At 58.0% G+C, this 103269-nt stretch carries 100 protein-coding genes and 2 pseudogenes (1 of these 102 only partly in view); 39 read left to right on the forward strand and 63 right to left on the reverse strand.

Annotated features, from left to right (window positions below; translation table 11 throughout):
* The 9 genes from IEX75_RS13750 to IEX75_RS13790 form a co-directional block, all read left to right on the forward strand.
* On the forward strand, window positions 1–43 hold the 3' portion of the coding sequence (locus tag IEX75_RS13750) for an argininosuccinate synthase (RefSeq protein WP_188795691.1). 1151 nt of this gene lie to the left of the window's left edge; 43 of the gene's 1194 nt are visible here — the last part of the coding sequence; its start codon lies off the left edge, out of view; it ends in the stop codon at window positions 41–43.
* Window positions 40–1179, forward strand: a complete 1140-nt coding sequence (locus IEX75_RS13755) for an acetylornithine deacetylase (RefSeq protein WP_188794862.1) — start codon at window positions 40–42, stop codon at window positions 1177–1179. Before IEX75_RS13750 ends, IEX75_RS13755 begins: the two co-directional genes overlap by 4 nt.
* A 37-nt stretch (window positions 1180–1216) precedes the next feature.
* Window positions 1217–2482 (forward strand): acetylglutamate kinase, encoded by a 1266-nt coding sequence (locus IEX75_RS13760; protein ID WP_229720895.1) that lies wholly within the window; start codon window positions 1217–1219, stop codon window positions 2480–2482.
* Window positions 2483–2486: 4 nt separating this feature from the next.
* A complete protein-coding gene (gene argC / locus IEX75_RS13765; RefSeq protein WP_188794864.1) occupies window positions 2487–3440 on the forward strand; it encodes an N-acetyl-gamma-glutamyl-phosphate reductase in 954 nt (317 codons plus the stop codon).
* A gap of 83 nt (window positions 3441–3523) precedes the next feature.
* Window positions 3524–4819 carry an argininosuccinate lyase gene (gene argH / locus IEX75_RS13770; protein WP_188794865.1) on the forward strand — a complete coding sequence of 432 codons (1296 nt, stop codon included), beginning with the start codon at window positions 3524–3526 and terminating at the stop codon, window positions 4817–4819.
* A 9-nt stretch (window positions 4820–4828) separates the two neighbouring features.
* A complete protein-coding gene (locus IEX75_RS13775) occupies window positions 4829–5191 on the forward strand; it encodes a cupin domain-containing protein (protein ID WP_188794866.1) in 363 nt (120 codons plus the stop codon).
* Entirely contained in the window at window positions 5188–6336 is a 1149-nt protein-coding gene (proB, locus tag IEX75_RS13780; RefSeq protein WP_188794867.1) for a glutamate 5-kinase, read from the forward strand. Before IEX75_RS13775 ends, proB begins: the two co-directional genes overlap by 4 nt.
* A complete protein-coding gene (locus IEX75_RS13785; RefSeq protein WP_188794868.1) occupies window positions 6333–7595 on the forward strand; it encodes a glutamate-5-semialdehyde dehydrogenase in 1263 nt (420 codons plus the stop codon). The genes proB and IEX75_RS13785 overlap by 4 nt, the downstream gene beginning before the upstream one ends.
* 28 nt (window positions 7596–7623) lie before the next feature.
* On the forward strand, window positions 7624–8016 hold the full coding sequence (locus IEX75_RS13790) for a nuclear transport factor 2 family protein (RefSeq protein WP_229720820.1): 393 nt from the start codon (window positions 7624–7626) through the stop codon (window positions 8014–8016).
* A gap of 217 nt (window positions 8017–8233) precedes the next feature.
* On the opposite strand, the gene kynU is transcribed toward IEX75_RS13790, so the two are convergent.
* The 15 genes from kynU to IEX75_RS13865 all read right to left on the reverse strand — a co-directional run bounded on the left by kynU (window position 8234) and on the right by IEX75_RS13865 (window position 21835).
* The gene (gene kynU, locus IEX75_RS13795; protein ID WP_188794870.1) at window positions 8234–9511 is read right to left on the reverse strand and encodes a kynureninase; all 1278 of its coding nucleotides are present in this window, start codon (window positions 9509–9511) and stop codon (window positions 8234–8236) included.
* A 62-nt stretch (window positions 9512–9573) separates the two neighbouring features.
* The gene (locus tag IEX75_RS13800) at window positions 9574–10095 is read right to left on the reverse strand and encodes a hypothetical protein (protein ID WP_188794871.1); all 522 of its coding nucleotides are present in this window, start codon (window positions 10093–10095) and stop codon (window positions 9574–9576) included.
* A complete protein-coding gene (locus IEX75_RS13805) occupies window positions 10092–11126 on the reverse strand; it encodes an amidohydrolase family protein (RefSeq protein WP_188794872.1) in 1035 nt (344 codons plus the stop codon). The genes IEX75_RS13800 and IEX75_RS13805 overlap by 4 nt, the downstream gene beginning before the upstream one ends.
* A 61-nt stretch (window positions 11127–11187) precedes the next feature.
* Window positions 11188–13293, reverse strand: coding sequence for an FUSC family protein (locus IEX75_RS13810; protein ID WP_188794873.1), 2106 nt, complete (start codon window positions 13291–13293; stop codon window positions 11188–11190).
* 138 nt (window positions 13294–13431) lie between these two features.
* The gene (gene efpL / locus IEX75_RS13815) at window positions 13432–14010 is read right to left on the reverse strand and encodes an elongation factor P-like protein EfpL (RefSeq protein ID WP_188794874.1); all 579 of its coding nucleotides are present in this window, start codon (window positions 14008–14010) and stop codon (window positions 13432–13434) included.
* A gap of 56 nt (window positions 14011–14066) precedes the next feature.
* A complete protein-coding gene (locus IEX75_RS13820; RefSeq protein WP_188794875.1) occupies window positions 14067–14828 on the reverse strand; it encodes an SDR family oxidoreductase in 762 nt (253 codons plus the stop codon).
* A 156-nt stretch (window positions 14829–14984) separates the two neighbouring features.
* Window positions 14985–15557 (reverse strand): GNAT family N-acetyltransferase, encoded by a 573-nt coding sequence (locus IEX75_RS13825; protein ID WP_188794876.1) that lies wholly within the window; start codon window positions 15555–15557, stop codon window positions 14985–14987.
* Window positions 15554–16147, reverse strand: coding sequence for a YdeI/OmpD-associated family protein (locus tag IEX75_RS13830; protein ID WP_188794877.1), 594 nt, complete (start codon window positions 16145–16147; stop codon window positions 15554–15556). The genes IEX75_RS13825 and IEX75_RS13830 overlap by 4 nt, the downstream gene beginning before the upstream one ends.
* A 14-nt stretch (window positions 16148–16161) precedes the next feature.
* Window positions 16162–16647 carry a GNAT family N-acetyltransferase gene (locus tag IEX75_RS13835; protein WP_188794878.1) on the reverse strand — a complete coding sequence of 162 codons (486 nt, stop codon included), beginning with the start codon at window positions 16645–16647 and terminating at the stop codon, window positions 16162–16164.
* A 117-nt stretch (window positions 16648–16764) separates the two neighbouring features.
* On the reverse strand, window positions 16765–17661 hold the full coding sequence (locus IEX75_RS13840) for a hydroxymethylglutaryl-CoA lyase (RefSeq protein ID WP_188794879.1): 897 nt from the start codon (window positions 17659–17661) through the stop codon (window positions 16765–16767).
* 23 nt (window positions 17662–17684) lie between these two features.
* Complete coding sequence (locus IEX75_RS13845) at window positions 17685–19682, reverse strand: acetyl/propionyl/methylcrotonyl-CoA carboxylase subunit alpha (protein WP_188794880.1); 1998 nt, start codon at window positions 19680–19682, stop codon at window positions 17685–17687.
* Window positions 19683–19773: 91 nt separating this feature from the next.
* Window positions 19774–20289: a cupin domain-containing protein gene (locus IEX75_RS13850; protein ID WP_188794881.1), complete on the reverse strand. Its 516-nt coding sequence runs from the start codon at window positions 20287–20289 to the stop codon at window positions 19774–19776.
* A gap of 79 nt (window positions 20290–20368) precedes the next feature.
* Window positions 20369–21151 (reverse strand): enoyl-CoA hydratase-related protein, encoded by a 783-nt coding sequence (locus tag IEX75_RS13855; RefSeq protein WP_188794882.1) that lies wholly within the window; start codon window positions 21149–21151, stop codon window positions 20369–20371.
* A gap of 256 nt (window positions 21152–21407) precedes the next feature.
* Window positions 21408–21542, reverse strand: a complete 135-nt coding sequence (locus IEX75_RS24320) for a hypothetical protein (RefSeq protein WP_268236483.1) — start codon at window positions 21540–21542, stop codon at window positions 21408–21410.
* Window positions 21539–21835, reverse strand: a complete 297-nt coding sequence (locus tag IEX75_RS13865; protein WP_188794883.1) for a ribbon-helix-helix domain-containing protein — start codon at window positions 21833–21835, stop codon at window positions 21539–21541. The genes IEX75_RS24320 and IEX75_RS13865 overlap by 4 nt, the downstream gene beginning before the upstream one ends.
* 156 nt (window positions 21836–21991) lie before the next feature.
* Between IEX75_RS13865 and IEX75_RS13870 the strand changes: the two genes are divergently transcribed.
* From IEX75_RS13870 to IEX75_RS13880, 3 genes are read left to right on the forward strand one after another with little or no spacing between them, the layout of a single operon-like run.
* The gene (locus IEX75_RS13870; RefSeq protein WP_188794884.1) at window positions 21992–22231 is read left to right on the forward strand and encodes a FeoA family protein; all 240 of its coding nucleotides are present in this window, start codon (window positions 21992–21994) and stop codon (window positions 22229–22231) included.
* On the forward strand, window positions 22228–24069 hold the full coding sequence (feoB, locus tag IEX75_RS13875) for a ferrous iron transporter B (RefSeq protein WP_188794885.1): 1842 nt from the start codon (window positions 22228–22230) through the stop codon (window positions 24067–24069). Before IEX75_RS13870 ends, feoB begins: the two co-directional genes overlap by 4 nt.
* Window positions 24066–24368, forward strand: coding sequence for a DUF6587 family protein (locus tag IEX75_RS13880; protein WP_188794886.1), 303 nt, complete (start codon window positions 24066–24068; stop codon window positions 24366–24368). The genes feoB and IEX75_RS13880 overlap by 4 nt, the downstream gene beginning before the upstream one ends.
* 129 nt (window positions 24369–24497) lie before the next feature.
* On the opposite strand, the gene IEX75_RS13885 is transcribed toward IEX75_RS13880, so the two are convergent.
* The 6 genes from IEX75_RS13885 to IEX75_RS13910 form a co-directional block, all read right to left on the reverse strand.
* The gene (locus IEX75_RS13885; RefSeq protein ID WP_188794887.1) at window positions 24498–25508 is read right to left on the reverse strand and encodes a phospholipase D-like domain-containing protein; all 1011 of its coding nucleotides are present in this window, start codon (window positions 25506–25508) and stop codon (window positions 24498–24500) included.
* 303 nt (window positions 25509–25811) lie between these two features.
* Window positions 25812–27587 (reverse strand): J domain-containing protein, encoded by a 1776-nt coding sequence (locus tag IEX75_RS13890; protein ID WP_188794888.1) that lies wholly within the window; start codon window positions 27585–27587, stop codon window positions 25812–25814.
* Window positions 27584–29275, reverse strand: a complete 1692-nt coding sequence (locus IEX75_RS13895; protein WP_188794889.1) for a molecular chaperone HscC — start codon at window positions 29273–29275, stop codon at window positions 27584–27586. Before IEX75_RS13895 ends, IEX75_RS13890 begins: the two co-directional genes overlap by 4 nt.
* 47 nt (window positions 29276–29322) lie before the next feature.
* The gene (locus IEX75_RS13900) at window positions 29323–30930 is read right to left on the reverse strand and encodes a carboxyl transferase domain-containing protein (protein WP_188794890.1); all 1608 of its coding nucleotides are present in this window, start codon (window positions 30928–30930) and stop codon (window positions 29323–29325) included.
* Window positions 30931–31040: 110 nt separating this feature from the next.
* Window positions 31041–31418, reverse strand: coding sequence for a hypothetical protein (locus tag IEX75_RS13905; RefSeq protein ID WP_188794891.1), 378 nt, complete (start codon window positions 31416–31418; stop codon window positions 31041–31043).
* 148 nt (window positions 31419–31566) lie between these two features.
* Window positions 31567–32745 (reverse strand): acetyl-CoA C-acyltransferase, encoded by a 1179-nt coding sequence (locus IEX75_RS13910; RefSeq protein WP_188794892.1) that lies wholly within the window; start codon window positions 32743–32745, stop codon window positions 31567–31569.
* A 223-nt stretch (window positions 32746–32968) separates the two neighbouring features.
* Here IEX75_RS13910 and IEX75_RS13915 point away from each other — a divergent pair, with 223 nt between their 5' ends.
* Window positions 32969–36073: an autotransporter serine protease gene (locus IEX75_RS13915; RefSeq protein ID WP_188794893.1), complete on the forward strand. Its 3105-nt coding sequence runs from the start codon at window positions 32969–32971 to the stop codon at window positions 36071–36073.
* A 147-nt stretch (window positions 36074–36220) separates the two neighbouring features.
* On the opposite strand, the gene IEX75_RS13920 is transcribed toward IEX75_RS13915, so the two are convergent.
* The 21 genes from IEX75_RS13920 to IEX75_RS14020 all read right to left on the reverse strand — a co-directional run bounded on the left by IEX75_RS13920 (window position 36221) and on the right by IEX75_RS14020 (window position 53781).
* Window positions 36221–37378 carry an isovaleryl-CoA dehydrogenase gene (locus tag IEX75_RS13920; RefSeq protein ID WP_188794894.1) on the reverse strand — a complete coding sequence of 386 codons (1158 nt, stop codon included), beginning with the start codon at window positions 37376–37378 and terminating at the stop codon, window positions 36221–36223.
* A gap of 391 nt (window positions 37379–37769) precedes the next feature.
* Entirely contained in the window at window positions 37770–38207 is a 438-nt protein-coding gene (locus IEX75_RS13925) for a YbjQ family protein (protein WP_188794895.1), read from the reverse strand.
* Window positions 38208–38236: 29 nt separating this feature from the next.
* Window positions 38237–38965 carry a 3-oxoacyl-ACP reductase FabG gene (gene fabG, locus IEX75_RS13930; protein WP_188794896.1) on the reverse strand — a complete coding sequence of 243 codons (729 nt, stop codon included), beginning with the start codon at window positions 38963–38965 and terminating at the stop codon, window positions 38237–38239.
* On the reverse strand, window positions 38958–39425 hold the full coding sequence (locus tag IEX75_RS13935) for a hotdog family protein (RefSeq protein WP_188794897.1): 468 nt from the start codon (window positions 39423–39425) through the stop codon (window positions 38958–38960). The genes fabG and IEX75_RS13935 overlap by 8 nt, the downstream gene beginning before the upstream one ends.
* A complete protein-coding gene (locus IEX75_RS13940; RefSeq protein ID WP_188794898.1) occupies window positions 39422–40612 on the reverse strand; it encodes a beta-ketoacyl-[acyl-carrier-protein] synthase family protein in 1191 nt (396 codons plus the stop codon). The genes IEX75_RS13935 and IEX75_RS13940 overlap by 4 nt, the downstream gene beginning before the upstream one ends.
* 84 nt (window positions 40613–40696) lie before the next feature.
* On the reverse strand, window positions 40697–41413 hold the full coding sequence (locus tag IEX75_RS13945) for a class I SAM-dependent methyltransferase (RefSeq protein ID WP_188794899.1): 717 nt from the start codon (window positions 41411–41413) through the stop codon (window positions 40697–40699).
* On the reverse strand, window positions 41410–41868 hold the full coding sequence (locus IEX75_RS13950) for an acyl-CoA thioesterase (protein ID WP_188794900.1): 459 nt from the start codon (window positions 41866–41868) through the stop codon (window positions 41410–41412). The genes IEX75_RS13945 and IEX75_RS13950 overlap by 4 nt, the downstream gene beginning before the upstream one ends.
* A complete protein-coding gene (locus tag IEX75_RS13955) occupies window positions 41858–42838 on the reverse strand; it encodes a lysophospholipid acyltransferase family protein (RefSeq protein WP_188794901.1) in 981 nt (326 codons plus the stop codon). Before IEX75_RS13955 ends, IEX75_RS13950 begins: the two co-directional genes overlap by 11 nt.
* Window positions 42835–43191 (reverse strand): ApeI family dehydratase, encoded by a 357-nt coding sequence (locus IEX75_RS13960; protein WP_229720821.1) that lies wholly within the window; start codon window positions 43189–43191, stop codon window positions 42835–42837. The genes IEX75_RS13955 and IEX75_RS13960 overlap by 4 nt, the downstream gene beginning before the upstream one ends.
* Window positions 43188–43733 carry a COG4648 family protein gene (locus tag IEX75_RS13965; protein ID WP_188794903.1) on the reverse strand — a complete coding sequence of 182 codons (546 nt, stop codon included), beginning with the start codon at window positions 43731–43733 and terminating at the stop codon, window positions 43188–43190. Before IEX75_RS13965 ends, IEX75_RS13960 begins: the two co-directional genes overlap by 4 nt.
* The gene (locus IEX75_RS13970) at window positions 43730–43990 is read right to left on the reverse strand and encodes a phosphopantetheine-binding protein (RefSeq protein WP_188794904.1); all 261 of its coding nucleotides are present in this window, start codon (window positions 43988–43990) and stop codon (window positions 43730–43732) included. The genes IEX75_RS13965 and IEX75_RS13970 overlap by 4 nt, the downstream gene beginning before the upstream one ends.
* A complete protein-coding gene (locus IEX75_RS13975; RefSeq protein ID WP_229720822.1) occupies window positions 43987–44793 on the reverse strand; it encodes a lysophospholipid acyltransferase family protein in 807 nt (268 codons plus the stop codon). Before IEX75_RS13975 ends, IEX75_RS13970 begins: the two co-directional genes overlap by 4 nt.
* Window positions 44754–45485, reverse strand: coding sequence for a beta-ketoacyl synthase chain length factor (locus tag IEX75_RS13980; protein WP_188794905.1), 732 nt, complete (start codon window positions 45483–45485; stop codon window positions 44754–44756). The genes IEX75_RS13975 and IEX75_RS13980 overlap by 40 nt, the downstream gene beginning before the upstream one ends.
* Before the next feature lie 181 nt (window positions 45486–45666).
* Complete coding sequence (locus tag IEX75_RS13985; RefSeq protein ID WP_188794906.1) at window positions 45667–46890, reverse strand: beta-ketoacyl-ACP synthase; 1224 nt, start codon at window positions 46888–46890, stop codon at window positions 45667–45669.
* Between the two features lie 28 nt (window positions 46891–46918).
* The gene (locus IEX75_RS13990) at window positions 46919–49282 is read right to left on the reverse strand and encodes an MMPL family transporter (RefSeq protein WP_188794907.1); all 2364 of its coding nucleotides are present in this window, start codon (window positions 49280–49282) and stop codon (window positions 46919–46921) included.
* A complete protein-coding gene (locus tag IEX75_RS13995; protein WP_188794908.1) occupies window positions 49279–49803 on the reverse strand; it encodes a LolA family protein in 525 nt (174 codons plus the stop codon). The genes IEX75_RS13990 and IEX75_RS13995 overlap by 4 nt, the downstream gene beginning before the upstream one ends.
* Before the next feature lie 203 nt (window positions 49804–50006).
* Window positions 50007–50786: a glycosyltransferase family 2 protein gene (locus IEX75_RS14000; RefSeq protein ID WP_188794909.1), complete on the reverse strand. Its 780-nt coding sequence runs from the start codon at window positions 50784–50786 to the stop codon at window positions 50007–50009.
* Window positions 50787–50805: 19 nt separating this feature from the next.
* A complete protein-coding gene (locus IEX75_RS14005) occupies window positions 50806–51075 on the reverse strand; it encodes an acyl carrier protein (protein WP_229720823.1) in 270 nt (89 codons plus the stop codon).
* A 270-nt stretch (window positions 51076–51345) separates the two neighbouring features.
* The gene (locus IEX75_RS14010) at window positions 51346–52449 is read right to left on the reverse strand and encodes a Glu/Leu/Phe/Val dehydrogenase (RefSeq protein WP_188794910.1); all 1104 of its coding nucleotides are present in this window, start codon (window positions 52447–52449) and stop codon (window positions 51346–51348) included.
* Window positions 52450–52950: 501 nt separating this feature from the next.
* A complete protein-coding gene (locus IEX75_RS14015; protein ID WP_188794911.1) occupies window positions 52951–53319 on the reverse strand; it encodes a YXWGXW repeat-containing protein in 369 nt (122 codons plus the stop codon).
* A gap of 132 nt (window positions 53320–53451) precedes the next feature.
* Window positions 53452–53781 (reverse strand): YXWGXW repeat-containing protein, encoded by a 330-nt coding sequence (locus IEX75_RS14020; RefSeq protein ID WP_188794912.1) that lies wholly within the window; start codon window positions 53779–53781, stop codon window positions 53452–53454.
* 402 nt (window positions 53782–54183) lie between these two features.
* Between IEX75_RS14020 and IEX75_RS14025 the strand changes: the two genes are divergently transcribed.
* Together IEX75_RS14025 and IEX75_RS14030 are read left to right on the forward strand one after the other, a co-directional pair.
* The gene (locus tag IEX75_RS14025) at window positions 54184–54789 is read left to right on the forward strand and encodes a TetR/AcrR family transcriptional regulator (protein WP_188794913.1); all 606 of its coding nucleotides are present in this window, start codon (window positions 54184–54186) and stop codon (window positions 54787–54789) included.
* Window positions 54790–54799: 10 nt separating this feature from the next.
* Window positions 54800–55732, forward strand: a complete 933-nt coding sequence (locus IEX75_RS14030; RefSeq protein ID WP_188794914.1) for an alpha/beta hydrolase — start codon at window positions 54800–54802, stop codon at window positions 55730–55732.
* 352 nt (window positions 55733–56084) lie between these two features.
* Here the strand turns inward: IEX75_RS14030 and IEX75_RS14035 are convergent, their stop codons facing one another.
* The gene (locus tag IEX75_RS14035) at window positions 56085–57323 is read right to left on the reverse strand and encodes a dicarboxylate/amino acid:cation symporter (RefSeq protein ID WP_188794915.1); all 1239 of its coding nucleotides are present in this window, start codon (window positions 57321–57323) and stop codon (window positions 56085–56087) included.
* Between the two features lie 260 nt (window positions 57324–57583).
* Here IEX75_RS14035 and IEX75_RS14040 point away from each other — a divergent pair, with 260 nt between their 5' ends.
* Window positions 57584–61168, forward strand: a complete 3585-nt coding sequence (locus IEX75_RS14040) for a methylmalonyl-CoA mutase family protein (RefSeq protein WP_188794916.1) — start codon at window positions 57584–57586, stop codon at window positions 61166–61168.
* Window positions 61169–61493: 325 nt separating this feature from the next.
* Window positions 61494–64220 carry a DEAD/DEAH box helicase gene (locus tag IEX75_RS14045; protein ID WP_188794917.1) on the forward strand — a complete coding sequence of 909 codons (2727 nt, stop codon included), beginning with the start codon at window positions 61494–61496 and terminating at the stop codon, window positions 64218–64220.
* Window positions 64221–64309: 89 nt separating this feature from the next.
* Here the strand turns inward: IEX75_RS14045 and IEX75_RS14050 are convergent, their stop codons facing one another.
* The 3 genes from IEX75_RS14050 to IEX75_RS14060 form a co-directional block, all read right to left on the reverse strand.
* Window positions 64310–64519: a hypothetical protein gene (locus IEX75_RS14050; protein WP_188794918.1), complete on the reverse strand. Its 210-nt coding sequence runs from the start codon at window positions 64517–64519 to the stop codon at window positions 64310–64312.
* Between the two features lie 64 nt (window positions 64520–64583).
* On the reverse strand, window positions 64584–65144 hold the full coding sequence (locus IEX75_RS14055; protein WP_188794919.1) for an imm11 family protein: 561 nt from the start codon (window positions 65142–65144) through the stop codon (window positions 64584–64586).
* Between the two features lie 15 nt (window positions 65145–65159).
* Window positions 65160–65756, reverse strand: coding sequence for an AHH domain-containing protein (locus IEX75_RS14060; RefSeq protein WP_188794920.1), 597 nt, complete (start codon window positions 65754–65756; stop codon window positions 65160–65162).
* A gap of 331 nt (window positions 65757–66087) precedes the next feature.
* Between IEX75_RS14060 and IEX75_RS14065 the strand changes: the two genes are divergently transcribed.
* The 5 genes and pseudogenes from IEX75_RS14065 to IEX75_RS14080 all read left to right on the forward strand — a co-directional run bounded on the left by IEX75_RS14065 (window position 66088) and on the right by IEX75_RS14080 (window position 69269).
* Window positions 66088–67347, forward strand: coding sequence for an energy transducer TonB (locus IEX75_RS14065; protein ID WP_188794921.1), 1260 nt, complete (start codon window positions 66088–66090; stop codon window positions 67345–67347).
* Between the two features lie 194 nt (window positions 67348–67541).
* Window positions 67542–67694: pseudogene (locus tag IEX75_RS24465) on the forward strand (methylmalonyl-CoA mutase family protein); the annotation flags it as partial.
* A 17-nt stretch (window positions 67695–67711) separates the two neighbouring features.
* Entirely contained in the window at window positions 67712–68254 is a 543-nt protein-coding gene (locus IEX75_RS14075) for a hypothetical protein (protein WP_229720824.1), read from the forward strand.
* Window positions 68170–68544, forward strand: coding sequence for a restriction endonuclease (locus tag IEX75_RS24470; RefSeq protein WP_423373016.1), 375 nt, complete (start codon window positions 68170–68172; stop codon window positions 68542–68544). The genes IEX75_RS14075 and IEX75_RS24470 overlap by 85 nt, the downstream gene beginning before the upstream one ends.
* 92 nt (window positions 68545–68636) lie before the next feature.
* A complete protein-coding gene (locus IEX75_RS14080; protein ID WP_188794922.1) occupies window positions 68637–69269 on the forward strand; it encodes a hypothetical protein in 633 nt (210 codons plus the stop codon).
* 374 nt (window positions 69270–69643) lie between these two features.
* On the opposite strand, the gene IEX75_RS14085 is transcribed toward IEX75_RS14080, so the two are convergent.
* On the reverse strand, window positions 69644–70162 hold the full coding sequence (locus IEX75_RS14085; RefSeq protein WP_188794923.1) for a hypothetical protein: 519 nt from the start codon (window positions 70160–70162) through the stop codon (window positions 69644–69646).
* A 342-nt stretch (window positions 70163–70504) separates the two neighbouring features.
* Window positions 70505–71119, reverse strand: coding sequence for a YopT-type cysteine protease domain-containing protein (locus IEX75_RS14090; protein WP_188794924.1), 615 nt, complete (start codon window positions 71117–71119; stop codon window positions 70505–70507).
* 166 nt (window positions 71120–71285) lie between these two features.
* On the opposite strand from IEX75_RS14090, the gene IEX75_RS24475 reads away from it, so the two are divergent.
* The 5 genes from IEX75_RS24475 (at window position 71286) to IEX75_RS14115 (ending at window position 75914) form a co-directional block, all read left to right on the forward strand.
* A complete protein-coding gene (locus IEX75_RS24475) occupies window positions 71286–71555 on the forward strand; it encodes an AHH domain-containing protein (protein ID WP_188794925.1) in 270 nt (89 codons plus the stop codon).
* Window positions 71552–72109, forward strand: a complete 558-nt coding sequence (locus IEX75_RS14100) for a hypothetical protein (RefSeq protein ID WP_188794926.1) — start codon at window positions 71552–71554, stop codon at window positions 72107–72109. Before IEX75_RS24475 ends, IEX75_RS14100 begins: the two co-directional genes overlap by 4 nt.
* Before the next feature lie 563 nt (window positions 72110–72672).
* Complete coding sequence (locus IEX75_RS14105) at window positions 72673–73188, forward strand: hypothetical protein (RefSeq protein WP_188794927.1); 516 nt, start codon at window positions 72673–72675, stop codon at window positions 73186–73188.
* A gap of 410 nt (window positions 73189–73598) precedes the next feature.
* The gene (locus IEX75_RS14110; RefSeq protein ID WP_188794928.1) at window positions 73599–75110 is read left to right on the forward strand and encodes a TonB family protein; all 1512 of its coding nucleotides are present in this window, start codon (window positions 73599–73601) and stop codon (window positions 75108–75110) included.
* Between the two features lie 135 nt (window positions 75111–75245).
* On the forward strand, window positions 75246–75914 hold the full coding sequence (locus IEX75_RS14115) for a MarC family protein (RefSeq protein WP_188794929.1): 669 nt from the start codon (window positions 75246–75248) through the stop codon (window positions 75912–75914).
* 195 nt (window positions 75915–76109) lie between these two features.
* Here IEX75_RS14115 and IEX75_RS14120 read toward each other — a convergent pair whose 3' ends face one another.
* The 7 genes and pseudogenes from IEX75_RS14120 to IEX75_RS14150 all read right to left on the reverse strand — a co-directional run bounded on the left by IEX75_RS14120 (window position 76110) and on the right by IEX75_RS14150 (window position 81319).
* A complete protein-coding gene (locus IEX75_RS14120) occupies window positions 76110–76565 on the reverse strand; it encodes a hypothetical protein (protein WP_188794930.1) in 456 nt (151 codons plus the stop codon).
* Between the two features lie 166 nt (window positions 76566–76731).
* Window positions 76732–77475, reverse strand: coding sequence for a hypothetical protein (locus IEX75_RS14125; RefSeq protein WP_188794931.1), 744 nt, complete (start codon window positions 77473–77475; stop codon window positions 76732–76734).
* A gap of 1693 nt (window positions 77476–79168) precedes the next feature.
* On the reverse strand, window positions 79169–79435 hold the full coding sequence (locus IEX75_RS14130) for a hypothetical protein (RefSeq protein ID WP_188794932.1): 267 nt from the start codon (window positions 79433–79435) through the stop codon (window positions 79169–79171).
* 2 nt (window positions 79436–79437) lie between these two features.
* Window positions 79438–79785 (reverse strand): RebB family R body protein, encoded by a 348-nt coding sequence (locus IEX75_RS14135; protein WP_188794933.1) that lies wholly within the window; start codon window positions 79783–79785, stop codon window positions 79438–79440.
* Between the two features lie 4 nt (window positions 79786–79789).
* Window positions 79790–80029: a RebB family R body protein gene (locus IEX75_RS14140; protein WP_188794934.1), complete on the reverse strand. Its 240-nt coding sequence runs from the start codon at window positions 80027–80029 to the stop codon at window positions 79790–79792.
* Window positions 80030–80113: 84 nt separating this feature from the next.
* Window positions 80114–80275, reverse strand: a pseudogene (locus IEX75_RS14145) (RebB family R body protein); the annotation flags it as partial.
* A gap of 405 nt (window positions 80276–80680) precedes the next feature.
* Complete coding sequence (locus tag IEX75_RS14150; RefSeq protein ID WP_188794936.1) at window positions 80681–81319, reverse strand: hypothetical protein; 639 nt, start codon at window positions 81317–81319, stop codon at window positions 80681–80683.
* A 760-nt stretch (window positions 81320–82079) separates the two neighbouring features.
* Here IEX75_RS14150 and IEX75_RS14155 point away from each other — a divergent pair.
* The 6 genes from IEX75_RS14155 to IEX75_RS14180 all read left to right on the forward strand — a co-directional run bounded on the left by IEX75_RS14155 (window position 82080) and on the right by IEX75_RS14180 (window position 88444).
* On the forward strand, window positions 82080–84122 hold the full coding sequence (locus IEX75_RS14155) for a hypothetical protein (protein ID WP_188794937.1): 2043 nt from the start codon (window positions 82080–82082) through the stop codon (window positions 84120–84122).
* A 348-nt stretch (window positions 84123–84470) separates the two neighbouring features.
* The gene (locus IEX75_RS14160) at window positions 84471–84638 is read left to right on the forward strand and encodes a hypothetical protein (RefSeq protein WP_188794938.1); all 168 of its coding nucleotides are present in this window, start codon (window positions 84471–84473) and stop codon (window positions 84636–84638) included.
* A gap of 139 nt (window positions 84639–84777) precedes the next feature.
* On the forward strand, window positions 84778–85872 hold the full coding sequence (locus IEX75_RS14165) for an ATP-grasp domain-containing protein (RefSeq protein ID WP_188794939.1): 1095 nt from the start codon (window positions 84778–84780) through the stop codon (window positions 85870–85872).
* A gap of 473 nt (window positions 85873–86345) precedes the next feature.
* Window positions 86346–86921, forward strand: coding sequence for a hypothetical protein (locus IEX75_RS14170; protein WP_188794940.1), 576 nt, complete (start codon window positions 86346–86348; stop codon window positions 86919–86921).
* Window positions 86922–87157: 236 nt separating this feature from the next.
* Window positions 87158–87892: a DoxX family membrane protein gene (locus IEX75_RS14175; RefSeq protein WP_188794941.1), complete on the forward strand. Its 735-nt coding sequence runs from the start codon at window positions 87158–87160 to the stop codon at window positions 87890–87892.
* 72 nt (window positions 87893–87964) lie between these two features.
* Complete coding sequence (locus tag IEX75_RS14180; RefSeq protein WP_188794942.1) at window positions 87965–88444, forward strand: YybH family protein; 480 nt, start codon at window positions 87965–87967, stop codon at window positions 88442–88444.
* A 213-nt stretch (window positions 88445–88657) separates the two neighbouring features.
* Here IEX75_RS14180 and IEX75_RS14185 read toward each other — a convergent pair whose 3' ends face one another.
* The 5 genes from IEX75_RS14185 to IEX75_RS14205 all read right to left on the reverse strand — a co-directional run bounded on the left by IEX75_RS14185 (window position 88658) and on the right by IEX75_RS14205 (window position 94136).
* Window positions 88658–89623, reverse strand: coding sequence for a hypothetical protein (locus IEX75_RS14185; RefSeq protein WP_188794943.1), 966 nt, complete (start codon window positions 89621–89623; stop codon window positions 88658–88660).
* 462 nt (window positions 89624–90085) lie between these two features.
* On the reverse strand, window positions 90086–90352 hold the full coding sequence (locus IEX75_RS14190; RefSeq protein WP_188794944.1) for an XAC0095 family protein: 267 nt from the start codon (window positions 90350–90352) through the stop codon (window positions 90086–90088).
* Window positions 90353–90796: 444 nt separating this feature from the next.
* Window positions 90797–91249 (reverse strand): DUF1761 domain-containing protein, encoded by a 453-nt coding sequence (locus tag IEX75_RS14195; protein WP_188794945.1) that lies wholly within the window; start codon window positions 91247–91249, stop codon window positions 90797–90799.
* Window positions 91250–91283: 34 nt separating this feature from the next.
* Window positions 91284–91643, reverse strand: a complete 360-nt coding sequence (locus IEX75_RS14200) for a YciI family protein (protein WP_188794946.1) — start codon at window positions 91641–91643, stop codon at window positions 91284–91286.
* Window positions 91644–92099: 456 nt separating this feature from the next.
* Window positions 92100–94136, reverse strand: a complete 2037-nt coding sequence (locus tag IEX75_RS14205) for a M13 family metallopeptidase (RefSeq protein ID WP_188794947.1) — start codon at window positions 94134–94136, stop codon at window positions 92100–92102.
* 351 nt (window positions 94137–94487) lie between these two features.
* Here IEX75_RS14205 and IEX75_RS14210 point away from each other — a divergent pair, with 351 nt between their 5' ends.
* From IEX75_RS14210 to IEX75_RS14220, 3 genes are all read left to right on the forward strand, one after another.
* On the forward strand, window positions 94488–95006 hold the full coding sequence (locus IEX75_RS14210) for an STM3941 family protein (RefSeq protein ID WP_188794948.1): 519 nt from the start codon (window positions 94488–94490) through the stop codon (window positions 95004–95006).
* 489 nt (window positions 95007–95495) lie between these two features.
* The gene (locus IEX75_RS14215) at window positions 95496–96926 is read left to right on the forward strand and encodes an alpha-L-fucosidase (RefSeq protein ID WP_188794949.1); all 1431 of its coding nucleotides are present in this window, start codon (window positions 95496–95498) and stop codon (window positions 96924–96926) included.
* Between the two features lie 396 nt (window positions 96927–97322).
* Window positions 97323–98672: a carbohydrate porin gene (locus IEX75_RS14220; protein WP_188794950.1), complete on the forward strand. Its 1350-nt coding sequence runs from the start codon at window positions 97323–97325 to the stop codon at window positions 98670–98672.
* A gap of 124 nt (window positions 98673–98796) precedes the next feature.
* Here the strand turns inward: IEX75_RS14220 and IEX75_RS14225 are convergent, their stop codons facing one another.
* The gene (locus IEX75_RS14225; protein ID WP_188794951.1) at window positions 98797–99555 is read right to left on the reverse strand and encodes an SDR family oxidoreductase; all 759 of its coding nucleotides are present in this window, start codon (window positions 99553–99555) and stop codon (window positions 98797–98799) included.
* A gap of 21 nt (window positions 99556–99576) precedes the next feature.
* The gene (locus IEX75_RS14230; RefSeq protein ID WP_188794952.1) at window positions 99577–99978 is read right to left on the reverse strand and encodes a nuclear transport factor 2 family protein; all 402 of its coding nucleotides are present in this window, start codon (window positions 99976–99978) and stop codon (window positions 99577–99579) included.
* A 224-nt stretch (window positions 99979–100202) separates the two neighbouring features.
* On the opposite strand from IEX75_RS14230, the gene IEX75_RS14235 reads away from it, so the two are divergent.
* Window positions 100203–100796: a TetR/AcrR family transcriptional regulator gene (locus tag IEX75_RS14235; RefSeq protein WP_188794953.1), complete on the forward strand. Its 594-nt coding sequence runs from the start codon at window positions 100203–100205 to the stop codon at window positions 100794–100796.
* Between the two features lie 73 nt (window positions 100797–100869).
* Here the strand turns inward: IEX75_RS14235 and IEX75_RS14240 are convergent, their stop codons facing one another.
* Window positions 100870–101277, reverse strand: a complete 408-nt coding sequence (locus IEX75_RS14240; RefSeq protein ID WP_188794954.1) for a RidA family protein — start codon at window positions 101275–101277, stop codon at window positions 100870–100872.
* Window positions 101278–101309: 32 nt separating this feature from the next.
* Between IEX75_RS14240 and IEX75_RS14245 the strand changes: the two genes are divergently transcribed.
* Together IEX75_RS14245 and IEX75_RS14250 are read left to right on the forward strand one after the other, a co-directional pair.
* Complete coding sequence (locus IEX75_RS14245) at window positions 101310–102266, forward strand: LysR family transcriptional regulator (RefSeq protein WP_229720826.1); 957 nt, start codon at window positions 101310–101312, stop codon at window positions 102264–102266.
* Between the two features lie 172 nt (window positions 102267–102438).
* On the forward strand, window positions 102439–102999 hold the full coding sequence (locus IEX75_RS14250; protein WP_188794956.1) for a phosphonate degradation HD-domain oxygenase: 561 nt from the start codon (window positions 102439–102441) through the stop codon (window positions 102997–102999).
* Window positions 103000–103269 lie beyond the last annotated feature (270 nt).

The following is a 103269-nucleotide window of genomic DNA, read 5'->3' on the forward strand; positions in this document are numbered from 1 at the left end:
GTTCGGCATGAGCAGCACGTTGTGGGCCGAGGTGAACCGATGAGTGCTGCGGACCTCGGGGCCCACGATCCGGGACTCGGCACGGCGTTGCTCGATGCGACGCTGAAGCATTTGCGTGCCTTGGTGTCCTTCGATACGCGTAACCCCCCGCGCTCGATTGGCACTGGCGGCATCTTCGATTATCTGCGCGAGCAACTGCCGGATTTCGATGTGCGCGTGACCGATTATGGTGCCGGCGCGGTAACGCTGTACGCCGTGCGCGGCAAGCCGAAATATCTGTTCAACGTACATCTGGATACCGTGCCGGACTCGCCGCATTGGACGCGTGATCCGCATGTGCTGGACGTGACGTCCGATCGCGCGATCGGTCTTGGCGCTTGCGACATCAAAGGTGCGGCGGCGGCACTGGTTGCCGTGGCGAACGCCTGCCAAGGCGACCTTGCCTTGCTGCTCTCCACTGACGAAGAAGCGAACGATCCGCGTTGTATCGCCGGCTTCCTCAAAGAAGGGCACAAGTACGATGCGGTGATCGTGGCCGAGCCGACGCGTGGCGAAGCAGTACTCGCGCACCGTGGCATCCATTCGGTGCAGATGCGCTTCACGGGGCAAGCCGGCCACGCCTCAGGCGAGATCAAGGCCACCGACAGTGCCGTACATCAGGCCATACGTTGGGGTGCTTCGGCACTGGAATACGTCGAAAGCCTGTCGCACGAGCGTTTCGGCGGCCTCACGGGTTTGCGCTTCAACATCGGCCGGGTGGAGGGCGGCATCAAGGCAAACATGATCGCGCCTACGGCTGACGTGCGTTTCGGCTTCCGTCCCTTGCCCAGCATGGACCCGGACCAGCTGCTGGAAACGTTCCGCGCGTTGGTGGAACCCAAACCGGTCAGTTACGAAGAACTCTTCCGCGGCATGTCCTTGCCTGCCGGGGACGTTTCCAACGCCGAGGCACGCCGCCTTGCCGCACGTGACATTGCCGATGAACTCGGCATTCCCGTCGGCAATGCCGTGAACTTCTGGACCGAGGCTGCATTGTTTTCGGAAGCCGGCTACATCTCCTTCGTCTACGGCCCCGGTGACATCGCGCAGGCGCATACCGCCGACGAATGGGTCGCACTGGATCAATTGCAAAAATACGCAGAGACCATCTACGAGATCGTGAACCGTGGAAGCACATAAGAACACTCGCCAGACCATTGTGCGCCTGCTCTCCGCCATGGGCAGCGCCAAGGAAATCCAGCAGTACCTCAAGCGCTTTTCACAGCTGGATGCCAAGCGCTTCGCCGTGGTGAAAGTGGGCGGCGCGGTGTTGCGCGACGAGCTCAATGATCTGACTTCGTCGTTGACCTTCCTGCAGCAGGTAGGCCTCACGCCGATCGTGCTGCATGGCGCCGGTCCGCAGCTCGATGAGGAATTGCAGGCCGCAGGCATCACCAAGCAGACCGTCAACGGCTTGCGTGTCACCTCGCCGAAAGCCTTGGGCATCGTGCGCCGTGTCTTCCAGCAGCAGAACCTGCGCCTGGTCGAAGCTCTGCAGGCGATGGATACGCGTGCCACCTCGGTGCCGTCCGGCGTGTTCATGTCCAGCTTCCTGGACAAGGATGTCTACGGCATGGTGGGCAAGGTCGACAGCATCAACCTCGCGCCGATCGAAGCGAGCTTGCGCGCTGGCTCCATTCCGGTGATCGCGAGTCTCGGCGAAACGGATGAAGGCCAGTTCCTCAACATCAATGCCGACTTCGCCGCCAATGAACTGGTGCGCGTGCTACAGCCGTACAAGATCGTCTTCCTGACCGGTACGGGCGGCCTGCTGGACGACCAGGGCCAGATCATCGATTCGATCAACCTGAGCACCGAATTCGAACACCTGATTCAGCAACCGTGGATCAACGGCGGCATGCGCGTGAAGATCGAGCAGATTGCCGATCTGCTGCAGAGTCTGCCGTTGACCTCGTCGGTGTCGATCACGCGTCCGTCGGAATTGGCCAAGGAGCTGTTCACGCACAAAGGCTCCGGCACGCTGGTACGCCGCGGCGAAAAGGTATTCCGATTTGAAAGCTGGGATGGCGTAGACCAGGCACGCATGCGAGAACTGATCGAATCCAGCTTTGGTCGCAAAGTGGTCGATGACTATTTCGTGCGCACCAGGCCTTATCGCATTTACGTCAGCGAAAACTATCGTGCCGCGATGATCCTCACCAGCGAGGATGGCCTGGTCTACCTCGACAAGTTCGCCGTGCTCGACGATGCGCAGGGCGAAGGCCTTGGCCGCGCCGTCTGGCTGGTGATGCGTGAGGAAAACCCGAAACTGTTCTGGCGTTCGCGTCACGGCAACACCATCAATCATTTCTACTACGCCGAATCGGACGGCTGCTACAAGCAGGAACGCTGGAAGGTCTTCTGGTACGGCCTGGATGGCTTCGACACGATCGCGCGCTGCGTCGAACACTGCGCGACACGCCAACCCACTTTGATCGACTGAAAATATGGTTACTTCCAAGAAACGCATCGGCATCGTTGGCGCTCGCGGCCATACCGGCGCAGAACTGATCCGTCTGGTTGCGGCGCATCCGGCGCTGGAACTGGCTTACGTATCTTCGCGCGAGTTGAATGGACAGCGCGTCGAAGATCATGTCGAGGCATACAAGGGCGAGTTGCGCTACAGCTCGCCCGCCCATGAAGAACTGCCTTCGCTCGATGCCGACGTCGTGGTGCTGGCGTTGCCTAACGGCAAGGCATCCGCTTGCGTGGAAGCATTCGATGCTGCCGGCAAAGACCCGGTCATCGTGGACTTATCGGCAGATTACCGCTTTGACAACAGCTGGTATTACGGCCTGCCCGAACTCACCCGCAACAAGTGGCGCGGCGAGAAGCGCATCAGCAATCCCGGCTGCTATGCCACGGCCATCCAGCTTTCCGTTGCACCGCTCAAGGACATGCTGGCCGCGCCGCCGGTGTGCTTTGGTGTTTCCGGTTATTCCGGTGCCGGCGCCACGCCGTCCGACAAGAACAATCCGGAAAAGCTGCGCGACAACCTGATGCCGTATTCGCTTACCGGCCACATGCACGAGAAGGAGGCGAGCCGGCACCTTGGCATTCCTGTGGAATTCATGCCGCATGTGGCTCCGCATTTTCGCGGCTTGACCGTTACCACCAACCTCTATCTTTCGCGTGCCCTGAAGCGTGAGGATGTGCTGGCGCGTTTCCAGCAAGCCTATGCCGGCGAGAAGCTGGTGTGCGTGCTCGATGAGGCACCGTGGGTGAGTCAGATCGCTGGCAAGCATCACGCGGAGGTTGGCGGCTTTGCGCTGTCTGCTGACGCCAAGCGTGTGGTCGTGGTGGCTACGCTCGACAATCTGTTGAAGGGCGCTGCAACGCAGGCGATGCAGAACATCAATCGGGCGATTGGCGTGGACGAATACACGTCGATTCCACTGTAACGTGCGGGATGCATGTTGCCCCGGACGTCATGTCCGCAAAAGCGGGAATGACGGCAAAAAAAAGCAAATGAGAGCCTAAAACCATGACCGACCTTCTTTGGCAAAAAGCCGGCATCGAAACCAACGCGAAAATCATGAAATTCCTCGCCGGCGACGATGTGCTGCTGGATCGCGAGTTCTTCCTGCACGACATCACCGCCAGCAAGGCGCATGTCGAAGGCCTGGCGAACATAGGCGTCGTCAGCGCGAAGGAGCAGGAAGATCTCAAGCGCGAACTGGACGTGCTGGCTGAGGACTTTCGCGCGGGACGTTTCGTGCTGGATGAGCACTACGAAGACGGCCATTCCGCCATCGAAGCCCGGCTTACCGACCGCCTGGGCGATGCCGGCCGCCGCGTGCACACTGGCCGCAGCCGCAACGACCAGATTCTGGTCGCCACCCGCCTATGGTTGAAGGAAAAGCTTGCGCTGTTGGAAACACATTGCCGCACTATTGCCGATGTGTGCTTGCAGCGCGCCGCACAGCCGGCATTGCCGCTGCCGGGCTATACCCATCTGCAACGTGCCGTGGTGTCTTCCACTGCCATGTGGTTTGCCGGTTTCGCCGAAGGCTTTATCGACAATGCCTGGCGCGCCAAGCAGACCGCCGCATGGATCGACGCCAATCCGCTCGGTACCGCCGCTGGTTACGGCGTCAACCTGCCGCTGGATCGCGCACATACCACGCAGGCGCTGGGCTTCGGCCGCATGCAGGTCTCGCCCATCTACGCGCAGCTTTCGCGCGGCAAGTTCGAGATGGCGGTGATGGAAGCCTTGAGCAGCGCGATGCTTGATGCGCGCCGCCTAGCCTGGGACCTGTCGCTGTTCACCACTGCGGAATTCAACTTCGTATCGCTGCCGTCGGAATACACCACCGGCAGTTCGATCATGCCCAACAAGCGCAATCCCGATGTAGTGGAACTGCTGCGCGCTTCCTACGCAACGGTTGCTGCCTCACGGTGCGAGATCGAGCAATTGCTGTCGCTGCCCTCCGGCTATCAGCGCGATCTGCAGTTCTCCAAAGGCTCGTTGTTTCATGGTGTCACGCACGGCCTCGCGGCGCTGGAATTGTTGCCAGATCTGCTTGCGCGCATGCAATGGAATGAAGCCATCATGCGTGCCGCCATCGAGCCGGCCATGTACGCCACTGACGTCGCCATCGAGCAGGCTGCAGCGGGTGTGCCGTTCCGCGAAGCCTATCGTGCCGCGGCACAGGCAGCGCAGGAGGCAGGGCAGGGGCGCACACCGGAATCCAGTCTCTCGGCACGTACCTCACCGGGCGCGGGTAACGATGTACAGCTGGATGTCTTGCGGCAGCGTCTCGATCACCTTTCGTCATAGCAAATCGGCATGAGCATCGTCAGCACGGCAAACGCGCAGCACTATCACTGGGGACAATCCTGCGACGGCTGGCATCTGCTGGCGCTGGACGAGCTCAGCATCATCGAAGAACGCATGCCGCCCGGCAGCTTCGAACAGCGTCACCGGCATGCGCGTGCACGGCAGTTCTTCTACGTGCTGGAAGGCGAGGTGACGATCGAATTGGAAGGTATTGTTCATCGCTTGCAGCGTGGCCAAGGCTTGCATGTGCCGCCAGGCAGCGCGCACCAAGTGCGTAACGACGGTGAGGGTGATGCAAGATTCGTAGCGGTTTCTTCGCCCAAGAGTCACGGTGATCGAATCGCTGCACCGCTGGAGGAAGTTGCCTCGTGACCGGACGTGCGCTGCCCGAACACACCTTGCCGGCATGGCGCCGCGCCGTATTGAAAGTCGGCAGCAATCTGCTGGCCGCCGACGGTGGCGGCCTCACCCCCCTTTACGCGCAAGCCTTGGCTGGCTTTATCAGCGCTAGCCAGCGTTCAGGGCGAGAGGTCGTGCTGGTTTCTTCTGGTGCCGTTGCTGCAGGACGCGCATTGCTGCGCACGCGCGCGGTGCCGGGCCCGGAGCTTGCGGCGAAACAGGCGCTGGCTGCACTGGGCCAGGCACCGATGATCGCCTTGTGGCAAAGCCTGTCGGAATATCCGGTTGCCCAAGTGCTGTTGACGCATGACGACCTGCGCAACCGGCGCCGTTATCTCAACGCACGTGCCACGTTGCGAGAGCTGCTGATGCTGGGTGTCTTGCCGGTCGTCAATGAGAACGACACGGTGGCGGTGGACGAACTGAAACTCGGTGACAACGACAATCTCGCTGCTATCGTCGCCGCCTTGGTGGATGCCGACTTACTGTTGATAGCCTCCGACGTGGATGCGCTTTACAACGCCGATCCTCGTCGAAACCCGGCAGCTGAACCTATCGGGCATGTGCCGCAGTTGACCCAGCAGATCATCGTCATGGCAGGCGGCAGCGGCACCGCTGTGGGCACCGGCGGCATGCGTACCAAACTGCAGGCTGCTGAGAAGGCCGCCGCAGCCGGTATCCCTACGGCACTGTTCAGCGGTCGCGAGCCTGCGACGGTCAAGGCACTGGAAGAAGGACGGCTGCGCGGCACATTGATCGACGTAGCCGGCAACCGCATGCAGGCGCGCAAGTACTGGCTGCGTCATGCGCCCGCCGGCGGTGGTCGCGTCAGCGTCGATGCCGGCGCCGTCCGCGCACTGGCCGGCGGGCGCGCATCACTGCTGCCTGGCGGCATTCTGGATGTGGCAGGCGAGTTCCATCGCGGCGACCTGGTGGAAATCGTCGACGCCCAGGACCGGCCCATCGCACGTGGGCTATGCCAGTACGGTGCAGCCGAGATGCGCCGCCTGGCCGGGCGGCATAGCCGCGATATCGCGTCCATCCTTGGCTATAGCTACGGCGACGAGATCGTACATCGCGACGATCTGGCCACCATCGCAGGAGAATCGGAAGTATGAGCGAGATTCGTCACCTGGCCTTGGCCTGCAAGGATGCTGCGCAAGCCATGTTTGCACTCGATACCGAAACCAAGCGCAAGCTGCTGCACGACATGGCTGCCGCGTTGGAAACACAGCGCGATGCCATCCTGGCAGCGAACGCGCGCGATTTGCAGCACGCCACTGCCAAGGGCACCCAGGGCGCGATGCTTGACCGCCTGCGCCTGGACGAAGCGCGTATCGGCGGCATTGCCAATGCCGTACGTGAGATCGCTGCGTTGCCCGATCCGGTTGGCCTGGTTACCCGTCGCGAGACACGTCCAAACGGCCTGGAAATCGAGCGTGTACGCATCCCGCTTGGTGTCGTCGCGATGATCTACGAGGCACGTCCCAACGTGACCGCCGACGCTGCCGCGTTATGTCTGATGGCCGGCAACGCCGTGATTCTTCGTGGTGGTTCCGAAGCACTGCATTCCAACATGGCGATCGCTTCAGCCTTGCACATCGCATTGGAAAAGCATGATATCCCTGCTGCGGCCGTGACCTTGATCGAAGACCTGCGTCGCGAAACGATGGTGGAATTGCTGCAGCTCAGCGACATCGTCGATCTGGCGATTCCGCGCGGTGGTGAAGGCCTGATCCGATTCGTTGCCGAGCATGCGCGCGTGCCGGTGATCAAGCATTACAAGGGCGTCTGCCATCTCTATGTCGATGCATCGGCGGATGAAGTACTGGCTCTGAACCTGCTGGTCGACGGCAAGACTTCTCGCCCTGGCGTATGCAATGCGCTGGAAACCTTGCTGGTGCATCGCGATGTCGCCTCGTCATTCCTGCCCAAAGCAGCGCAGGCGTTGCAGGAGCGAGGCGTCGAGTTGCTGGGATGCGAACGTTCGCGCGCCCTGGTGAAAGGCCTGCGACCTGCAACCGACGAAGACTACGCTGCGGAATTTCTCGACCTTATCCTCGCCATCCGCGTGGTCGACGATCTTGGTATGGCCATCGGCCACATCCAGCGTTTCGGCTCCGACCATACCGAAGTCATTGCTACACGCAACGACGAATCCGCCCGCCGTTTCGTGCAGGCTATTCGCTCAGCCGTAGTGATGGTGAACGCCTCATCGCGCTTTTCCGATGGTGGTGAATTGGGCCTGGGGGCCGAGATCGGCATTTCCACCACCCGCCTGCATGCCTATGGACCGATGGGTGCGGAAGCCTTGACTGTAGAACGCTTTATCGTGCGCGGCGATGGACAGGTACGCCATCCACAGAGCCGGCTGTAATCCATCAGGGAACAAAGAGGGAGTCTCATTGAACCAGGCAGACATCGTGCGTCCAGTACAAGAGCAACTGGATGCGTACAACGCAAAAGACATCGATCGCTTCATGCAATGGTGGGCGGACGATTGCCAGTACTACATCTTTCCGTCTGAATTGCTCGCAGACGGCGCGGCGCAGATTCGTGAACGCCACATGGAGCGGTTCAAGGAACCGGATCTGCATGGCCGGCTGGTACATCGCACGGTGGTCGGCAACCTGGTTGTCGACCAGGAACTAGTCACCCGGAATTTCCCTGACGGCTTGGGTGAGATGGACGTGCTTGCCATTTACGAAATTGAGGCGGGCAAGATCGTTAGTGCGCGGTTCAAGCTCGGTGAGCGCCGTAACGCATCGCGTGGGGTTTGCACCCCAATCTACGAATAGCCGCCTAGGCGCGTCATTCGCCGTAAAAAGTCGGTTTTACCTCGACGTCATTCCGGCGAAGGCCGGAATCCATGCTTCGTACTGGCGATGGATTCCGGCCTTCGCCGGAATGACGACCCGCTCTGAAACGGTATTAACGCGGACTTCTGCTCTTGCCGAAAGAGTGGGAAACGTCGCGATATATGGAGGTTTGCACTCCGATCCACGCCCTAGGCTATCAACCTCTTTTCCACCGCCGCACCGCCTGTGCAAACGCAAGACAATCCGCAAACCGGTTGTACAACGGCACCGGCGAAATCCGGATCACGTCCGGTTCGCGCCAGTCACCGATGATGCCGTTATCCATCAGATACTCGAACAGCGCACGTCCTTGCGCACGGCCACCCAGCACGCGAATGGAAAGCTGCGCGCCGCGGCGCTGAGGTTCTTTCGGCGTAACGACTTCCAGCACGTCGGAAAGCTGCGTTTCGACCAGCCATTGCAGATAGCCGGTAAGTTGCAGCGACTTCTCGCGCAAACGCTGTATGCCGGCACGATGAAAAATTTCCAGCGACACGCGTAGCGGTGCTAGCGAAAGAATCGGTGGATTGGAAAGCTGCCAGCCATCCGCGCCGGGTGTCGGGACGAACTCTGGCCCCATCTGGAAGCGTGTGGCCTTGTCGTGCCCCCACCAGCCGGCAAAGCGCGGCAAGGCGGTGCGCGCGTGGCGTGCGTGAATGAACGCGCCGCCTACGGCGCCGGGGCCGCCGTTGAGGTATTTGTAGCTGCACCAGATGGCGAAATCCATGCCGCTGTCGTGCAACTGCAGGGGCAGATTGCCCACTGCATGGGCAAGATCGAAACCCACCTGGCAGCCCTGCTTGTGCGCAAGCTCGGTAATCGTCTTGAGATCGAATGCCTGGCCAGTGCGGTATTGCACGCCGGGCAACAGCACCAGTGCAATACGCGATCCGTGCTCTGCAAGCACGCGTTCGATCGCGCCCATCGAGATCGTGCCATTGGGCTCGTCGCCTTCCAGTTCGATCAGCGAGAGCGTCGGGCTGAAGCCGTGGTAGCGGATTTGCGATTCCACCGCGTAACGGTCCGTGGGGAACGCACCGGCCTCAACCAGGATGGCATGGCGATCCGGCGTGGGGCGATAGAAGCTCACCATCATCAGGTGCAGATTCACACCCAGCGTGTTCATCGCTACGACTTCATCGGGCTGCGCACCGACGATTTCGGCGAGATGATCACGCACGAACTCGTGGTAATCCATCCATGGCAGGCGGCCTTTGAAATGGCCTTCCACGCCGAGTTCACCCCAGTAATCCAGCTCTGCATTGACGGCTTCGCGTGACGCGCGTGGCTGCAAGCCGAGCGAATTGCCGCAGAAGTAATGGCTTTCGCTGTGCCCGTGCGGAGGAATCAGAAACTCGTTGCGGAAATCACGCAGCGGATCGGCAGCATCGCGGGCCTGAGCCCATTCGGCGGTGGCTTCATAAGAGGTTGACATCGGAGCATCCTGACTTGGTATGTGTTGTGCGAGAAAACGCGCACATACCGGCAGAAAAAAACTTAGGCGTTCAAGTTGGCAGCGATATCGCTGCAACCTTTGTCGAAGTTCGCAGCCCAAGCCTGGCCGGCCTCACTGGCGGATGGCCGCACGCAGCGCAGTTGGATCGCGTGACCATTCCGAAACCAGTAGCGCTCGGTATAGGTGTACTGGGTTCCGCTTTCGCTAGCGGTATAGAGGAAGCTGTTCTGCTCGCCCGATGGACGCGTACTTGCCTGGTAATCCTTCATGTTCTTCGCTTTCACCATCGCGCCATTGACGTAGTCACCGAATGCCTGAGCATCCGTCACCTGCTTCACCGTCACGCTGATGCGTGCCAGCGTGGTACTGGCGCTGGGGGAAGGATCGGGTACTTGGAACACGCGCACTTCAGGATCACCGTCGACTTGCATGATGCTCACCCAGCTGGCCGGCGTGGTGAAATGCACACTGCCGGATGCCATGCTGACGTCGTCGGCGTGAGCCACGGCGATGCCGCCTAGTGCGAGCAAGGCTGTCACCACCATGTAACGGCTGAATTTCATGCGTGTTCCTCGGGATACGTGTTGGGTATGAAACGACGTAGCGGCAGCCCCAGCCATTCCAGCGCGGTGCCGTGAAACAGGCGGGCGCGGGTCGGTTCATCCAGATGCAGCGATTCGATGCCGCTGCCCGGCTCCTGCTCCCCCAGCGGGAAAGGATAATCGGTACCGAGCATCACGCGGTCGACGCCGGTCACATCCAGGAGATACTGCAATGCCTTGGGATCGTGTACGCAGGAGTCGAAATACAGGCGCTGCAGGTATTCGCGTGGATTGCGCGGGTTGTCCGTGGCAACCAGATCCGGACGCATGCGAAACCCGTGCTCGATGCGGCCGATGCTCCACGGAAAGCTGCCGCCGCCGTGAGCGAGCATCACGCGCAGTTTGGGCAGCCGCTCCAGCACGCCGCCAAAAGCCAGGCAACAACCGGCGCGCGATTGTTCGGCAGGCATGCCCACCAGCCATGGCATCCAGTACTTGGGCATGCTGGCGGCGCCCATCATGTCCCAGGGATGCACCATCACGGCCGCGCCGAGATCAGCAGCGGCTTCGAAGAACGGGAACAATTCCGGCGCGTCCAAATTCCAATCGTTGCAATGCGAGCCGATCTGCACGCCGTACAGCCCCAACTCGTCGATGCAGCGCTCAAGTTCGCGGATAGCCAGTTCCGGCGCCTGCAGCGGCACGGTGCCAATGCCGGCGTAGTGCTTGGGGTAGTCCCGGCAGATGCCAGCCATGTGATCGTTGAGGTGGCGGTGCAGCTCCAGCGCCTGGTAACCCGGTGCCCAATACGAGAACAGCACCGGCACCGTGGAGATCACCTGCACGTTGATGCCGAAGCGGGCATAGTCGTCGATGCGGTGTTGCGGATCGAACGAGGAGTCCCACACCTCACGAAAGAACTTGCCATCCTTGTAGATGCGATGCCGCCCGTCGCTGTGCGTCATCACTGGAAACGCATCGTTGCCGTACTTGGTTGCCAGGTTGGGCCAGTCACGCGGAAGGATGTGAGCGTGGTTATCGATTTTTAGCATGGCGCCAAGTGTAGCGCCTGCCGGGGCGGCCGGCCTTGAGCGGTGCAGCAATCACAATCGCTTAAGGATGCACGCGGCGTTCACTTTGCGCTGCCGCTGCTTCCAGCGGGCCGCGGCCGACCACGTAGGCCAGCGTGTTGATGTTGTCGACCAGGCGGTCGCTGATGCGTACCAACTGCTCTGCACGGGGGCGATCGTCAGCCATGGCGAGCAGGGTAGCCAGACTGCGTTGCAGCTGGCGTAGTTCCGGCGCCGGGTCGGGTGTCTGATTATTGCGCAGCGCCACGGCCAGGGCGCGCAGCTGCGACGCCGCTCGCTCCACGAAATGGGTGACTTCGACTTGCTCGGGCAGGTTGTCGCAGTCGTGCAGCAACGCTTCCAGCGTCATCGCCGTGCGTGCCAGCCGGTTGCTGTTGAGGAACAGGGCATTGGCCAGCTCCAGCAGGTTCAGCGGCGTGGCCGGTTCGGCTTGCATGCGATCCAGCGAGGCCTGTGCATTGGTGCGCGCGGTACGTACCCCGGTGCGGGTCTCGCGGTGAGCATGGCGCTGTTCCGGCCGTGCCAGTGCATGCAGGTAACCTGCATAAGCATCCAGCATGTCCGACAAGGCGGCCCGCGCGCGTACACGCTCCCAAGTCGGCCAGACTACATAAGCGAGCAAAGCCATGCCGCTGCCGAGCACGGTGTTGAGCACGCGATCCATGACTGCCGTGCCGGAATTGACGCCTTCGAACGACAACAGAATCACCACGGTGCCTGTCAGTGTGGCGACGGCAATGCCGTAGTGGGCAGTTGCCAGATAGCGGAACGCCATGCACAGCACCGCCATCAGGGCGAGGTGCGCCCAAGGATCATGCGGCGTGATGTGCAACAGCGCAGTCGTCAGCACCAGGCCAAGAATGGTGCCTACCACGCGCAGCAAGCCAAAGTTGAAGGTGGCTGCGAAGTCCGGCCGCAGCACGATCGCCGCCGTCATCGGTAGCCAATAGCCGTGTGGCAATTGCCATATGCGTGACACGAGCAGTGCGATGCTCAGGCACACTGCGCAACGCATCGCATGGCGAAACGCTACCGAATGGGTGGTTAGATTGGCGCGCAATGTAGCGAGCGCCGAGCTGCCGCGCAGTGCGCTTGGCAGGTGCGTTTCCGCCGCCGCTGCGCGTTGTTCACCGCTTGTGCCGGCCCAATTCGCATTGCGCACGGCGGCAGCGAGCTGGCCGGAAAGTGCGTGGATATGCGCGGCGACGCTGTCGCTGCGGGTGTGGTTGTCCAGCAGTGCGCGTTCGCTGGCCTGCAAGGTTTGCAGGGCGCGTGTCGCTTGTTCCGGGGAATCGCCGCTTTCCAGTGCGTCGGCCAGCGCACTCAGTACGCGTGCTGCATCGGCACGAAACATCGCAACGATGTTTGCCGCGCCGTGCAGTTCCGCCATGGCGACCAGTTCCAGGCGCAGGCGTTCGGCCAGTTCCAGCAGTACGGCGAAGGCCTCCATCGCGCGGCCACGTGCGTGGTGGCGGCCAAGCAGCGTCTGCTGCAGTGTGGTCATCGCTTCGGTGAGCGCGGGCACGTCTTCGTCGTTTTTCTTGTTTTCTCTGGCTACTGTCGCGAGGCCGCGATAGACGGTAGCCAATGCATGTCGCTCCGGACCATAGCGCTGCAGCGGCCAGGCGGCCACGGAGAACAGGGTCAGCAACAGACCGCCTGCAAAAATCAGTCCCGCGCCGATCAAGGCATCTCCGAGCGTGGTTGGCGTGGCGGCGGTGATGACCAGCAGAATCATGCTGGTCATGCCTACGCGCGCGATATCCACGCCGAATACGACCAACAGGCCGCCGAAGAACCCGAAGGCTACGGTCGCCACCAGGATCAACGGCAAATTGCCACCGATCAGAAAGCCGCAAAGCGAAGCGAGTCCGGCCGCGAGCGAGGCAAGCAGCAACTGCTGAAGGCGTTGGCGATAAGGCCCCGGCTGATCGGAAAACATGGTGTCGAGCGCACCGGCACCGATCGCCAGGCCTGCCTCCTGGTGTCCGGTGAGCATGCCCACTGCCAGCGGCAGCACCACGGCAGCGGTATTGCGGATCACCACCCACGCGGGTACGTCCGGACGCTTGGTCGCAGTCAGGCTTTGCAGCACGCTGGCACGTAGCGAATAGGTGCGGGTGGACATGGCGGGAAACGCTACCGGAATGCAGCGATTCTGCCTTACCGCCAGGACGGTGTCGCGTGGCGGTGGCAGGAAAAAAACGGCGCCGTGGTGGGCGCCGTTTTGTCGGGGTTCAACGCCGTTGCTGGCGCGGCTTTGTGTTCAGAACGTCTTTTCGGAACCGCGGCCGGCGAATTCGCCAGTGAGCGTGTTCACCCACACTTTTTCATCGGTGGTGATGTACTCCGGCACCTGGATTTCGATGCCGGTGTTGAGCTTGGCCGGCTTGGTGCGCTTGGTGGCGCTGGCACCCTTCAGTTCCGGTGCCGTGTCGACCACGATCAACAGCACGCTGGTCGGCACTTGCAGGCCGACCGGCGCATCGTCGATCACTTGTACGTAATAGCCTTCCACGCTTTCCACGATGTAGCCGGCGTTATCACCGATCAGTTCCGGGCCAAGCGTGTACTGCGTGTAGTCCTCGTTGTCCATGAAGACGTACGCATCACCGTCCATGTACGAAAAGTTGGCAGCGCGGCGGACCAGATCCATCTCCTTCAGATCATCGTCGGCACGCAGACTGAGATCGAACTTGCGTCCACCGGGAATGGAGTACAGCGTGAAACGGAACGTGACGTTGCCGCCACGCGCAGTAGGCGAACTGCGTTCGATATCACGCACCTGGTAAACGGTGCCTTCGTGTTCGACCACGTTGCCTTTTTTGACGTCGGAAGCTTTCATGGGATGAGAGAGCCGATGATTGGGAATAAGGGGCAATAGCGAGAGCGTTCGTTGCGTTACTTCGGTTGCAGACGTACCGCGCCATCCAGCCGGATCGTCTCGCCATTGATGTAACGGTTGCCAAGAATGAACGCCACCGTGGAGGCGAATTCTTCCGGCTTGCCGAGGCGCGAAGGGAAGGGGATGGAAGCGGACAGCGATTCCTGCACCTGTGGCGGCATGCCATCCACCATCGGTGTCCAGAAGATGCCCGGCGCGATCGTCGCGACGCGAATGCCGAAGCGCGACAGCTCGCGCGCCATCGGCAAGGTCATGCCTACCACGCCGCCTTTGGATGCAGAGTACGCAGCCTGGCCGATCTGGCCTTCGTAGGCGGCCACGCTGGCGGTGTTGATGATCACGCCGCGTTCGCCATCCTCGCCGGCTTCGTTGTGCTGCATTAGCGACGCACCGGCCTTGGCGACGTTGAAGCTGCCCACCAGATTCACCATCACGGTTGAGGCGAAGGTGCCCAGTGCCATCGGGCCTTCCTTGCCCAGCACGCGGCCGGCGCCCAGGATGCCGGCGCAATTGATCACCACGTTCAGTCCGCCCAGGGCTTCTTTGGCGGCGTTGACGTTTGCGGCCACGCCTTCTTCCGAGGTGACGTCGGTGCGGAAGAAACGCCCGCTCAGTGCCTGAGCCGCTGCCTGGCCCTTTTCCTCGTTGACGTCGAACAGGGCGACGTGGCCGCCGTTGGCCACCAGGTGCTGGGCGACGGCGTGGCCGAGACCGGAAGCGCCGCCGGTGATGATGGCTTTGACTTGATTGAGCTGCATGGGAGTGTCCCGTCAAGCTAAAAGCGCAATGGTAGCGCACCGGGTTGCAGCACCGCTTGTGGCTTGCCGCCATCAACGCGATCCCCTATGGCAGTCGGCGTAGATTGGGTTACCCCCGGATCAAGTCCGGGGTAACCCAACCTACGGAGCGCTTCCTCAGCCGTAACGTAGGAATACGTCTTGCAGCTCCGCCGATTCGCGCAATACCGGGAATGCAGCAACCGCTTGCGGCGGATTCGCAGCCCGCTGCAGTTCCTTCTGCCACACTCCCACGTCCCACCACCGACCAAGCTTGTAGCCGGCCTTGCGCCAGACGCCAGCCGGCGCAAAATCCATCGCTTCGTGCAGCGCCACGCTGACATCGCCAGGCAGGGTGATGACACCTACCGCCTGGTTGATACCTTGCAGGCGCATCACATCCAGCAATGCGCCATAGAGCTTGCGTGCAATGCCGCGGCGGCGTGCGTTCTCATGCACGTAGATGGACGTTTCCGCGATCCAGTCATAGGCCGCCCGCTCGCGAAAGCGCGTGGCATAGGCATAGGCCAGCACGTTGCCTTGTTCTTCCCATACCAGCCATGGGTAGTGCTGTAGGCGAGTAAGCATGCGCTGGCGCATTGCTTCCGCGCCGGGAAGTTCCGTTTCGAAGGTGATGGCGGTATCGAGGATGGTGGGGGCGTAGATGGCGTGAATCGCTTCGGCATCTTCGGCGCGGGCAATGCGAATCATGTTTGATATTTCCAGTTGCGGTGCTTGCCTTCGGCCAGCCATTCCAATGCGGTGGCGATGCGCTTCTGGCGCGTGGCGTCGGTCTTGGCTTCGGTAATCCACTCGATATATTCACGTTGTGCGCTGGGGTTGAACGCTTCGTAGGTCTTGCGTGCAGCAACGTGCTTTTTCAGATGCGCGGCGAAATCGTCGGGCACTTTCAGTGGTGGCTTGCGCACCGGAGCGGCGCGTTGTCTTGTCATGCCTGCGTCGCGCAACGTCATCGCTTTGCGCACGTAGGCAACCAAATCCTTTTTGCTCGGCAATTCCTTGACAGAGGTGAGCTTGCCGAACTGACCCATGCCTTCCTTGTCGGTTTCACCCACGACATCTTTGCCGTGCCAGAAGTGAAAGCTGCAGTGCTGCTTGAACGCGGCCATCGAGCACATCAGCTTGCCTTGATAGAGAAAATGCGGGCAGCTCCACTTGATGCTTTCCTCAACCTCAGGATAGGCAGCGTGCACCACGGCGCGCAGGTGTTCCAGGATGGGGCGGGCGAAATCCGCCGATTTCGCGATATAGGCGTCAACGCGTGGATCGTGGCTCGCCATGATGTGCCTCGCTGCTAAAGCTCAAGGACAAAGAAGCGATCGCAACCGAAATGGCCGGTACCACCCATGGGTTCACATAGCTGGGTAAAGCCGTGCTTGCGATACAGGGATTGCGCGGCGTCCATCCCGGTCAGCGTCTCGATATAACAACGCTTGAATCCGAAGCGGCGTGCCGCATCCAGGCAGCGCTGCATCATCGCAGCGCCTGCACCGATGCCGCGCGCTTCGGGCAGGAAATACATTTTGCGCAATTCGCACACATCCGCTTCGCCGCCATCCAGCGGTGCGACACCGCCACCGCCGCCGACGATGCCGTTGCGTTCCACCACAAAGTACGCGCTACGCGTGCGCGCATACGCGGCGTACATGTCGCCGACTTCGGGATCGTGAATGGCGAACCCCGGTCCGTCGGCGCCAAATTCAGGCATGACGGTGCGGATGATATTGGCGACGGCGGTACTGTCGCGTGGTTCAATGGGGCGGATGGTGAAGTCGGGCATGAGCGGGAAGTTATCAGCTCTGCGCCCGGAAGTGGATCGGCCGTAGGTTGGGGTGCAAACCCCAACGTGGCGCGATGACTGGTATGGCGATGTTGGGGTTTGCACCCCAACCTACATTCAGGCCGTGGTCGTGCGCGCCTTCGTCACCCGGCTCGCCGTGGGCTTGTTGAGCTGCCCCGAAAGCCACGCACCGGTCGCCACCAGCATGTCCAGATTGATGCCGGTCTGCATGCCCATGCCGTGCAACATGTAGACCACGTCTTCGCTGGCGACATTACCGCTGGCACCTTTCGCATACGGACAGCCACCCGTGCCGGAGACAGCACTGTCCACCACGCGCACACCTTCTTCCAGGCAAGCGAGGATGTTTGCCAGGGCTTGGCCGTAGGTGTCATGGAAGTGCACGGCCAGCGCGTGCATGGGAATTTCCTGCGACACCGCATGCAGCACTGCGCGTGCCTTGGCCGGCGTGCCAACGCCGATGGTGTCGGCCACGGAAACCTCGTAGCAGCCCATGTCATACAGCCGCCTGGCCACGCTGACCACGTCGGCGATGGGCACCTCGCCCTGATAAGGGCAGCCCAAGGCGGTGGATACATAGCCACGCACTTTCACGCCTTCTGCCTTGGCTTCTTCCAGCACCGGCTGGAAGCGCTCCAGCGATTCGGCAATCGAGGCGTTGATGTTGGCGCGGTTGAACGCTTCCGATGCTGCCGTAAACACCGACACCTCGTTCGCACCGGCTTGCCGCGCAATCCGATAGCCCTGTTCGTTCGGTACCAAGACCGGGTAGGTAACACCGGGCACCTTGCGAATGCTGCGAAACACTTCGGCGGCGTCAGCCAGCTGCGGTACCCAGCGCGCGCTGACGAAGCTGGTGGTTTCGATGGTCCGCAGGCCGGTGGCGGAAAGTCGGTCGATCAACGCGATCTTGATGTCCGGCGGCAGCAGGGTCTTTTCGTTCTGCAAGCCATCACGCGGGCTGACTTCGACGATACGAACTTCATTTGTCATACGAAGCTCCTGCGAGCGGCCGGTTACGATGCAAAGCGAACAAGTACAGCGTCTGCTTCCACGAACTCACCTTGGGTCGCGCTTACGCTATCAATGGTGCCTGCGCGTGGCGCCTTCAAGGCCAGTTCCATTTTCATGGCTTCCATCACCAGCAATTCCTGCCCTTCTTCGACGGTGTCGCCCACCTTGGCCTTCACCAGCACGATGCGGCCCGGCATGGGCGCGACGATCTGGTTGCCACCCGTGCCGTCCTTGGATTCCCAGGCAAACGCTGCGGCACGGGTAAAGGCATGGCGCTGGCCGTTGGCATCGTGCAAGGTGATGCGTTCTTGGTCTGCGTGGATGTGCCACTGAGCGCCTTGCCCGTTGAAACGTGCACTAAGCCTGTCGCCTTCAAAGCGCGCACCGCGCACTTCGCACTGTGATGCGCCATGTTGCAGACGGTAATCGCCGTCATGACCGAACGCTTCGATTTCGTGACGCTGCTCGCGCAAGGTAAGCGCCACGATGCGTTTGCCGGCATGCCCGATACGCCACGCATCCGCGCGCGACCAGGGCGAATACGGATCGTTGCCGTGCGCCGATGCGGCGGCGAGCTTGCGTTCGTCGTGAAGCAATGCAGCAGTGGCGGCAGCAAACAGAACATGGTCAGAGGGTGCCGCATCGCCAGTTAGAAATTCATCAAGGTGGCGATCGAGGTAGCCCGTGTCGATGCGGCCTTCGATGACGACGGGGTGGCGTGCCAGTCGTTCAAGAAACGCGATATTGGATTTCGGTCCGACGATCTCGCATTCGGCCAACGCTTCGCGCAATCGTTGCAGCGCTTGCGTGCGATCGGTGTCATAAACGATCAGCTTGGCGATCATCGGATCGTAAAAAATCGTTACCGCATCACCTTCGATCACGCCGCCATCCAGTCGCACGTGACGTGATGGTGCGGGCAGCCGCAGTCGGCGCAATTTGCCCGAGCCGGGGAGAAAGTTCTGGTCCGGATCTTCGGCGTACAGGCGCACTTCGATCGCGTGCCCGTGCGCTTGGACCTGTTCCTGGCGCAGCGGCAGCGGCTCGCCCGCGGCAATGCGCAATTGCCATTCGACCAAGTCGAGCCCCAGTGTTTCCTCCGTGACGGGATGTTCCACCTGCAGGCGCGTATTCATCTCCATGAAATAGAACGTGCCATCTTGGCCCACGATGAATTCCACCGTGCCGGCGCCGACGTAGTTCACCGCTTTCGCCGCGGCCACTGCCGCTTCGCCCATCGCCTTGCGGCGCTCGGCATTGAGGAACGGGGAGGGCGTTTCTTCCAGCACTTTCTGGTAGCGGCGCTGGGCCGAGCACTCGCGTTCGTTGAGGTGAATCACGCTGCCGTGCGTGTCGCCGAATACCTGGAACTCGATGTGGCGCGGATGCTCGACATAGCGCTCCAGGATCACGCGCGTATCGCCGAACGAACTGGCTGCTTCACGCTGTGCAGACGCCAGCGCATCGGTAAATTCCTTCTCGGTGCGCACGATGCGCATGCCTTTGCCGCCACCGCCGGCCGCGGCCTTGATCATCAGCGGAAAACCGGTTTTGCGCGCCTGCTCGGCAAGCACGTCCGTGTCCTGGTTGTCGCCGTGATACCCCGGCACCAGGGGCACCTGATGGTGTTCCATCAGCGCCTTGGCGGCGGCCTTCGAGCCCATCGCGTCGATGCTCTCCGGCCGCGGGCCGATAAAGGTGATGCCAGCTTCCGTGCAGGCACGCGCGAACGCGGTGTTTTCGGAAAGAAAGCCGTAACCAGGATGGATCGCCTGCGCGCCGGATTTTTTTGCGACCTCAAGCATGGCGTCGGCACGCAAATACGATTCGGCTGGACGTGGCCCGCCGATGGGCCAAGCGTCATCGGCCAGACGCACGTGCTGTGCGTCCTTGTCCGCTTCCGAATACACCGCAATGGTGTGGATGCCCAGCCGCCGGCAGGTGCGGATCACGCGGCAGGCGATCTCGCCGCGGTTGGCAATCAGTACGCGCTCGAACATGCGGGTTCCTTACCGGTCGCTTGAAGCTGCAAAGCCCATAAAGCTAGCAGAATTGCGTGACGCGGCCGATGCGCGGCGCAGCAAGAAAGGGCTATTCGCCTTCCCAGTAGTCGATGGTGTCACCCTGCCGCATCACGATACGGATCATCTGTGGCTTGCCCTCCGCATCCGGCCCGAACTCGCCCAGGATGCCGTACTTGTTGGAATCCGGATATTCGCAGATCTCCGGCGAAAGCTTGCTGCTCACGGCGAGATAACGCATTTCGACCGATCCAGTATTGATGATCTGGTGCGCGCTCTCGGGGCCGCCCGGCGGGCAGGCGATGATGTCGCCCTGGCGGATAGGGTGGCGCTCGGTGCCGACGCGAATCTCGCCTTCACCTTCGAGGATGAAGAACATTTCTTCGTTGACGCGGTGGTTGTGCAGCGGGAACGCACGCTTGCCCGGCGGTACCGCAGTGATGTTGTAGCCGAGCTTCTCCGCACCAAGCTGCATGGAAACGCGCCCCATGCGCGCATCGAAGCGCTGCGCGGCATCACCAGGGGCGGCGAAGGCCGCTGGACGGGGTTGCAGTTCAACGTCGGCGATGTTGACGATGCGTTTCATGGCGTGCCTCGTATGCGGGAAAGAGTGGACAGCTCGAGCAAGCTACGGCGATGCAGCTGCCAGCATGGCGTCAGCAGGGTCAAGTCCAGGCCGGCGGTCGTTTATCGAGGAAGGCACCGAGCCCTTCCTGGCCTTCTTCCGACACACGCAGCCGTGCGATCAGCGCGGCGTTTTCCTGATCGATGCGTTCGGCAGTTGCCGCCGTCAGCCCATGCATGTTGAAAGCGAGCTGCTTCGCTTCCCGTTGCGCCATGGGGCCGGCTTTGGCGAGTTGCTTGAGCACCGTGTGCACCGTGTCATCCAGATACTCGGCAGAAACGGACTCATGCAGCAGTCCGATGTCTACCGCCGTTTCCGCGTCGAAAATTTCGCCCGTAAGGAACAGGCGACGTGCCTGGCGTACGCCGATCGCAGCCATCACATACGGTGAAATCACCGCGGGCACCAAGCCGAGCTTCACTTCCGTAAGACCGAACTTGGCGGTGTTCACGCCGATGGCGATATCGCAGCAGGCAATCAACCCTACGCCACCACCATAAGCTGCGCCGTTGACGCGGGCCACGGTGGGTTTGGGCAGAAACTGCAACGTGCGCATCAGTGCAGCCAAACGCAGGGAATCTTCACGATTTTCCGCCTCACTGGCCTTGGCCATGCCGCGCATCCAGTTGAGATCGGCGCCGGCGGAAAAACTCGCCCCTACGCCGGTCAGCACCACCACGCGCACGGTGGGATCCTGGCCGGCATCACTTAGGGCGGCAGTGAGTTCGGCGATCAGCCGGTCGTCGAAGGCGTTGTGTACGTCCGGCCGATTGAGGCGGAGTTCGCGGATGCCGGCGTGGTCGGCGATCTGGATGGTGGTCATGGGACGTCCATGCGGGAAGGGACGTGGCAAAGCGTAGACCAAGCTTTCCGTCGTGGGGAGAGATGGTTGCCGCCAGAAGGCCCTTATTGGTGCAAGGCGGTTTCGTAGTCTTGGCCGCCGTGGAAAATGCCGAGGATGGATACGGTATAGGCCGTACTATCTATCGAAAAGCCGATGATGGTATTTCCTCGGTAGTGGGTAATGCGCATGCCCGACCGGATGTCGTCGCGCTTATTGCCGCGATGAGGAAAGGTACTCAGCGAGTCGCAGTATTGACCACTGAGCCTACATAGCGTTTGGCGATTTCCAAGGATGCTGCAGTGGCGATATAGAGGGTGAGTTCGATGAGCTGATCGTGCGCTTCCGGTGCCCAGATCACGGTATAGCTCATGATCGGGAGCGTTCCCGCTTGCGTACTTTGGCGAGTGACTCGAGTACTTGTTCAGTGGTCATCCCCCTGCTTGGGTCTGCTTTGAGTGCGTCATAAGCCGTCGCCACTTCAGTACGCAGCCAATTTTCCACGGCGTTTTCGAACGCTCGGTCACGGGCCTGCGCAAGCCGTACGGCATCCTGGATGGCCGAGCTGACGGAGGCGTACTCACCGGCATCGACCTTGGCCTGAAGCAAGTTGGCCATCTCGACAGGCAGGGTGATGCTGAGTTGTTTGCTGGCGATACGTGGCATGACGCATCTCCTGGAATGGTTTGATAGGACTTAATCCTACTATTTCGTCATGCATGACGAAATCAACGGGCCAGCTTCTCCTTGGGGCGAGGCCCTGCACCAAATGCGAAAAGAGGCTACAATGCGAACCATTCTTATTTAGAAGCATGACAAACCGTGCGCCTGTCCGATTTGCCGAAAGGTGCGAATGCCGTGGTTGAACGAGTCGAAGATGCTCATGCCAATGACCTGATCGCGCAACGTCTGCGCGACCTGGGCTTTGTGGCCGGTGAACAGGTCAAGCTGGTGGCGCGTGGTCCGGTAGGTGCGGATCCGCTGCTGATCCAGATTGGTTCGACCCGCTTTGCGCTGCGCCGTGCCGAAGCGGCGCGAGTGACCGTGCGGGAGGTCGCATGAGCGCCGATACCCTGCGCATCGCCTTGGTCGGCAACCCCAATTGCGGCAAGACGGCGCTGTTCAATCAGCTCACTGGCGGTCGCCAGAAGGTGGCCAACTACGCCGGCGTCACCGTGGAACGCAAGGAAGGGCGGTTCACCGCGCCGTCGGGCCGCGTGATGCAGATTCTGGATCTGCCCGGCACTTATAGCTTCGATGCCGCCAGCCCTGACGAGCAGATCACCCGTGATGTACTGGAAGGCAACTATCCCGGCGAAGCGGCGCCCGACCTCATCATTTGCGTGGCGGATGCCACCAACCTGCGCCTGCACCTGCGCTTCGTGCTGGAAGTAAAGCGGCTCGGCCGACCGGTGGTGCTGGCCTTGAACATGATGGACGCAGCGCGCCATCGCGGCATCACCATCGATGTGCCGGAACTGCAGCGCCGCCTCGGCATTCCTGTCGTAGAAACCATTGCGGTGAAGCGCGGTGGTACGCGCGCGCTGGTCGAACGTGTGGATGGTGATTTGCCGGAAGCACCGCCCGCCTTGCCGGACGATCCGGACAGCCGCGCCAACCTGCACGATGAAGTGCGCCAGTTGATGGCTGCTACCGTCTCGATACCGCGCGCCACCGCGGCGATCGACGATGCACTTGACCGGTGGGCGCTGCACCCCGTGTTCGGTTTGTTGACGCTCGCGGTGGTGATGTTTCTCGTGTTCCAGGCGGTCTACGCGTCCGGCAAACCGATGAGTGATCTGATCGGCAACGGTTTCACCTGGCTCGGCGAACATGCGGCCGTGGTATTGCCTGCCGGGCCGGTACACGACCTGGTGGTCAGTGGCATCTTCGGCGGTCTCGGCACGGTGCTCGGTTTTTTGCCGGTGATTCTGGTGCTGTTCTTCTTCATCCTCATGCTGGAGGAGTCGGGCTATCTACCGCGCGCGGCGTTCTTGCTTGATCGCCTGATGGTCTCGGTAGGCCTGACCGGACGTTCGTTCATTCCGCTGCTGTCGAGCTTCGCCTGCGCCATTCCCGGCATCATGGGCACGCGTAGCATCACCGATCCGCGCGATCGCCTCGCGACCATTTTGGTGGCGCCACTGATGACATGTTCCGCACGCCTGCCGGTGTATGCCTTGTTGATCGGTGCATTCATCCCCGCGCGCCGCGTGTTCGGAGTATTCAATTTGCAGGGCGTGGTGCTATTCGCCTTGTACGTGGCCGGCATCGTTGGCGCGATGACCGTGGGCTGGGTGATCAAACGCATTCGCCGCGACAAGAGCGAACATGCTTTGTTGATGGAACTGCCGTCGTACCGTTTGCCAAGAGTGCGCGACGTCACCCTCGGTTTGTACGAGCGCGGCACCATTTTCCTGAAGCGTCTCACCGGCGTGATCCTGGCGCTGACTGTGCTGATGTGGTTCATCTCCACCTTCCCGGCGCCGCCAGCGGGCGCGGCGGGGCCAGCCATCAACTACAGTTTTGCCGGTTATCTCGGTCGTTTCCTGCAGCACATCTTCTCGCCGCTGGGCTTCAACTGGCAGATCAGCCTGGCGTTGATTCCGGCGTTTGCGGCGCGTGAAACGGCGGTAGCTACGCTGGCTACTGTCTACGCGGTCAGTGGCGATGCACATAACGGCGGGCTGGCGCACGCGCTTACCGGCAATTTCTCGCTGGCGACGGCGCTGTCGTTGCTGGTGTGGTTTGCCTTTGCGCCGCAGTGCATGTCCACGCTGGCGGTGATTCGCCGCGAAACCAATTCCTGGCGCAACGTGGCGATTTCCTTCAGCTACATGTTCGTCGTGGCGTACGCGGCGTCGTTCATCACCTATCAGGTTGCGGGGTTGTTCTCGTGAATACGGGTTTGCTGGTTCAGTACGTGGTAATCGGGCTGGTCGTGCTGGCCAGCGCGCTGTATGCATTCCGCAAACTGGCGCCGCAGCTCACCAACCGCTGGCTGGTGTCGGCATCGATCCATTTCAGTCAGCCAGGGCATGCGGTGTGGATGCGTTCTTTCGCGCGCCGTCTGCAGCCGAAGCAGGCGACCGGTAACTGCAGCGATGGATGCAGCACCTGTGGTGCGTGTGGACCGAAGCCGCCGGCTGCTGCGCGTGGTGACACTGTGCCGCTGGAATTCCGGCCGCGGCAGCGCTGATGTAGGTTGGGCTGGCGCAGCGTAACCCAACATTCCGGCACGACATTGTTGGGTTACGCTGCGCTAACCCAACCTACTGCTCCAACCTCCCCCTGTTGTACAAGGGGGAGGCATTGCTGGAAGCGATTCTCAATCCGACCAGGGTGTGCCGCCCGAGTAATCGTTGCTCATCGTGCTTTCCAATTGCGAGATGACGGTGGAGTTAGTCGTCGTCAGGCCCAGCTCGCGATTCTCCGTGAGCGAGGCATTGGAGAAATTCTCCGAACCCACGAACGCCACCTGATTCGATGCACCGTAATCGGCCACGATCACCTTGGCATGGATGTAGAAGCCGGTGCTGGTGTCAGGGTAGGTGCTGACATTGCAGCCGGCGTTGGTCAGCGTATCGAATTCGCTGGCGTAATCGTTGTTGTCGTTGACCATGGCGATGCTGACGCTCACGCCATTCGTGCAGGCATTCGCCAGTGCGTTGACAATGGCGCTGTCGCTCATCTCTTCATTCTCAACCAGCAGGCTGGTCTTCGCGTTATTGATGATGTTGAGCAGGGAGGTTTGGGAATTGGTCGGGCTCCACACCAAGTCATCACCATCCGAAGGCGTAACGGACGCATGCGCGAAGTCCTTGTTGAAGGTGGCTTCGATCGCGGCAATGTCGTTACTGTCGTTCTCGATCACCGCAAAGTCGCGGCTGGTGCTGTAGTAACGGCTGGTCAGGTTGAGCGTCATGATCGCCGTCTGTGCGTTGGATGTGGCAGCATCGATGGTGATCGTCTTCTGGTGCGTGGCCTGATACTTGGTCCAGGCCCATACGACCTTTGCGCCACAGCCTTTGAGCTGGTTGTAGGCAGCGGTGTTGTTGCTCTTTTCCAGGTTCGTGTCGAGGATGACGCGAACCGTGACGCCACGGGCAGCAGCATTGCACAGATCATTCTGCGCCGTGGTGTCCTGCAGCTCGTACATCGTCATGTCGATGGTCGACTGTGCAGCGTTGATCAGAGCGTAGATCGAGGTGAGCCCCTGGTCAGGCTCGATCACCAGCGTCTGCGTACTCTGCGCAAAGGCCGGTAGCGCGACGCCGAAGGCACAGGCCGCCGCCAGCGCGGCTTTCACGAAGCTGGAACGTTTGCTACGGATTTTCATGACTTGATCCTTATGTCGAGTTAGATGAAGACGCACTCCATGCGTTGGTCCGCGACCGCGCTTCCTACGCGGCATCTTCGGCTGGCCGGCGATACCGGTTTTCCCCATTTAACAGTGCGTGCAGCACTACAGCCGAAGGCGCGCATCTCAGCGACTGAGGATGACAAGAATCTTTCTGTGGCATGGCAGACGACACGCGCATTTATGTGGGGTGCGCCTTCGTCATCGCAGAGTGAATGGGCGATGTATTGAGATCGATGGAATTGTCGTGTTGTTCACATCTTGCGATGTGCAAATGCAAAGTCAGCTGCGTGCAAGCTTCGGATGCAGATGGGCGCGATGACGCCACATATCGATCCCCCACACGAGCAGCGTTACACCAGATACAACGCCGAGCAGCGGAATGCCGTCGAACGCACCGCCGGGAATTTGTTGCACAAGGTTACCTACGCCAACTGCACCCACCAGCAACAGGTAGGCGATCGCCCGCGGGCTGAAATTGAACGCTGGTTTCTTGGGACGCTTGGGTTGGCGATGGGTAAGGCGGCGCACGGACAAAATCATCAAGCTCCATACGATGACCGATGCCGCTATAGGCGCGCCGCCCAAGTAGTCCAGACCAAGCCCCAATGCGCTAAGTACGGGAATGAAGAGTCGCCGCAACCAGGGTTTGCGCGACGCTGTCGTCTCGGGCTGACCTTGCCACTGATCGATCAAGGCTGCGCCGACGAAGATCGCCCAAATGAGCAGGATTCCACCGAATAAAGCAAAGAAAACGCGGCTGCCGCCTCCCCAGATGTGCGACGGAGAGTCACCGTTTTGCAATGACAGCAAGGTTGTCAGGGCAGTGATGCCCATGGCGCAAGCCAGGGCGATGGTGAAAGCGCGGATAGCATTTATGGCTATGCGTTCCCGATGGATGCCGCTGGCGCCGGCGGCGCGAAACCAGAATCGCGCATGCTCGCGGTCGATCACGGATGGAAGCTGTTCGATGTTGCCGTTGCAAAGCGTGTACACGAGCCGCGCGAGATGGAGGGGCTTGTCACGCGTCAGCGCAGTGACGAAGGTTGGTCGCCAGCGTGGTGGCTGCTTCAATAGGTTGATACATTCGCGCACCCGCAATGTGTGCGGGCGGCCATTTTGGAAGATGCGTGCTCGCCGTGCCAGAGACGCCTGATCGTTCAGCACTTCCCAGTGCATCGCCTGTTTGTTCCGCAACTGCTCCAGCGTTACGGGATTGACGCCAGACAATACGTGATCGAGATCGAAGAAGCGCAGCAGTACGTCGAGGTTAGCCGAAGCCATAGGCTGCGGCTCACGCAGCAAGTGTTGCAACATCAATTGCCCGATGGCTTGCTTGACCTGAAAAGACCAGAGCTCCGGACAGCGATCGAGCCAGTGCGAAAGCGTCTGCGGGTTTTCAGCATGGCTTGCCTCGCGTATCACCCGCTCGGCGAGTTGCTTGGCATTGATCTGTGGTGCAGGTTTTGGGGCTGGCGGACGCAACACTTCGACTTGGCGCGTGGCAGGTTTGGTGTTGTGAGCTGCCGGCTTCAGAACTTCCAATGGCGCGGGTGCCGGCGTTGGCTTCGCTGTCCCAGAGGGGCGCAGTGTCTCTAGCGAACGCGGTGCAGGCGCTGTGGGCGGCGCTGATGGCTTGAGCACTTCCAGCGGCGACGGTGCCGGGACCGGCTTGGAGGTTTCAGATCGCCGCAGTGTTTCCAGCGGGCGCGTACCCGGTGCCGGCGCGGACGGCGTCGAAGGTTTCAGTACTTCCAGCGGCGCGGGGATAGAGGGCTTCGGCGGTTGCGGTGGTGCAGCGATCGGGTGTGCGCTTGCGGTGGGCGCGGATGTGGAAACGGGTTCGCGCGCCGGAGCAACGACAGCCGACGTGGCCGCAGGCGCTGTCGAACGGTTGCCTGCCTGCGAAAGCGCGAGCTGATACGCGGTGTTCAGGCGTTGAAACGCGGCGGCATCTTCATCCGGACGCGTGGTGCGCAGCAAGCGCGCATAAGCACGCTTGATCGTTGTCGCATCGGCATCGGCAGGTATGCCGAGCAGCGCGTAAGCCCAATTCAAAGCTGGCGCTCCAGTTCATCCATGGCCTGGCTGAAACGTGTACGGTGATCGCTGATCAGCCGCTCGTCCTGCGATTCCAGCGATTGAGTGAACAGTCCGATCCATTCCCGCAGCGCGTCGCGTGCCACGATGTGTTCTTCGAACAAGCGCTCGGCGCGCGCCAAAACGGCAATGTTTTCTTGCTTGGAACGGGGATGGATCTTCAGCTCGGATAGCGAATCCAGGCGAGCCCGGATCTCCGCCTCGCTCAGAATGCCGGGATTTTGTTCCAGCACCAGCTCGTAACGCGTGCCGCTTGCCATGGGCGTGGCTTCCACCTGCAACACACCGTTGATGTCGTAGGTAAAACGGACCTTCACGCCGTTGTCCGCTCTAGGCAGGGTCGGGTTGAGCGGCACTTCCAATTGCCCGAGCTTGATGTTCTTGGCCACCAGCGGGCTTTCGCCCTGGTAGACCTTGAGCGTCAACACCTTCTGCCGCTCGCCCATCGGGTAGTAATTGGATTCGCGGCTGATCGGCACCACGCTGTTGCGCTGGATGATGGGGGAAAACAGCCCATTCTGTAGGTTGCCATGTTCGTCTTTTTGTCCAACCTCCACGCCCAGCGTGTAAGGACAGACGTCGGTGAGAATGATTTCGTCCAGTTTGACGTTGCGACGCTTGAGGCCGGATGCCACGCATGCGCCCAAGGCGATGGCTTCGTCTGGATTGATGTGGCGCAAGGGCAGGCGGCCAAACATGCGCGCAATAAGGCGCGAAACGAGCGGCATACGGCTGGCGCCGCCTACCAGCACGATTTCGTTGAGCTGCTCGGGCTGCAGCCGCGCGTCGCGCAGGGCGCGCTCCAGTGGTGCGCGCATGCGCTGCATCAACGGTTCGGCCAGTTGCAGGAAGCGATCCTGGTCGATTTCCCAATGAATGGTGCGCTCTCCGACCAGGCAGTCGATGCGCTGTTCGGGTTGCTGGCTCAGGGTGCGCTTGAGTACTTCAAGACGGCGACGCAACAAGCCGCGTTCAACGGGTGAGAAATCTCCGGTGTGCAGCTTGAGATCGGAAAGGCAGGCATTTTCCAGCACGTCGAGAAAATCTTCGCCGCCCAGATAATTGTCGCCGGCACTGGCATGCACTTCGACGACGCCTTCGAAGGTCTCCAGCACCGACACGTCGAAGGTGCCGCCGCCAAGATCGAAGACCAGAAAGCGGCTGCCCTCCGGTTTGGCTTCCAGGCCGTAGGCCAGGGCAGCGGCGGTGGGCTCGTTGATCAGACGCTCCACTTTGATGCCGGCCAGTTCGCCCGCTGCACGCGTGGCTTTGCGCTGTGCGTCGGAAAAGTAGGCCGGCACGCTTATTACGGCTTCTTCCACTTTTTCGCCGAGCGCGGCTTCAGCGTCGGCGATCAATGACCGCAGCACCAGTGCCGACAGTTCCTCCGGGCGAAACATGCGGCGGCCGAGTTCTGTTTCGCGCGATGTACCCATCCAGCGCTTGAAGGTGGCGACCGTGCTTTGGGGATGGCTGATCAGGCGGTCTCGCGCCGCTTCGCCGACGATCATATGGCCGTCGTCGTCCAAACTGACGACCGACGGCGTGAGCAACTCACCCAGCGCGTTGGGAAATAATTTCGGGCCGTCGTCGCTGAAATAGCCGATCAGCGAGTGCGTCGTGCCCAGGTCAATGCCAACGATCATAAGTTGTTCCCCCTGTCTTGCATCCGTGGCCATCCGGCCAGTGTTTGCTACATCCGGAATACGCCATAACGTTGCGGCTCGATCGGCGCGTTCAGCGAGGCTGAAATCGCCAGGCCCAGCACACGGCGTGTATCGGCCGGATCGATGATGCCATCGTCCCACAGCCGGGCCGTGGCGTAGTAGGGGTGCCCCTGGCGCTCGTATTGCGCGCGGATGGGTGCCTTGAAGGCATCTTCGTCGTCGGCGCTCCACGTCTGGCCGGCGGCCTCCATGCCGTCGCGCTTCACGGTTGCCAACACGCTGGCGGCCTGCTCACCACCCATCACGCTGATGCGCGAGTTCGGCCACATCCACAGGAAGCGTGCGCCGTAAGCACGTCCACACATCGCATAATTGCCGGCGCCAAAGCTGCCGCCGATCACCACGGTGAATTTGGGCACGTGCGAGCACGCGACTGCGGTAACCATCTTCGCGCCGTCTTTTGCGATGCCGGCGTTCTCGTATTTCTTGCCGACCATGAAGCCGGTGATGTTCTGCAGGAATACCAGCGGCACGTTGCGCTGGTTGCATAGCTCGATGAAATGCGCGCCCTTGAGCGCGGATTCGGAAAACAGAATGCCGTTGTTGGCGATGATGCCAACGGGATATCCGTAGATGTGCGCGAAGCCGCACACCAGCGTCTTGCCATAGCGCGCCTTGAACTCGTGGAATTCCGAGCCGTCGACGATACGCGCGATCACCTCGCGGATGTCGAATGGACGGCGCGTGTCCTGGGGAATCACGCCGTAAAGTTCTTCCGCTGCGTAACGCGGTTCTGCAGGCGCCTTCACCGCAAGCGGCATCGGCTTGCTGCGGTTGAGGCTGGCAACGATGTCGCGCGCGATCGACAGCGCATGCGCATCGTTCTCCGCAAAATGATCTGCTACGCCCGACGTGGAGGTATGGACGTCCGCGCCGCCAAGCGCTTCGGCATCCACCACTTCGCCGGTGGCGGCCTTCACCAGCGGTGGGCCGCCGAGAAAGATCGTGCCTTGTTCGCGCACGATGATGGTTTCATCGCTCATCGCCGGCACGTAAGCGCCACCTGCGGTGCACGAACCCATCACCACCGCGATCTGCGGAATGCCTAGCCCCGACATGCGTGCCTGGTTATAGAAAATGCGGCCGAAATGTTCCTTGTCCGGAAAGACCTCATCCTGCATCGGCAAAAAGGCGCCGCCGGAGTCGACCAGGTAGACGCAGGGCAGGCGATTCTCCAGCGCAACCTCCTGCGCACGCAGGTGCTTCTTTACCGTCATCGGAAAGTAAGTGCCGCCTTTGACGGTGGCATCGTTGGCGACTACCACCACCTCCATGCCATGCACGTGGCCGATGCCCGTGATGATGCCGGCAGCCGGCGCCGCATCGTCGTACATGCCGTGCGCGGCGAGCGGTGAGAGCTCCAGGAATGGCGAACCCGGATCGAGCAGGGCGCGGATGCGTTCGCGCGGCAGCAACTTGCCGCGTGCGGTGTGCTTGTCGCGTGCCTTGGCGCCACCGCCCTCTGCTGTGCGCGCAAGCTGGTGATGCAGGTCATCGACCAGTGCGCGCAGGTTCGCGCTACTGGCCTGGAAATCGGAAGAGCGGGGATCGATCTGCGAGGTAAGGACGCTCATGTGTCGCCAGACTCATCGGGTCAAACCACAGATGATAGCGGCTGGCGGCCCAGGCATAAAAAAACCGGCCGCCAGATGGCGGCCGGTTTGGTGGAGCTTGAAGCGAAGGATCAGTTGCCCTTCTTGGTGGCGTCCTTCGCAGCGGTCGCGGCCGACTTGGCTGCGTCGGCGGCCTTGTCGGCAGCCTGCGAAGCGTCAGCAGCGGCGCTCTTCATCGCATCGCCGGCAGCCGGAGCGGCGGCAGCGGTGGAAGCCGGAGCGGCAGCCGGGGCCGCAGCGGTGGAAGCCGGAGCAGCAGCCGGGGTAGCCGGAGCAGCAGCGGTGGAAGCAGCAGCGGCCTTCTGAGCCTGGTCAGCAGCCTGCGTAGCTGCTTGCTGGGCCTGGTCAGCCGACTTCTGTGCGTCCTGCGCGCCTTCCTGTGCGCCGTTGCTGCAAGCCGCCAGCAGCGCGACGAGCGCAGAGGCGAGAAGGGTACGCGTGAACTTCATGATGGATCTCCTTAGCCGTGGAATGCCAATTGGCGGATTATTAATAGCGCTTTCACGTTAACGGCGCTACCGGTTTTTACTAACAACTTTTATGCCGCATTAAACCAGCCGGGGTCGACACCCCGGCCGGCAGTACAAAAAGTAGGACTTAATCCAGACGCTCCACCGCCATGGCGGTGGCTTCGCCGCCACCGATGCAGAGGGCGGCTACGCCACGACGCAAGCCACGGGTTTTCAAGGCATTGAGCAGGGTCACCACGATGCGCGCACCGCTGGCGCCGATCGGATGGCCAAGTGCGCAGGCACCGCCATTGACGTTGAGCTTGTCGTGCGGAATGCCCAGCTCGCGCATCGGTGCCATGGCCACCACGGCGAAGGCTTCGTTGACTTCGAACAGGTCGACGTCGCTCGCCTTCCAGCCGGCCTTCTCAAGCACCTTGCTGATCGCACCCACCGGTGCGGTGGTAAACCATTCCGGCTCCTGCGAATGCGTCGCGTGGGCGACGATGCGGGCCAACGGCTTCACGCCACGTGCCTTGGCGTCATCGGCCGACAACAGGATCAGTGCCGCCGCACCGTCGGAAATGCTGGACGAACTGGCGGCGGTAATCGTGCCATTCTCCTTGCGGAAAGCGGGCTTGAGCGAAGGCACCTTGCTGATGTCCGAACGGCTGGGCTGCTCGTCGGTATCGATCTGTACGTCACCCTTCTTGCCGGGCACGGTCACCGGAACGATTTCGCCGGCGAAGGCGCCGGCAGCCTGCGCCGCCTGCGAGCGTTTGACCGATTCGATGGCAAAGGCGTCCTGCTCTTCGCGGCTGAAGTGGTACTTGTCGGCGCACAGTTCGCCGAACACGCCCATGGCCTTGCCGTCGTAGGGGTTGGTCAGGCCGTCCCAGGCCATGTGATCGACCAGCTTGCCTTCGCCGTAACGGATGCCGCCGCGGGCGTTGACCAGGTGCGGGGCGTTGGTCATCGATTCCATGCCGCCGGCCACGACCACGCTGGCCGAACCGGCCTTGATCAGGTCATGGCCCAGCATGATCGCCTTCATGCCCGAACCGCATACCTTGTTGATGGTGGTGCAGCCAACGGCCGGGGTCAGGCCGGCATTCAGGGCAGCCTGGCGGGCGGGCGCCTGGCCGAGGTTGGCCGGCAGCACGCAACCCATGATCACTTCGCTCACATCGGTGGCGGCAATGCCGGACTGTTCGAGTGCGGCGCGGATAGCCGTAGCGCCGAGGGTGGGAGAGGGGACGCCAGTGAACTGGCCGAGAAACGAGCCGATGGCAGTGCGCTTGGCGGCGGCGATGACGATATCCGACATGGGGGTCTCCAGGGGAGCTTTAGGCGCGTCGCGCCGAGGAAGGAATTTGCGAATTATCGCAGTCCTCACTGCTTAGCAGCAAATTTTTCGATTCCGTGAGAAATCGCGCACACGCGCCTCTCGCAAACTTACAAATCAAGCGAATAAGCTATGGGGAAATATCGCTATTGGGAGTGGCGGTATTCCGAAGTTGTTTGGGGACAAAACTCTGTGTGAGGAATGTATGGCAACTGGGACGCAGGCGTGGCGCCGCCGTGAAATCGCGCTATTGATCAGTCTTGCAGTGGGCTTGAGCGGTTGCGGCGGCGGAGGCGGCAACAGCAACGTAAGAGGGGCGTCAGCGGCACCCACGCCGACACCGACGCCTTCGCCCGCACCATCACCTTCGCCGAGTTCGAATGTTCCGACGCCGCCGATTGACGCGCAGCTGTCGTTGACCAATACCTATGCGGCGCATAACCAGGGCTACACCGGCGCGGGTGTCACCATTGGCGTGGTCGATAGCGGGATCAATCCCAGCAACGCGGCATTGGTTGGGCGTGTCGGGACGGAATACATCGATGTCGATCCTTCCACCAACAACGTCAACATCCCGGACGTGGTTGGGCATGGCACCTGGGTATCGCAAATCGCGGCAGGCACTTCCTTTGCGCAATTTGCAGGTGGCATTGCGCCAGGCGCCTCGCTGGTGTCGGCGCGCATCATCGATGACAGCGCGCCGGATGATAACGGCTCTACCCCGCCTGCCCAGGTAACCGGGTCCGATGCCACGCCATTGGGCCAGGTGAATCAGCAACTGATCACTTCCGGCGTGCAGATCATGAACAACTCCTGGGGCGGTATTTCCTGGAGTTCCAGTGATACGGCGACGACAACGGCGTTCGATCAGGCGTATGCGCCTTTTGTCGAACAGCACAATGGTTTGGTGGTGTTTGCTGCCGGCAATGATTCGCAAGCCAATCCGAGCACGATTGCTTCGCTGCCGACCGTGGCGAACGATGCGAACCTGCAGAAGGGCTGGCTGGTTGCAGTGGCGTTGAACAGCAACAGCCCAACGCAGTTGGACAGCTATTCGAACAAGTGCGGCATTGCATACGCCTACTGCCTTGCCGCGCCGGGCGATGTGATTGTGCTGGACAAGAACACCACGACCAGTACGACCAATCCTACCTACTACATTGTGGAAGGCACTTCGTTTGCGGCACCGGCCGTATCCGGCGCGGCAGCGCTGGTATGGCAGGCTTATCCGTATTTTTCCAATTATCTGGTACAGCAAACGTTATTGGGCACAGCCACGCCATTGGGCGGTTCGCAGCCGAACACCACCTTTGGCTGGGGTGTGTTGAACGTGGGTGCCGCGGTAAACGGGCCGGAGCAGTTTGCTTGGGGTGATGTCGAGGTTGGCTTCAACGGCAGTTCGAGCTGGAACAATCCCATTTCCGGCGCGGGCGGTTTGATCATGGATGGGCCGGGTACGCTCAACCTGACTAAAGCCTCCACGTATCTTGGCAATACGACGGTCAACGGCGGCACGTTGAACGCGGTATCGCTGCTGTCTGGTTCAACTTCCGCAGTTACTGTAAACAACGGTACGCTCAACGCTGGATCGACATTCGCGGGCAGCACGGTAGTGAATGGCGGCAGCTTGAATGCCACCACATCGGTAGGAGTGAACACAGGCATCGAGGTGACTGGCGGCAGTTTGAATTCGCCGCAAGTAACAGCGAATCTCACTACGGTGAATGGAGGTACGTTGAATACCACCTCGCTGGTCTCGAGCGTCAATATCGGGTCCGGGGGAACGCTGGCATTCACGGGAAGTTCCGGCAGTCTTATTCCGCTCATTTCCGGCAATGTCACGAGCCAAGGCACGGTGGTGGTCGGTAGCACCAACCTCAGCATGACGGGCAATTACACCCAGAACGGCGGCCGTCTGGCGGTGCCGCTGGGATCCGCCATGCAGGTGACCGGCAGTGTCACGCTGCAAAATAGTCCGCAGTTGTACGTATATGGCGCCGATTCGGGTTATGTCGTCAGCTCGCACACCGTCGTGCTATCGGCCACACAAGGTTTTAGCGGTGCCTTCAATTCCACAGTGGGCACGCCTTCTTCCGTAACCTTGCAAGCGTCTATTGGTTATGACGCCAACACCGACGCCTACTTGAACGTACAGCAGGTCAATCTTCAAAAAATTACGGGCCTGCCTTATTCCGCGGCCACGTATGCGGCAGCTGGGCAAGTGCAAAGTGCTTTCAATGCCATCAACAGTGCGATACAGAGCGGCGCTCAACCTTTGCCGAGCAGCTTTGTCAGCGGCGCCGCGGCGATCCAACAGTCGCAGACCACGGCCGCGTTGCAGCAATCCTTGAACAGCCTCTCCGGCCAGATGTATGCAGCCAGCGCTGCGATGACCTTCGAAGCCATCGATGCCGACACGCGTGCACTGTCCGATCGTTTCGACAGCTTGCTCGACAACCCCCAGGCCCTCGACCGCAAGCAGGATTTCCAGAGCTGGTCGCAGAACCTGGGCTACCAGGGCAACTTCTCGCGCAGTGGCTATGATGGTCTGGGCTTCCAGCTCAACGGCAGCATGGTGGGTGGCGATCGCATGCTCGGCAATGGCACCGTACTGGGTTATGCCATCAGCCACAGCCAGGGCCTGGGCAACTTGCAGCAAAGCGCCGATCAAGGTTACAGCCGTGCGCTGGAAGGCATGCTCTATGGCGGCATCGTGCAGGGTAACTGGTACGCGATGGGCCGTTTTGGGGTGGGTAGCGATTGGCAGAACACACGTCGCGAATTGTTGCTCGGCAATCAAACTGCCGGCGTGGGCAGTTTCAGCAACGGCAGCTACGACGTGGCGTATAGCGAAAGCGGCTATCGCTTCAACGCGGGGAAATGGAAGTTCACGCCGTACGCCAATCTGCAATACGCATACGTCGAGCGCGATGGCTTCAACGAATTGGGTGGCGATGGTTTCGGCCTGAACTCCAGTTCGCAGACGATCCAGCGTTGGCAGGCGGGTATCGGCTTCCGCGGTTCGCGTGAGTGGAAGCTGCCTGATGGCAGCAGCCTCAACCTGCAAGGCCACTTCCTCTGGCAGGATGCGTTTGCCACGCACGGCGTGGTACCGACTGCCAGCTTCGCAGCCTTGCAGCAGTTCATGCCGGTCAATGGTATTGGTTTGTCGCGCTACGGCAGCATTGCGGGTGTGTCGTTGAATTGGCGTTTCTCGGCGCGTTCGCAATTGTCGTTGGGTGCCGACCAATACAACGCGCAGCGTGAGCACGCAACGATGGGGACGGTGAATTACAGCTTGATGTTTTGATCCATCGTAGCCATGAACGCCCCCTGCTCTACATGTGGCAGGGGGTGAATCTTGCGACCAGCGTAGGTTGGGGTGCAAACCCCAACGTCACGCTGCATGGGAATGACGAGCGTTGGGGTTTGCACCCCAACCTACGTGTGGGCGATATCACTCACGCCCGTGAAACAATTCGCGGCCAATCAACATCCGCCGAATTTCATTCGTACCTGCGCCGATCTCATACAGCTTCGCATCACGCAGCAAGCGACCGGTCGGATATTCATTGATATACCCGTTGCCACCCAGTGTCTGGATCGCTTCCAGCGCCACCTGCACCGCATTCTGCGACGCGTTGAGCAAGCACGCCGCCGGATCGATGCGCGACTTCACGCCAGCATCGAATTTCTGCGCCACCATGTAGGCGAAACCACGCGAGCTCTGTAGCTTGGTGTACATATCGGCAATCTTCGCCTGCATCACACCAAAAGTACCGATGGGCGCATTGAACTGTTTGCGCTCGCGTGCGTAGGGCAGGGCGATATCCAGCGCGGCTTGCATCAAACCGATCGGGCCGCCGGAAAGCACCAGGCGCTCGGTATCCAGGCCGCTCATCAGCACGCGCACGCCTTCGTTCACTTCGCCCACGATGTTCTCGACGGGAATCTCGCAATTGTCGAACACCAGCTCGCAGGTGTTGGAGCCACGCATGCCAAGCTTGTCCAGCTTCTGCGCCGTGCTGAAACCCTTCATGCCTTTTTCAACGATAAAGGCGGTCATGCAGCGACTGCCGGCGATACGCGGCGCAGTACGCATATAGACCAGCAGCACATCCGCATCGGGGCCGTTGGTAATCCACATCTTGGAACCGTTGGCCACGAACACATCGCCGTGCTGCTCGGCGCGGCAGGTCATCGAGCCCACCACGTCGGAACCGGCACCCGGCTCGCTCATCGCCAGTGCACCGACGTATTCACCGGTGCACAGCTTGGGAATGTATTTACGGCGTTGCGATTCATTGCCGTTATGGAAAATATTTTGCACACATAGGTTGGAATGGGCGCCGTAAGAAAGGCCTACCGAACCGGATGCGCGGGAGATTTCCTCCATCGCCACCATGTGAGCCAGAAAGCCCATGCCGCTGCCGCCGTATTCCTCCGGCACGGTCACGCCGAGCAGCCCCATGTCACCCAACTTGCGCCACAAATCATGCGGAAACAGATTCTCGCGATCAACATGGTCCGCGCGCGGTGCGATCTCCTTTTCCGCGAAGGCAGACACGCTTTCGCGCAGCAGATCGATCTCTTCACCGAGCGGGAACGGACGCATGAGGAACTCCTGGGAGGGGATTTGGAGGCCAGGAATTGTAGCGCAGGGGTCTTTTCAGTCTCTGACGCGGCGCAACGTAGGTTGGGGTTTGCACCCTGAGATATCCCCACGTTTTTTGCGTTGTCCAAGCGGAAAAGTTGGAGTTCAGATCAATGTTGTTTCAGAGCGAACCGTCATTCCGGCGAAGGCCGGCACGCGGGGAGAGCACATGGATGTGCTCGGCTTTGAGGAGCGAGGAATCCATGCTTCGCACTGGCGATGGATTCCGGCCTTCGCCGGAATGACGACTGGCTTCGAAACAAACTTCATGTAAACCCAGGACTTCTCCGGCATAACGGGCAAAAAAGGTGGGGATATCTCAGGGTTTGCACCCCAACCTACGAGATGGCGGTTATTGCTGCACTTTTACCAGCTTGCCCTTCATGATCACGCCAGACATGAGAAAGCCGACGTGGCATTCGTATTTCTCGTTATCACGATATTCGCTGCCGTAATCGCTGACGATACCAACTACCGCATTGGCGCCGGCCGCCTTGGCCTGATCCTGCAACGCAATCAACGCCGACTGCAGTGCCCAGTCGCAGGTTTTCTGGTCCGCTTTGCCGAAGGCATTGGTCTTGCGGTTGACGCTGACATCGCTGTTGATCACCGTCACCTGGCCCTGTGGGTCATTCCCGGCCAGATAGAACTTCACCGTGCCGTCCAGCTTGCCGGATTGCGTCGCTTCGGCGACAGCATTGGCGAACGGAAAATGCACGATCTTGTCTCCGGCGTAGGACAAACCGGGTACACACACCAACGCAATGGCAACAAGCACATTTGCTTTCATATCCCCATTCCCCCTTGATGGATGCTGTCTCAGCACAACCCGCCATTCACCGCGAGCACTTGCCGCGTGATGTAGGCCGCCTCCGGGCTCATCAGAAACTGCACCGCGGCAGCCACTTCATCGGCGGTGCCCGCACGTTGCATCGGTATCGCTTTTAAAATCTCTTCCAGCGGCAGGTCGTCGCTGGTCATATCCGTGTCGATCAGCCCCGGTGCTACGCAGTTGACGGTGATCTTGCGTTTGGCCAATTCCACCGCCAGTGCTTTCGCCGCACCGATCACACCAGCTTTGGACGCGCTGTAGTTCACCTGGCCGCGATTGCCGATCAAGCCCGATACAGACGTGATGCATACAATGCGTCCCGCCTGACGGCGGCGGATCATCGGCATGATGATCGGGTGCAAGACGTTGTAGAAACCGTCAAGATTGGTGCGCAGCACCTGGTCCCAATCCTCATCGGAAAGCGCTGGGAACGCGCCATCCCGCGTAAGCCCTGCATTGCATACCACGCCATAGTAAGCGCCATGCACCTCGACGTCCGCTTCCAGCGCAGCCACGCAAGCTATGCGATCGGCCACGTCGAATTGCAAAATGCGTACGGCTCGACCCAGCGCCTGAATCGCGGTACTCACCTGCTCGGCTTCGCCGCGGCGGCTACGGCAATGCAGAACGATGTCGTAGCCTGCCTGCGCCAACCGCAAGGCAATCGCGCGACCGATGCCGCGGCTGGAACCTGTCACCAACACTGAGTCAGCCATGCGGCGGCTCCCCGGATTCCTGTTTGTAAAATGCATCCGCATCGGGCGGACAGAACACATTCAAGCGTGCTTCGGCGTGCACGCCCGGGCCTTCGATACGGCAGTGGAAGACACCCATGCCTTGTTCGTCATGAAACTCTCGCACCGCTTCCACGCGCAGTGGCGTGCCTGCAGAAAAAGCATCGACGTTGCACGCATAGTGCCGCGTGCCAAGCAGAAAACCCAATGTCACCGGCCGTTTTTCCACACGCGCGCAACAGCCGGCCCAGGCAGCAATGGCTTGCGCCATCAATTCCACGCCTGCCCACGAGGGCATGCTGCCGTCGTCGTCCACAAATAAACCGCCGGGCTTGATCGTGCGCGTGCATACGATGCGTTCGCTTTCTGCTTCCACGATATCGTCCAGCAGAATCATCTCGCCGGCATGCGGCACGACCTCAGCCATCGGCCAATGCATCATGCGGGGTCTCCCAAAATCAACGCCGCATTGTTGCCGCCGAAAGCAAAGGAGTTGCTCATCAAATAACGACGCCCTCCGGCAGGCAGGTGATTGCCGGCGCGGGTGAAATGCAACGCCGGCAACGCAGGGTCGGCTTCGCCATCCCATACGTGCGGCGGCAGGCGGCGTTCGGTTTGCGCGTCGGTCAAGCTGAGCCAGCAGAAGGCCGCCTCCAGCGCACCTGCTGCGGCAAGCGTGTGGCCGGTCAGCGATTTGGTTGACGAACATGGCACGGCGTTGCCGAACATGCTGGCTACGGCCTGACTTTCCATACTGTCGTTATGCTCGGTAGCCGTGCCATGCAAGTTGACGTAATCGATCTGCGCAGCGTCCAGCCCGGCGTTGAGCAAGGCATCGTGCATGGCTTTACGTGCACCGGTTCCTTGCGGATCGGGTGAGGACATGTGGTACGCATCGGAACTCGCTCCGCCACCCAGCAACTGTACCGGGCCGGCTTCGCGCGTCATCAGGAACAACGCCGCCGCTTCGCCGATATTGATGCCACGACGGTGTTTGGAGAACGGATCGCAGCGCTGCAGATCGACCGCTTCCAATGCATGGAAGCCGTTGATCGCCAGGCGGCACAGCGTATCCACGCCACCGCATAGCACGGCGTCGCACAGGCCCATGCGCAGCAGGCGTCGTGCGCTCATCAGTGCCCGTGCGCCCGACGTGCACGCGGTCGAAATGCCGTAGCACGGTCCTGACAGTTCCAGCCATTCGGCCAGAAATTCCGCCGGTGCACCGAGTTCCTGATGCGAATAGTGATAGTCGGCAGGCCAGGCGCCATCGCGCCGATAAGCGGCGATGCCGTGGGTAGCTTCCTCGATACCGGTGGTGCTGGTGCCGAGCACGACGCCGATACGTGCCTGGCCATAACGGGTGATGGCGGCGCGAATGTCGGCTTCGATTTCCAACGCTGCGGCGAGCAGCAGGCGATTGTTGCGGTTGTCGCGATGGCGCAGTGCGTCAGGTACGGGAGGCAGTTCCGCCTGCACGCTGCCCAGCGGCGGCTCGTGATTTGGAATCCAACCGCGTCCGGGTCGGATACCGTTGTCGTTGCCGGCAAACAAGGCTTCGGCAACGGCGGCTTTGCCGGCGCCGAGGTTGCAGATGATGCCGAGGGCGTTGAGGTAGGTGTTGTTCATGCTAGGTACCCATCTTCGCCACGAATAGCCCCCTCCCCTGCAAGCAGGGGAGGGGGCAAGGAGCTCGGGAAGAATGAAAACGCCTCATGCCACCGGCTTCCTCGCCGCCACATTCACCAGCGTCTCTTCACGCTGGCCCGGCGGAGGCGGCGACTTCAATCCCCAGCGCTCCAACAAGCCAAAATCCTTCGACCGGCTCCACCACAAATAAGGGAACGACACATTCCGCGCCTCGAATTCGAAGCCCTGCCAGCGCAGCATCTCCAGATATTCCTCCGCACTCTTCTGCACCTCCATCGGATGCCGGAAGAACCAGCGGATCACCCAAGTGTCGATGTACGCCTTGGTCGATTCCGCAAACAACAGCCAGCCGCCCGGTTTCAGCACGCGCCAAAACTCGGCCAGTGCACGCTCCTGTTCCACCAGATGATGAAATGTTTGGTGGCAGAACACGACGTCGGCGCTCTGGTCCGGCAGCGGCATCGTTGCGCAATCGGCCGCATGCAGTTCGATCGATATGCCTTCGCGTTCCGCTTCTGCTTGCGCAAGGGTGAGGCTGTGCGGATCGGCATCCAGACCCATCATGCGGATGGGCTGGAATGTATCGCGCAACAAGCGCAACGACTTGCCCTGGCCGCAGCCGGCATCCAACAGCGTGCCACCTTGCGGCAGCGGCTCGCCGATCAAGCGTTTCAGGTCGTTGATCGCGACACGCAGCACGTGATGCTGCCACGTGTGGGTGCGCAAGAAGTGGAAGCCGATGCGGGTTTCTTCGACGTAAGTTGGGCTGGCGTAATTCATGATGCGATGGAAGATGAGTGTTGCGGGCCATGGCGCAGTCGCTGTTCGACCGCATCAATAAAGACTCTGGGTGATTCAAGTTGCATCTCGCCATTGGCGATATTCACGGCCACCTGCACGCTGCTTGCGCGCGTCACGCGCTGCCCGGTGGCGGCATCCCGAATCAGATAATGAATCAATAAACGGTTCTGCCATTCAATCAGGTCAGCACGCACCACCAGCCGTTGACCGAAGCGAGCTGCCTGCACATAGCGCAATTGCAGATCGATCACCGGCCATGCATAGCCGGATTCCTTCATCTGCACGTAGTTGTGGCCGATGTCGTCGAGCAGCGCGCAGCGCGCCACTTCCAGATATTTCACATAATGCCCGTGCCATACCACGTCCATCGAATCGACGTCGTAGAACGGCACGAGAATATCCACGTCGGTATGCAGAACGCCGCTAGTGCGCATCGGCGGTCTCCTTATGCGATGGCAGTTCCACCGGCTGCCAATAGGCGTAGAAGTTGAACCATTGCTGGGGCGCGATCAAGCACTGCCCGGCCAGATGATCCGCATAGCGCTGCACCCATTCATGGATGGCCGCGTCGCGACGGCCGCGCTCCCACTGCGCGCTTTCGAGAAAGGCATCGAGATAGATACGATAGCGGCCTTCCACCTTTAGGCAGCACAAGAGGTTCACCGGGCAACGCAGCAGACCGGCCATCAGCCACGGACCTTGCGGAAATGCCGCCGTGTGGCCGAGAAAATCCACCGTCACCTGACGTCCATCGTTGAGCGGCACGCGATCGCCGGCAATCGCCAGCCATTCACCCCGTTCCAGGCGCTGCGACAAGTCCATCATCATCGCCGTGTCCAGTTCACTCACCTGTATCAGCCGCATGCTGCGATCGCCGGCTTCGCCCAGCAGGCGATTGAACTGGGCCACATGGCGGTTGTGCACCAGCACGTTCAGCGGCACCTGTTCGCTTAGTTCCGCCATGGCGCGGCATACGTCGGGATTACCCAAGTGCGTGACCACCAGCATCTCGCCGCGTCCACCTTGCCGGCTGCGCAGCAGGCGCGGGCGTACACCTGAAGGATCGATCAATTGCACTTGCTCGAAGCGAAGGCGCCCACGCCATACGTCAAGCCGGTCGAGCAGGTTGTCGGCGAAGGCGATGAATTGCTGGAACACACGCCCCGGCGTCGGCTTCAACGCCGGGTTGCCGCTCCACTCCGACAGGTAGGTTTGATACTGGCGGATATTGCGCCGCGCCGTGCGCGCCGAAGCAAAGAAATACAGCACAATCAGATACAGCACCGGCGCCAGCAAGCGGCGGCCGAACACGCGCACGCTGAAGGCGGTGAGCCGCATCAGCACGAAGCTTCCGCGCTCCTTGTAGGCCGACCAGTGACGATCCTGCACCACTTGCTCGCTCATGTTTCGGCGCTCCATGCCAGTCGGCCAGAAGAATAGGCCTTGTCGCCATCGCGATAGGCAAAGTGCAATGTTTGCCGTCCCGTGTCGTAGCGAAGCATCAGCTCCACACGATCGCCAGGGCGCAGCAAGCGCTGGAATTTCAGCGCTTCCATCCGCTTGCAGCGTGCAGGCGTGCCGAAGCGCGGCGTTGCCAGCGCAAGCGCCCAGGCAATCTGCACTACGCCAGGCAATACCGGTGCTTGTGGAAAATGACCCGCGAAATACACAAGGTCGCGCGGCACCAGCAATGCCAGCGTCCACACGCCATCCTGCTGATGCTCGGCCACCACCACCGGGTCACGCACTGTGCTCACGCCACACCTCGCAGGCGTCGCCGCAGCAGCCATTCACCGACGAACAGCGTGCCCATGATGAAGTACACCAGCAGGCCGTTATAAAGCGTCCACCACTTCAGCGGCGCCCATAGCGTCAAGGCGGCAGACATCACGCCATTGAACACGAAGAAGCCCACCCACACCCAGGTGACTTTGCGCGTGTAGGGAATCGCAGCATCCGGCAAATCGGGCTCGCGTACGCGTGCGATCCGTTCGATGATCGGCGGTCCGAATGTCAAGCTGAGGCCGAATGCGCATAGCAGCAGCGCGCTGATCAACGTGGGATACCAACGCAGCAAAGTCGCTTCGCCGCTCAGCGCAAGCAACGCGCAGTAGACCAGGGCGGCCGTCAACATCCAGCGCCCGCCGGGTTGCTTCAGCAGGGCGGGCGCACGAATCAACCAGATCGCCCCCAGCACCAGTGCGAACATCGGCGGCGGCACGCGATCCATGCCGAAATACACCACGAAGGGATAGAGCACCCCTGCTAGTGGTAACAGAATGGAGGTCAGCTTGTTCATGCGCCCTGTTGTGCTTGCACGAACGCAGCAAGCGTGGCGACCGTGGTGAAGTGCTGGCGCGCGTCCTTGGAGTCGGAAGCAATGCGGATGTCGTAGCGTTTCTGCAACGCCAGTGCCAGTTCGAGCGCATCCACCGAATCGAGGCCCAGCCCTTCGCCGAACAGTGGCAGGTCCGGTGGAATATCGGCCACCGTGACATCTTCCAGATTCAGGGTGTCGATGATGAGTTGCGCAATGTCCTCTTGCAGCACGGTCATGGCGAGAGCTCCCTTAAGAATAGTTGGTGTAAATGCGCATTGAGCCGACGCGACGCTATCGGCAGCGGCGCGGAAGCATTGAAAGTTTCCGGTGCGATGTCCTGGCCCACGCGCAGCGTGACGCGTACGCGCCGTTCCGGAATGCGGTACCACGGTTCGGCCTTGGTCAGTGTGGTGGGGCGCACCGTAATGAAAACGGGTGTGATGACGCGCGCACCGCGCAACGCAATCGCCGCGGCGCCGCGATGAAACACTGGCGCCTGGTTCGGTGCCGTGCGCGTGCCCTCGGGAAACACGATCAGCGTCTGCCCTTCGCGCAAGGCATCGGCTGCCTGCTCGAGCATCTCCGGGCTGCCGTTGTTGCTGATGTATTGCGCCCGCTGCACCGGCCCGCGCGTAAACGGATTACGCCACAGGCTTTGCTTCACGATGCAGTTGGCATGGCGGATGTGCGCGATCAGAAACACCACGTCGATCAGGGACGGATGATTGGCGATGATCATCTGCCCGGGGGAGCCAAGACGCTCCGCGCCAAGGAATTCGTATTCCAGTACCCCACTGCGATACATGAATTGCACATGCAGGTAGAACGCCTTGCTGATCGCGTTGCGTGCACGGCGGAGGCGCGTGATCGCATCACCCGGCAGCAGGCCGAGCAGCGGCAGAACAATGAGCCGCAGCACCAGGCCGCCGAAGCCGAACAACACGAAGCTCGCACCGGTGGCCAGCAACCGCCAGAGATAATTGGCGCTGTTGGCGCGGCTTACGGAATGCGTTGCCAGATCCATCGACGTGTCTTCCATGGGTGTTCGAGTGTGTCATCGCCCGCATGCAGCGCGCGCACGAAATCCAAGGCGTGCGGCCAGGCAGCGGGTGTGGACGTCCCCTGATGTGATTCCAGGCGCAACTGCCAGCCTCGGCCGGCATGCGCTTCGATTCCCCCAACTCTTAGCGCCACAGCATACGAAAACGGCACGTCATCGATCCAGCCGTCGTAGGCGGCGGGCGGTCGTTCCTCGGCGATCACGACCAGCACGGCCGGGGCGCCGTCGCTGAGCAGCGCCGCAGCTTCTACCATCGCGTGCTCGAACGTATCCGCTTCACCGGCAATCGCCACCGACTCGCCATGCTGTCCGCGCAGGATGGACCACTGGCCGGCGATCGCATTGTGTACCGACAAGCCGAACTGGGTTGGCGAAAGTGGTTGCTGGTCGGCTACTTCGCTGAGCAGCGCGAAGGTGCGTGGCGTTTCACCATGGCGAGAGGCGAAGACGAAGGGCAGTTGTTCCTGCTCACCGCAGAGTGGCCACGCGACATGCATGGTCATGCGCGCCAGGCGGCTGAGGCGGCGGCGTTGCATGGGGGGCAGGAAATCGCAGCTGGGTTGTTCGTTGTTATCGGGCAGGTGCGTGGGGTGATGGGCCCAGGCTTGCCAGGCTTCGTCGGTGTCGAGGGTGGGAGCCCAGGCGCGGAGTTGGTGGATGTGGAATTCCATCAGATCACCGATCGCGCCAATCCGACCTTACCGTCATTCCGGCGAAAGCCGGAATCCAGTCGAACATGATGTGCGAAGCACACAACATAAAAAGGTGTTGTGTGCTTCGCACGGCGTATTAGTACTGGATTCCGGCTTTCGCCGGAATGACGGTAAGGGGCATTGGAGGTCATCGCGCGCATCAACTCAACGCCCTGAACACCAACGACGTATTAATCCCCCCGAACGCGAAGTTGTTATTCATCACATACTCCGCACTCATCGCCCGCCCGCCATTCACGATGTAATCCAGCTCCGCACACGCCGCATCCGGCTCGACGAGATTGATCGTTGGCGCAAACCACCCATCGCGCATCATCTGCACCGCCCACCACGATTCCAGCGCGCCGCACGCCCCCAGCGTATGTCCGACATAACTCTTCATCGAGCTGACCGGTACACGCTTGCCGAGCACCTGTGCCGTCGCATGGCTTTCCGCGACGTCGCCGCGATCGGTCGCGGTGCCATGTGCGCTGACATAGCCGATCGCATCCGGGGAAAGCCGTGCATCCTGCAAAGCCAGCTGCATCGCCGTCGCCATCGTTTCACTGGTGGGCTGCGTGATGTGGTTGCCGTCGGAGTTGCAGCCAAAGCCCACAATCTCCGCATAGATGCGCGCGCCACGTGCGCGGGCGTGTTCGTAATCCTCCAGCACCAGCGTCGCGGCGCCTTCACCGACGACCAGGCCGTCACGCGAGGTGTCGAACGGACGCGGCGTCAGCGCTGCATCGTCGTTGCGCGTGCTGGTGGCAAACAGCGTGTCGAACACCGCCACGCCTGGGCCGGAGAGTTCTTCTGCGCCACCGCACAGCATCAGCTTCTGCTTGCCTTGCTGGATGGTTTCGTAACCGTAGCCGATCGCCTGGCTGCCCGACGTGCAGGCGCTGGACGTCGGCAGGATGCGTCCCTTCAAGCCAAAGAACACGCCGACGTTCACCGCTGTGGTATGCGCCATCATCTGCACATAGCTGGTGGCGGTCACGCCCTGCATGGAACCGGTTTCCAGCATGCGCCCCATCACGCGCACCGGTTCCACGCTGCCGCCGGATGAACCATAAGCCACGCCCATGCGACCGTCACTGATGCTGGGATCATCGAGCAAGCCGGCATCGCGCAGCGCGCGCTCGCTGGCCGCCACCGCCAGCTGCGCCACGCGGCCCATCGAACGCAAGTGCTTGCGCGGCCAATCGGGTATCTGGAAATCGTCCACCGGACAGCCCAGCCGGCTGTTCAAGGATTCATAGAAATCCCACTCAGGCATCCGGCGTACGGCGTTGCGGCCTTGGCGCAAACGCGTCTGGATCTGCGGCCAATCGTGTCCTAGCGGCGTAATGCCGCCCATGCCGGTAATAACGACGCGCTTCATGGGCCAGTGCTCCATGCAAAAAATAAATTCATGTGGATGATGCCCTTGGTGCGGTGCTGGCGGGCACCAGCACCGCAGTGAAACCAATGCCAAGCAAAAGAGTAAGGCCGAAATCTTGCAATGCAGGCATCGAACTCCACGCCAGCAGGCCGAACGAGAGCAAGGCCGTGATGGCGGAGAGCAATACGCTGGCATACATCGCCCCTGGGCGATGCGTCACATGCGGTTCGCCTTCGCGCAGAAACACCGCGTAATTCGCGCCCACACCGAGCACCAGCATCAAGGCCATCCAGTGGAACAGCGTTAGCGGATGATGCAGATAGCCGAGCATTGCCAACGTAAAGCCGATACCCAGCACCGGCGGCGCCAGCACGCGCGGCACGCTGCGCCAGCCATAGCGCCAACCGAACACCGGCACGATCAAGAGCACGGCAGCGAGCAGCCACACGCTTGCATAGCGTCGATAACGGCCGAACAGGTCGGACACGCCGGCCGCCTTATCCACCAGCGTGACACCAGGCAGATTCGCTGCAGCCTGTTTCAGCAGTGCGCTGGCGGCATCGCCTTGTGGCAGCACCAGCGATGCTGCGCCGTGTGCTGCCGCATCACCCATCCAGAGATAACGGAAGGGTACAGCGAGCGGTGTTTTCAGCCAGTCCTGCAAGCTCAGCGGCGTGCCAGGCCATGCTTGCACGTAGCGATCGATATCGGCATCGCGAAAACCGGCATTGTGCAACCACTGGCGCATGCGATCAGGCTGTGCGAACAGCGGCGCCAGCAGAGCCTGGTTGGCGCGCTGGCGCTGCAGTGAAGGCACCATGCCGGCCACGCCAACCCAGCCTTGCAACTGCCCGGCATCAGTCATGGCCTGCAGGCGTTGCTCCAGCGCTTCCTCGCGTTGCAGGACCTGTTCCTGATCCTCGCCTTGCACCAGGTAGAACTGCGTGCTGTTACCAAGACCGGTGATATCGCGAATCTGCTTTTCTTGGGCGACCAGTGCCGGGGGCGGCGAGATCAGCAGATGCACATCGTCGTCGTGATGCATTTGCACCCAGCCAGGTACAGCCAGAAGCAAGGCCAACGCGGCAAGACCCACGCCGCGCCACCCGGCCGTAAAGCGGGCAACGATGTTTTGCAGTACCAGCGCCGTGCGTACCGAGATGTTGCTTAGCGGCCTGGCCGTTCGTTGCAGCAAGGCCGGCAGCAGGAAGAACACGCTCAAGCAGGCTGCTGCCATGCCCACCATGGCGAAGCACGCCATCTGCCGCAGCGCTGGAAACGGTACCAATCCCAGCAAGGCATAGCCGAGCAGCGAGGTGCCCAAGGCCAGCAGCAGGGCAGGGCGAACCTGATGCAAACCTTGGCGAGGTTCCCACGCGTCGCCGGCGTTCGCGCGAGCTGTGAGGTACTGAATGGAATAGTCCACTGCTTCGCCAAGCAGCGCAGCGCCAAATACCAGGGTCAGCAGGTAAATCTGGCCGAATACCAGCACGCTTACGGCCGTCGCGGTGAGGATGCCGATGGCGGTGGAAAGAAACGCGAGCAACAGCGGGCCAGGCGAGCGGAACACCAGCAGCAACAGTACGGCGATGCCGAGTGTGGAAATCAGGCCCACCCGATGTACGTCGCGTTCGGCGTCGCTACGTGCAAAAGCGGCATAAAACAAGGCACCGGTGCGCAGTACGCGCGTGCCGGGATGATCGTGTTCGACCGCGTGTTCGGCTTGATCCAATACGTCCAAGGCGCGGTGTTGAATCGCGTCGTCGTAGGAAGATCCGTTGAGTGTCGCCGTCACCCATACGTAACTGCCGTCATCGCGATGCACTGTCAGCAGGTTGTCTTCCGGCAATAGTGGCGAGCGGCTCCACGGTTGTTGCTCCATCCAGTGCTGCAGCCAACCGAACGGGTCATCCTGCAAGCGTGTGCCGACGCTGGTGACAAAGGGTTCGTTGATACGCTGCGCCAATGCCTGTTTCGGATCGTAACCAGGTTGTGCGAGCGACTGGCGGTCCGCATCGGTCAATAAACTGAAGCGATGCGCAAGATAGGGCGTTACCAACTGCTGCAGATCGAATGGCGGCAGCTCGGCCGTGACGGAAGCAAACACTTTGTCCTTTGCCAGCATCTGACCGAGTTCGCGCGCAGCCGCTTTCGCCTGCTCGTCATCGGCATGGCCCACCAGCAGAATCACACGATCGCCATTGGCATGCGCCAGCCGTTGCGCCGCAACGTCAGCCAGCGGATTGCGCTCGGTCGTCGGCAGCATGGCCAGCAAATCCGTTTGAATCGGCGAACGTTCGCGCCCGAACAGCAACCATGCGCCAAGCAGGGCGACCAGCAACGTCGCCACCATAAAGCCTATCGCGCGCAGCTGCAGGTTCCGTTCCGTCATGGCAGACCGAGCGCGTGCTTTTCCTGCGTGCTCAGCGGACCGGCGTCGCGGGTGTCGGTCATCTGGATATCGGTCTGCGTGCTGTCCTGCATGTCGATGCGGATGCGTTGCAGGTACATGCCGCCATCGAGCTGGATGTCCCGCAAAACCTGAGCTACGCGCGATTGCTTGGGCGTAAAGCGCAAGTTCCACTGCGCAGCGATGCCGTTAGCCTGCACATTGAACTGGCGTTCTACCTCATCCAACTGTCCCGTCAGCATCCCTTGCAGCATTTGCGAAATCTGGTTGACGCCGCGTTCATTGCGCACGGCCTGCATGCGGCCATCGGCATCAATGCGCAGGGTGCGCGTGCCGGTGAGCGCCAGGGTTTGCTGATAAGGCTGCTGTACTTGCCAGAGCATGCCGTGGCCAGTGACGAACAGCAGTTGGCCGCTGCTGGTTTGCGGCTGGTTGAGGGCAGGGGTTTGGCGTTGCTGGGTGAAGTTGGCGCGGATGGCGGTGTGTTGGCTTAGCTGATTCACGATGGCATGCAGCAGATCTGAGCTTTGTGCGTGTGCGTTGAAGCAGACGAGCATTAGCGCGGGGACGATACATCTGGCGAATATGTTTAGAAGGCCGTCATTCCCGCGAAGGCGGGAATCCATGTTCAAGGAGGTATCAGAGCAAGATGGATTCCCGCTTTCGCGGGAATGACGGCCCAGTAGGTTCGTCAGAGGTTGGTGAGTCACACAGCGCATGCAGCACTCCTCTTCCGCTTCCGCCACAACAACCCCGGCGCCCTCGGCAACATCCCAAGCAACAGCCGTGTATGCATCGCGGATATACGCAGGTTGTCGTGCAGCATATGGAAATGGGATAGACCGTTTTCCGGATAGATCACGCGGGTTGGCAGGTTGCGCACCGGTACCCCGCGCCACATAAGGCGTACCGCTACCTCGGTATCGAAATCCATGCGTGCGGGCAGGGGCGCGCGGTCGATTTCGGCACACGTTGCTTTCAGCGGATAGAGACGGTAGCCGCACATCGAATCACGCAGCGTGAACGACAGCGTTTCCAGCCAAACACACAGGTGCGTGACATAGCGTCCATACAGCCGGGCACGCGGCACACTTTCGTCATAGATGGGTTGGCCGCAGACCAGAGCGTTCGTATCCGCGCGGCCTTCCGCCAGAAAACGCGGCACGTCCGCCACGTCGTGCTGGCCGTCCGCATCGATCTGCAACGCGTGGGTGTAACCCGCATCGCGGGCCGTAATCAGGCCGGCAGTAATCGCGCGCCCCTTGCCGCTGTTGCGCGCCAAGCGAATCCGTTGCACATCATGGGAAACCAAGCCATCCAGCACCACGCGCGTAGCGTCATCGCTGCCATCGTCCACGATTACCACCGGCAAACCATGCGCGCGCAAGGCGGCAACCGTGGCGGCGATAGTGTCCTCATGGTTATAGATGGGAATCAGTGCGCAGGGATGGAAAGCTTCCGCGGCGGTCGCTGACGCAAACGGCATGGACGTACCCGGCCAGCGTTCAACGCGTCAGCAGCGCACGCACAGTGGCGACCACGTCGCCGACCGTCCGCACGTTCTTGAAATCCTCGGGCTTGATGCGCATGCCGGTCATGTCCTGCACCTGGATGGCCAGGTCCACGGCATCGATGCTATCCAGTTCCAGATCGGTGAACAGGTGGGTATCAGGTGTGACCCGGGCAGGATCGATCTCGAAGGTCTCATGCAGCACATCCTTGAGCCTGAGCAGGATGTCTTCGTCGCTGATCCCTGTTTTCAACATCGCATTCATACACACCCAGCCTACGCTGCAGCCCTGCATACCTTCCCCATACCCTTATCGGCAGGCTCTGGCCGCACTGCAGGGCACATGGCGAAGCATCGATTGTTCCTAACCCGCAGAGCGGGTTCCCCTGTGACCTTTACCAATGATGGCAAGGCCTTACCACACATATTCTTGCGGCGAAAAGTCTAGCAGAACTGCCCGTGCTCCGACGGTCGGAGCAGGCAAAAGAAAACGCCGGTCAGGCGACCGGCGTTTTCGATACTCAGCAGTACAGTTTTACTGCCCGCGCATGCGGCCGGCAAAGCGCGGCGCGCCATTGCCCATGTGCGGCAGCTTGATCTTGCCGATCGATGCAATACGCTCCTCGGCCAGACGATCCGCCGCCTTGTAGGTCGGCACGTTCTGCGTCTTGCTGATTTCGAAGATGCGGCCCAGGTTGTAGTAAATGGTGCGCATCATGCGCATCGCACGCTCGCGGTTGTAGCCGTCGATTTCCAGCGACACGTTCATCACGCCGCCGGCGTTCACGGCATAGTCCGGTGCGTACAGCACGCCGCGACGCTGCAGTTCTTCGCCGATCGCGTCGTTGGCCAGCTGGTTGTTGGCGGCGCCGCAGATGATCTTGGCCTTGATGCGGTCGATGGTCTGCTCGTTCACCGTGCCACCCAAGGCGCAGGGCGAGTACACGTCGGCGTTCACGTCGTAGATGTCATCCAGGCCCACCGCTTCGCAACCCAGTTCGTCCACGCAGCGCTGCACGGCGTCCTTGTTGATGTCGGTGACGAACACCTTCGCACCCTGTTCGCGCAGCAGCTTGATGAATTCGCTGCCCACGTGGCCGGCGCCCTGCACGGCGTAGCTGTACTTGCCCACGTCTTCATTGCCGTACTTGAAGTTCAGCGCGGCCATCAAACCCTGCAGCGTGCCGTACGCGGTGAACGGCGAGGGATCGCCCGAACCGCCGTGCACCTGATGCACGCCGGTGACGTATTCCGTTTCGCGGAACACGTATTCCATGTCGTTCACGTCGATGCCCACGTCTTCGGCCGTGATGTAGCGGCCGTTGAGCGAGTTGACGAAACGGCCAAAGGCGCGGAACAGCGCTTCGGATTTGTCTTTCGACGGATCGCCGATGATCACCGCTTTGCCACCGCCGAGGTTCAGGCCGGCCACGGCGTTCTTGTAGGTCATGCCGCGCGACAGGCGCAGCACGTCGTTCACTGCATCTTGCTCGGTCTTGTACGGCCACATGCGCAGGCCGCCCAGTGCCGGGCCCAGCACCGTGTTATGGATCGCAATGATGGCTTTCAGGCCGGCGTCTTGGTTATGGCAGAAGACGACTTCTTCATGGCCTGTTTTAGCGATGGTTTCGAAAATCATTGGAACTTGAACTCCACGTTTGACGGTGCTGGGGAAGGCACTCGAATGGGAAAAGCGTTGGCCCCGCCAAGGACCTGTCGCCTGAAACTCAAAACCCCAGTTAGGGATGCTCTGACTCATTTTGCGTAGGTGGCATGATGTTCAGAAGGCCCGCAGGGTGTGTTGCGTGGCGCCGGGAAGACTGGCTGTCTTGCCAAGCCGCGCGGCACATCCTGCGGGCCTTCTGAACATCACCCTTCGGGCCGGCTCTGTCTGTTCGCATACCTTCGGCCCATCGTCTCGACAGACAACCAGTCTGCCTTCGTCGATGGTCCTGTGGTCTGCGAACAGACAGAGCCGGTGACACCTACGCAAAATGAGTCAGAGCATCCCGTAGGCTGGGGCGGTGAGTTATCTCGATAATTTTAGTACGAGACGTGAAGGCAACGCTTTCGCATCGCAACAAACGAAAACGCCCCGCACGTATGCGGGGCGTTTTTTGTTCACGTGAAAGCGGCGTGTTTACCCTTGAACCCAAACGCCTACGTGGAAGTGCCAGCCATCGGGATGACGTTCCCAATGCGGATGCACGTAGTGATAACCCGGACGCACGGCTTCCCAGTGACCGCGCACGGCAACGTAGCGGCCACCATCCCAATGGTAGTAACCACGTGCCCACACAAAACCCGGACGCGGCGGCGGCGCTTGTTCGATCACTTCCACCGGCGGTGGCTGCGGGGCCACCACTTCCACGACCTGCGGCGGTGGTGGCGGAGGTGGTGCGACATACACGACACGGCGCGGCGGCGGTGCCGGCCGTTCAACAACACAACCGGCAAGCGTGGCTGCGACGCCGGCAACAACCAGCAAGGATGCAAAACGTAATGACATTGAAGCCCCCAGAGAATTGGATCGGAGCTGCCGATCCGGTCAGCGCCATGCGCAGTCTAATTGGCGAAGCTGTCGTGGAACCTGCGCTTCATCGTGCGATGAAGCGCAGGTTTTTGCGGGAAAAACTAGCGATCAACGACCCCAGTAACCATCACGCCAGTACCAACTTGGCCCGCGATGGTCCCAGCCACCTGGATACCAACGATAGCCCGGGCGTGCACGCACCCAATTGCCACCGACCCACACGTGACGGCGGTAACGCGGATCCCAGCGCCAGTAGCCCGGTACCCAGACAAAACCACGGCGCGGCGCCGGCACAACTTCATAACGCGGCGGCGGCGGCGCCACATTGATGCCAACGCCCACGCTCACTTGCGCGGATGCAGGTGGCGTGTAGCTCACGCTAGCCAACGCAAGACCGATACCTGCAACAAAGGCCAGTTTGCGGGTGATGTTGATCATGTGTCTCTCTCCTTAAGTAAGGCAGCGGCTATCAGCAGCTGTCGAATGGGGGAACGCGAGCGAGTCGGGCGATGTTGACGTGATTGCTTTCGGTTGTTCAGGTAGCAGCAGAATTATTTGCGACGGTTTTATCTGCGGGCATTCGTATGAAGCGGAGACTGGCATACCTCCATGACGCTTTGATCGAAGCACTCGTCATTCCGGCGAAAGCCGGAATCCAGTGAAACATGGCGCGCGCAGCGCATAACACAAAGCGTTCGTGTGCTTCGCACGCTTTATTCCGACTGGATTCCGGCTTTCGCCGGAATGACGGTGAAGGGGAAATGGAGCGCACTGACGCAATGAATATTTAACGAAATAAGCTGTAGAAATAAAACGAACGGTCGTGCTATTTTCTCGACCATGAGCCCTATCACTACCCCCACCAAAGGCGCCGCGACCCGCGAGCTCATCCTCGATCACGCCTACGAACTAGCCCGCCAGGACGGCCTGGAAGGCCTTTCCATCGGCGCCCTGGCCTTGGGTGTAGGCATGTCCAAGAGCGGCGTATTTGCCCATTTCGGCTCCCGCGAAGAGCTGCAGCTGGCCTTGTTGGATGCTGCCTCCAAGCGCCTCGTGGATTTCGTGCTCCGGCCCGCCGTGCAACAACCGCGCGGCGTGAAGCGCCTGCGCGCCATTCTGGAAGGCTGGTCCGAATGGGTCCGCATTCACTACAACGGCTGCGTGCTGATCAGCGCGGTCACGGAATACGACGGACGCGAAGACAGTCTGTTGCGTGCGCGCGTGAAGCAGCAGCAAACAGGCTGGCGCAATGAATTGATGCGCGCGATTCGCCAAGCCGCCGAAGCAGGTGATCTGCGCGCAGATACCGACGCCGATCAACTCGCCTTCGAAATCTTTGCCGTGATGCTCGGCCTGCATCACGACGCCAGCTTGTTCGGCTTCGACCAGGCCCACCGACAGACATGGGCAGCGATCGATCGCCTGCTCGCCAGTTATCAGCCTTAAGGAGGCTGCCATGACACGCCAAACCGTCAGTTCGCATCATCGTTCTTCACGCACCACGCTGAAGCTGCGCGCTGTGCGTCTTGGTTTCGCAGTCGGCAGCCGGCTTGCGCCGAACCATACGGTAGATCGCGCAGCACGCCTGTTCGCCACGCCATTCGCCAGCAGCCGTACCCGCGCACGTGATGCGCAACCGGATGACACCATGCAGCGCGGCGAACTTGTCATCAACGGCGAATCCATTGCGACGTACGTATGGGGTGATCCTTCCAGGCAACCGTACGCATTATTGGTGCATGGCTGGTCCAGCTTCGGCCTGCGCTATCTGCCGTGGGTCGCGAAGTTGCGTGAGCTGGGCTTTGCCGTGGTGACGTTCGATCAACCCGGCCATGGCGCCAGCAGCGGCAATTTGTGCACCTTGCCGGATTTCATTGCCACCATTCGCGCCATCGGCAGGCACTTCGGCAACGCGGCATTGGCGATTGGTCACTCGATGGGTGGTGCCGCTGTCGCATTGGCGCAAGACGAACACTGGTATGCACGGCGCCTGGTTTTGATTGCACCGGCCGCTGATATCGAGGCAGCCGCGGGTCGCTTTATCCGCTTCGTGCGACTTGGTGAACATCTGCGCGAACCCTTCATTGCGTGGTGCGAACGCCGCACCGGCGTGCGCATGCGCGAGCTGCAGGTGCATCGTCACGTTCCAACGCTCGGTCAGCCGGGCTTGATCGTGCATGACCTGGATGATCGCGAAGTGCCGTGGGATGAGGGCGAGCGATATGCGCGCTATTGGCCTGGGGCGCGGTTGCTTACCACGCAAGGCTTGGGGCATCACCGCGTGCTGGATGCGCCGGAAGTGATCGAGGCGACGCTGGCATTCTTGCGTGGCGAACGTGTGGGCGATCGCGTGGTGGCTTCGCCGAATTTGCCGTTCGGCCTGGCGTAATCACTCCAACTTCAATCTCGCCTGGCCATCCCCCAATCACCTCACCGTCATTCCGGTTTTCGCCCACTGCTGTCCGGGGAAAATTCGCTGCGCTCTAGATAGGCATCTGCCACGCAACCGAAGCCCCTATTTTTGCCAGCAAATTCAACGCTAGCGATTCGTCGCCCCGGCGAACGCCGGGGTCCAGTGTCTTTGACGATCTGCAAGTCGCTGGGTCCCGGCTTTCGCCGGGACGACGAGTCTTTTAGCCATGTCGCTAAAACAAACAACACTTTCCCCGGACAGCAGTGGGCTTTCGCCGGAATGACGGTGAGGCATGCATAACCATCAGCGCGATAACCCACAAAAAAACTCACATCCGGTTGTAACACGCCTCATCCAACACCCCTTCCGACTTCGCCACCATCACCGCCGTCACCGTATCGCCGGTAACATTCGCCGACGTACAACACATATCCAGCAAACGATCCACCGCCGCAATCACCGCAATCACCTCCAGCGGCAAGCCCACCGACGACAGCACCAAACTCATCACCACCAGCGCCGCCCCCGGCACGCCCGCGGCACCAATCGAAGCCAGCGTCGTCGTCAATACCACCATCACCATCTGCATCAGCGACAGCTCGATGCCGTAGGCATTGCTGGAAAAAATCGCCACTGTGCCGAGATACACCGCAAGGCCCGACATATTGATGGTGGAACCCAGCGGCAACACAAAGCTCGCTACCCGCGAATCCACGCCCATGCGCTGCTGCGTGTTCTCCAGATTCAGTGGCAACGTGGCGGCACTGCTGGCAGACGAGTAAGCAAACAACTGCACCGGAATCGCTTTACGCAGAAACGGCAGCGGATTCAAGCGGAACAGCATCAGCATCAGCGCACACAACACCACCATGAAGAAGATCATCACCGCGTAGTTAACCGCTACCAGCGCACCCAGATGGCCGAGCACCGAGAAACCATGGTCCGCCGTCACATACGCCATCAGGCCAAACACACCGATCGGGGCAAACTTCAGCACCATGCCAATCAGCTTGAACACGACCGCTGACATGGCATCGAAGAAGTTGCGCACGGGTGAAGCTTTGTCACCGGTCAAGTTGATGGCCAAGCCGAACAACACCGCGAACACAATCGTCGGCAGCAAAGCCCCATCCGCAAACGACTTGAACGGATTGGAAGGAATCGCACTCAGCAGCGCATCCTTCATGCTGATTGACTGCTGAGCAACCGCCGCACCCGTGCTGTCAGCCAAGCCAAAGCCGCTACCCACATGGAAGAAACTCGCCGCACCCATGGCAAGTAACGCCATGATCGCCATCGACACCATGTAAATCGCTATCGACTTCCACGCGATACGGCGCATGGCCGCCAAATCAGTCAGCGAAGTAATGCCGCACACCACCGATACAAACACCACCGGCACCACGCACATGCGGATCAGCGACATAAACACGTCACCAAGTGGTTGCAACATCTTTGCCGGCTCACCAAAGAAGTGTCCGACAGCAAGGCCAAGCAGCATCGCAATCAGAATCTGATGCCACATTTGCAGGCTGAATCGTTTCGCCAAAGTCTTGGATGAAGTCATGGAAGTGGTCCCCGAAAAGTACAAGCCGAGCATGCGGTGTCCTCCGCATGCTTTTGAGGAATCTCAATAGAAGTTGGGTAGCTGCTAAAAATTTCGTTAGTCAGGTGCAGCCATGCGCACCCGTGTGGAGCAGGCGTTGCACCCGCTCGACAAGCTATATATCGAGGTCACTACTGTCTGCAGGGGATGGACCACAAGCGTTCCATCCTCAACCCCACTAGAATAGTTGCACTTGGAACATCCCCGTTCTCGGAGTCCCCATGAGTTCCCCCGCCAAGCACGTTCCTGCCACCGCCGCGCAGGCCGAAACCAGCCCGCTTCGCTTCGTCACCGCTGCCAGCCTGTTCGATGGCCACGATGCCGCCATCAACATCATGCGCCGCATCATTCAATCGCAAGGTGCGGAAGTGATTCACTTGGGGCACAACCGCTCGGTGGAAGACGTAGTGCGTGCTGCACTGCAAGAAGATGCCGACGCCATTGCGCTGTCCTCCTATCAAGGCGGCCACGTCGAGTACTTCAAGTACATGGTGGACATGCTTAAGGAGAAGGGCGCCGCCCACATCCGCGTCTTCGGCGGCGGCGGCGGCACCATCACCCCGGAAGAAATCCGCGAGCTGCAAGCCTATGGCGTGGAACGCATCTACCACCCCAACGACGGCATGAAGCTCGGCCTGGTGGAAATGATCGAAGACGTCATGCATCGCGCCGGCAACGCCGCCGCCAAGCGCGAGCAGAACGACGCCATCGTCCCGGCCAACATCAATATCAACGACGAAATCAGCATCGGCCACATGCTCTCCGCCATCGAAGAGAGCAAGTTGAGCGACACCGAACTCGCACGCCTGCGCAAAGAGTGGTCGCTGGCCGGCAAGCACACACCAGTACTCGGTATGACTGGCACGGGCGGCGCCGGTAAATCCTCCGTGGTGGATGAACTCTTATTGCGCTTCCTGCACGCCTTCCCGCACATGCGCATCGCCGTGCTCGCCGTGGATCCCACGCGCCGCCGCAGCGGTGGGGCACTGCTTGGTGACCGCATCCGCATGAATGCGCTGCGCAGCCATCGCGTATACATGCGCTCCATGGCCACGCGCCGCCAGAATGCCGCCACCAACGAAGTGCTGCACGACTGCATCAACTTCTTGAAGAGCCAGCCCTACGACCTGGTGATCGTCGAAACCGCCGGCATCGGCCAGAGCGATTCAGAAATCGTCGACCTCGTCGACTTCCCCGTCTACGTCATGACCAGCGACTACGGCGCCGCCAGCCAGCTCGAAAAAATCGACATGCTCGATTTCGCCGAACTCGTCGTGCTCAACAAATTCGACAAGCGTGGTGCCGAAGACGCCCTGCGCGACGTGCGCAAACAGTGGAAGCGCAACCGCAACGCCTTCACCCTGAAAGACGACGACGTGCCGGTGTACCCCACCATCGCTAGCCAGTTCAACGATCCAGGCGTCACCTGGATGTTCACCAACCTGTGCCGCCTGCTGCTCAACAAGCTCTCAGCGAAAGGCGGCGAACATGCCATCGAAACCGCGCACTGCGATTTCAAGCCGAACCTGGACGTCACCCTGAAAGAACCGCGTGCCACCGTGCTGATTCCCGGCGCACGCGTGCGCTACCTCGCCGAAATCGCTGAGCAGGGCAGGGGCATCAACACCGAGATCGAACGCGAAGCCGAATTCGCCAGCAAGGCGCAGCACTACTACGAATCGCTGAAAGAACTAGCCGATCCAAAACTCCCGCGCCCCCTGGAACGCTACGACCACGACGACCTTCACGCCCCCTCAACCCCCAACACCGTCATTCCGGCGAACGCCGGAATCCAGTCAAATACGCCGCGCGAAGCGCACGACATAAATCCAGAACCAACCCACGAAGCAGTAGACCGCACCCTCCTACTACTCCGCCAACGCTACAACGCCGCCCTGCGCGAACTCAGCCACGAAGCCCTGCACCTGCTACGCGACTGGCCCAAGCTCTACAAATCCGTCACCGACGACGTCAACGAATACAAAGTGCGTGACAAAGTGATCCGCGTAGAAAACTACCGCGTATCCCTCAGCCACCAGAAAATCCCGAAGGTTTCGCCACCCAAAACCAAAGACTGGGGCGACCAGTTGCGCTTCCTCATGCGCGAAAACCTGCCCGGCCACTACCCGTACACCGGCGGCGTCTACCCCTATCGCCGCACCGGTGAAGATCCCACCCGCATGTTCGCCGGCGAAGGCACGCCCGAGCGCACCAACCGCCGCTTCCATTACCTGAGCCAAGGCGGTGCCGCCACGCGCCTCTCCACCGCGTTCGACTCCGTCACCCTCTACGGCGAAGATCCCGCACCGCGTCCGGACATCTACGGCAAGATCGGCAACTCCGGCGTCAACATCGCCACGCTCGACGATATGAAGAAGCTGTACTCCGGCTTCGACCTCAGCGCGCCGACCAGCTCCGTCTCCATGACCATCAACGGCCCCGCGCCGATCATCCTCGCGATGTTCATGAACACCGCGATCGACCAGAACGTGGAGAAATACCTCAAGTCCGACGACGCGCGTTGGACCGCCGCGCAAAAGCGCATGGACGAACTCTTCGCCGGCAAAAAGCGTCCCACGTACTCCGGCGATCTACCCAAAGGCAACGAAGGTCTCGGCCTCGGCCTGCTCGGCATCACTGGCGAGCAACTCGTCGACGCCGAAACCTACGCCCGCATCAAGGAAGAAACCCTGCAAACCGTGCGCGGCACGGTACAGGCAGACATCCTCAAAGAAGACCAGGCGCAAAACACCTGCATCTTCAGCACCGAATTCGCACTGCGCATGATGGGCGACATCCAGCAGTACTTCGTCGACCACAAAGTGCGCAACTTCTATTCCGTCTCCATCTCCGGCTATCACATCGCCGAAGCCGGCGCCAACCCGATCAGCCAGCTCGCCTTCACCCTCAGCAACGGCTTCACCATCGTTGAGTACTACCTCGCGCGCGGCATGCATATCGACGACTTCGCGCCGAACCTCAGCTTCTTCTTCTCTAACGGCATGGACCCGGAATACACCGTCATCGGCCGCGTCGCCCGCCGCATATGGGCCCGCGCCATGCGCGAACGCTATGGCGCCAGCGCCCGCAGCCAGATGATGAAGTACCACATCCAGACGTCGGGCCGCTCCCTGCACGCGCAGGAAATCCAGTTCAACGACATCCGCACCACCCTGCAAGCGCTGTACGCCCTGTTCGACAACTGCAACAGCCTGCACACCAACGCCTACGACGAAGCCATCACCACGCCCACCGAAGAAAGCGTGCGCCGCGCCGTCGCCATCCAGATGATCATCAACAAAGAACTCGGCCTCAACTTCAACGAAAACCCCTGGCAAGGCAGCTACATCGTCGACACCCTCACCGACCTCGTCGAAGAAGCCGTCTACAAAGAATTCGAAGCCATCAGCGAACGCGGCGGCGTACTCGGCGCCATGGACACCATGTACCAGCGCGGCAAGATTCAAGAAGAATCGATGTACTACGAGCAGAAAAAGCACGACGGCAGCCTGCCGCTGATTGGCGTCAACACCTTCCTGCCCAAGGACCATGGTGGCGAAATCGCTACGGAGATCGAGTTGATTCGTTCGACGGAAGAAGAGAAGGGGCAGCAGATTGAGAACGTGCAGGGCTACGGCAAAGCCCGCAATTCGCTGTCACCCGATAGCCTCAAGAAATTGCAAGTTACTGCACGCGAACGCAAGAATGTGTTTGAGCAGTTGATGGAGGCGGTGAAGTACAACTCGCTGGGCCAGATCAGCCATGCGCTTTATGACGTGGGTGGTGAGTACCGTAGAAATATGTAACTACATTGGTCAAGCAATAAAAAAGCCCGCCTATTGGCGGGCTTTTTTATTCGGGTTACAAATGTTGGAGAATGGAGGGCAGCCATTGGCTGACACATATCTAGAAATCGGTTGGAGCGTCTCGTATCCCCGATGCGTCTACGACTATAAAAAAATGACTGAAATTGTGACCTATTTTGACAGCCTGCGCCGACCTAACGGCTTTCCTTGCGTTTCTAAGCACCAGAAAAGCATGGGAATTTGAAAGATTGGTCCAAATTTTGCTGCGTCCTTTGGATCAGCAGCAGCCTAGTTCTTAATGGTCTTCCTTATGGAGGAGAGGAAAATGGAAGTTGCAGAAGCCGATGGTCCCGGAGTTACCGAATGGGTCAAAGAGCAGCTCCATAGCTGGGGAATTAAAAATCTTACGGATATTCAGGCTAAATCTTTGGCCGCCGGTGTCGCCGGTGAGCGCAGCTTGATCGTAAGCGCGCCGACGTCATCCGGAAAGACGTTGGTTGGAGAGGTTGCCGCACTCTGCGCTTTGCGAAATGGAATTAAAGTTCTATATCTAGTCTCACATAAAGCATTAGCAGATCAAAAATACTCGGATTTCGTTCGACGATTCGGTGAAGAAGCAAGCTCTCCGCTTGGTTCGGTTGGTTTAAACACCGGTGACCGAGCTGAAGGTGATGTCGATGCCTCGTTGCTGGTCGCTACCTATGAAAAGGCGTTGGGTTTGTTGCTTACAGGTCAATTGCGGCCTAGCAACATTGCTGTAATTGCAGACGAGCTTCAAATACTTGGGGATCCTAATCGCGGCCCCGAAATAGAGACTCTCTGTGCGACACTTAGACAACGCGGCATCCGTCAATTTGTTGCCCTCACGGCTACGGTAGAAAATGCGGATGATTTAGCCGGATGGATGGGATGTGGTTTGGTCAAAAGTGCGCAGCGAGACGTACCTCTCCATCAAGAAATTTGGTATGCCGGTAAAGCTTATCGCACCACATTAGGGCATGAAGATGGCAGTGAGATCACTGGTGTTGCTAGTCCTAGGCAAGACGTTATTGAAGTTGTTAATCAGCTTCTCAGGCTTCGGCGGGGGCCAGTCTTGGTATTCACAGAGAGTAGACGCGAGGCGCTTACATTTGCGAATAACTTTGGCCAGGGACGGCCGCGCGTCGGTGAAGGCATTGCCTTAGCTCAACAGCTCGATCTCTTTTCCGAGCCCACCGATTCTTCAGATCAGCTTCGAGAGAATGCGGAACGACGTGTGGCATTTCATACTGCCGACCTTTCTCCGCAAGAGAGACAAGTTATCGAAAACGGATTTATCGATGGGAAGTTTGAAGTGTGCTTTGCGACTACGACGTTGGCCGCTGGGGTCAATTTCCCTTTCAGATCAATCGTGTTTCCGAAGTTAACCTATGAATGGGGAGATAGAGCAGGATCACACATAGTCAGATCAGATTATCGAAATATGTCCGGACGTGCGGGTCGGCTAGGTATGCATGACGATGGATTCTCAGTCTTACTTCCAAAAAATCAGGTGGAATTAGCTCACGCCAACCTTCTGATTCGACCTGAAAATGACCGTCTTTTCTCGCAATTCGTAAATCTCAGCCTTCGAAAGTCGATTTTGGGTCTGGTCGCTGCGGGTTTAGCAAGCAGCTTCGAAGGACTTATGGATTTCTTTAAAAATACGCTCTATTGGTATCAAACACTCGATACGAATCCAGCAAAGTTGGCCGCGCTGGGGAGCGAAAGCACGGCTGCCATTGAGTGGCTTGCGCAGTATGACTTAATCGCTGCGCTCAATAATTCTCTTACCATAACGCCTCTTGGAAAGGCCGCCGCTTTATCAGGACTTCTTCCTACAACTGCGGTGCAATTTGCGCAGATTCTCCGAACGCTGGCTCCTGATCTGGCAGCAGGGTTCGAACCTAATGCGCAGGGGCTTATATATGCCGCATGCGCAAGCGATGAGTTTCGATCTAATCACCCGTCTCGATTCCTTCCATACCCCTCACAGTCTGTTTATGAATCTGTTGCGTATTGGGCGACCAGGAAGCTTCCGATTGCCTTAGACCGAAGCGATCTCAAGCTGGCTCAGTGTGCACAAGCATTATCTTTGTATATCGAAGGCCTCGCTGAAAGGAAAATAGCCTTCACAACTAAGCTAACCGCCGGAATGATACATAGATTAGCGGTGGACACAGCATGGGTTCTCGACGGTATACATAAGCTGTCTTCAGTACCCGAGCTTGGTTGTTCGCAGGGTGTAAGTAATCAGATCGCGATGTTGGCGAGAAGGGTGCGGTGGGGCGCTCCAGTAGAGGCACTTGACGTTCTGAGAATTGCCGAACGTCATGGAGTGCCGGGATTTGGTCGGCAGCGTGCAATGGGACTCGTCGCACAAGGAATTGCCTCGCTTCACGATTTACTTGCGACGGCTAAAGATAAGCTTGTTCATATATTACGAAGCGACCGCCGTGCCCAAGCGTTACTTGATGCCGCCGCGAGTACTGTTGGGTTGGGTCCGAGTAGATTGGCTACGAGCCATTTGGCTCAAGGCGCTGGGTTAGGAATCGAAAGACTCGTCAAAAATTGCAATGACACTCTTGGTACCGAATACGAATCAGCAATATGTGATCTTCTCAGGGTGGAGATCACCTGGACGGTGACGGTTGTCGATGATGGAGTGCGACAAAACGTGCCAGATCTGCTGATAGAACTTGGCGATCTGAAGATATTACTTGAATGTAAGACATGTACGAAGTCCCCATCGCTTATAAAGAAGGAAGAGGCATGGGCGGTTCTACAGAAAGCGGCAGACTTCGAGCCTGCGATGCGCCGCGTAACGCTTGGGAAGCCTCACTTTGATGAGACCTCAAAGCGAAAAGCTGCAGCTTCTCAGGACATCACGTTAGTAGAGCACTCGATCTTCATGGAGGGATTGCTAAGAGTGCATAGCGGTGCATTAACACCGGAGGGATTTCTCAGTTGGCTTGGTACTCCCGGTGTCGCGGAACTGGATCGCCTTGCGGGAGCGCCCACCTACGTGGCGTAGGTGAATTGAGTGGGGTCTGATTATTTGATCTGATAAACGAAATGTACGTCGTTGTGTTGGAAAATCTTAGGTGTTGAAAGCTAATTTCTTTAAGGCATGTTGCCGTTTCGCATCGCAGGCAAGTCGTCGGCAAGCTGGGTGAACTCCGCGCCGCCGTCGACGAGTTCAATACTCATGCCGAATTTGCCGATCTGGATCAGTCGATTCATGACCTGGAAGTGGGTGGCTGCGGTAAAGTCGTCGGTTCTGGCCTTTACATCCCATTGAGTCGACTCGTTAAAAAACGGCTCCAGGTCCACCTACGCGCCTGAATGCACAGCCCCGTTGGCACATTGAGAGGTGGGGTGTTCTTCAACTGCGACGTCAGCCTCTAAGCGGAGCGAGCGGGCCGCACTCAATACCGGTCAACTTCGCCGAAGCTATCAGAGGATCGATGATCGCCCTTCCTGCATCATTGATGTAGATGCGTACTTTTAGTGTCGAAGGGTCTTTAAAAACGGCAGCTTCCTTGGGTATCTGGGTTTCGTTGAACAATTCCATCTTGACGTCCCCAAGCTGGGTCTTCTGGGAATGTTCAACGTCTACGCAAGGCGCAATGTTCGTCACATTGTAGAAATAGCGGATCTCGCCAGTTCCCTCGCAGTCGAGTTCCAGCAACTGCCCGAACTTTGATAAGAACGGCCCGAGAACCTCCTTGGCTCGCTCGCTGAGTATCAGAACGCCGGGCACCATGGCGCTGACATCAGCGGGTGGACGCCTATTTTTTCGTCGCGTGCTATCGGCAAATCCCACTAATGGACGATCCATCCAATTTTTTGGAGTGCCATCGATGCGGAATCGACCTGCCAGCGAATCGTGATCATCCAAGGAGACGACCATGGCGTAATCGTTGACGGAGGTGTACCGCAATTCCCAAACAGTCATCCATCTATCTCCGAATTAAAGTGAAAGCTCGCCTGAAAGCAGTTGCGACTTGAGAGAACGCAGACCTCTGCGCCCGTCTTCGGATCCATCTCGGAGACTCAATTGCGAATACACCTCCAAGTGATAAAGCTGCTTGTGGCTAGGTGTATGGTGGGTGGCGTTCGGGTAATCCGGCATTCCCGGGCCTTTGCGGGGAAGAAAAACGCCATTGTCGGCGTCGTTGATGCCAATTCCCCAACCATAAAGCAAGTTGCGTGATTCTCTCGCCTCGGGATCGCCCAGCGCCACGATATGGTGTGCGCAGGTGTTGGCCGGACGAGGTTGCGCCGTCGCTGCAACGATATTTCGAGATAGCGTGCGGCGATGGTTGTAATCCTTGCGATTGGCATTTGCCAGTAACACCTCTGCTGAGGTGGGCAGCGTTTCTCCGTTTTTGTATCTGACCCGTGCCTTCTCCTGTTTGAGCAGGAGTTCATTTCGAACTCCGTAAGCATTAACGTCACTGGCATTGGCCGAGATGCGATTGCCGGCAATGGTCAAATCCAGGATGCCGGCGGATGTGGTGGGGATTGGGGTGGGTGCCGCTACTGCGGTCTTTGGCTGTGCTGACATGCTTCATCCCTGTTGGCGGGTGCCGTCCGCCGTCCGATCTAGTGTGCCATATGTCATCAAAGTATCTAGCGGCTGGGCACCTGTAGCGATGCTCTGCAGGCCGTCATTTCACAAGCTCGACTTTCCCCGTCCGCACTCAGCGGTATCGCCAAGACGTCAGCCTAGACCCCGACATGAAGCCAATGAGCGATTCCACGCCTTGATCTCCCGCGCCATTCGGCCTCAGACTAAATACAGGGCAGGGGTCGTTCGCCAGCAAGCACTTGCCACGGCCGAGACGAGCGGTTGCTATCGCTCGCATGGGGTGTGAAACGAAAGGGAAACAGGGGCTATGGATTTTCGATTTACGAAGTGGCGCGCTCGCATGCGGCGCCTTTTCTTGGCGGTTTGCGGCCTATTTGTCGCGTCGCCGGCAATGTTGGCTGCGTATCCCGCGACGATAGCGGATCCGTTCATCATCCGTCCTGCATTGGCGACAAAGCCTGCACTTGTTTATCCGCCTGAGGCTATCCGGCAGCGTCATCAGGGCACGGCGATGGTGTTGCTCGTTGTTGATGTGCGCGGCATGCCGCGAGATATACGTATCGAACGAACTAGTGGGTTTCCAGAGTTGGACAAGGCTGCACTCGAAGCCGTACAGCACTGGACCTTCAAGCCTGAGTTCAAGTACGGCAAGCCCGCCGAGGCGCAAGTAGCCATTCCCGTGACTTTCAATCTGAACAAGTTAGGGGATGATCTGCCCATTGCAGTGAGCGCCTTGAGTAACGAATTTTTTCGCATCTGGTTGCCGAATGGAGACGCGTTCACTGCGTCTTTGGAAAATGGCAACCTCGCTCTTGAGCATTACGTCCCGTTCAAGCTCCGGCCTGGGCAGCATGCCTTTCCGACGCCGCCGTCCAATGCAAACAGTTATGCGCAGACACTGGAAACTGCTTATCACGACGGATACGTGGCAGCCAGTCATCATGGGGAGCCACCGGCATCACGCTGTCTGATCAACTGTCTGCGCACGCTACGGATGGATTTCTATGATGGATCTTCCGTTTTCCTGAATGTGCAGGACGAGAGTTCCGAAGCAATCCTGCTGGCCTTGGGTGGATTGCCGACAGTCGACGACGCGCGTGCGGCAGGCACTATGACGGCGTATCTGCATCAGCATCCCGGGTTGGAATTGAATAATTGGGAGCTGCGGGACAAAGCGGGCGCCACCGTGAAGTCGGCGCTCCTGTATTACTACGACCTGCCAAAGGACCGAGCCATCGCCTTAAGCAGAATGTCTATAGCCCCGCCACCGCCTTCACAGCCAGGTGTTCCATCCGGTGCTGATGGTATAGAACCGTCGGCGGATGTCTGCCGACGTACGATGGTTCGTGAGGCCGAACACACCATGGCTGATTCGGCTGCACAAATACCAGTAGTCACCGTCGTGGTTGATCGTAGCGGCCAAGTTGCGCACGAATGGATCGCGCGCTCCAGTAATTCTAGGTTCGTGGATGTTTCCGCGCTCAATGACGCAGCGCATTGGACCTTCAACGGAATCGCTTGCGACGGCCAGCGTGTGACTGAATCGGTGGGCATTGCAAGGCAATAAACCGGCTAAGGAACCTTGGCGAAGGCCACTGTCGCGGGCGATACGATTCCGCCGTGGCTGTCTGCGACGTCTGGCTTGAGGTGGGTGAGGCTGGTCGTGATTTCTTTGTCATAAACAAGAGGCGTCGCCGTTTCCTGAGATAGCACTGCGGTCGATCACCTGGCGGCAACGCCGCCATCGGCCGCGTCACCCGCCGCTCCCTGCACGCGCAGGAAATCCAGTTCAACGACATCCGCACCATCCTGCAAGCGCTGTACGCCCTGTTCGACAACTGCAACAGCCTGCACACCAACGCCTACGATGAAGCCATCACCACGCCAACGGAAGAAAGCGTGCGCCGCGCCGTAACATCCGATCAATGGACATGATGTTGCTAGACAAGGTATTTGATATGGAATCGGGCTACGTTTTGAATTTTTCGGATGCTTCTATGCATGCTTTCTATGTCCACGACCTCAACGTAGACATCGACGCTCCGGAATATCGAGCCGATGGTACGTCAAAAGCAAAACGGATACGGTGTTTTTTGCGAAAAGTTAGCGATGCCGAAGCTGCGCGGGTATTGCGAGTGCTATGGGAGTATCGCCAAGCAATGTATCTTCGTAGTGGAAAACCAGACCCGCTACCTAATGCTGAAAGTATGTTCTTATCGGTGATGGTGCGCTTGGAAGGTAAGCGACGATCGCAGGCCAACGCTGTAGGCTTGTCAGCTATGCCCGCCAATGACTGGGTGAAGCTCTCTCCACTGTGTGAAAAGTTGTTGGGCTTAGTGTCAATGAGTCCACATCCGCGAGGACAAGCCTTTGGATATATTCCATCATTTTGGCGGCACCTAGAGGGGCATTTTCACTACGTGGGGAACAAATTGACGGCAGCTTTCAGCACGATGGGCATACGTATCTTTTAGAGGCCAAATGGCATCAAGGCAAAACGCAGGCCGACGACTTGCGCATCTTTGAAGGCAAGTTGCAAGAAAAGGCCGCATGGTCACGCGGTTTATTTGTGAGTCATGCTGGATTTACCGAAAAGGGCTTGGACACACTTGGAAGGAATAAGCGTGTTCTTTGTATGGATGGATTAGATTTGTACGAAACACTTGACAGACGCCTCCCTTTGGGTGATGTGATCGTAAGAAAGGCACGTAAGGCTGTAGAGACCGGCCGTGTTTTTGTGCGTGTGCGCGAGTTGTTTTTGTAATGGAAAATATGCGCGCTGCTGTCAGCTGTGGTTGAAAAATGAAGAATTGGATGGTCTTCTTTTCAAAATAAACAATGCAAGAGGGGAGTGTGATGCGGAGGTATGGTTTTGTCCTTGTTATTGGTCTGCTTCTCTCATGGCAGTCGCATGCGGCAGAACGCGTCGTTGAAGGCTTGCCTAAGATCACAAGTTCGAGCAATGCGACCTTGGGAGAGTCAGAGCAATTTGAGCGAGATAAGTTTGAATATGAGAAAAGTTTTAAGGAGCGCGAGCTTCAAGTCGAAAGAATGAAGGCTTGGCTCACGGGGTTATCAATTTTGGTGCCGCTAGGATTGGGCATGCTCACCCTGGCTTGGCAAACGAGCTCTGCCAACAGATTGAAGGATCGTGAGGCGAAGGACGCCTTTGAGATGAAAGCTGCCGAGATTGTTTTCACGGGGAACAGCACGATAGCTACGAAAAATAGGGCGCGAGCTTTGACCGTTCTATTTCCAAATCGCTTTCCAGAAAGTTTTGGCGAGGCTTTTGAGCCCAGGAAATTTACTGCAGGCGGTCCAAAGTATGAGGCGAAAGTTGAAGTCTTTCGAGCCGCATGCGCAAAGGCTAACACTCCTCGCGAGGTCTACCAAGTTTGGTACGCACTCTTTCCTGGGGACGAGTGGATTCAACAATTGGTGAAAGATTCAGGTTCAGAGCTTGCGGAAGATTATGAAGATATTGATTGAAGGTAGAACTTTATTTTAATGAATTTGAAAAGCGAAGCACCTTTTAAGTAATTACGTTGCATTTGCGCAATTATTAAACGGATAGAACGAAAAGAGGTACTAGGGGCAGAGGGAGGCTGGGTCATAGCGCACTTTTAAATTTGAGTGAAAGAAAGTTCACTCTAACTCCAGTTTTTAAGTGTGTTTGATCGTGCGGAAAGTTAGATTGAGCCTCTGTCCAAGTTGGATGGATGATCTATTAGATTGCTAAGGTTTCTGTTTTTAGAGTCACTGAAAACAGCTATTTTTTGGCAATTCGAGCGAAGTTGTGTAACTTTACTAACGCAATTCTTCGCAACTACCGCGCCTCGGGATTCCATGGAGGCGGCGTCAGGCTAATTTCCAAATATCGGAACAGTAATTCCAAAATATAAAAAGGCGCCCTTGTCGTAAAGTGACTTGGACGTATTGATTTCCTGGTTCATCCATCCAACACCGGCGGAGATAATCACAGGAATCTTAAAGCCTTTCTGTGGTTGCTGATCTTCTGGAAAAATCGGGTATGCGTATCCGCTCACAAGATATATGTTAGTGTGAAATAGCGATGAAGGCTGGGTACTCTGCGCAGTATTTGGGTTCTCATTTAAATTGCTTAGGCCTTGAGCTCCAAGGCCTAAAAACCATCCTTGCCCGCTGCTCTGTCCGAAACGCACTCTAAGCTCCGGAGACACTGAAAAAAAATCATATGTTTCCGCGCGACCTTTTAGAATCGTATAAGCTCCGGTCGCAACCAATTCAACGTGGATGCTGTTTGCATCGGGCGGTTGATTATTTGAATTTTCCGCTAGCGTGGACGCGGACGTGCTAGCCGAGAGAATCAAAATAGCAATAACTGATGAGCGGTGCTGTCTCATATGCTTCCCCCTGGACGGTTAGCCGTTAAAATCATGAAGCAAGCAACTGCAAAAAGGCCATTAAGGCTTAGCCTAATTAGCTGTCATGTGCCGCATAGGTATGCCCTGCTCGTTGGGCGAGCGGTCAGTCCAAAGCAGCGATAAATTCCCCTTCTCCCGCCACAGAAAATTGCGCGTTGAGCCTTCTGTGATGTACCCAATAACTTAAGCTCAAATTTGGTGAAATTTATGTCAAGATGCAGGGAATTGTCGGCACCCTCACTCGTAATGGCAACCGGAACGGAGGTAGTTAAATAAAGCTGACTACCTCTGTCCCGAATTCCACGCATCGTTTTGTATCCTTCAATCGAAGCTCACCTGGGCCACATTGACAAACAGGTACATGTTGCCAGTGAGCGCGCTAGCCAACGATAGATCGCCGAAAAACGCTTCAAGGTCGCCGTCGCCAATGACGAACTCGCCGAAATTGGGATCGAACAGGCGAATAGAATCGGCGTTCTGCGCACAAATCGCGTGCCCGCCAGTCAATGTAGATATGTTGATCATCGCGTAAGGCATGTTGCCGCCCCGCATCGCAGGCAAGGCGTCGGCAAGCCGGGTGAACTCCGCGCCGCCGTCGACGAATTCGATGCTCATGCCGAATTTGCCGATCTGGATCAGTCGATTCATGACCTGGAAATGGACGGCTGCGGTGAAGTCGTCGGTTCTGGCCTTTACATCCCGCTGAGCCGACTCGTAAAGACGCTGTCGGCCGCCGATCAGTTTTGCTTGCGAAGACACGTAGGCCATCCGATGGTCCGGGCTCTCTTGGGGAACCTGCCGGAGTCGCTTGAGCCATTCGACACAGCTGCCGTAGCAGACCCCGCCCTTTAGATCCAGGGCGTGGGGAAAGGCGACATCGATAATCTGGGTGGTCTGATTCCAGCTCTTGACCCGGCAATCCGTTAGCTTGCTCATGGCGCGAAGATCCAGGCGAAAGGTATTGGAAAATGTAGTACAGAAAACCGCGTACGGAAAAGGGTGGCGCCCCGGCCATTAAGGGCTTGAGGCAGTTAGGGACTCCCGTTTGCCGCAAGGGCGTTTGTCATACTTCTTGCATCCCGTCATACGAATGCAAAATCCCATGTGCCTCGTAACCGTAACCATTGGTATCGACGATGACGATAACGGCGTTTTCCTTCCCGGCAACAAAAAGGTGGCAGTCATCGATCGCCGCCTTAAAAACGCTACCAGGCATTCGGTCGTGCATACCGCTGTGTATCACCTTGCCGTTTTCAACGAGCTCCGACAGGCATCTTCCAGCGATAGCGATGCGGGGCGCAGGAAGCTTCGCGACATCAAACAAGACCTCGTTTTTGCAACCTTCCCTTATCGTAAGGACGATAGGCCGTGACCGTTTGGCTAATCACCAATGACCTTATCGACAAGGTTGAAACCATCGTGTTGCCTCCCGAAGCGGAGGGCGACGCCGACCTGCTAATGCAGGTCGGTGGAGAGGGCAAACCCGTCGTCTGGAATGAACCATTGCGCCTGGTTCGGGACAAAGGTGACTCAAGACGCAAGACCCCCAAGCCACGAACCGACCTGACTCCGTTCTTGTTCGGCGTCTTGGTGCTTAATCAAAAAGCCCGCAATGCTCTAGGGAGCTTTCTGTCGCGATTTGGGCAGCTGCTTGAAATCGACGTTGAAGGGGAAACGGAGTATTACTACAACGTCACCAATGTGGTGTCCTGTATTGATCCGAAGCGAAGCAAGAGACGCGCGTCAGGTGCCATCCAGGAAGAGGCCTTCAATACGTCGGCCGTTCCTTCCGAACCCGCCGTGTTCAAAGACCCTTTGACCGTGACCGGCCGTATTTACGTCAATGACGGCGGCAAGGCTCTGCTCGAACAACAGATCAAAGCGCATGGCATCACGGGCATGGACTTTGCCCGCGCAGGTCTATGATTGTCGTTGGGTCACTATCAGCATGATCCTTGGTATCACTAAGTCGCGCGGTGCCTTTATCGCAAAGCATGAATATCGGCGGACTCCGCTGCCTCTGCGCCTAACGACTGCTGCATGCCGTGCCTCCATTGAGGGTGCAGCAGAAGATCACTAACACGGCAACTGCGCGGCAATCGGGACGGTACCAGCGAGTTGTCCGAACAGCATCAGTTTCTCGCGTATATCGCGTAAGCCGAGGATGTTATCAACAGCGAAGCTGGTCAACGACAAACAAAAAGACGTGGGATGCCTCAATACAAGCTGCGATATCAGAGTCGAAAAAGAAGTCCGTCCGATGATGCTCTGATCTTGTGTATCGTGTGCTCGACACACTTATCGTGACTTTAGTCATGACACTTGCAGTGACTTTAGTCATAACGTCACTGTGCCATTAGTCACGACGCCAATTCGCGTCGAAAAAACAATACCAAAGCGCCGCATTTTTTAATGCGGTCTGTCCGTTTTGTTTCTTCTTGCAAGCACAAAATGATCTAACGGACATAGGCGTCCGTAAGGAGTCCCCTATGAAACTCCAAATCACTGCCGCGACCCTCGCGATCAGTTTGGCGTGCGCCGGCAGCATCAGCGCCGCCCAAGACCAGAGTCACACCACCAACCTGCAAACTTTCACAGTGACCGCACCAGTGGGCCAATACGAAACCTATGTCGTCGACTTGCACACGGGCTACGGATTGGCGGCCCTGGTCGGCAACACACACCGTGAGTACATGCAAGCGGCGCGGGCGGCCGAAAGGTCAGAAGCGCTGCGGAAGATGGGTATGGCCAAGCAATCGTTAGTGGCCGTAGCCATCGACAACTCGATCGGCCCAGGCGTGGCGAAACGGGTCCTGGTGACGGACTCCGCCCAAAACACGGTTGCCTTCGTGGACGTGTATTGCAAGCGGGCCGTACCGGCGGGAGACAAACACTGCCAGCTATTCCCCAACGGGATCAGGTCAATGCATAGTCAGCGTCTAGCGTCGGCATCTCAGCTAAGGACGGGGCATCTGCGAGAGTCGAGTGCTTTGGCTTTGCGGTAGGTGCGGGAAACGGGGTCGGAGTCTGAGGTATCCCCACGTTTTCTGCTTGATGGTCTGAACAAAATCAGCAAGCTGGCCAAGGCTTATTAAATTACCTCGGCGTCATTCCGGCGAAGGCCGGAATCCATGGTGAATGCGAAGCATGGATTCCGGCCTTCGCCGGAATGACGTCGAGGTAAAAATGCCAAGTATTGGCCACGAAAAAGCCCTTCCTTGAACAGCTCGAAAAACGTGGGAAAGCCTCAGGGTCAGAGTGCACTTTCAAATTTGAATGAAAGAAAGTTCACTCCGCCCCCCCAGTTCTCTGCTTTCTTATAGAAGCTTGGCCCAGGCTATAGGCGCGGTATTGCTGGGTTTGTAATACAGTTTTGTAAAAGTCGAAGCGCGGACGACTTCGTCAGGGGAAACAAATGGAAAAGAAAGCAGTCTTGGCAGCCATGTTCATTGGCGGGCTGCTGGCGGCGACGTTGGGCTGGGCTCAGCAACTGCCTGGTGCACCCGATGCAGCGCACGAAGCTGACCTCAATACAGCTTTGTCCGCTTACCATCACGGCGACTACGCGCCGTTGTTGAAGCTCGTGCAGCCACGCGCGGCCAAGGGGGAACCCGGAGCGCGAACCCTTCTTGGCTTGATCTACCTCGATGGGTTGGCCGTGCCTAAGGATGATGCCAAGGCGGCCAACTTGTTTGGGCAAGCCGCCTTAGCGGGCAATTCCTGGGCGGTAGAGCAATTGGGTGTCATGTATTTTCAGGGCCGTGTTGGGGGCATGCGGAATCCGGTAGTCGGCTACGCGTTATCTGAGTCGGCATTGGCAGGGATGTCCGACCAACTGGAGCGTCCGAAAATCCATGCCAGACTCAGCTCGGAGAGACGTTCCATGACAGCCGAGCAAGTCACGCAGGCTCGGGTGCTGGCGGACGAGATTCAGAGGCTCGGCTTGCTTGCGGCTTTGCGTGATTATCTAAGCGATAGCACCGCTGACCAGGTGCTTTGCCAAGTTCCATCGGGTCCAAACGCTTGCAATGAAAGCATCCCCGGCGCACCGCCAATACCGCTCACGATAGATGCCCAGGGGGTGATCCATAAGGATGGAACGGAACCATCCTCCGCAGAACTAAAGGATCGTTTCATGGTGGTGGCGTCCATGGTGCCGCAGCCTGAAATCGTTGTAACCGTTAACAGCAATGGGGCTCTTGCGAGCGACGCAGTCCAATTGCTGCTTGCTCAAGCGAGGGACGCTGGGGTGGCCCTGGTTTCCGTTGTCCCTGGAACGTCACTGGATAGCGTTCCACAGGAAGGGGACCACCATTTGTCTTTTATTCTTGCGCAAGCGTCGGCCGACCCGGAGGGTAGGGATATTGCAGTCGTTCCTGCCTTTGTCGTTCCCCGGTTCCGTCCGGATCGGCAACCTGTGCTTGTGTGGATGGATGAGCGGGGCAAGGTTACGGCGGCAAGGTTGGATACGCGGTATCCCGTTGCAAAGCCCGATATGGACGCTGTGCAGAAGGCAGCGCAGTTCAACTACGAACCTTGCTTGAAAGGTGATGTAGGCACGCCATGCTTCGTGGAGGTTTGGGTTCCCACTTCAGCGCCACTCCAGATGGATACGTCATCAGGGCGCAAACACGAACTGACCATCGTGCCCGGATCCGTACTGACCAAGACAACCCCCAGCTATCCCGCCGAGGCAGTGAGTGGATTGCATGAGGGAACCGTTACCCTGCTTGTCCTTGTGAGTACGAAGGGTTTGCCGACCGAGATTACCTTTTCGCAGTCATCGGGTTATCGCGATCTGGATGACGCGGCCAAGAATGCGGTGATGGATTGGACATTCAAGCCCCAAACGGTCGAAGGCGTTGCCATTGATTCGTATATGAAGATACCGGTGAATTTCGGCCTCAACAGGACTCAGGCCAAGTAGGGGTAAGTGGCGAAACTGGGAAGCGCTTTTTATTTACCGCTATCCCCTTTCCTTTTTCCCAAAACCTTTTCGACGGCCGTATCATGGACACAAGCCATACAGGCAGATCATTCCGCGAAATAAGGTTTGGTGGGCATGGCATTCGAACTTCACCAGTTTATCCATCTGCTCTTTATCGGCGTGGTGGCGCTGTTCCCGGTGGTGAATCCCATAGGTACTGCCTTTGTGGTGATGCCTTACTTCGCACACCTGGATAGAGCCGGAAAAAAGCGAGCGGTAGGCCAGATCACCCTGTACGCGTTTTGTGTCTGCACCGTCACCCTGATAGCCGGCGCATGGATTTTGAAATTGTTCGGGCTGTCGATTCCCGTGGTGCAACTGGCGGGTGGCATCATGATCTGCAGGATGGGCTGGGAATTCCTTTCATCCGACAAGGATGAAAGTGCAGACAGCAGCGATAGTGTCAGTGAAGCAAAGCCGCGCAGCATTGACGACAAATTGTTTTATCCACTGACGTTTCCGCTGACCACGGGGGCAGGAACAATCTCGGTACTGCTGACGCTAAGCGCGCATGGCTCGGATGCCGATTTGCGCCAGACCTTGTACAACATGATCGCGATCCTGCTGGCCGTCGTGGTGATGTGCGTACTGATATATGGTTTTTTTCTCAACACACAGCGTATTGAGCGATATCTCGGGTCCCAGGGGGAGCGGATTTTCAATCGGCTGATTGCGTTTTTTATTTTCTGCGTGGGGCTGCAGATTGCCGTTACGGGGATCAAGACGCTTTTTGTGGGGAAATAGGAGTCGCTTGTTGCAAGGCCCAAATACTAGGGTAGTTCTGATTTATTCCGTGTGACTGGGTGCCCGTGTAGGCTGGGATGAAATCCCAACACCTGGAACCGCAAGAAAGCTGGGATTTCATCCCAGCCTACACGTTTCAATCGACCCTGATTGAATAAATCAGAGGCTCCCTGGACGCTGCCTCGGTTTTAGCTTTTAAAGTAAATATCCACGACCCAGGCTATCAATGTAATTTGATATCATCGCTCGGTCGGTATCCACGGGTGTGGCTAGCAGTTTTGCGAGCTGAGTATCAATGGATTTCTTTTCCTTAACGAGCTTCTGCATCTCTTTACGAAGACCCCGTACCGCTGAGTTTTGCTGGGCAGGAGTAAGGCTGGAGTTATTATAAACACCCTTGATTTTTGTCTGTATTTCTCGTATATCCGTGGAAAGTTCATGACTTCTTTCAGTCAAATTTTGCAAGTTCGTCCAATCATCTTGGTAATGATGATGATGCTTCTGCAGAAGGTTGTCACCCATCATAGATTTCGTCTCCTGAGAGACTTGCGATGGAGCAACTTCCGAGCCCTTTACATCATTGATGTTGGGTGACGCGGATTCATGAGAAGTTGGCAGATAATTCGACGAAAGCTGGACAGAAGCACTCATAAGTAGTCTCCAATGAAGGTGCTCCAAGGCTACAGCGGAAAAATGCCTATATGCAGTATCACGTTATGTATTGCAAAACTGATGTTGCACCTGAATCGCGAACATCCTGTTGGGTTCACCAGCACGACCAGAAGATGCGCCTGCACCGAAAAAGCGGGCTTGGCTGTCATGAGTCGAAGGTATCCAGGAAAGGGTGGTCGGTTTCTTCTTCGAAAGGTTGTCCGGTCCAGCCACGGGGATTCTCCGGGCCGAATGTAGGGATTTTATGTTGGTGAAGCGATACTCCTTGGTCTTGGGGCTGTGGCTGTGATTCGGATTCGGACTCGGATTCGGAGTGGGGTTTAGGCAGGGCTTGGGGTTGGGGAGCATGGGATTCACTGTAGTGATGGTGATGTCCCTGATTTGGTGGGATTCGAAATTTTCCGCGATAGTTAGGGTTTTTTATGAAATGGCTATTCTTATCAAAGGCGCCAATGATATTGGATGATGGAATATCCTTACCGTAGTTTATTTCCAGCGGTTGCATAATGATGTCGGTATCGTTAGGGTGCTCTATGAGGTGCCTATTTTGATATAAATGATATCCTTCCATGTCATTTCCATCGACAATATAGGTATAACCTCCCTTGTTTCCGCCGTAGTAATAGGCGCCAGCACCATCTTTTTTATAAAATCCAGAGGTTGATATACCTTTGCCGTCAGGGTCCAAGGCGTCTTTTCCGCCACCAAATCCACCTCTGAAACCATTTATTTCATTAATGTCGTTGATTTTTGTTCTTAATTTAAAACCTTCCTTGAATATGGTTTCCGGCGCACGGGTGTCGCCGCGAAAAACGATACCTCTATATATATAGCCCTTATCTCTCCCCATGAAGGAGACTTTCCCGGTGTCGATGGCAAAGGTTTGCAATCCATCCGGGCTGATTGGGAGGGTTATGCTGTTTGCCTGATAACGAGAGCCTGGTACACCAGGACGAGAGCCCGGTGTGTCGAGGCCATAGGTGGAGGCTGGTGCGCGAGGAGAAGAGCTTGGCGAGCCAGGGCCGGCGGCTGACGCGCCAGGACGGGAGCCTGGTACGCCGGGACGGGAGCCGGGAGTGTCGAGGCCAGGGCTAGGACTAGAGCTATAGTTAGAGCTGGAGGTTGATGCGCCAGGACGAGAGCCTGGTACGCCAGGACGAGAGCTTGGTGTGCTGGGAGTAGAGGCTGGCGTGCCAGGACGCGAGCTTGGTGTGCCAGGGCGAGGGCCTGGCTTGGGGCCGGGAACGAGTTTAGGACTAGGCACGGATTTGGGGCCCAGAGTTGGTGCGCCAGGGCGGACCCCCGCGCCTGGTCCGCCCAGAACAAATCCTATAAATCCTTCGAAGAGCGCTTCTTGTACGGAACGTGGGGGGATCGTTCCCTCATTTTCGGGAATCAGCTTTCTATCAACGTGCTCGCTGCGTGGTATGCCTAGTCGCCATCTATAGTGCCGCTCCTGAAAATCAGCCCAGGGTTCACCCGCCATCAGCACCGGCTCCTCTTCAGCTCGTGTAACGCGGCTTTTGGCTGGTGACGTTTGAGTTGAGTTCAATCCGTAAGAAGTGGAGTTTCTTGAGTCATTAGCCTGCGAGCGTGCGTCGTTCTTTACTGTCCAAGTACTCTTTGAGGTAATGACTGGACCGGTGACACCCGAAGTATTTTTGTCTGAAGTAGGTAGATCGACCGAAGCCGGCTGTGATGAATTAAAAGTGTCGATTTTCATAAATACGAATCTCTTGCCATTGGATCGTTAAGCATTTTTTGTGAGAGGTTTTCGCATGGTCAGCATATCCAGCACCCGCACAATGCCGGTGGTACTTTTTTAGGCACCAGAAACGTGTGAATTTGGGAAGTTACCCATAAATGGATGGATAGCGTGGCGTTCTATGTCAGAACGCCCGAAGACATGAACGACCCTAGCTAAGCACAACCTCATTGGTATGGGTTTTGTGCAGAGGGAATGTGTCAGTTAATAAAACGAGGGATGGTTCTGAGGTTTCTCCACGTTTTTCGAGCTGTTCAAGGAAGGGCTTTTTCGTGGCCAATACTTAGCATTTTTACCTCGGCGTCATTGACCAGCTTCGCTGTTGTAAAGCGCCTCGGCGAAGGCCCACTGCTGTCCGGGGAAAATGCGCACTGCCCTAAACACGCATCCGAAGCTCGTCGGAAATCCCTTTTTTGCCTGCACATTCAGCACCCCCGATCCGTCACCCCGGCGAAAGCCGGGGCCCAGTGACTTTGGCGATTCCGCAAGTCGCTGGGTCCCGGCTTTCGCCGGGACGACGAACCATCAAGCATGGCGGCGAGTGTGAGTGATATTTTCCCGGACAGCAGTGGGCGAAGGCCGGAATCCATCGCCAGTACGGAGCATGGATTCCGGCCTTCGCCGAGGCGCTTTACAACAGCGAAGCTGGTCAATGACGGCAGAGTAATTTAATAGATATTGGCTAGCTTGCTGATTTTGTTCAGATCATCAAGTAGAAAACGTGGGGATACCTCAGGGTCAGGTTCACTTACGGCTATTGCTCGCTCTCGTAAGTGAACCGCCCCAGTTTGGGTTATTTCTTCAAGTTCCAAGGATGCTATGCATCCGGCTTTTTGGCGGCCTGCTGCGCCATATCCACGGCTTTCGTCGCCCCGTGCACAGCCACCGTTACAGCTTCTTCGGCGATGCGCATAGCCTCTTCAACGTCCTTATAGCCAGTCGTGAGGGTGGCTACGATCTGGTCATGCGTGCGCTGAATTTGGGCGGCTAAATCGTCGGTGGCTGGGTTGTCTTGGGAGGCCGTTGGGGCAGCGGTGACGTCTGCCTGTGAAGCGGGTTGCTCATCCTTTTCGTCGCTTGTCATCGTCATTCCCCGGGTTTGGGTTCGCCAGTGGGCGTGTCTTTCAACAAGGCGCTGAGACGCTCGATGGTCTGGGCGAGGTCGTCGCTTTTTAGTGCCTCGTCGGCAAAGCGCAGGGCTTGCTCAGGGTTGGCGTCCAAAATGGCGCGGGCTGCGGCGGTGGTGATGGCGTTGCGCAGCATGTAAACGTGTTGCTGCTGCGCTACGGCGTTTTGTATGGCCACCGATACAGCGTGGGCCATGATCTGGTGGGTCATGGCCTGCGCCAGGGCTTCGGATGAATCGCCAACCGAAGCGTTGACTTGCGCTACCGCGTCGGTGATCTGGCTGTTGACTGTGGTCTCGTCGGCCATGACGTTACTCTTGTGCCGAGGTGTTGCCGAGCAGGGCTTCGGCGCAGCGCGTCACGATTGCCAGCGACAAGTTGTTTGCATTCTGCTGCTGAGTGACCAGATTTTCTGCCGCGATGCCGGCAGCGTGTGCGAGGGATTGATACAGCGAGCCCAGCGCCACCGCGGGCGCCTCGCCGATGACTTTGACGTTGGATTGGGTGACCGAATCGGTGATCTGGTCGTTGACGGAAGTCGGAAAGGCCATGGGTCTGTCTCCTTACTTGGCTGCCGAGCCGACGAGGGATTGCACGCACCGCGAAACCAGCGCATGCGACACGTTGTTTGCATTCTGCTGCTGTGTGACCAGGTTTTCCCCGGCAATGCTGGCGGCGTGTGCAAGGGATTGATAAAGCGAGCCCAGTGCCATGGCGGGTGCTTCGCCAATCACTTTGACGTTGGATTGGGTTACGGCGTCAGTAATCTGCGAATTCAACGAGGTAGGAAATGCCATCTCTCAAAACTCCCTGTGTGCTGAGTGGTGGAAATCAGTGGTAGTTGGAATACTGCTACTACATCGATGCTGCTTGGATTTGCCCTGTGAAGCGGTAGGGGCTCAAGCATGAAGCGAGCCATGGAAACCCACGCGTGGAAGTTCTTTATTTCACAGCCACTTGATTGCGCGTCACGAAGGAGATGTGGTCCTGGGGCTCGAAGCATTTCGTCAGGTTTCGCCCTGACGCGTCAGCAACGGTGTGAAGGTTATGTGTAGAGACGCCTGGCGCGTCCATGGGCGAGGCGGATCTACTTCTTGCGCCGGTTTTTACGTTGGAGCGATACCGAAAGCAGGGGGTAGGTTCATTCTTTGGAAGCACATTCGACCATAAGCGAACCTAGCCCCAATCGTCAGAGCTTATGGCTAGCTCAGGCCGTACTTTCTCAGCGTATCCGTAACCTGGCCGCTGTTCTTGTTCAAAAGCCAGCCACGAAAGGCGGAGTCCGAACGCGCGTACATAATCAGTTTGTCATCGTAGGTGCCATCAAAGTAGGTTCCGTCTGAATGACGCTCGAGATTTCGTTGCGTCAGACGCAAGCTGGTCATGATGTCGTTGAGGTCCAATTGCTCTGTGCTGTCGTCCGTACTCGCAATCACCAGCGATGGGTCACTGTAGTGCGCACTCAGAAACAAGTTGCCCAAGGTGGCGTCATAGATCAGTCGCATTCCCCCGCCGATGACGTTGTACTCCACGTAGCGATAGGAATTGGCCATGTCCACAGGGTATTTGGATTCCTGGTTCATATGAAAGGGCGTATCAGGTCGTACCCCGGCAGCCTTGAACGAAGTAAGAAGAAATTGCACCACGTTGCTGTACTTCGTCTTCAATACGGATAGATCGATGACTGGATAGGTAATGCCGTTGAAGACTTGCTCTTCATCGACGAGGTTATAAACCTGTCGATGGATGTGATCTCTCTTTTCCACAGCGGTCTTGTAATCGCGTTCATAGGCCGATCGAATCGTGCTACTCGCAGCCTTTTCCAAATCCCTGACTGGCATAGAGCTTTCCCCTGTGTGTAGGAAACGGGTGGATATTTACAAAGCTGTGACGCGGCTATGTCCAACAAACCCTTAGCCGTATAAAGGGTACTCCTACTACGAAAAATATCATCAAGCCTGGCGGCGTAACCGAGGCGCTGCATCGGGGATGGAGGCTGAGGTTTCCCAACGTTTTTCGAGCTGTTCAAGGAAGGCTTTTTCGCGGCCAATACTTGGCATTTTTACCTGGGCGTCATTCCGGCGAAGGCCGGAATCCATGCTTCGCATTCACCATGGATTCCGGCCTTCGCCGGAATGACGGCTCGGTCATTTAATAGATATTGGCCAGCTTGCTGACTTTGTTCAGATCATCAAGCAGAAAACGTGGGGATACCTCAGGGATGGAGATAGAAAAAAGGTTGCCTAGCTCCACTTCAATTCAGGGCTTTCCGGTATGCTTGGCGCCCTATGTCAGAATGCTCGAAGACATGGACGATCTTAGCTTCCGAAAGCAATTCAGCACTTAAATGATAAGGAAAGAAGGGCCAGCCGGCAGCACCTTCGGTCCTTTTTATCCTGGGGCATGAAAAGGAGCTATGTCTTGACCGGACAAAGTCGGATTTGTTGATGGCGATGCTGCGATCGTCATAAGTGTATTTGATTTCAGTTGCTGGATTGCACTTAAAGGATCTCTGGGGAATACATTTCAGGCAGCGTAATAACCGTTGAATGCTAAGCTGTACCACATCATTTTTCTACCTACTGCTATTGGAGAGCTCTAATGAAGGGGACGGAACAGAAAAAGACGGATGGTTCGCCAGTGAAGCGGTTTGTAAAACGACTGCTTTGTTCCATATTGGTTGTTCTGTGCATGTTTTCATCAAGCGCTTATGCACAAAGCATCCAAAAATACTATGGCTACTATTATGCGGACGCCAATAATCCACCGGCCGTAGCCCTCGATGAAATGAAAGGGCACATCAATCTTTACGCGATAATGAGTTGGTCCGGCGATACCAGCGACGCTGGCAGGGCATCTTCCTTGGCGTATCTCATGACTGAACTGGCCAAGGCGAAGGCAGCTCATGTGCATGCCATCATTCCTGGGTATCCATTCCTATTCAATCTCGCTGCGGGAAGCACCTCTTGCTGGCAGAACTACCCGGCCGCATCGCAGGAGTGGTCAAGCTTGGTTCAAACCATGGTGCAGACGGGCTATCTGATTCCTGGTGACCCCGATCGAAGCACCGTGACGGCGGTTTATTTGGTTGACGAACCGAATCTCGGTAGCTCCTGCCTTTCCGATGTGAATGGAACGGCGAATCCAGCCTTGGCGAATGCCGTCAATGCTATCCACTCTAATGCCAATACAAGTTCGCTACCGGTCGCATCCATTCTGACGACATCGTTCGATCAGATCAGCAGCGGAATGCGGCTTCTCGATTGGGTAGGCTTCGACAGCTACGGGGATAGCGATTCGCAATGGTATGCGCACCTCAATGAGCTTAAATCCTATGCACCGAGCAAGAAGATCATCATTGTTCCCGGTGCTCAAAGTGGGCAGGGTTGCGTGGGCATCAATGACACGACACCTTTTTTTCAGACCATGCAATCCGACTCGCAGGTTGTATGGCTCGCTCCTTTTGTCTGGTTTTCAACCAGCACATGCCTTGGAATCAGGGATCTTTCTACACTTCGGACAACGTATGAAACCGAAGGGGCTGGCATCAAGGCACAAGGTTGCACGGCTTCCAATGAGGCAGCCTTGTTCTGCGGAGCAGCACTTACCAGCTTTGTCCTTTCTTCGGGCCAACAGCACTGGGGTTTCGTCGGTGCCAGTGGTGACGTTTACAATTTATATTGGAGCGCCAGCGCCGGGTACCTCGTTGACGACGCCAGTGCCGTTACAAAGGCGCAGAAAGCAGACAGCGGCGCGTTGACTAGCTATACGCTGTCTTCTGGGGAGCAGCATTGGGGCTTTATTGGCACTGACGGCAATATTTACAACCTGTCTTGGACAGCTGCTGCGGGTTATACAGTTGCCAACGCCAGTGCGGCAGCGGGGGCGCCACCGGCCATCACGGGTGCGTTGACGAGCTTTGCGTTGTCGTCCGGTGAGCAGCACTGGGGATACATTGGCACCAATGGGCATGTTTACAATCTTTATTGGGGTGCCGGCGCTTATCACGTCGATGATGCTAGTGGCTCGGCGGGAGCGCCGCAGGCCGCCAGTGGTGCGTTAACAAGCTTCACCCTGCCGTCCGGTCAGCAGCATTGGGCATATATCGGTACCAATGGCGACGTTTACGACCTTTATTGGAGCGCCGGCTCTTATTACGTCGCTGATGTCAGCGCCGCAACGGGGGCACCACGGGCCGCCAGCGGTGCGTTAACAAGCTTCACTCTGCCGTCCGGGCAACAGCATTGGGCATATATCGGTACCAACGGCAACGTTTACGACCTTTATTGGAGCGCTGGCTCTTATTACATTGCCGATGTCACCGCCGCAGCGGGGGCGCCACTGGCCTCGAGTGGCTCACTGACAAGCTTCGTGCTTCCATCCGGCGAGCAGCACTGGGGATACATTGGCGCCAATGGGCACATCTACAATCTTTATTGGGGTGCCGACGCTTATCACGTCGATGATGCTAGCGGTTCGGCGGGAGCGCCGCAGGCCGCCAGCAGCGCGTTGACAAGCTTCATCCTGCCGTCCGGTGAGCAGCATTGGGCGTATATCGGCGCCAACGGTGACGTCTACAATCTCTACTGGAGTTCCGGCACTTACTATGTTCAGGACGCCAGTGCGGCAACAGCACTTCACTGATTTCTAAAGCGTATACAACATGTCGGGCGTGTCATGGCCATCACGATGGCACGCCCGACTGTCGCACCATTGCATGGAGCGGCAAATAACGGCAGCCGCTACAACTGAGATACGTAGGTTCACCATATGATGTGTGGGTAGCGAATATCCGTGGGATATGTGATATCCATACCACTTTTGGTTCACTACAGTGACTAAGGTTTGTTTCGATGCAGGCCGGTCTCGTCAACTCAGTGAGTTAACCCTTGCGATGGGACCACGTCCGGTGTATTGGTATCGCGTTTTATGTCGGCGCGGAGCGGCATAAAACACGTTGACAAGCTCCGCATCGTAAATGGGAGAACCGCTATGGAATTGAACATTGAGGGTGTAAGCGCTGCAGAAGAAGCTGCTCGTCCAATGGGTCGGTTGCTTGCGCGTACTGTGTCGCAAGACGAGCTCGATAAGCTGTCGCTGCAGAACAGTAAGGAAGCAAACTTCCTCACTATCACTATTTATGAGCGCGGTCTCAATTAAATTGCGGGACCGGAAGAAAGTAACGACTTGATTCCGTGTCTTATCAGTCGTTCGAAACACTAGCCCGCCACCCTGACGGTTGGCGGGCTATTTATTGCTTACACTGCCGTCAGGCATCGCATCGAGGTGATAGTTGATCATGGCCTCATCAAAAGTAGTCATCTTTGCGCTAACTAATGACGCTCATGCGGGTGCGATTGCGTGGTCGTTGAAGCAGAATGGAGCTCAAGTGCTATGGGGGCCATCTCTGCGATTCAACCCTGCGATGAAGTACTCCTTTAGAGCTGATGGCACGGGCATCCATCCAGAGAGCAAAACCTTTTCCTCGGGTACGGTGAGTGCGGTCTGGAATCGCTATACCACAGTGCCAGATGCGAGTGATTGCGTGCCCGAAGATAGACTCTTTGTGACTCAACAATGGGATGCATTTGATCAGAATGCCTTTGCCGTTCCGCATGAGATGGCCAATGCGCTATGGTTGAATCAACCTTTATTTGCCGCCCGCGCCGAGAACAAATTATTTCAGCTGAAGGCGGCTCATAAGGTAGGCCTGTCCTTTCCTGAGACATTTTTCTCCAATGACGCGGAGGATGTCCGCGACTTGATCGATCGTTGGGGGAAAGTGGTACTGAAGACTTTTATTGGCCATGTCTGGGAAAGTCGCTCAACGAGAGAAACCCACAGAATCAGTGTTGCGCTTCTTGATCAATATACAGAAATAAATGACCGCGCCGTTGCCATATGCCCCAGCATTTATCAGAGATATATCGAAAAGGAGTTCGACATACGCGTAGCCGTGCTTGGCGATCAGATATTTTCGGCAAAGATCCTGCGCAACACAGGGCCGACCTATATGGATTGGCGACCGCACATTCTTGACGAGGATGTCCTGGTAGAAGAGTTCACTTTGCCAGAGGCTGTGGAGGATCAGATACACCGTTTTATGCGAGAAATGGGGCTGTCGATTGGCTTCATCGATCTCGTGATGGATTTGCATGGCAATGTGCAATTCCTTGAGGTCAATCAACAAGGTCAATTTCTATTTGTCGAGGAGAAACTTCCTCAGATGCCCCTGCTTCAAGCCATGACATCGCTGTTGCTGACGGGACGTAGTGATTATTCAGTGGGCGACAGTAAGAAGGTTCATTTTGCTGATTATTTGCAATCTAAGGAATTTGCGGAACTGTGTGAGGCCCCGCAAAGAGATGTCGAAATTATCAGCTATGAGGCATAGCGAGCGCATGGCCGAAACTTGGGCCAGAATCTGAAGGTTCTTCACGTTTTTTGACCGCCATTCCAACGAAATCAAGGGTTACTTCGCCCCCCATTTCGAAGCGAGTCGTCATTCCGGCGAAGGCCGGAATCCATCGCCAGTACGAAGCATGGATTCCGGCCTTCGCCGGAATGACGAGCCGCTCTGAAACAGTATTGCCGTGAACTTCGATTTTCCTGCTGGAACGATGGCAAAAAGCGTGTGAATACCTCAGGGCCAGACGTAATCACCCGTTCCTATCCCATTCTGTCACTCCGTGGCGCGTCTTCATCATGGGTGTTCGGATTCCGCAATAAGTTGCGCCATCTATTCCAGAACATCCCATGTCTGGCAAGCTTGTCGGATCGCGGACTTAGCTACTTCGACAAAGCAGTTTTATTACCCCTTTCTAGCTTCGCAGCGTCGGCACTTTTAAGGCTTGGAGAGAGTCACTCATGACCATGCGTACACGCGCCCTGTTGGCAATGATGATGCTTTTGGCAGGCTGCGCCACCGACCCATCCATCACTGTAAAACACCGCGTTCCCCATGGGGGCACGGTTGCCGTGGTGATGTTCGAGGACTGCGCCATCGCGAACCAGGTGGATTGTGACGGCTCGGGAGCGAAAGCGAGTTCGATCTTTGTCCGTGTGCTTTCGCAAAAGCCTGGCCTGAATGCCGTTTCGTTGCCGAGGCCCGTTGGCGCCAAGGCGCCGCTCACTGACGATGCGGCGGTCGCTTATGCCAAGTCGAAAGGCTACCGATATGTCATCAATGGCGAGGTGCAGGACTATTACGGGCACATGGGCATTCACTCGAATCGCGCGGGTATCTCGGTGCGTGTTCTGAGTACGTCCAATGGGCTGGAGTTGACGTCTTATAGCTATCAAGAGAAGTCGACGACGCATCTCACGACACCTGATGAAATGTTGGAAGACATGGCGAAGCAAGTGGCCGATGTCATCATTACTGAGCCGAAAAGCCGGCATCAGGGTAATTTTTTGATTTACAAGGGAAATGGTGCAGGCTGAGTCGAGGTAGACTGACTTTTCTCGCGGTGAGCGACGCTTTGCGGGCCGAATAGGCCCTGGATGCAAGGGGCGTATACCAATACTCCGCTGGCTTTGTATTGAGAGAAATTGGCCGCATCCAAAACGCAGTGTTTGGCCTCCGACACCCGTTGCTTAAGCCCATACACTGGCAAAAATCACCAGAGGGCACGGGAATGCGCATTGCAAGCGTGGGCCATGCGATTTTCGCGGCAACCATGACCGCGCTGGGTATCCAGTGTTTGATCACCGGCAACTACGCCGCACTCTGGCAACCGCTGGACCTCAGCACTCCCAGTATCGAATGGTTGCCTTATCTGTGCGCACTCATCTCATTGGGTTGTGGCATAGGTTTGCTTTGGCGGCGTGCCGATGCCGCGCTTATTTTGCTCGTGTATTTTCTGGCTTGGTTGCTGTTTTACAGAGCACCCGACTTCATTTCTGCCGCCTCGCAGGACCCCTGGTACGGCAGCGCTGAGGCTGCAGTGTATGTGGCGGCTGCGTGGGTATTGTTTGCATGGTTTTCGACGGGTTGGAAAATGCCGAGTGCTCTTCGTTTTGCGACCGGCGACACCGGCATTCGCATAGCTAGAGTGCTGTACGCATTGGCGATGATTTACTTCGGCATTGGACATTTCCGCTATTTCAAAGAGACCGTCGTCCTGGTGCCTTCGTGGTTACCGTGGCATGTCGCCTGGGCGGCTTTCACGGGTGCTGCCTACATCGCTGCGGGTATCGCGATGTTCGTAGGTGTCTATGCACGACTGGCTGCTGCACTTTCCGTGCTTGAGATGGCAGTGTTCACGCTACTCGTATGGGTACCCATTTTGATCGCAGGTGCCACGGCCTACCAACACAGCGAAAGTGTCGTCTCCTGGGTTTTGACGGCAAGTGGATGGGTTGTTGCAGATTCTTATCGCAAGATGCCTTGGTTTACGATCGGCAGGCGCTGAACCAGAATCTGCCGCTGGCGCTGCCTGGCGACAAGCGCCGGAAAAACCAGCGTTTCCTTGACGGAGGATCCTATGAAGAAAACATTCCTGCTGCTCATAGTCGTGTTTTTCTCGATCAATGCGCATGCGCAGTGCAGCACCGATTCGGCGGCCTTGAGGCAATCATTGGATAAGGCAACTGCTGCCATCAGGGACGCCTTTAGCAGAGGTGATGCCGCCATGGTGGGGCGACTGCATAGTCCGAATGTCATCAAATACTTTGGTGGAAATAATGTTCTGATAGGCCGGGACGCCGTGGAAAAAGGGGCAAGGGACTGGTTCAAGGAATCGAAAGTGGAATTCGTGGAAAACACCGTCGAAAATACCTGCTTCATTGGAAATGTCGCGATACAGACGGTCATTTTTTCAATCAAGACAACGCCCAGGAGCGGAGGCGCGCCATCGATCGGAAGAGGGCGCTCCATGGTGATCTATGTTCAGGACAAAAGTAGCCCAACGGGTTGGTTGACGTTGCGCGAGATAGCGCAAGCAGCGCCACCTTTAAAGCAATGAGATTTGGGAAGCGGCTCGTCATTCCGGCGAAGGCCGGAATCCATCGCCAGTACGAAGCATGGATTCCGGCCTTCGCCGGAATGACGAGTCGCTCTGAAACAGCAATGTCGTGAACTTCGATTTTCTTATCAGAATGACGGCAAAAAACATGTGGATACCTCAAGAGACAGAGGTGGCTAACGACAGTTGGCCACCTCCACTCCTGGCACACGATCAATAGTCGAGCGTTACCGTCGCTGGCGAGATAGATGCCCCGTAACCGCATTGAGGCGTCAATCCACTGGACAGATTGCTAAACGTCCAACCCGGGTTGGAGTACTCCACGAAGCTATCGTTGTAGAGTTCCAGATCGTAAAACTGGAATGAACCACCGGCCGGGTAATCACTGCACTGCGAGACGTTGTAGACCTCCAGCGAGCCGGCAAAGGCCCAGTTGAAAGTTTGGCCGAAATTCGACGTGCCCTGCAGCTCGGAGTAATTCCCGGTGGTCAGATCCTCGGTGAGCACATCCCACGACGTGCAAGTAAGCGTTCCTGCTGCGCAGTTGTCCCACATATAGCCGGCAATCTTGTCGCCGACGTTGACACGAGTGGGCGTGGCCTCATAAACGGTGCCACTCTCGCAGCAATTCCAACTGGCGATGCCCCATGCGGACGCATAGTCGGAGTTCCAGCCCAGCACGGGCTGAAGGATCGTCACCACGTCGTTGTAATCCTCCAGGCCAGGGAAGAGGTAGATGGTCTGGCCGTTGTTGGCGGTGGGTGCGGATGGAACATTCCAGTCCGCACCAAGTTCGCCGTAGGAGGAACTCGTGGTCGTGCCTGCGTATTCAACCCAGGCGTGGCCGATCGAAGGTGGGTCGATGCGCCGCTGATCGCCCATCACCATGTCGCCGTTGGGCTTGAAATGTGCGAACTGGCAGACATGCATGCCTTCGATGCTTCCATCCGCATGCTGGATGGTTTTGGTCGCCTTCTGCAGAACATCTCCCTTGGCCAGGTGCACAACGCAGCTGGGGTGAAAGTAGCCATAGGGCGTGATGACATAGTTGGCTGGAACGGCCGCAGGCCGGTGAGGCCCAGCTGGCTGAAGTGCCTGGGCTGATGTGAAGCCCGCAAAAAAGAGCACAACGATACCGATCAGATTAAGCAGTCGAATGTTGCATGATGCGCGTAACATGACATTCTCCTTGCAGTTGAGGGTTTGATACATCGTGCTTTCCAAGGGGCCGTGATCGACATCGCCTTACCCGCCCGCTTTCATGCAGGGCGAAGTGGGTTTACCTCACGCATGGGTTTCAAGACGCATCGACAGCAAATGGGTTTCCTGTGCCGTTTTTTTGCGGCATGGGAAGGCGAAACTATGGATGACCCCTTCTGCTTGCTCCGGCACGCTGATCTGTGCCGGCCTTGCACTGTTCCCCTTGGAAGGGCGGATTCTGAAGGTTGCCGCGTGAAGAAATCACCGCGATCCGGTTAAATCCAAAACGGGGCCAGGTTCGTTTATAAAGCGGCGCTGATTTATTTAGGGTTGACCTTAAAAATACGCCCCCGCTCATACGCGGGAATGACGGCAAAGCGGATCTGGGGTGTTGGGGTTCGCGTTCGCTCACCCCAACCTACATCGCCATCGTTGCTACGGTCATACATGACTTGGGGTGCCAAGCCAATTCTCATTGTCAACACGTTCGATTACGCCGCCGAGCTGCGTGTTGATCGACTGAAAGACGAAATAAAGCTCGGCGCGGCCAATCGTCATCGTTGCTTTGCCGTTCTCGGCATTCTCCGCGTTATAGGTAATGCGCGCCATCAAGGTCAGCATGTTCTGCAAGTGTTTAAGGTCTTCGTAGCCGTCTTGGGACAATAGATAGAGTTGCGGCCCACAGCGGCCGCCGTGCATGTCTTCCATTTGTGTTCTCCACACGCTTAGGTCACGCCGCGTATTGCGCGCGGCGTGAAGGGTTTCAGGAAAAATCCTGCTCGTTTTGTCGGAATCAGCTGCTTCCGTTTCGACGAATGCCCACTTTGGCTCGACGACGCGCAGCCTGCGCGGCGGTGAAGTAAGGAAAAAGCACCGTGGCGGGGGCACGAAGACGTGTTGGTGCCGTATGATTCGATCTAACCACTGTTTGACTCCTGGTAAGTTGATGGTGGCCAGCGGGTCGTCTGAGCTGCTACTCGGGCGATCCGCGTTACTTCACATCATGTCGGGCGTGTCGTGGTCATCACAGCGGATGGACACGCCCGACTGGCGCACCATCGCATAAAAGGCGCGTGCCATCTGTCGGTGACAGGTGCTTTGAGATGTTGGCTTATGCCTACGCGGCGTATGCAAAAGGTTACTGCCGTGGATTTACGCGTTAGATCGTGATGCGTGCGATGCGGATGCCAGGCGACGCGTCAGGGTAATAACCATCGACATCACCAGCATTTTGGTGAACCAGTCCCCGGCATGTATAAAGCTCAGCGCCCAAGGCTTGTCATCCCATAGGCTCGCGCCCACGAGCATCGAGACGGGAAAGGCCATCCACATCCAGAACCCGAGCGTCGCAGCATCCGTAAGGCGGGTGATATTGAGTTTGGCGACGAGCTGGGTAAGCGCGTAGGCAATGACGATTTCCCGCACTATCTCGACGAGCGATTTCCACGGAGCGACATAGGCATCGGGTTGGACATGAAACCATTCGCCCCGCAGTGCGACCGATGATGGGCCGAATAGCATGGGGCTATACCAGATGCTGCTTATCACCATCGCAGCGACCAGGGCCGCTATGACGGGCAATATGGTTTGCTTGATCATGTTCATGGCGTTTCCCACCTTTTTGATTGTGGATGCAACGTTAGTCAACGCTCCGCTCCAGAAAGGGCCGTACTTCCATAGGAAGCCCAATCACTTTGGCCAGTTTCCGAGCCCACTCCAGTGCCGCATCCAGATCGGGAACCTGGATGATCGTAAGGCCGGCGATATATCCCTTCGTTTCAGCAAACGGTCCATCGGTCGTGCGCACGTCACCAGCATGACGCTGTAACACGGTGGCTGTGCTTGGCGAATCCAGGCCACCCGAGAAAATCCAGGCTCCAGCGGCCTTCATGTCCTCACGGATGTCCCGAACCTCCCGCATGACTTTCTCCAGCGCCTCGCGCGAAGGCATGTCGCCCTCCGCGCCAGGTTGATACATGGCGAGCAGATACGTCTTCATGGTGGCTCTCTCCCTATCGAGGGTGATGATTCGGTCTATTCACCTATCTCGACGCATGGCGTGTGTCGAAACGGACAATGGGAGGAGGGGGCACAAGCTGCTCGATGTTCCGTAAACGCCATTCCACGCACCTTGCTGACTTAGGCTGAGGTCCCCGTGGTTTTCTCTCTCTCACTTCGGCGAACAGTAAACTGCGCGTCAAGGTTGTTTCAAAGCGAACCGTCATTCCAGCCTTCGCCCACTGCTGTCTGGGGAAGTTTCGTAGTACCTCACCGTCATTCCGGCCTTCGCCGGAATGACGATAAGGCAAGATTGAAGACTATGGTGAAAACAAGTTCCTCGCTGCATTCCTTTGCAAAAAGCGCCTATAGAGCGGCAATTTTCTGAGCTTCGACAAAATATTCCCCGAACAGCAATGGGCCTTCGCCGGAATGACGATGAGGCAATATGCATGCCTCACCAAATCACACAGCGATCCACCTTGACCATCGGGCTCGGTGGAACAATCCCAAACGCCTGTTGGAATTCCGGCATGTTGGCCAGCACACCATTGGTGCGATAAATCTCAGGCGGATGCGGATCGGTGGTGACGCGGGTCTTTGCCGTTTCCGGGCGAGTGGCCATGGCCCAGGAGTGTCCGTAGGCAATAAAGAACTGCTGATCGGGCGTAAAGCCGCCGATCGTTTTGGCGTTTACAAAGGCCGGCTGGGCGTGGAACGCGCGCCATGCCAGGATCAAACCACCTTGGTCGGCGATGGCTTCACCAGTCACCAGCTTGCCCTGAACATGCACACCGTCGGCGACGGTGTATTGCGAATATTGATCGGCGACGCACTTCACGGCAGCCTGGAATTTCTTCAGGTCTGACGGCGCCCACCAATTCTTCAAATTACCGTGTCCGTCGAACTGTGCGCCTTGGTCATCGAAGCCATGCGTCATTTCATGGCCGATCGTTGCGCCGGTGTTGCCGTAGTTCACCGAATCCGGCCAGGACGGATCGTACAGCGGCGGTTGCAGTACGCCAGCTGGAATATTGAGGTTGTTCATCGACGGATCGTAGTAGGCGTTGACCGTCTGCGGCGTCATGTCCCAGTCGCTGCGATCGACGGGCTTGCCGATCTTCGCCAGTTGGCGTTGCTGCTCGAAGGTGGTGGCGCGCATCACATTGAGCACATAGGGGCCGCGATCGATCTGCAACCCGGAGTAATCGCGCCACTTGTCCGGATAGCCGACACGCAGCTCCATCATGTCCAGTTTCTTGATGGCCGCCTCGCGTGTTGCCGGCGTCATCCATGCGAGCGTCTTGAGATCTTCGCGCAGTGCATCGCGGATCTGGTTAACCATCTGCGTTGCCGCTTGCTTGTACGACGGCGGAAACTTCTGGTCCACATACATCTTGCCGATGGCGAAGCCGAGGGCGTTGTCTTCGGCCCGCAATACGCGCTGCCAGCGCGGCTTCTGTTGCTTTTCGCCGTTCAATACCGACGCCATGCGGAAGTCTTCGTCGACGAACGGTTGCGACAGGTATGGTGCGTAGGTCTGTACTAGCTGCCAGCGCAAGTAGGTCTTCCAATCGTTGAGCGAGGTGTGCGTCAGCTCCACGTTCACGGTCTTGAAGAAATCCGGCGTGGCGACATTGAGACCATGGATTTCCGGATGGCCAATCCCCGCCATCAAGCCTTGCCAGTGCAGGCGCGGCGTCAGTGCGTTGATGCTTGAAACATCCATCGGATGGTAGATCGCTTTCGGGTCACGCATCGCCACATCGGTCATGGAGCCTTTGGCGAGGCTGGTTTCCAAGGTCATGACGGACTTTGCTTCGGTTTCCGCGAGCGCCTGGTTGTCGCCAAGCAGTTGGAAAGTGCGTGCGATGTGCTTGACGTATTCCGCGCGGATGTTCTCGCTCGCGTCGCCGCTTTGCACGTAAAAGTCGCGGTCGGGCAGGCCGAGCCCGGCCTGCATGGCTACGGCAATCACCTTGCTGCTGTCCTTGAAATCCTGCATCTGCTGCAGCGACAGCGGCGCGGCAACGCCGATCATCTGCAAGTGCGCGAACTCGTCCGGCAACTGCTCGACCGTATTGATCTTGGCAATGCGATCCAGTTCCGGCTGCAGCGGCTTGATGCCAGCGCTATTAATTGCCTTTTCGTCCATGCCGCTGGCGTAGAAATCACCCACCTTTTGCTCGACGCTGCCTGGCGCCGCCTTGGTGCCATGGCTGGCCTTTTCCACCATGTCATGGATGAAGCGCTGGTTCCCCAAGTCGACCGCCACATACGCACCCCATTCGGCGCGATCCGGTGGAATCGGGTTGGCCTTGAGCCAGCCGCCGTTGGCGAAGTGAAAGAAGTCGACGCCTGGCTTGACGCTGCGATCAAGCCAATCCAGATACTGCCCATCGGTACTGCTGAAGTCGGGCGCCTGATCGGCAGCCAGTGCACCCAGCGGGCACAGGCACAAGGCAGCAAGAACCGCTTTCCGGATCGATAACATGGCGTCCCCTTTCTGGCTTATGGAGCATCGTGCTCGAAGGGGTTGATGCTAGCGGGTGTTTTGGAGGCTTCCAATGTTACTGGCGTCACATCGGCAGGGTTATTGATGAGATGTCTTGATTTGTGCGGTGTCGACACTCAGTGTGCCGTTGTCATGAAGTGTATTGGCGAGGCGATTCGGATAGGGTGGGTGATTGCGCGGATATCCCGAAACGCAGCGCATGAAATTGGCTGGTATTTCGATTAACTTAGGCGCACTCAGGGGCAAGGGGAACTTAATGGGCGGACACATCTGCATGGTCATGGCTGCAGCTCGGCCGGAAAAAGTGTCGGCCATTCGCGTCATGCCTTCATGATTCCCGTCGCTATTAAAGCCTCAAGGCTCAAATACGTTTTATTGCTGATTGCGGCCATCGGCTTTGTCGCGGGGGGCGTCTTCATCGTCATGCACCACGCTGGAGGGGACGCTTGGATAGGGTGGATGAGCATTCTGTTCTTCGGCGCCGGCATTCCGCTGTTCTTATGGCAGCTGCTGGATGCGCGGCCGCGGCTGGTCATCGATGACCAGGGTGTGTTCGATCGAACGCTTGGGGTAGGTGTCATACCCTGGTCGGAGATCACTGGCGCTTATGTGCGATCGGTCAACAGCGCCGACTTTATTTGTCTCGAACTGCGCGATCCGACACCTTGGCTACAACGTCTATCTCCCATCAAGCGGGCAATGGTGTCCGCGAACGAAGCGATGGGGTTCACTGCGTTGAATCTGAACCTTAGCGGCGTGGCGGCTGATGTGCAGCAAGTGCACGAACTGATCGTGAAGATGGCTGCGTCTCGACAGGGAATCGAGAATCAGAAGCAGGGAGAACGTTGATTCTGCCTGCTGCTTACGGATCGAATCGCGGGTGGCGCTTTGAGCTTCAGGTTTATCGACAAGTATTGTTCTTCAAGACGTCATTCCGGCGAAGGCCGGAATCCATAGCCAGTACGAAGCATGGATTGACCAGCTTCGCTGTTGTAAAGCGCCTCGGCCTTCGCCGGAATGACGTGAGGTGCTACGAAACTTCCCCGGACAGCAGTGGGCCTTCGCGGGAATGACGCCCAGCTCTGAAGTCGCATCAACGCGAGCATCGAGTTCGGAGCATTGAGCCAAGAGCGCGTCGCACATGACCTTTCCGACCACGGCAGCATTAAAGGTGACGATGCTTCGCAAGTTTGCCGCGGTGATCCTTGGATGCTGCGTTGCAGCTTGAATGCTTTCTATTTGAAACATAAGTTCATATATGAACCAGGTTCGCCCAGGCGGTCCGGGCCGTATCGCCATCCATGCCGAGAGGCAGACACCGAAGGGGATATATACGCAATGAAATCGCTGACTTATGCCGTGTCGCTGGCTTCGGCGCTGGTGGCGTTATCCGCTTCGGCGGGCGCGAAGCAGGTGCCGCAAGCGCCTTCGACTCATCCGGTTCCCGCGGTCCAGGACACCGAAACGCCCGCGCAGCGTGATGCACGCATGGCGTGGTGGCGGCAGGCGCGCTTTGGCATGTTTATTCATTGGGGGCTGTATGCCGTGCCCGCTGGTGTTTGGAACGGTAAGCCGGTCGACAGCATCGGCGAATGGATCATGTACAACGCAAAGATTCCCGTTGCCGATTACAAGAAGCTGGCACCGCAGTTCAATCCGATCCAATTTGATGCGCATGCCTGGGTTGCCTTGGCGAAAGCGGCGGGCGTGAAATACATCGTCATTACTGCGAAGCATCATGATGGCTTTGCGATGTTCGATTCGAAGGCGAATCCTTTCAATATCGTGGACGCAACACCGTTCAAGCGCGATCCGTTGAAGGAACTGGCCAAGGAAGCGCAAAAGCAGGGGATCAAGCTGGGCTTCTACTATTCGCAGGACCAGGATTGGACTGCGCCAGGTGGCGCCGCGATGACGTTCGACGCAAAACATAACGGCCATTGGGATGAGGCTCAGCAGGGCAGTTTTGCTAACTATTTGCACACCAAGGCGATCCCGCAGTTGAAGGAGTTGCTGAGCAACTATCAGCCGTCACCGGCGATCATCTGGTTTGATACGCCCACTGCGGACATGACGCCGCAGCTTGCCTCGGAAATCGTCGCATTGCTCAACCAGCATCCGAATCTGATTTGGAACAATCGTCTCGGTGGCGGTTACAAGGGTGATACCGAAACACCTGAGCAGAATGTCCCCGCGCAGGGCTACCCAGGTCGTGACTGGGAAACCTGCATGACGATCAACGACACCTGGGGCTACAAATCGACCGACACGAATTTCAAATCAACGCAGGAGTTGCTGCGCACGCTGGTTGATGTGGCGAGCAAGGGCGGCAACCTTTTGCTCAATGTCGGGCCTGATGCGCAAGGCGTGATTCCCGCAGCGGAAGCGGAGCGCTTGCAGGCGATTGGCAAGTGGCTCGATGTCAATGGCGAATCGATTTACGATACCGGCCCCACGCCATTCCCGGGTGCCCACGGAACGTTTTCGAGCACTGAAAAAACGGTTGGCGAGAACAAGCCGAAATGGGTTCCCACCTGGGATTGGCGCGCCACGACAAGGCCCGGGAAAATCTATATTCACGTGTTGACCTGGCCAGGCGAGGCATTCCATCTGGCAAATGTAAATGTGCCGGTCAAGCAGGCTTACTTGCTGGCTGATCCGAAGCATGCGCCTCTTAAGTACACGCAAAAGGGTGGGGCGCTTGATCTGCAATTGCCTGGCAAGGCGCTCGATCCGAATGACACGGTGGTTGTGCTCAGGACTGACTGAGTCGCGCTCGTTCATATGTGAAGCTTCATCTCTGTTTGGCGTCATTCCGGCGAAAGCCGGAATCCAGTCAAATACGCTGTGCAAAGCACACAAAATCTATGTTGAGTGCTTCGCACGACGTATTCACACTGGATTCCGGCCTTCGCCGGAATGACGACCCGCGCGAAATAGCATCAGCGCGGAGATTAGAGTCGAAGCTGCGGTTAGGGGCTTCCTTGGACCGCTTTTCACATTCTTTTCCGGAAAGCCAGAGCCCGCTTTAATGAACTGGCTATGCCATCTGGCACTGTATATGGACCACTCGCGCGATTACGTTAACGAACGAGGCTAGGTTTTCCCCACCACAACAGCTATGTGCTTTCCCACTCGTTGAATAAGCGGGTGCGAGAGACTTTTATGTCTCCATTTTCTTATCGCATTGGGCTCGTGTTAGCTGGAAGCTTGCTGCTGGCTTTATCCGCCATTGGCAACAACGCGCACGCGACGCTTATCACCTCGATAGACCCCTCCGGTGCCAACATGGGCCCCGACATCATCCCTTGCCATCGGTATGACGGCTTGCAACCGCAAGGTACAACCAGCCCTGCGATCAGCACGTGTGAAACCATGTCGCCGGATCTGGGCAAGTTTCGCGCAAGCCTGGCTGACCATGGCTGGCTGATTCAAGGCGGCACTAATTTTGGCGGCACCTTCGATCTGTTGAACCGTGCTGCCCACCCTCAGCTTTATATCGGGCAAGATCCTACCTACCGGTTTGGCTCCTTTGTAACGGCCACCTACGATCTCTCTCGAATCGGGTTTGCTGGTGCGTCGCAATTGGTGTTCAACGCGAATGTTCAGTGGTTCTCGTATGCCGGGGAAAATCCGAACGGTTTCGCCATCAACAGCTTCTACATCACGCAGCGGTTCAATGATGGGCGCGTGCAGTTGCAGTACGGTTTTGAAGAACTCGGCAACCAGTTTTACGGCTTTTCGTTAGGCACCAATTCGACGACGTCGCCGGCCGGTGTCGGGAGTTCCATTCCTTACGAAGTCGGATTCATTTTTAACAAGACCGCGCCCGAGGCCAATTTCCGCCTGGCCTCGCCGCACAAGCATTTCTACGAGCGTTTCGGCGTCACCCGCAGCGTGGATCCCAAGGGGCCACAGGCGGATTGGGACAACAACAATTTCTTGGGTTTGAAGTGGCATATCCCCGGTGCCAAGGCGCTGTATATCAATGAACTGGGTTACCAGACGGATGCCGCGCCTCAACAAAGCATGATGTGGCTACGTCAGGGCGTGATGTACAACGAGAGTCATTTCCCCGATTTCCACGGTGGCTACGCGAATAACAACTATGCTTATTACCTGGTTGGCGACTATCAGTTGTTGCAGACGGACGCTACGCAACCGTTCCGTGGGTTTTACGTCAATGCCAAGGCTGACTATGCGCCGCCGGATCGAAACGTGTATGCCGGAGATATGGGGGTTACGTTCTACTTGCTGGGTCCTTTTAGCCGTCCTTACGACGTGGTCGCGCTGGGCTATACCTTTGATCGGCTGAGCCGCTCTTTTGAGCGTATGCAGCAGGCAGATGGTTTCACTGCCGTGGATTACAGTCGTAACTATTCGCTTTCCTACGTCTATCGCGTGTCACGCGGCGTCTACCTTTCCAACCAGCTGAGTTACACCGTGAATCCCATTCCTACGCCGAAGCAGCCGCCTTCGTTGACGTGGATGAGTTCGCTGTCGTTTTCTTACTGAGGTTAGGAAAAATTTCTATCCGTGAAAGCCGCGTAGCACCTCACCGTCATTCCGGCTTTCGCCGGAATGACGGTGAGGAGACGCGCCAACTTGTTATCAGGGTTGCTTATGACTAGCCAACAACTCAACCACCACCAAACAGCGCCAGCGCCTGCTCATTGAAGCCATTGACGAAGCCATGTTCATTCGGCCCAACGTTGGCACGAAACTGCTTGGCGGCATCCACCAGAATCTCGTCCGCATCCGTCCCAAGCACCTCCATCGTCTCAGCAATAAACTGATCAAGCGGCATGGCTTGTTCGGCCTCTTGGCTGTTCATGAGTTCGGTGCGTACCCACGGTGGCGCGATCTCCAGCACGCGAACGCCCGTATTTCGCAGCATGAAGCGTTGCGACAGTACGTAGGAATGAAGCGCAGCCTTGGTGGCCGAGTAGATGCCGGTAACAGCCAACGGTACGAAGGCGAGCACGGAACTCGTGTATGCCACAGTGGCATTTTTCTTGGTCTTGAGGTGCTCGATCAATGCCGAGGTCATGCGAATCGGCCCGAGCACATTGGTTGACATGGTCGAGGTCAGCAATGCGTCATCAATCTTTCCGGCAATGCCGTCAGGCTGCATGATGCCGGCATTGTTGATGAGCACATTGAGTTCAGGGTGATCGGCGATCAACTGGGCTGCCACGCGATCAATGCTTGTCGGATCGGTGATGTCGAGTTCGACGGCTTCCATACCGGGATTCGCTGCGATTACCGCATTGATATGGCTACGGCGCCGGCCGGCAATGATGACTTTGTTGCCACGCTTGTGCAGCGCCTCGGCAAGTCCGCGACCGATGCCCGAGCCGCCGCCGGTGATGAAGATGGTGTTGCCAGTGAGTTTCATGGGTGTTCTCCTAGATTGAGTTCAAGCGGGGAAGCGGTTGCCGAACATGGGCAATCCACTTTGGGATTCGGTTTGCGCGGCTTCGTCCTGCAGCACGTCCCAGTGCTCGGCGAGCTTGCCGTTTTCGATGCGGACGATATCCGCGGCGATCCACGCCGCAGGACGGCCATGGCCGGAGAAGCGTCCGTGCACGATGACGTAATCACCCTCGGCCATGATCAGGCCATGCTCGTAACGCAAGCTGCTGGGGATATTGCGAATCAGGTTGAACAAGCCATTACGGCCAGGCGGGATATGCGCACTGTGTTGGATGTACTTGTCTGACCAGAAGCGCTCGGCGGCTGCGTAGTCGCGCTGGTTGAACAGCGTGTCGAATGCCTCGATGACAAGAGCCTTGTTCTGTTCGGGCGACGTCTTTGACATGGTCGTTTCCTGTTCCGATGGCTCAAGTGGCGGTGCGCTCGAGCGCGAATGTGTCGATGCGTTACTTGGCGTCAGGTGTTCAGCTGCCTGACGCAGGGGTAAAATCACAATGGTGATCACCATTGATGTGGCGTAGAATGGCTCCGTCTCGATCGAATGTCAATGGCGATCACCATTGTATTTCGAGGCAAAGCGCAGCCAGGCCGTAGGGCAGGAGTGGTTTTATGGGCGTTTCAAAGAAGCAAGCTATTGAAAACAAAGGCGCTATCGTCGCTGCAGCGGAAAAGCTCTTTCGCGAGCGCGGGGTGGCTGCGGTGGGCTTGGCAGAGCTGACCAAGGCCGCAGGTTTCACCCAGGGCGGCTTCTACAACCACTTCAAATCGAAGGACGCCTTGGTTGCCGCGGTCATGGAGAGGGCCATGGAAGGCGGCGCGGACCTGCTTACGGGGGGCCTCGAAGCGTCAAAAGAGGAAGCGGTCGACCCCATCAAGCGGCATGTCGAGTGGTATCTGTCCCCCGATCACATGGCTGATGTGGAGGCAGGTTGTCCATTGACTGCATTCGCTGGCGATGTTCGTCGGCTTGGCCAGGAAGCGCGGCAATCCTACGCGCGCGGGCTGGCATGGAATGTCGATCAACTGGCGAATGTGATCGAGGGCGAGAACCCGCAAGAGAAAAGAAAAAAAGCCATCGCGGTGTTCAGTCAGATGGTCGGCGCGCTGATGCTTTCGCGTGCTGTTGCTGAGGCTGATCCTGCGCTGGCTGATGAGATCTTGAGGGATGGGCGTCAGCAGTTGTTGCAGGTGCTTGGCGATTGAACGCGGAAAAGTGCCAGAGTTCTTTCAGGATAGATTGAACCGAGCGGTACCTGCTTAAGCGCGACGAGAAGCATCAACCGCTCAACCATGCCACGGCTTCGATCTCGATCAAGAATTCGGGACGAAAGAGCGCAGACACTTGAACCAGGGTGCTGGCAGGAGGGTTTTTCACCTTGGCATCAGCCAGATAGCGATCCCTGGCTTCCCGTATAGCCGGAAGCGCCGCCATGCTGGTGACGAACATCGTGAACTTGATGATGTCTTTCAAGGTGCCGCCACGTGATTCGACGGCTGCTTTGAGATTGTGAAACACCTGATCGGCCTGTTTGGCGATGTCTCCCTCACCGACCAGCGATCCGTCTTGGTTGAGTGACACTTGCCCCGCCACAAACACGAACCTTCCACCTGTGACCTCGACGAGTTGGCTGTAACCCGGCGGTGGCGGGAGCGTATCGGGATTGTTGAATACCGCTTCGGACATGGCGCTTGCTCCTTCTGAGTTAGGCGCATCTTGTGCCCGATACAGTGATCGAACAATATGATCAATATCGAACAAGGTGTCCGAAAATGCGAACACAGTTGCGTGCCGAAACCGATCTCGACCTGTTTATCGTAATCGCCAAGGAGGGCGGGTTGAGGCGCGCTGCGGCCAAGCTCAACGTACCTGTTTCGCGAATGAGTGATCGTCTGCGGGCGCTTGAGGAGCAGATGCAGGTAAGGTTGTTTCATCGCACCACGCGCAGCATGGCTTTGACCGAAGCGGGCTTGGCGCTGCTCACGCATGTGGAACCTGCACTCGCCGCGCTGGATGCGGCTGTCGAAGTCGCCGCGGCAGGGGGCGGTGAGCCATCCGGCATATTGAAGATCAACGCGGCGCCGCCTGCGGCCGAGCTGATCCTGGCGCCTCATCTACCTGGCTTTCTCGCGCGATATCCACGCATTGATGTCCAGCTTACCGTTGAGGATGCCCTGATCGATATCGTGCGTGCCGGGTTCGATCTCGGTATTCGCTATGCCGAGCATCTGTCGGCCGACATGATCAGTGTTCCCATCGGAGGCAAGCAACGATACGTGCTTGTCGCTGCGCCAGCGCTGCTCAAGAAAACGGGAACGCCATCGCGCATTGAAGACCTCGCGCGCGTGCCCGCCATCCGCCATCGTTTCCCAGGCGGCACGCTGCTACCTTGGGAATTTTCACGGAAGGGGAAGCTGGTCACCGTTGAGCCACATAACCGGCTTGTCACTGACAATACACGCGTGGCGGTTTCTGCGGCCCTGGGCGGGGCAGGTTATTTGCTCACTTTTGAAGAGCACGTGTCGACGTGGATCAGCAAAGGTAAATTAGTTTCCCTTATGCAGCATGGGCTGCCCGCATTCAGCGGCCCGGTCATTTATTACTACTCGCGAAGGCATGTGCCACCACCTATGCGAGCATTTATCGATTACATGAAATCCGTCGCATCGGGTTGATCACGTGCGGGATGATTGAAGGGCGTGCGTGCGCTTGCGCTCGGTTGGGTCGGTGTACAAGATCGCCAAGTCGTCTAGACATCCGCACGCTTTCCGTCATCCGGGGCGCATTTACTGTCTGCTTGCAGCTGGCCTAACCAGCGGTGCATCGATAGGGTTCGCCACGGAGTCGATGATGTCGAACGACAAACACATAGATGATTTGCTGGATCTGTTATCGGCACAGGGCAAAGAGGCCTATTTTGGCGAACCGGTTTCCGTGCTTGAACACTGCCTGCAGTGTGCATATTTCGCGGAGCAGTCTCAGGCTAGCCCTTCCACGATAGCGGCCGCATTGCTCCACGATATCGGCCACATGCTGCATGGCCTGCCGGAGGACATTGCGCAACGCGGTGTCGATGGCGCTCACGAAGAAGTGGCAGCCGCCTATCTGGCCAGGTGGTTTGGTGAAGACGTTACTGAAACGGTGCGCTTGCATGTCGCCGCGAAGCGCTATCTCTGCGCGACAGACCCAGGTTACCTCGGCCGGCTGTCGCCCGCTTCCGTCGAAAGCCTGCAACTCCAAGGTGGTCCGATGTGTGACGAGGAAGCGGCGGCTTTCGAGGCGTTGCCGAATGCCAGCGTCGCGGTCCAGCTGCGTCAATGGGATGACGAAGCCAAGATTCAGAATATGGATGTGCCGGGACTGGAGCACTATCGTTCTGTTCTTTTACGGGTGTCCGTAAGCGGTTAAGCGCGTAGGTTGGGGTGCAAACCCCAACATGTTCGCCCGGATCAGCATGGCGATGTTGGGGTTTGCACCCCAACCTACGAAGGTAGCGCCCATAATCCGTATGGAACTCCGCGGATCATTGATTCGGCGCCGGCGTCGCCTGATAAAACACATTCAGCCATGTGCCATCCCGCTTCATTCACAAGGATGAGGCATCTGAAGGCGATCATTTCGCAGCACTTCAATCGGCATGCCGTGGTGCAGCGTGTGGAAACGTCCGTGGTGTTCAAT

This window comes from Dyella nitratireducens (assembly GCF_014642835.1).
GTDB lineage: Bacteria > Pseudomonadota > Gammaproteobacteria > Xanthomonadales > Rhodanobacteraceae > Dyella_B > Dyella_B nitratireducens.

What these genes read in the sequence shown, in the direction of transcription:
- IEX75_RS14160 (WP_188794938.1), top strand. Translation starts at nt 84,471, where the DNA reads ATGGAATTGAACATTGAGGGTGTAAGCGCTGCAGAAGAAGCTGCTCGT.
- IEX75_RS13910 (WP_188794892.1), bottom strand. Translation starts at nt 32,745, where the DNA reads ATGTCGGATATCGTCATCGCCGCCGCCAAGCGCACTGCCATCGGCTCG.
- IEX75_RS13940 (WP_188794898.1), bottom strand. Translation starts at nt 40,612, where the DNA reads ATGAACAACACCTACCTCAACGCCCTCGGCATCATCTGCAACCTCGGC.
- IEX75_RS14170 (WP_188794940.1), top strand. Translation starts at nt 86,346, where the DNA reads ATGACCATGCGTACACGCGCCCTGTTGGCAATGATGATGCTTTTGGCA.
- IEX75_RS13975 (WP_229720822.1), bottom strand. Translation starts at nt 44,793, where the DNA reads ATGGAAGACACGTCGATGGATCTGGCAACGCATTCCGTAAGCCGCGCC.
- IEX75_RS13810 (WP_188794873.1), bottom strand. Translation starts at nt 13,293, where the DNA reads ATGTCCACCCGCACCTATTCGCTACGTGCCAGCGTGCTGCAAAGCCTG.
- IEX75_RS13900 (WP_188794890.1), bottom strand. Translation starts at nt 30,930, where the DNA reads ATGAGCGTCCTTACCTCGCAGATCGATCCCCGCTCTTCCGATTTCCAG.
- efpL (WP_188794874.1), bottom strand. Translation starts at nt 14,010, where the DNA reads ATGAAAGCTTCCGACGTCAAAAAAGGCAACGTGGTCGAACACGAAGGC.
- IEX75_RS13985 (WP_188794906.1), bottom strand. Translation starts at nt 46,890, where the DNA reads ATGAAGCGCGTCGTTATTACCGGCATGGGCGGCATTACGCCGCTAGGA.
- IEX75_RS14190 (WP_188794944.1), bottom strand. Translation starts at nt 90,352, where the DNA reads ATGGAAGACATGCACGGCGGCCGCTGTGGGCCGCAACTCTATCTATTG.
- IEX75_RS14150 (WP_188794936.1), bottom strand. Translation starts at nt 81,319, where the DNA reads ATGCCAGTCAGGGATTTGGAAAAGGCTGCGAGTAGCACGATTCGATCG.
- IEX75_RS14225 (WP_188794951.1), bottom strand. Translation starts at nt 99,555, where the DNA reads ATGAAACTCACTGGCAACACCATCTTCATCACCGGCGGCGGCTCGGGC.
- IEX75_RS13830 (WP_188794877.1), bottom strand. Translation starts at nt 16,147, where the DNA reads ATGGCGAGCCACGATCCACGCGTTGACGCCTATATCGCGAAATCGGCG.
- IEX75_RS14110 (WP_188794928.1), top strand. Translation starts at nt 73,599, where the DNA reads ATGGAAAAGAAAGCAGTCTTGGCAGCCATGTTCATTGGCGGGCTGCTG.
- IEX75_RS13990 (WP_188794907.1), bottom strand. Translation starts at nt 49,282, where the DNA reads ATGACGGAACGGAACCTGCAGCTGCGCGCGATAGGCTTTATGGTGGCG.
- IEX75_RS14115 (WP_188794929.1), top strand. Translation starts at nt 75,246, where the DNA reads ATGGCATTCGAACTTCACCAGTTTATCCATCTGCTCTTTATCGGCGTG.
- IEX75_RS14240 (WP_188794954.1), bottom strand. Translation starts at nt 101,277, where the DNA reads ATGTCCGAAGCGGTATTCAACAATCCCGATACGCTCCCGCCACCGCCG.
- argC (WP_188794864.1), top strand. Translation starts at nt 2,487, where the DNA reads ATGGTTACTTCCAAGAAACGCATCGGCATCGTTGGCGCTCGCGGCCAT.
- IEX75_RS14065 (WP_188794921.1), top strand. Translation starts at nt 66,088, where the DNA reads ATGGATTTTCGATTTACGAAGTGGCGCGCTCGCATGCGGCGCCTTTTC.
- IEX75_RS14210 (WP_188794948.1), top strand. Translation starts at nt 94,488, where the DNA reads ATGATTCCCGTCGCTATTAAAGCCTCAAGGCTCAAATACGTTTTATTG.
- IEX75_RS24320 (WP_268236483.1), bottom strand. Translation starts at nt 21,542, where the DNA reads ATGAGCTATACCGTGATCTGGGCACCGGAAGCGCACGATCAGCTCATC.
- IEX75_RS14020 (WP_188794912.1), bottom strand. Translation starts at nt 53,781, where the DNA reads ATGATCAACATCACCCGCAAACTGGCCTTTGTTGCAGGTATCGGTCTT.
- IEX75_RS14130 (WP_188794932.1), bottom strand. Translation starts at nt 79,435, where the DNA reads ATGACAAGCGACGAAAAGGATGAGCAACCCGCTTCACAGGCAGACGTC.
- IEX75_RS14175 (WP_188794941.1), top strand. Translation starts at nt 87,158, where the DNA reads ATGACCGCGCTGGGTATCCAGTGTTTGATCACCGGCAACTACGCCGCA.
- IEX75_RS14000 (WP_188794909.1), bottom strand. Translation starts at nt 50,786, where the DNA reads ATGCCGTTTGCGTCAGCGACCGCCGCGGAAGCTTTCCATCCCTGCGCA.
- IEX75_RS14030 (WP_188794914.1), top strand. Translation starts at nt 54,800, where the DNA reads ATGACACGCCAAACCGTCAGTTCGCATCATCGTTCTTCACGCACCACG.
- IEX75_RS13915 (WP_188794893.1), top strand. Translation starts at nt 32,969, where the DNA reads ATGGCAACTGGGACGCAGGCGTGGCGCCGCCGTGAAATCGCGCTATTG.
- IEX75_RS13855 (WP_188794882.1), bottom strand. Translation starts at nt 21,151, where the DNA reads ATGACCACCATCCAGATCGCCGACCACGCCGGCATCCGCGAACTCCGC.
- IEX75_RS13895 (WP_188794889.1), bottom strand. Translation starts at nt 29,275, where the DNA reads ATGATCGTTGGCATTGACCTGGGCACGACGCACTCGCTGATCGGCTAT.
- IEX75_RS13905 (WP_188794891.1), bottom strand. Translation starts at nt 31,418, where the DNA reads ATGAAGTTCACGCGTACCCTTCTCGCCTCTGCGCTCGTCGCGCTGCTG.
- IEX75_RS13805 (WP_188794872.1), bottom strand. Translation starts at nt 11,126, where the DNA reads ATGCTAAAAATCGATAACCACGCTCACATCCTTCCGCGTGACTGGCCC.
- IEX75_RS13785 (WP_188794868.1), top strand. Translation starts at nt 6,333, where the DNA reads ATGAGCGAGATTCGTCACCTGGCCTTGGCCTGCAAGGATGCTGCGCAA.
- IEX75_RS14155 (WP_188794937.1), top strand. Translation starts at nt 82,080, where the DNA reads ATGAAGGGGACGGAACAGAAAAAGACGGATGGTTCGCCAGTGAAGCGG.
- IEX75_RS14035 (WP_188794915.1), bottom strand. Translation starts at nt 57,323, where the DNA reads ATGACTTCATCCAAGACTTTGGCGAAACGATTCAGCCTGCAAATGTGG.
- IEX75_RS13775 (WP_188794866.1), top strand. Translation starts at nt 4,829, where the DNA reads ATGAGCATCGTCAGCACGGCAAACGCGCAGCACTATCACTGGGGACAA.
- IEX75_RS14105 (WP_188794927.1), top strand. Translation starts at nt 72,673, where the DNA reads ATGAAACTCCAAATCACTGCCGCGACCCTCGCGATCAGTTTGGCGTGC.
- IEX75_RS24475 (WP_188794925.1), top strand. Translation starts at nt 71,286, where the DNA reads ATGTGCCTCGTAACCGTAACCATTGGTATCGACGATGACGATAACGGC.
- IEX75_RS13970 (WP_188794904.1), bottom strand. Translation starts at nt 43,990, where the DNA reads ATGACCGTGCTGCAAGAGGACATTGCGCAACTCATCATCGACACCCTG.
- IEX75_RS14080 (WP_188794922.1), top strand. Translation starts at nt 68,637, where the DNA reads ATGCGGAGGTATGGTTTTGTCCTTGTTATTGGTCTGCTTCTCTCATGG.
- IEX75_RS14250 (WP_188794956.1), top strand. Translation starts at nt 102,439, where the DNA reads ATGATGTCGAACGACAAACACATAGATGATTTGCTGGATCTGTTATCG.
- IEX75_RS13920 (WP_188794894.1), bottom strand. Translation starts at nt 37,378, where the DNA reads ATGCGTCCGTTCCCGCTCGGTGAAGAGATCGATCTGCTGCGCGAAAGC.
- IEX75_RS14235 (WP_188794953.1), top strand. Translation starts at nt 100,203, where the DNA reads ATGGGCGTTTCAAAGAAGCAAGCTATTGAAAACAAAGGCGCTATCGTC.
- fabG (WP_188794896.1), bottom strand. Translation starts at nt 38,965, where the DNA reads ATGGCTGACTCAGTGTTGGTGACAGGTTCCAGCCGCGGCATCGGTCGC.
- kynU (WP_188794870.1), bottom strand. Translation starts at nt 9,511, where the DNA reads ATGTCAACCTCTTATGAAGCCACCGCCGAATGGGCTCAGGCCCGCGAT.
- IEX75_RS13755 (WP_188794862.1), top strand. Translation starts at nt 40, where the DNA reads ATGAGTGCTGCGGACCTCGGGGCCCACGATCCGGGACTCGGCACGGCG.
- IEX75_RS13885 (WP_188794887.1), bottom strand. Translation starts at nt 25,508, where the DNA reads ATGAAAATCCGTAGCAAACGTTCCAGCTTCGTGAAAGCCGCGCTGGCG.
- IEX75_RS13925 (WP_188794895.1), bottom strand. Translation starts at nt 38,207, where the DNA reads ATGAAAGCAAATGTGCTTGTTGCCATTGCGTTGGTGTGTGTACCCGGT.
- IEX75_RS13955 (WP_188794901.1), bottom strand. Translation starts at nt 42,838, where the DNA reads ATGAGCGAGCAAGTGGTGCAGGATCGTCACTGGTCGGCCTACAAGGAG.
- IEX75_RS14185 (WP_188794943.1), bottom strand. Translation starts at nt 89,623, where the DNA reads ATGTTACGCGCATCATGCAACATTCGACTGCTTAATCTGATCGGTATC.
- IEX75_RS14085 (WP_188794923.1), bottom strand. Translation starts at nt 70,162, where the DNA reads ATGAGACAGCACCGCTCATCAGTTATTGCTATTTTGATTCTCTCGGCT.
- IEX75_RS14180 (WP_188794942.1), top strand. Translation starts at nt 87,965, where the DNA reads ATGAAGAAAACATTCCTGCTGCTCATAGTCGTGTTTTTCTCGATCAAT.
- argH (WP_188794865.1), top strand. Translation starts at nt 3,524, where the DNA reads ATGACCGACCTTCTTTGGCAAAAAGCCGGCATCGAAACCAACGCGAAA.
- IEX75_RS14140 (WP_188794934.1), bottom strand. Translation starts at nt 80,029, where the DNA reads ATGGCCTTTCCGACTTCCGTCAACGACCAGATCACCGATTCGGTCACC.
- IEX75_RS14015 (WP_188794911.1), bottom strand. Translation starts at nt 53,319, where the DNA reads ATGTCATTACGTTTTGCATCCTTGCTGGTTGTTGCCGGCGTCGCAGCC.
- IEX75_RS13840 (WP_188794879.1), bottom strand. Translation starts at nt 17,661, where the DNA reads ATGACAAATGAAGTTCGTATCGTCGAAGTCAGCCCGCGTGATGGCTTG.
- IEX75_RS14055 (WP_188794919.1), bottom strand. Translation starts at nt 65,144, where the DNA reads ATGACTGTTTGGGAATTGCGGTACACCTCCGTCAACGATTACGCCATG.
- IEX75_RS13935 (WP_188794897.1), bottom strand. Translation starts at nt 39,425, where the DNA reads ATGATGCATTGGCCGATGGCTGAGGTCGTGCCGCATGCCGGCGAGATG.
- IEX75_RS14220 (WP_188794950.1), top strand. Translation starts at nt 97,323, where the DNA reads ATGTCTCCATTTTCTTATCGCATTGGGCTCGTGTTAGCTGGAAGCTTG.
- IEX75_RS14205 (WP_188794947.1), bottom strand. Translation starts at nt 94,136, where the DNA reads ATGTTATCGATCCGGAAAGCGGTTCTTGCTGCCTTGTGCCTGTGCCCG.
- IEX75_RS14045 (WP_188794917.1), top strand. Translation starts at nt 61,494, where the DNA reads ATGGAAGTTGCAGAAGCCGATGGTCCCGGAGTTACCGAATGGGTCAAA.
- IEX75_RS13760 (WP_229720895.1), top strand. Translation starts at nt 1,217, where the DNA reads ATGGGCAGCGCCAAGGAAATCCAGCAGTACCTCAAGCGCTTTTCACAG.
- IEX75_RS13945 (WP_188794899.1), bottom strand. Translation starts at nt 41,413, where the DNA reads ATGAATTACGCCAGCCCAACTTACGTCGAAGAAACCCGCATCGGCTTC.
- IEX75_RS13845 (WP_188794880.1), bottom strand. Translation starts at nt 19,682, where the DNA reads ATGTTCGAGCGCGTACTGATTGCCAACCGCGGCGAGATCGCCTGCCGC.
- IEX75_RS13825 (WP_188794876.1), bottom strand. Translation starts at nt 15,557, where the DNA reads ATGATTCGCATTGCCCGCGCCGAAGATGCCGAAGCGATTCACGCCATC.
- IEX75_RS14040 (WP_188794916.1), top strand. Translation starts at nt 57,584, where the DNA reads ATGAGTTCCCCCGCCAAGCACGTTCCTGCCACCGCCGCGCAGGCCGAA.
- IEX75_RS14010 (WP_188794910.1), bottom strand. Translation starts at nt 52,449, where the DNA reads ATGATTTTCGAAACCATCGCTAAAACAGGCCATGAAGAAGTCGTCTTC.
- IEX75_RS13980 (WP_188794905.1), bottom strand. Translation starts at nt 45,485, where the DNA reads ATGGAATTCCACATCCACCAACTCCGCGCCTGGGCTCCCACCCTCGAC.
- IEX75_RS14060 (WP_188794920.1), bottom strand. Translation starts at nt 65,756, where the DNA reads ATGTCAGCACAGCCAAAGACCGCAGTAGCGGCACCCACCCCAATCCCC.
- IEX75_RS14215 (WP_188794949.1), top strand. Translation starts at nt 95,496, where the DNA reads ATGAAATCGCTGACTTATGCCGTGTCGCTGGCTTCGGCGCTGGTGGCG.
- IEX75_RS13850 (WP_188794881.1), bottom strand. Translation starts at nt 20,289, where the DNA reads ATGAAACGCATCGTCAACATCGCCGACGTTGAACTGCAACCCCGTCCA.
- IEX75_RS13835 (WP_188794878.1), bottom strand. Translation starts at nt 16,647, where the DNA reads ATGCCCGACTTCACCATCCGCCCCATTGAACCACGCGACAGTACCGCC.
- IEX75_RS13950 (WP_188794900.1), bottom strand. Translation starts at nt 41,868, where the DNA reads ATGCGCACTAGCGGCGTTCTGCATACCGACGTGGATATTCTCGTGCCG.
- IEX75_RS14025 (WP_188794913.1), top strand. Translation starts at nt 54,184, where the DNA reads ATGAGCCCTATCACTACCCCCACCAAAGGCGCCGCGACCCGCGAGCTC.
- IEX75_RS13865 (WP_188794883.1), bottom strand. Translation starts at nt 21,835, where the DNA reads ATGCCACGTATCGCCAGCAAACAACTCAGCATCACCCTGCCTGTCGAG.
- IEX75_RS14120 (WP_188794930.1), bottom strand. Translation starts at nt 76,565, where the DNA reads ATGAGTGCTTCTGTCCAGCTTTCGTCGAATTATCTGCCAACTTCTCAT.
- IEX75_RS14005 (WP_229720823.1), bottom strand. Translation starts at nt 51,075, where the DNA reads ATGAATGCGATGTTGAAAACAGGGATCAGCGACGAAGACATCCTGCTC.
- IEX75_RS14230 (WP_188794952.1), bottom strand. Translation starts at nt 99,978, where the DNA reads ATGTCAAAGACGTCGCCCGAACAGAACAAGGCTCTTGTCATCGAGGCA.
- IEX75_RS14195 (WP_188794945.1), bottom strand. Translation starts at nt 91,249, where the DNA reads ATGAACATGATCAAGCAAACCATATTGCCCGTCATAGCGGCCCTGGTC.
- IEX75_RS13820 (WP_188794875.1), bottom strand. Translation starts at nt 14,828, where the DNA reads ATGCAGCTCAATCAAGTCAAAGCCATCATCACCGGCGGCGCTTCCGGT.
- IEX75_RS14200 (WP_188794946.1), bottom strand. Translation starts at nt 91,643, where the DNA reads ATGAAGACGTATCTGCTCGCCATGTATCAACCTGGCGCGGAGGGCGAC.
- IEX75_RS13800 (WP_188794871.1), bottom strand. Translation starts at nt 10,095, where the DNA reads ATGAAATTCAGCCGTTACATGGTGGTGACAGCCTTGCTCGCACTAGGC.
- IEX75_RS14075 (WP_229720824.1), top strand. Translation starts at nt 67,712, where the DNA reads ATGATGTTGCTAGACAAGGTATTTGATATGGAATCGGGCTACGTTTTG.
- IEX75_RS14090 (WP_188794924.1), bottom strand. Translation starts at nt 71,119, where the DNA reads ATGAGCAAGCTAACGGATTGCCGGGTCAAGAGCTGGAATCAGACCACC.
- IEX75_RS14135 (WP_188794933.1), bottom strand. Translation starts at nt 79,785, where the DNA reads ATGGCCGACGAGACCACAGTCAACAGCCAGATCACCGACGCGGTAGCG.
- IEX75_RS13965 (WP_188794903.1), bottom strand. Translation starts at nt 43,733, where the DNA reads ATGAACAAGCTGACCTCCATTCTGTTACCACTAGCAGGGGTGCTCTAT.
- IEX75_RS14165 (WP_188794939.1), top strand. Translation starts at nt 84,778, where the DNA reads ATGGCCTCATCAAAAGTAGTCATCTTTGCGCTAACTAATGACGCTCAT.
- feoB (WP_188794885.1), top strand. Translation starts at nt 22,228, where the DNA reads ATGAGCGCCGATACCCTGCGCATCGCCTTGGTCGGCAACCCCAATTGC.